99 protein-coding genes, 2 tRNA genes, 1 pseudogene and 1 riboswitch (1 of these 103 cut by a window edge) are annotated in these 115343 nt (G+C 43.6%); of the genes and pseudogenes, 43 read left to right on the top strand and 59 right to left on the bottom strand.

Translation table 11 applies throughout. The features are described from left to right. The first annotated feature begins 210 nt into the window (after nt 1-210). Nucleotides 211-831 (top strand): CGNR zinc finger domain-containing protein, encoded by a 621-nt coding sequence (locus ACT3ID_RS04300; protein ID WP_491540758.1) that lies wholly within the window; start codon nt 211-213, stop codon nt 829-831. Between the two features lie 226 nt (nt 832-1057). Here the strand turns inward: ACT3ID_RS04300 and ACT3ID_RS04295 are convergent, their stop codons facing one another. From ACT3ID_RS04295 to ACT3ID_RS04270, 6 genes are all read right to left on the bottom strand, one after another. Next, entirely contained in the window at nt 1058-1642 is a 585-nt protein-coding gene (locus ACT3ID_RS04295; protein WP_491540757.1) for an LOG family protein, read from the bottom strand. A gap of 92 nt (nt 1643-1734) precedes the next feature. Continuing rightward, nucleotides 1735-2829: a site-2 protease family protein gene (locus ACT3ID_RS04290; RefSeq protein WP_491540756.1), complete on the bottom strand. Its 1095-nt coding sequence runs from the start codon at nt 2827-2829 to the stop codon at nt 1735-1737. A 64-nt stretch (nt 2830-2893) separates the two neighbouring features. Continuing rightward, entirely contained in the window at nt 2894-5593 is a 2700-nt protein-coding gene (locus ACT3ID_RS04285; RefSeq protein WP_491540755.1) for a cation-translocating P-type ATPase, read from the bottom strand. 20 nt (nt 5594-5613) lie between these two features. Continuing rightward, the gene (locus ACT3ID_RS04280; RefSeq protein WP_491540754.1) at nt 5614-6759 is read right to left on the bottom strand and encodes a chemotaxis protein CheB; all 1146 of its coding nucleotides are present in this window, start codon (nt 6757-6759) and stop codon (nt 5614-5616) included. Between the two features lie 172 nt (nt 6760-6931). Continuing rightward, on the bottom strand, nt 6932-15637 hold the full coding sequence (locus ACT3ID_RS04275; protein ID WP_491540753.1) for a GH36-type glycosyl hydrolase domain-containing protein: 8706 nt from the start codon (nt 15635-15637) through the stop codon (nt 6932-6934). Nucleotides 15638-15646: 9 nt separating this feature from the next. Next, on the bottom strand, nt 15647-15973 hold the full coding sequence (locus tag ACT3ID_RS04270) for a DUF5335 family protein (RefSeq protein ID WP_491540752.1): 327 nt from the start codon (nt 15971-15973) through the stop codon (nt 15647-15649). 216 nt (nt 15974-16189) lie between these two features. Between ACT3ID_RS04270 and ACT3ID_RS04265 the strand changes: the two genes are divergently transcribed. From ACT3ID_RS04265 to ACT3ID_RS04240, 6 genes are all read left to right on the top strand, one after another. Continuing rightward, a complete protein-coding gene (locus ACT3ID_RS04265; RefSeq protein WP_491540751.1) occupies nt 16190-16534 on the top strand; it encodes a hypothetical protein in 345 nt (114 codons plus the stop codon). A 109-nt stretch (nt 16535-16643) separates the two neighbouring features. Next, nucleotides 16644-17789 (top strand): bactofilin family protein, encoded by a 1146-nt coding sequence (locus ACT3ID_RS04260; protein WP_491540750.1) that lies wholly within the window; start codon nt 16644-16646, stop codon nt 17787-17789. Next, complete coding sequence (locus ACT3ID_RS04255; protein ID WP_491540749.1) at nt 17786-20326, top strand: efflux RND transporter permease subunit; 2541 nt, start codon at nt 17786-17788, stop codon at nt 20324-20326. Before ACT3ID_RS04260 ends, ACT3ID_RS04255 begins: the two co-directional genes overlap by 4 nt. A gap of 211 nt (nt 20327-20537) precedes the next feature. Then, nucleotides 20538-22166 carry a chaperonin GroEL gene (gene groL, locus ACT3ID_RS04250; protein ID WP_491540748.1) on the top strand — a complete coding sequence of 543 codons (1629 nt, stop codon included), beginning with the start codon at nt 20538-20540 and terminating at the stop codon, nt 22164-22166. Between the two features lie 27 nt (nt 22167-22193). Continuing rightward, nucleotides 22194-22676: a YciE/YciF ferroxidase family protein gene (locus ACT3ID_RS04245; protein WP_491540747.1), complete on the top strand. Its 483-nt coding sequence runs from the start codon at nt 22194-22196 to the stop codon at nt 22674-22676. Then, on the top strand, nt 22673-23665 hold the full coding sequence (locus tag ACT3ID_RS04240; protein WP_491540746.1) for a magnesium transporter: 993 nt from the start codon (nt 22673-22675) through the stop codon (nt 23663-23665). Before ACT3ID_RS04245 ends, ACT3ID_RS04240 begins: the two co-directional genes overlap by 4 nt. Nucleotides 23666-23672: 7 nt before the next feature. Here ACT3ID_RS04240 and ACT3ID_RS04235 read toward each other — a convergent pair whose 3' ends face one another. After that, nucleotides 23673-24422: a glucose 1-dehydrogenase gene (locus ACT3ID_RS04235; RefSeq protein WP_491540745.1), complete on the bottom strand. Its 750-nt coding sequence runs from the start codon at nt 24420-24422 to the stop codon at nt 23673-23675. A gap of 165 nt (nt 24423-24587) precedes the next feature. Here ACT3ID_RS04235 and ACT3ID_RS04230 point away from each other — a divergent pair, with 165 nt between their 5' ends. Continuing rightward, nucleotides 24588-25049, top strand: coding sequence for a YbhB/YbcL family Raf kinase inhibitor-like protein (locus tag ACT3ID_RS04230; protein ID WP_491540744.1), 462 nt, complete (start codon nt 24588-24590; stop codon nt 25047-25049). Nucleotides 25050-25313: 264 nt separating this feature from the next. Here ACT3ID_RS04230 and ACT3ID_RS04225 read toward each other — a convergent pair whose 3' ends face one another. From ACT3ID_RS04225 to ACT3ID_RS04195, 7 genes are all read right to left on the bottom strand, one after another. After that, complete coding sequence (locus ACT3ID_RS04225; RefSeq protein ID WP_491540743.1) at nt 25314-25562, bottom strand: acyl carrier protein; 249 nt, start codon at nt 25560-25562, stop codon at nt 25314-25316. Further along, entirely contained in the window at nt 25559-26782 is a 1224-nt protein-coding gene (locus ACT3ID_RS04220) for a dihydrolipoamide acetyltransferase family protein (RefSeq protein ID WP_491540742.1), read from the bottom strand. Before ACT3ID_RS04220 ends, ACT3ID_RS04225 begins: the two co-directional genes overlap by 4 nt. Continuing rightward, nucleotides 26775-27776: an alpha-ketoacid dehydrogenase subunit beta gene (locus ACT3ID_RS04215; RefSeq protein ID WP_491540741.1), complete on the bottom strand. Its 1002-nt coding sequence runs from the start codon at nt 27774-27776 to the stop codon at nt 26775-26777. The genes ACT3ID_RS04220 and ACT3ID_RS04215 overlap by 8 nt, the downstream gene beginning before the upstream one ends. 54 nt (nt 27777-27830) lie before the next feature. Beyond that, nucleotides 27831-28829 carry a pyruvate dehydrogenase (acetyl-transferring) E1 component subunit alpha gene (gene pdhA / locus ACT3ID_RS04210; protein WP_491540740.1) on the bottom strand — a complete coding sequence of 333 codons (999 nt, stop codon included), beginning with the start codon at nt 28827-28829 and terminating at the stop codon, nt 27831-27833. A 14-nt stretch (nt 28830-28843) separates the two neighbouring features. After that, complete coding sequence (gene acsA, locus ACT3ID_RS04205) at nt 28844-30595, bottom strand: acetate--CoA ligase (protein ID WP_491540739.1); 1752 nt, start codon at nt 30593-30595, stop codon at nt 28844-28846. A gap of 138 nt (nt 30596-30733) precedes the next feature. Continuing rightward, a complete protein-coding gene (locus tag ACT3ID_RS04200; RefSeq protein ID WP_491540738.1) occupies nt 30734-31519 on the bottom strand; it encodes a universal stress protein in 786 nt (261 codons plus the stop codon). A 6-nt stretch (nt 31520-31525) separates the two neighbouring features. After that, nucleotides 31526-33973, bottom strand: coding sequence for a Lon protease family protein (locus ACT3ID_RS04195; RefSeq protein WP_491540737.1), 2448 nt, complete (start codon nt 33971-33973; stop codon nt 31526-31528). Nucleotides 33974-34161: 188 nt separating this feature from the next. Between ACT3ID_RS04195 and hemG the strand changes: the two genes are divergently transcribed. The 3 genes from hemG to ACT3ID_RS04180 are packed head-to-tail and all read left to right on the top strand — an operon-like array spanning nt 34162 to nt 35669. Next, the gene (gene hemG / locus ACT3ID_RS04190) at nt 34162-34722 is read left to right on the top strand and encodes a menaquinone-dependent protoporphyrinogen IX dehydrogenase (protein ID WP_491540736.1); all 561 of its coding nucleotides are present in this window, start codon (nt 34162-34164) and stop codon (nt 34720-34722) included. Further along, nucleotides 34719-35114: a nuclear transport factor 2 family protein gene (locus tag ACT3ID_RS04185; RefSeq protein ID WP_491540735.1), complete on the top strand. Its 396-nt coding sequence runs from the start codon at nt 34719-34721 to the stop codon at nt 35112-35114. Before hemG ends, ACT3ID_RS04185 begins: the two co-directional genes overlap by 4 nt. A gap of 18 nt (nt 35115-35132) precedes the next feature. Beyond that, complete coding sequence (locus ACT3ID_RS04180) at nt 35133-35669, top strand: hypothetical protein (protein ID WP_491540734.1); 537 nt, start codon at nt 35133-35135, stop codon at nt 35667-35669. Between the two features lie 15 nt (nt 35670-35684). On the opposite strand, the gene ACT3ID_RS04175 is transcribed toward ACT3ID_RS04180, so the two are convergent. The 3 genes and pseudogenes from ACT3ID_RS04175 to ACT3ID_RS04165 form a co-directional block, all read right to left on the bottom strand. Next, nucleotides 35685-36875: an efflux RND transporter periplasmic adaptor subunit gene (locus tag ACT3ID_RS04175; protein WP_491540733.1), complete on the bottom strand. Its 1191-nt coding sequence runs from the start codon at nt 36873-36875 to the stop codon at nt 35685-35687. 3 nt (nt 36876-36878) lie between these two features. Next, nucleotides 36879-39242: an ABC transporter permease gene (locus tag ACT3ID_RS04170; protein WP_491540732.1), complete on the bottom strand. Its 2364-nt coding sequence runs from the start codon at nt 39240-39242 to the stop codon at nt 36879-36881. Between the two features lie 2 nt (nt 39243-39244). Further along, nucleotides 39245-39890 (bottom strand): annotated as a pseudogene (locus tag ACT3ID_RS04165) (ABC transporter ATP-binding protein). Between the two features lie 410 nt (nt 39891-40300). On the opposite strand from ACT3ID_RS04165, the gene ACT3ID_RS04160 reads away from it, so the two are divergent. The 4 genes from ACT3ID_RS04160 to ACT3ID_RS04145 all read left to right on the top strand — a co-directional run bounded on the left by ACT3ID_RS04160 (nt 40301) and on the right by ACT3ID_RS04145 (nt 42296). After that, nucleotides 40301-40672: a GxxExxY protein gene (locus ACT3ID_RS04160; protein ID WP_491540731.1), complete on the top strand. Its 372-nt coding sequence runs from the start codon at nt 40301-40303 to the stop codon at nt 40670-40672. Between the two features lie 317 nt (nt 40673-40989). Then, a complete protein-coding gene (locus ACT3ID_RS04155; RefSeq protein ID WP_491540730.1) occupies nt 40990-41394 on the top strand; it encodes a TraR/DksA family transcriptional regulator in 405 nt (134 codons plus the stop codon). A gap of 2 nt (nt 41395-41396) precedes the next feature. After that, nucleotides 41397-41627 carry a hypothetical protein gene (locus ACT3ID_RS04150; protein ID WP_491540729.1) on the top strand — a complete coding sequence of 77 codons (231 nt, stop codon included), beginning with the start codon at nt 41397-41399 and terminating at the stop codon, nt 41625-41627. A 15-nt stretch (nt 41628-41642) separates the two neighbouring features. Continuing rightward, nucleotides 41643-42296: a phosphoribosyltransferase gene (locus ACT3ID_RS04145; RefSeq protein ID WP_491540728.1), complete on the top strand. Its 654-nt coding sequence runs from the start codon at nt 41643-41645 to the stop codon at nt 42294-42296. Here ACT3ID_RS04145 and polX read toward each other — a convergent pair. Continuing rightward, nucleotides 42288-44039 carry a DNA polymerase/3'-5' exonuclease PolX gene (gene polX / locus ACT3ID_RS04140; protein WP_491540727.1) on the bottom strand — a complete coding sequence of 584 codons (1752 nt, stop codon included), beginning with the start codon at nt 44037-44039 and terminating at the stop codon, nt 42288-42290. The two genes, ACT3ID_RS04145 and polX, sit on opposite strands and share 9 nt — an antisense overlap. 280 nt (nt 44040-44319) lie before the next feature. Here polX and ACT3ID_RS04135 point away from each other — a divergent pair, with 280 nt between their 5' ends. Together ACT3ID_RS04135 and ACT3ID_RS04130 are read left to right on the top strand one after the other, a co-directional pair. Next, nucleotides 44320-44979, top strand: coding sequence for a dienelactone hydrolase family protein (locus tag ACT3ID_RS04135; protein WP_491540726.1), 660 nt, complete (start codon nt 44320-44322; stop codon nt 44977-44979). 44 nt (nt 44980-45023) lie between these two features. After that, the gene (locus ACT3ID_RS04130; protein WP_491540725.1) at nt 45024-45425 is read left to right on the top strand and encodes a hypothetical protein; all 402 of its coding nucleotides are present in this window, start codon (nt 45024-45026) and stop codon (nt 45423-45425) included. 190 nt (nt 45426-45615) lie between these two features. Here ACT3ID_RS04130 and ACT3ID_RS04125 read toward each other — a convergent pair whose 3' ends face one another. Next, nucleotides 45616-46659: a hypothetical protein gene (locus tag ACT3ID_RS04125; protein ID WP_491540724.1), complete on the bottom strand. Its 1044-nt coding sequence runs from the start codon at nt 46657-46659 to the stop codon at nt 45616-45618. Between the two features lie 8 nt (nt 46660-46667). Beyond that, nucleotides 46668-47672, bottom strand: coding sequence for a ribose-phosphate diphosphokinase (locus tag ACT3ID_RS04120; RefSeq protein WP_491540723.1), 1005 nt, complete (start codon nt 47670-47672; stop codon nt 46668-46670). 216 nt (nt 47673-47888) lie between these two features. Here ACT3ID_RS04120 and ACT3ID_RS04115 point away from each other — a divergent pair, with 216 nt between their 5' ends. The 8 genes from ACT3ID_RS04115 to ACT3ID_RS04080 all read left to right on the top strand — a co-directional run bounded on the left by ACT3ID_RS04115 (nt 47889) and on the right by ACT3ID_RS04080 (nt 55296). After that, nucleotides 47889-48554 (top strand): dienelactone hydrolase family protein, encoded by a 666-nt coding sequence (locus ACT3ID_RS04115; RefSeq protein WP_491540722.1) that lies wholly within the window; start codon nt 47889-47891, stop codon nt 48552-48554. Nucleotides 48555-48567: 13 nt separating this feature from the next. After that, on the top strand, nt 48568-49062 hold the full coding sequence (locus tag ACT3ID_RS04110; RefSeq protein ID WP_491540721.1) for a BCAM0308 family protein: 495 nt from the start codon (nt 48568-48570) through the stop codon (nt 49060-49062). Nucleotides 49063-49085: 23 nt separating this feature from the next. Further along, nucleotides 49086-49508, top strand: coding sequence for an archease (locus tag ACT3ID_RS04105; RefSeq protein WP_491540720.1), 423 nt, complete (start codon nt 49086-49088; stop codon nt 49506-49508). 10 nt (nt 49509-49518) lie between these two features. Next, nucleotides 49519-50964: an RtcB family protein gene (locus tag ACT3ID_RS04100; protein WP_491540719.1), complete on the top strand. Its 1446-nt coding sequence runs from the start codon at nt 49519-49521 to the stop codon at nt 50962-50964. A 130-nt stretch (nt 50965-51094) separates the two neighbouring features. Continuing rightward, the gene (locus ACT3ID_RS04095) at nt 51095-51718 is read left to right on the top strand and encodes a phosphoribosyltransferase (protein ID WP_491540718.1); all 624 of its coding nucleotides are present in this window, start codon (nt 51095-51097) and stop codon (nt 51716-51718) included. Between the two features lie 8 nt (nt 51719-51726). Further along, nucleotides 51727-53142: a nicotinate phosphoribosyltransferase gene (locus ACT3ID_RS04090; protein WP_491540717.1), complete on the top strand. Its 1416-nt coding sequence runs from the start codon at nt 51727-51729 to the stop codon at nt 53140-53142. 281 nt (nt 53143-53423) lie between these two features. Then, nucleotides 53424-53567, top strand: a complete 144-nt coding sequence (locus ACT3ID_RS04085; protein WP_491540716.1) for a hypothetical protein — start codon at nt 53424-53426, stop codon at nt 53565-53567. Nucleotides 53568-53854: 287 nt separating this feature from the next. Beyond that, nucleotides 53855-53955: riboswitch (TPP riboswitch) on the top strand. Nucleotides 53956-54942: 987 nt separating this feature from the next. Continuing rightward, on the top strand, nt 54943-55296 hold the full coding sequence (locus ACT3ID_RS04080; protein ID WP_491540715.1) for a hypothetical protein: 354 nt from the start codon (nt 54943-54945) through the stop codon (nt 55294-55296). Nucleotides 55297-55392: 96 nt separating this feature from the next. Here the strand turns inward: ACT3ID_RS04080 and ACT3ID_RS04075 are convergent, their stop codons facing one another. Then, nucleotides 55393-55698, bottom strand: a complete 306-nt coding sequence (locus ACT3ID_RS04075; protein ID WP_491540714.1) for a hypothetical protein — start codon at nt 55696-55698, stop codon at nt 55393-55395. 125 nt (nt 55699-55823) lie between these two features. On the opposite strand from ACT3ID_RS04075, the gene ACT3ID_RS04070 reads away from it, so the two are divergent. Both ACT3ID_RS04070 and ACT3ID_RS04065 read left to right on the top strand, forming a co-directional pair. After that, nucleotides 55824-56246 carry a hypothetical protein gene (locus ACT3ID_RS04070; protein WP_491540713.1) on the top strand — a complete coding sequence of 141 codons (423 nt, stop codon included), beginning with the start codon at nt 55824-55826 and terminating at the stop codon, nt 56244-56246. Between the two features lie 104 nt (nt 56247-56350). Next, nucleotides 56351-56959 carry a Tll0287-like domain-containing protein gene (locus ACT3ID_RS04065; protein ID WP_491540712.1) on the top strand — a complete coding sequence of 203 codons (609 nt, stop codon included), beginning with the start codon at nt 56351-56353 and terminating at the stop codon, nt 56957-56959. A 343-nt stretch (nt 56960-57302) separates the two neighbouring features. On the opposite strand, the gene ACT3ID_RS04060 is transcribed toward ACT3ID_RS04065, so the two are convergent. The 13 genes from ACT3ID_RS04060 to ACT3ID_RS04000 form a co-directional block, all read right to left on the bottom strand. Continuing rightward, complete coding sequence (locus ACT3ID_RS04060) at nt 57303-57818, bottom strand: REP-associated tyrosine transposase (protein ID WP_491540711.1); 516 nt, start codon at nt 57816-57818, stop codon at nt 57303-57305. 334 nt (nt 57819-58152) lie between these two features. After that, nucleotides 58153-59022: a hypothetical protein gene (locus ACT3ID_RS04055; RefSeq protein ID WP_491540710.1), complete on the bottom strand. Its 870-nt coding sequence runs from the start codon at nt 59020-59022 to the stop codon at nt 58153-58155. 14 nt (nt 59023-59036) lie between these two features. After that, the gene (locus tag ACT3ID_RS04050) at nt 59037-60161 is read right to left on the bottom strand and encodes a BamA/TamA family outer membrane protein (protein WP_491540709.1); all 1125 of its coding nucleotides are present in this window, start codon (nt 60159-60161) and stop codon (nt 59037-59039) included. Then, entirely contained in the window at nt 60158-60862 is a 705-nt protein-coding gene (locus tag ACT3ID_RS04045) for a hypothetical protein (protein WP_491540708.1), read from the bottom strand. Before ACT3ID_RS04045 ends, ACT3ID_RS04050 begins: the two co-directional genes overlap by 4 nt. A gap of 21 nt (nt 60863-60883) precedes the next feature. After that, nucleotides 60884-61615 carry a DNA alkylation repair protein gene (locus ACT3ID_RS04040; protein WP_491540707.1) on the bottom strand — a complete coding sequence of 244 codons (732 nt, stop codon included), beginning with the start codon at nt 61613-61615 and terminating at the stop codon, nt 60884-60886. Nucleotides 61616-61638: 23 nt separating this feature from the next. After that, nucleotides 61639-62313 carry a DUF4332 domain-containing protein gene (locus tag ACT3ID_RS04035; RefSeq protein ID WP_491540706.1) on the bottom strand — a complete coding sequence of 225 codons (675 nt, stop codon included), beginning with the start codon at nt 62311-62313 and terminating at the stop codon, nt 61639-61641. 161 nt (nt 62314-62474) lie between these two features. Then, nucleotides 62475-62957: a hypothetical protein gene (locus ACT3ID_RS04030; RefSeq protein ID WP_491540705.1), complete on the bottom strand. Its 483-nt coding sequence runs from the start codon at nt 62955-62957 to the stop codon at nt 62475-62477. Between the two features lie 249 nt (nt 62958-63206). After that, on the bottom strand, nt 63207-65933 hold the full coding sequence (locus ACT3ID_RS04025) for a cation-translocating P-type ATPase (RefSeq protein ID WP_491540704.1): 2727 nt from the start codon (nt 65931-65933) through the stop codon (nt 63207-63209). Between the two features lie 17 nt (nt 65934-65950). Next, nucleotides 65951-66388 carry a hypothetical protein gene (locus ACT3ID_RS04020; RefSeq protein ID WP_491540703.1) on the bottom strand — a complete coding sequence of 146 codons (438 nt, stop codon included), beginning with the start codon at nt 66386-66388 and terminating at the stop codon, nt 65951-65953. Nucleotides 66389-66804: 416 nt separating this feature from the next. After that, a complete protein-coding gene (locus tag ACT3ID_RS04015; protein ID WP_491540702.1) occupies nt 66805-67146 on the bottom strand; it encodes a hypothetical protein in 342 nt (113 codons plus the stop codon). 6 nt (nt 67147-67152) lie between these two features. Beyond that, nucleotides 67153-67593 (bottom strand): hypothetical protein, encoded by a 441-nt coding sequence (locus tag ACT3ID_RS04010; RefSeq protein WP_491540701.1) that lies wholly within the window; start codon nt 67591-67593, stop codon nt 67153-67155. 200 nt (nt 67594-67793) lie between these two features. Then, nucleotides 67794-68777, bottom strand: coding sequence for an SDR family NAD(P)-dependent oxidoreductase (locus ACT3ID_RS04005; protein WP_491540700.1), 984 nt, complete (start codon nt 68775-68777; stop codon nt 67794-67796). Between the two features lie 28 nt (nt 68778-68805). Continuing rightward, nucleotides 68806-69213, bottom strand: coding sequence for a DUF6567 family protein (locus ACT3ID_RS04000; protein ID WP_491540699.1), 408 nt, complete (start codon nt 69211-69213; stop codon nt 68806-68808). 240 nt (nt 69214-69453) lie between these two features. On the opposite strand from ACT3ID_RS04000, the gene ACT3ID_RS03995 reads away from it, so the two are divergent. Continuing rightward, nucleotides 69454-70308 (top strand): hypothetical protein, encoded by an 855-nt coding sequence (locus ACT3ID_RS03995; RefSeq protein ID WP_491540698.1) that lies wholly within the window; start codon nt 69454-69456, stop codon nt 70306-70308. Nucleotides 70309-70782: 474 nt separating this feature from the next. Continuing rightward, nucleotides 70783-71970 carry a c-type cytochrome gene (locus tag ACT3ID_RS03990; RefSeq protein WP_491540697.1) on the top strand — a complete coding sequence of 396 codons (1188 nt, stop codon included), beginning with the start codon at nt 70783-70785 and terminating at the stop codon, nt 71968-71970. 413 nt (nt 71971-72383) lie between these two features. On the opposite strand, the gene ACT3ID_RS03985 is transcribed toward ACT3ID_RS03990, so the two are convergent. Together ACT3ID_RS03985 and ACT3ID_RS03980 are read right to left on the bottom strand one after the other, a co-directional pair. Further along, complete coding sequence (locus ACT3ID_RS03985) at nt 72384-73643, bottom strand: MgtC/SapB family protein (RefSeq protein ID WP_491540696.1); 1260 nt, start codon at nt 73641-73643, stop codon at nt 72384-72386. 59 nt (nt 73644-73702) lie between these two features. Next, nucleotides 73703-74977 carry an NAD(P)/FAD-dependent oxidoreductase gene (locus ACT3ID_RS03980; protein WP_491540695.1) on the bottom strand — a complete coding sequence of 425 codons (1275 nt, stop codon included), beginning with the start codon at nt 74975-74977 and terminating at the stop codon, nt 73703-73705. A 207-nt stretch (nt 74978-75184) separates the two neighbouring features. On the opposite strand from ACT3ID_RS03980, the gene ACT3ID_RS03975 reads away from it, so the two are divergent. Further along, complete coding sequence (locus tag ACT3ID_RS03975) at nt 75185-76138, top strand: ribonucleotide reductase barrel domain-containing protein (protein ID WP_491540694.1); 954 nt, start codon at nt 75185-75187, stop codon at nt 76136-76138. A gap of 22 nt (nt 76139-76160) precedes the next feature. Beyond that, nucleotides 76161-77009 (top strand): ribonucleotide reductase barrel domain-containing protein, encoded by an 849-nt coding sequence (locus ACT3ID_RS03970; protein WP_491541104.1) that lies wholly within the window; start codon nt 76161-76163, stop codon nt 77007-77009. A gap of 490 nt (nt 77010-77499) precedes the next feature. Here ACT3ID_RS03970 and ACT3ID_RS03965 read toward each other — a convergent pair whose 3' ends face one another. The 8 genes from ACT3ID_RS03965 to ACT3ID_RS03930 form a co-directional block, all read right to left on the bottom strand. Further along, the gene (locus tag ACT3ID_RS03965) at nt 77500-80232 is read right to left on the bottom strand and encodes a cation-translocating P-type ATPase (RefSeq protein ID WP_491540693.1); all 2733 of its coding nucleotides are present in this window, start codon (nt 80230-80232) and stop codon (nt 77500-77502) included. Between the two features lie 18 nt (nt 80233-80250). After that, on the bottom strand, nt 80251-82656 hold the full coding sequence (ppsA, locus tag ACT3ID_RS03960) for a phosphoenolpyruvate synthase (protein ID WP_491540692.1): 2406 nt from the start codon (nt 82654-82656) through the stop codon (nt 80251-80253). 31 nt (nt 82657-82687) lie between these two features. Further along, nucleotides 82688-83440 (bottom strand): SDR family NAD(P)-dependent oxidoreductase, encoded by a 753-nt coding sequence (locus ACT3ID_RS03955; RefSeq protein ID WP_491540691.1) that lies wholly within the window; start codon nt 83438-83440, stop codon nt 82688-82690. Continuing rightward, nucleotides 83437-83655 carry a YgaP family membrane protein gene (locus ACT3ID_RS03950; RefSeq protein ID WP_491541103.1) on the bottom strand — a complete coding sequence of 73 codons (219 nt, stop codon included), beginning with the start codon at nt 83653-83655 and terminating at the stop codon, nt 83437-83439. Before ACT3ID_RS03950 ends, ACT3ID_RS03955 begins: the two co-directional genes overlap by 4 nt. Before the next feature lie 170 nt (nt 83656-83825). Continuing rightward, a complete protein-coding gene (locus ACT3ID_RS03945) occupies nt 83826-84308 on the bottom strand; it encodes an Hsp20/alpha crystallin family protein (RefSeq protein WP_491540690.1) in 483 nt (160 codons plus the stop codon). A 739-nt stretch (nt 84309-85047) separates the two neighbouring features. Beyond that, on the bottom strand, nt 85048-85251 hold the full coding sequence (locus tag ACT3ID_RS03940; protein ID WP_491540689.1) for a hypothetical protein: 204 nt from the start codon (nt 85249-85251) through the stop codon (nt 85048-85050). Nucleotides 85252-85825: 574 nt separating this feature from the next. Then, nucleotides 85826-86497: a response regulator gene (locus ACT3ID_RS03935; protein ID WP_491540688.1), complete on the bottom strand. Its 672-nt coding sequence runs from the start codon at nt 86495-86497 to the stop codon at nt 85826-85828. A 15-nt stretch (nt 86498-86512) separates the two neighbouring features. Next, nucleotides 86513-87937, bottom strand: coding sequence for a PAS domain-containing sensor histidine kinase (locus tag ACT3ID_RS03930; RefSeq protein ID WP_491540687.1), 1425 nt, complete (start codon nt 87935-87937; stop codon nt 86513-86515). A 191-nt stretch (nt 87938-88128) separates the two neighbouring features. Between ACT3ID_RS03930 and ACT3ID_RS03925 the strand changes: the two genes are divergently transcribed. Beyond that, nucleotides 88129-88680: a YciE/YciF ferroxidase family protein gene (locus tag ACT3ID_RS03925; protein WP_491540686.1), complete on the top strand. Its 552-nt coding sequence runs from the start codon at nt 88129-88131 to the stop codon at nt 88678-88680. A gap of 69 nt (nt 88681-88749) precedes the next feature. Continuing rightward, the gene (locus ACT3ID_RS03920; RefSeq protein WP_491540685.1) at nt 88750-90651 is read left to right on the top strand and encodes a heavy metal translocating P-type ATPase; all 1902 of its coding nucleotides are present in this window, start codon (nt 88750-88752) and stop codon (nt 90649-90651) included. 12 nt (nt 90652-90663) lie between these two features. Here the strand turns inward: ACT3ID_RS03920 and ACT3ID_RS03915 are convergent, their stop codons facing one another. From ACT3ID_RS03915 to ACT3ID_RS03895, 5 genes are all read right to left on the bottom strand, one after another. Further along, nucleotides 90664-91749: an AI-2E family transporter gene (locus tag ACT3ID_RS03915; RefSeq protein WP_491540684.1), complete on the bottom strand. Its 1086-nt coding sequence runs from the start codon at nt 91747-91749 to the stop codon at nt 90664-90666. A 369-nt stretch (nt 91750-92118) separates the two neighbouring features. Beyond that, nucleotides 92119-92619 (bottom strand): hypothetical protein, encoded by a 501-nt coding sequence (locus ACT3ID_RS03910; protein ID WP_491540683.1) that lies wholly within the window; start codon nt 92617-92619, stop codon nt 92119-92121. A gap of 52 nt (nt 92620-92671) precedes the next feature. Further along, entirely contained in the window at nt 92672-93112 is a 441-nt protein-coding gene (locus tag ACT3ID_RS03905; RefSeq protein WP_491540682.1) for a MamS/MamX family magnetosome protein, read from the bottom strand. 71 nt (nt 93113-93183) lie between these two features. Then, nucleotides 93184-94050 (bottom strand): transporter, encoded by an 867-nt coding sequence (locus tag ACT3ID_RS03900; RefSeq protein WP_491540681.1) that lies wholly within the window; start codon nt 94048-94050, stop codon nt 93184-93186. An 18-nt stretch (nt 94051-94068) separates the two neighbouring features. Beyond that, nucleotides 94069-94539 carry a hypothetical protein gene (locus ACT3ID_RS03895; RefSeq protein WP_491540680.1) on the bottom strand — a complete coding sequence of 157 codons (471 nt, stop codon included), beginning with the start codon at nt 94537-94539 and terminating at the stop codon, nt 94069-94071. Nucleotides 94540-94667: 128 nt separating this feature from the next. Between ACT3ID_RS03895 and ACT3ID_RS03890 the strand changes: the two genes are divergently transcribed. Genes ACT3ID_RS03890 through ACT3ID_RS03880 form a run of 3 tightly spaced genes read left to right on the top strand, consistent with a single transcriptional unit; the run spans nt 94668 to nt 96975 of the window. Next, complete coding sequence (locus ACT3ID_RS03890) at nt 94668-95252, top strand: BCAM0308 family protein (protein ID WP_491540679.1); 585 nt, start codon at nt 94668-94670, stop codon at nt 95250-95252. Between the two features lie 56 nt (nt 95253-95308). Beyond that, nucleotides 95309-96163 carry a universal stress protein gene (locus ACT3ID_RS03885; protein ID WP_491540678.1) on the top strand — a complete coding sequence of 285 codons (855 nt, stop codon included), beginning with the start codon at nt 95309-95311 and terminating at the stop codon, nt 96161-96163. A 5-nt stretch (nt 96164-96168) separates the two neighbouring features. Continuing rightward, a complete protein-coding gene (locus ACT3ID_RS03880) occupies nt 96169-96975 on the top strand; it encodes a universal stress protein (protein WP_491540677.1) in 807 nt (268 codons plus the stop codon). Nucleotides 96976-96996: 21 nt separating this feature from the next. Here ACT3ID_RS03880 and ACT3ID_RS03875 read toward each other — a convergent pair whose 3' ends face one another. Both ACT3ID_RS03875 and ACT3ID_RS03870 read right to left on the bottom strand, forming a co-directional pair. Next, entirely contained in the window at nt 96997-97305 is a 309-nt protein-coding gene (locus tag ACT3ID_RS03875; protein WP_491540676.1) for a sll1863 family stress response protein, read from the bottom strand. Between the two features lie 17 nt (nt 97306-97322). Continuing rightward, nucleotides 97323-97853 (bottom strand): DUF2267 domain-containing protein, encoded by a 531-nt coding sequence (locus tag ACT3ID_RS03870; RefSeq protein ID WP_491540675.1) that lies wholly within the window; start codon nt 97851-97853, stop codon nt 97323-97325. A 300-nt stretch (nt 97854-98153) separates the two neighbouring features. Between ACT3ID_RS03870 and ACT3ID_RS03865 the strand changes: the two genes are divergently transcribed. Both ACT3ID_RS03865 and ACT3ID_RS03860 read left to right on the top strand, forming a co-directional pair. Then, nucleotides 98154-98227 (top strand) — tRNA-His (locus ACT3ID_RS03865). 103 nt (nt 98228-98330) lie between these two features. Beyond that, nucleotides 98331-98403 (top strand) — tRNA-Glu (locus tag ACT3ID_RS03860). Between the two features lie 284 nt (nt 98404-98687). Here the strand turns inward: ACT3ID_RS03860 and ACT3ID_RS03855 are convergent. Both ACT3ID_RS03855 and ACT3ID_RS03850 read right to left on the bottom strand, forming a co-directional pair. Then, nucleotides 98688-99359, bottom strand: coding sequence for an SDR family oxidoreductase (locus ACT3ID_RS03855; RefSeq protein WP_491540674.1), 672 nt, complete (start codon nt 99357-99359; stop codon nt 98688-98690). 84 nt (nt 99360-99443) lie between these two features. Then, nucleotides 99444-99950, bottom strand: coding sequence for a DinB family protein (locus ACT3ID_RS03850; protein WP_491540673.1), 507 nt, complete (start codon nt 99948-99950; stop codon nt 99444-99446). A gap of 206 nt (nt 99951-100156) precedes the next feature. On the opposite strand from ACT3ID_RS03850, the gene ACT3ID_RS03845 reads away from it, so the two are divergent. Beyond that, on the top strand, nt 100157-101428 hold the full coding sequence (locus ACT3ID_RS03845; protein ID WP_491540672.1) for an MgtC/SapB family protein: 1272 nt from the start codon (nt 100157-100159) through the stop codon (nt 101426-101428). Nucleotides 101429-101460: 32 nt separating this feature from the next. Here ACT3ID_RS03845 and ACT3ID_RS03840 read toward each other — a convergent pair whose 3' ends face one another. After that, nucleotides 101461-101916 carry a MamS/MamX family magnetosome protein gene (locus ACT3ID_RS03840; protein WP_491540671.1) on the bottom strand — a complete coding sequence of 152 codons (456 nt, stop codon included), beginning with the start codon at nt 101914-101916 and terminating at the stop codon, nt 101461-101463. A gap of 281 nt (nt 101917-102197) precedes the next feature. Between ACT3ID_RS03840 and ACT3ID_RS03835 the strand changes: the two genes are divergently transcribed. Then, complete coding sequence (locus tag ACT3ID_RS03835) at nt 102198-103082, top strand: universal stress protein (protein ID WP_491540670.1); 885 nt, start codon at nt 102198-102200, stop codon at nt 103080-103082. Nucleotides 103083-103512: 430 nt separating this feature from the next. On the opposite strand, the gene ACT3ID_RS03830 is transcribed toward ACT3ID_RS03835, so the two are convergent. Both ACT3ID_RS03830 and ACT3ID_RS03825 read right to left on the bottom strand, forming a co-directional pair. Continuing rightward, on the bottom strand, nt 103513-104340 hold the full coding sequence (locus ACT3ID_RS03830; RefSeq protein ID WP_491540669.1) for a class I SAM-dependent methyltransferase: 828 nt from the start codon (nt 104338-104340) through the stop codon (nt 103513-103515). Nucleotides 104341-104538: 198 nt separating this feature from the next. Continuing rightward, nucleotides 104539-105495, bottom strand: a complete 957-nt coding sequence (locus ACT3ID_RS03825; RefSeq protein ID WP_491540668.1) for a glycosyltransferase family 2 protein — start codon at nt 105493-105495, stop codon at nt 104539-104541. An 89-nt stretch (nt 105496-105584) separates the two neighbouring features. On the opposite strand from ACT3ID_RS03825, the gene ACT3ID_RS03820 reads away from it, so the two are divergent. From ACT3ID_RS03820 to ACT3ID_RS03810, 3 genes are all read left to right on the top strand, one after another. Continuing rightward, complete coding sequence (locus ACT3ID_RS03820) at nt 105585-105905, top strand: MerR family transcriptional regulator (RefSeq protein ID WP_491540667.1); 321 nt, start codon at nt 105585-105587, stop codon at nt 105903-105905. 54 nt (nt 105906-105959) lie between these two features. Beyond that, entirely contained in the window at nt 105960-106841 is an 882-nt protein-coding gene (locus ACT3ID_RS03815) for an MBL fold metallo-hydrolase (RefSeq protein WP_491540666.1), read from the top strand. Nucleotides 106842-107970: 1129 nt separating this feature from the next. Then, on the top strand, nt 107971-111345 hold the full coding sequence (locus tag ACT3ID_RS03810; protein WP_491540665.1) for a coiled-coil domain-containing protein: 3375 nt from the start codon (nt 107971-107973) through the stop codon (nt 111343-111345). 986 nt (nt 111346-112331) lie between these two features. Here ACT3ID_RS03810 and ACT3ID_RS03805 read toward each other — a convergent pair. The 3 genes from ACT3ID_RS03805 to ACT3ID_RS03795 form a co-directional block, all read right to left on the bottom strand. Next, on the bottom strand, nt 112332-113090 hold the full coding sequence (locus ACT3ID_RS03805; RefSeq protein ID WP_491540664.1) for an HAD hydrolase family protein: 759 nt from the start codon (nt 113088-113090) through the stop codon (nt 112332-112334). A 146-nt stretch (nt 113091-113236) separates the two neighbouring features. Further along, nucleotides 113237-114253, bottom strand: a complete 1017-nt coding sequence (locus ACT3ID_RS03800) for a VWA domain-containing protein (protein WP_491540663.1) — start codon at nt 114251-114253, stop codon at nt 113237-113239. Nucleotides 114254-115218: 965 nt separating this feature from the next. Then, on the bottom strand, nt 115219-115343 hold the 3' end of the coding sequence (locus ACT3ID_RS03795; RefSeq protein WP_491540662.1) for a glycerate kinase type-2 family protein. The gene runs 1219 nt beyond the window's last position; only the last 125 of its 1344 coding nucleotides appear in the window; its start codon lies off the right edge, out of view; it ends in the stop codon at nt 115219-115221.

Raw genomic sequence — 115343 nt, 5'->3', positions numbered from 1 at the left:
ACTGTCTCCTCTTGTTATCTATTATTTTTACTATCAAAACTTATTTAACTAGTAAAAATATAGTGAACAAATTTTTACCACCAAAATTTATTTTGATGGTAAATAGTTATATTTTAATGAAAAGCTCTATAGCCCAGGCGTTAACGCCTGGGCTACCTATTTTGCCACCAGAGAATAATTTTTAACAGTTAATCATAAATTTTTTAATACATGCAGGAGCGCTCAATTGATACACTGCCTCTCGATGGGGGCTGGCTTTGTCTGGATTTTATAAACACGGTTCACGACCGAACGGCAGAAGTGCCTTTCGACTACTTACCGGATTATAGTGCACTACTCGACTGGTCCGTCAAGGTAGAAACGTTAACGACCGGAGAAAAAGCAGAACTGGAATCGGCCGCTGCACAAAATCGTGAAGAGTCAAAAAACATAGTTAAGACTGCAAAGGAGACACGCAGCATGCTCTATGATTTTTTTCTTGCGGTTGCCCAAAATAATCCTCCCGATCCAGACACACAGTCTAAATTCAATAACCTGCTCGCAAGAGCTATGGAACAGATTGAGTTGAAGGTGGAAGAAAACCTGGAAGTGCACCAGAAATGGAAAAGCAAAACAGATCTTCGATATCCACTTTATCCAGTGATTAAGTCAGCCTATGATCTACTGACTTCAGATATGCTGGACCGGGTCAAAGAGTGCGGGGCGTGCGGGTGGTTATTCCTGGATCAAAGCAAGAACAAAAGCCGGAAATGGTGCAGCATGGAAAACTGCGGCAGTAATGTGAAAGCCAAACGGTACTATCACAAGAAAAAGAAGGGAAAAGATAGCTAAAAAATATAGAAACATACCCAAATATCTTGCTTATACTAACGTGTTCAGCGGTTAGGTTTAAATAATCCTAAGAATGATTTTCTGTTCTATTTTTACCCACTCCTGCCCTTGTGGAATCCTCCTACGGAGGGCTACTACGTAGCATTCCACGGGGCCTGCCCCTGTGGAATCCTCCGAAACATCGGAGGGCGTGAATTTAAAAAAGAGATGCTGATAACTCACATTCTCAGGTATCCTGACGATTTATCCATTTCTCTACTATGGGAGATTCATAAGTTTTAAATCGCGTTAACAAAGCTTCAGGATCCTTTTCTATTAAAAGCATTTCACGATGATCAGGCTTTATAAAATGCTCGGAAACGGCATGATCCATAAAAGCAGAAAGATGATCAAAATAACCGTTGATATTCAAAAGTCCGACTGGTTTCCGGTGGAGACCAAGCTGTCCCCACGTAAGCATTTCAAACAGCTCTTCTACCGTGCCCATCCCACCGGGCAGCGCTATAAATCCTCCTGCAAGTTCTGCCATCCGCGATTTTCGTTCATGCATAGAATCCACTACCTGCAAGTCTGTGAGACCATTATGAGCAACCTCTTTGTTAACTAAATTTTCAGGGATGATCCCTGTAACATTCCCACCGTTTTCTAAAACAGCATCTGCAAGTTTGCCCATTACTCCAACGCTGGCGCCCCCATAAATAAGTTCTATTTTTTGCCGGGCAAACAACCATCCCAAATTTTGCGCCTGTTCTGTATATACTGGTCTGCGCCCGGGACTTGATCCGCAGTATACACAAATTTTGTTAAGCATAATTTCTTAAACTGAATATTGAAAGTTCGATATTGACGTGCGAATATTACTGTTTACAATCAATTTCGCAATTGGAATGCAGAGTTGTTTTACTAATAATCCAGTGAGGCACGGAAAGTCATAAATTCATTGATATTGTTCATATCAATGGCACCTACTAGTTGTCCGTTATACATGACAGGAAAAAAAGATTTACTATTCGAACGTATTTTCCGATAAACATCAGTCAGATCATCATATAGCTCTACCGTATAAACTTCATCGTCCATGATCTCCTCCACCTTTTTATCCGCCTGTCTATTTTTAAAAGCCTGCATCAAATCAGATTGGTAAAGAATACCCTGGACCTCTCCATGTTCTATGACTATAAAGTCGCGCTCGGTACCGGTCAGGATAATATCGATCACATCATTCAGAGTTTCGTCGGGGTGGACTGTAGTAATATTTGTCATCATAGCATCACTTACTTTATGGCCCCTTAACAACGAAAGCTGCTGCACCATCATATTTTCTCCCTGCGCGCCAAAATAAACAAAAATGGCTATAAGGATGAGTATCGGATTATAAAGCAACCCGATCAAGAAGAACAGGAAAGCTACCCCCTGACCCAGTCGGGCAGCCATCTGTGTGGCTGTGACACGATCAAATTTCATAGACAGCAACGCGCGAAAAACTCTGCCGCCATCCATTGGAAACGCGGGAATCAAATTAAACAGCACCAGCATTACATTTGCAGAGAAAAGATAGAACAGAAAATTATTGGCATTAATAGCACTCATCGTCTCTTCCAGCATCTCCGGATCTTGAGTCATAAACTCTTCCATTGGTACCACTAGGTAAAGTGCCAGCGCTATTACCACATTTACAGCTGGTCCGGCTATAGCAACCATGAATTCTTCTTTGGGATCTTCGGGCATGTCCTCTAAACTAGCCACCCCACCTATCGGAAGCAGGGTTATCTGACGTGTCCCAATTTTAAACTTTCGTGCCGTAAGTGCATGACCCAGTTCATGAAAAACAACGCAAGCAAATAATACCAGTACGAAAAAGATACTCCAAAGAATTGATTGGAGATTGCCTCCCCGGGTCAGCTCCAGGAAAACAACCCACAGTATCAGCAACATAAACGTCCAGTGAACTTTAACCCCGATTCCTGCAATTTTTCCCAGATTTAAAGATCCTTTCATAAAGATGTAAATGGTTTGTTGTTGATTAGCTATAAAGATAGACACTGTAAACGATCTAGCATAATCACAATTCTTTATCTGCTGTTCTCTTTTTAAAATAAGAAGATACTATCTTTTGTAACTGTCCGATCACCAACGGCATAATACTCATAAAAGCTACTACCAACCATCCTTCACGGGTAGGAATTGTCAGCTGCATTACATCTGCGACAGGCGAAATGAAAAGTACACCCAGTATCAATATTAAACACAACACAACCGCACCCCAAACCCAGCGATTTCGAACGATGGAATTATCAAAAATCTTACTGTTACTATCGCGCATATTGAAAACGTGCCAGAGCTGTGATAGAGCTAATGTCAGAAAACTCAGCGTAACCGCTTTTTCAGAAGAAATATCCAGCCAGTATATACCGATGAACAAAGCTCCAAGTACAGCTCCGGTTATCAATAAACCAAAACCTGCAATCCCCCTCCAGTGTCTGTGGTCAAGGATCGGTTCATCAGACTTTCTCGGCGGCTGCTGCATAATTCCCTGGTTACCTTCTCCCACTCCCAGAGCCAGAGCGGGAAAGACGTCGGTCACAAGATTCAAGAACAAGATCTGCAACGGCAGTATTGGCAGCGGAGCACCCACTATTGTAGCTATACCCACTACCAGCACCTCGCTGACGTTACATGACAACAGGTAATAGACGAAACGGCGAATATTACCAAATATAATACGCCCCTGTTCAATAGCGGTGACAATAGTAGAAAAAGCATCATCTGTCAACACCATGTCTGATGCTTCCTGAGCCACTTGAGTGCCGCGTTTTCCCATGGCAATGCCGATATCCGCTTTTTTTAGCGCCGGAGCATCATTTACGCCGTCACCAGTCATTCCAACCGTATGACCATTTTTCTGATAGAGCTCTATAAGATCAAGCTTTTGCTTAGGACTGATACGAGCAAAAATATTGCTTTCCATGATATTACTTGAATCATCAGCCGATAGATCCACCTCATTCGCCGAAGGCAGTTCTTTTCCGTGAATAACTTTTACCTCATCACCGGTGACCAATCCCACGGCCCGACCAATATATTCGGCTGTTTGAGGCTGGTCGCCCGTAACCATCACCACACGGATACCGGCCTCTTTGCATGCTTCCATAGCAGGTTTCACGTCTTTGCGCGGTGGATCGAGCAAGCCCGCCATCCCGATAAAAACCAGGTTTTCGTATGGATCTCCTTCAATGCTCTCTGTCTCCCGGAAGGCAATGGCTATAACACGGAGACCCTCGGCCGCCAGCTGCTGATTGATGGACAACCATTTTTCCTTTTCCTCACCGGTTAACTTACGTTTTTGTCCATCAGCCAGATAAAAATCACAATACTCCAGCAATGTATCTGGTGCCCCCTTGACCGAAATCCGATACCAGTCATCCTCAATCTCATTCCACGTCGCCATCATCTTAACTTCCGGATCGAATGCCTCTTCACGTCTTTCGGGATATCGTTCCTGTAATTCATTCTGTTCTATACCGGAAAGATGGCCCGCTTCGAGCAGTGCTATTTCCAGCGGGTCTCCACTTCCTCCGCCATCCTGATTTCCTGAAAAGGTGGCGTTGTTACACAGAACACCAGTTTCGAGAGCCAATTTCAGATCACTATCCAACTCTTCAGCCTCTGGGAAAGATTCTGTATTTATCTTTCTATCGGCTAAAAACAGCTGGGTGACACTCATTTTATTTTCAGTGAGCGTACCGGTCTTATCTGTAAAAATAGTCTCTGTTGCGCCAAGTGTTTCCACCGAGGACAGGCGTCGAATCAACGCATTTTTTCGCGCCATAATACGCATCCCCTTTGCCAGGGCAATAGTAGCTACAATGGGTAATCCCTCTGGAATGGCGGCTACCGCCAGTGCAATCCCTGTCTGGATCATCAGGAATGTCTCTTTACCTGCAAAAATACCACTTACTGTAATAAAAGCAGTGATTATCAGCGTCAATATGATTAACCGATAGCCGAGACGGTCCAGCCGATCCTCGAGAGGCGTCTGCTCTTTTTCAGCTTCTTCAACCAGCGAAGAGATATGTCCCAACTCTGTTTCCTGTCCGGTAGATACCACGACCCCTTCACCGGAACCCCGCGTGATGGCTGTACCCTTGTACAGCATAGAAGTACGTTCTGCCAACACCGTATCTTCATCAACAGGATCTGCATTTTTACTCATAGGCATACTTTCGCCGGTGAGAGCGGATTCATCCGCCTGTAATTTTGAGGCCTCAATAATTCTCATATCTGCGGTAATGACGTCTCCCCCTTCAACCAATACAATGTCTCCCGGTACCAGATCCCGTGCATCCACATTAAGAACTTCTCCATTGCGGCGCACCCGGGCCTCCACTTTTCCGAGTTTGTAGAGGGCTTCCATAGATCGGACGGCTCTTAGTTCGGTGAAGAAACCTATTGCCGTATTGATAGCAATAACTACCGCAATAGCCCATCCCTCCAGTATCTCATTATAAAGAAATGAAACGGCCGCAGCTAAAACCAGCAATAAAATAATCAGGCTTTTTACCTGATCTAACAATATCTGAAATAATCCTTTTTGCTGATGCTTTTTGAGCTCATTGGGACCGTAATAGCTCAGGCGCTTTTGAAATTCTTCATTGGTAAGACCGGTCGCTTTCGAGCTTTCCAATTTTTCTAGAACATCTTCTGCCGTTGCAGTCCATGCCTTTTCTGTGATACCGGTGGTTACTGTAGAGGGACTGCTCATATTTCTTGTAGATAGATGAATTATATCAGCGACCGGAAGTACTCGGGTTTTCGTTTATAAAGGTTGAAATGATATGATCGGGGCGAACGCATCTTTTTATGAGACCGGATAACTTTGTGTGTCAAATAATCACTTAATAACTCTGCAGGATAATATTCATCGGTAATTTCACTTCTTATTACTGATAATGGCAGCTCATCAACCATTGCATCGCCAGGATCCTGTACCATCAAACGACCGTTACTTTCATCAATAGCACGAGCACCGGCAACTCCGTCTATTCCAACTCCACTAAGCAAAATTCCTAAAACCCCCGACCCGTATAATCGTGCAGCCGATCTGAACAGTACATCTATAGAAGGACGTACTCCATTTTCTCTTGGACCGCGATGAACCTTTAGGAAAGACCTGTTACCACTTTGTTGTATTTCACAATGTGTACCCCCGCTTGCCACCCATACGCTGCCGGGCAACAGATCGGCTTCTTCTGTGGCTTCATGAACATTAAGATTGGTATTGTCTGCTAATTCTTTTGTTAAAACGCTGGTATAATAACGGGGAAAGTGCTGAGCGATAACAACAGGTATAGGAAAACCAGACGAAAAGTTTTTCAAGATTGTTTTTAAGGCCTTTGGAGCTCCCATGTTTCCGCCTATCACAACCACCTTAATCGATTGGTCGAACTTGCTTTTATTTTCTGATGATTTTAGTTCTTCCCTATTTGTTTTTTCAATAAGCCAGCTGTCAACATTTCTACTCCTGATTATACGAGAGATCCCCTCAATAATAGGCGGCACTCTTTTTTTAAGGTGGCGTCCTGACAGCAACAAAGCAGTATTTGATACAGGCGTGGTTATCACATCAATTGCTCCTTTGCGAAGGGCGTAAAATGCGCTTTGGGCTCCTTCAAATGAACGAGAACTTATTACCACAACCGGCAATTGGGGGAAGTGCACGCGCAGTATATGGAAAACGTCGTAACCGGATTCAGCCACTTGCTCGATATTCAATAACACAAGATCGGGATTTACATCCCGAACTAACTCCTCAACCTTGTCCAGCTCACTACTCGTCTTTATCTCAACGGGCTCATCGTTCAAAACTCTCGCTATCGCCCTTCGGACCAAAATATCTTTATCAATGATAAACACTCTCATTTTATCCATAACTAACTCCTCTCACTATATATAAAAGACAGGTGTTCTAATGATTGACCTTATTATAGAACTTAAGGCTTTAACATCTTGTACGGTCAATAAGAAGATAGTTGTGAGAGATACTCCTACATATCTCAACTTTATCCCTCGTTCCGAAGCTCCTGCTTCGGAACGGTCGATACTATTCATCTGAATCCATTCCCACTAAACGCAGATCGATGGAATGATCCTGGCCGTCCTTCTCAATTCTTATTTTTGCCTTGCCGTTAGTGAAGCTCACGGGGTTATCATCCACCGTACCTTCCAACCCACCGGTTTGCAGTCCATTCGGGTTACTCACTCTGATTTGATAACTGGTTCCGTCTTTCATTTTCCACTGAACACTGTATCCTTTCCAATCCGATGATATTGCGGGCCGAATGACAAATGCATTCTTTCTGATTTGAACCCCCAGTATAGATTCCAGCGCCACACGATACATCCATCCGGCCGATCCCGTATACCACGTCCACCCGCCCTGCCCGATATACGGTGGTTCCCCATACACATCGGCCGCAACAGCATAGGGTTCCACTTTATAGCGACGGACTTGCGGCAAATTCAATGCATGATTTACAGGATTCACCATATGTAAATACTTAACAGCTTTATCTCCGAAACCGCTTTCAGCAAACGCTTTTATTGCCCACGTGGCAGCATGTGTATACTGACCTCCGTTTTCGCGAACGCCGGGGATGTATCCCTTGATATAACCCGGATTCTGGTCGGTCTGATCAAACGGCGGCGTAAGCAATCGGATAATTCCGTCCTCTTCCGCAACCAGATGAGTATCAAGAGCTGCCAGTGCCTTGTGCTTTTTCTTATCGGGAGCTACACCCGATATTACCGACCACGCCTGGGCGATCGCATCAATACGGGCCTCATCATTTTGGACAGATCCCAGCGGCATACCATCATCATAATAAGCCCGGAGATACCAGTCACCGTCCCATCCTTCTTTATTCAGATGTTTTGCCAGCTCCCGAGCCTCGTCGGTATATTTTTCAGCCCTCTCATCATATCCCAATTTTTTGCTGTATTTCGCAAACTTTTTCAGAATGATATGAAGGAAAAATCCCAGCCACACGCTCTCTCCTTCGCCTTTATCGCCCACACGGTTCATTCCGTCGTTCCAATCTCCCGTTCCAATAAGCGGCAACCCGTGCTGACCATATTTCCTGGAAACATCTATAGCGCGGACGCAATGATTATACAGCGAATCAATATCCGATGACTCCCTGGGCTGTAGGTACACTTCATGTTCATGATCTTCCAGTTCCCGGGCCTTCAGATAAGAAGTCCTCTCATTCAGGATCTCTTCATCCCCTGTTGCTTCTATATAAAAATCGACAACGTATGGCAACCAAAGGCGGTCATCTGTTATTTTCGTCCGAACACCTCTTCCTGTGGGCGGATGCCACCAGTGCTGCACATCGCCTTCGGGAAACTGCCGCGAAGCGTGCAGCAAGATTTGCTCGCGCGTCATTTGTGGATCCACATACAAGGCCGCCATCGCATCCTGGAGCTGATCACGAAAACCATACGCCCCGCCGGCCTGGTAAAATCCCGTACGTGACAACATACGGCAAGCAATATTTTGATACATCAGCCAGCCATTCATCATTTTATTCAGTGACTCATCGGGTGTCTGCACGCGAATTCGCCCCAGTCGTTCTTTCCAATAGTCGGTTATTCTCTCATAGGCTTCTTCCACCTGCTGCACGTCACTGTATTTTTGGATGTATGCTTCGGCTTTTTCCCGATCGTCGGCCTCTCCCATCAAAACGATGCAGGAAACCTCTTCCCCGGGTTCCAGCTCGATTGTCATCTGAAAGGCTGCGCAGGCATCCTCCCCAGTATGCACCCCATTATTCAGCTCTTCGCTTTCGGTTACCGCCAGCGGGTATTCCAGCGAGTTATTTCTCCCGATGAACACTTTACGATCGGTGCAAAAAGAAACCTCATCATCACCGTCTCTTCCGCACGAAGCAAAAGCTGTACGTCCGGCAAACTCGTTATTGTAGTAATTTCTGGCAAAGATGGTGTTTTTTTCGGGATTCACTTCCTGTATGATATGAGGAACCGAATCTTCTCTGTTTATTCCGAGCACCCATTCGCGATAACTAAACAGCGAAAGTCGCCGTGTCTTGCTGCTCTTGTTACGTACTTTCAGCTTGGAAATTTTAACGGGATCATCCTCTGGCACAAACTGCAGTAGTTCCGAATATATATGGTTTGACAGATGCTCATATCGAGTATATCCGTACCCGTGTGAAACCTCATATGTTGCCGGGGCGGGTGCCGGTCCGGGTGTGGGCGACCAGTATACTTTTCGATCTTCATCCCGGATATAAAATGTCTCGGCATGAGGATCCAGCACCGGGTCGTTCGACCATGATGTCAGCTTGTTTTCACGGCTGTTTTGACTCCACGTGTAGCCTGCACCGCTTTCAGTGGCCAAAAATCCAAAGTTAGCATTCGCAATAATATTGATCCACGGTGCCGGGGGAAACTGTAATGTTTCTGTTTCGGGATCCGCTTTAATGATAATCCGGTACTCACTGCCATCCTTCGTAAATCCACCGAACCCGTTAAAAAATTCCAGCTCTTCCCCATTCCTATCAATCTCTTTCTCCGATTCTCGGGAGCCAGTGCTCAATGAGTAGGTTCCAGTTACACCGCTATTTCTAAAAGATGTTATTTCGTCACTTGACGGTTGGTCTGCGATCTTGGGAAGCTTGCCCTCAAATATTACCGAAGCCACCGTCAGGATGAGCGTCAGGTCTTCTTCGGGAAGCCGATCCGACCGAAGCATGAATATATCGCCCTCACCGTGTCCCCGATGACCACTGTTTAAGTTCTCAACGGCCCGCTGTATGCCTTCCTGCAGCTCATCGGCATAGCTCGGCGGATGATCATTAATGATCACCAGGTCGGATTGCAATCCGCGGTGCCTCCAAAGCAGGTGTCCTTTCAACATCTTTTTAAGTTCCTTCAGCTGCTCGGTAGTGCTGATTCGAATTACTGCTATTGGGTTATCGCCCGAGATTCCATAGGACCATAATGCCGACTGCAGCCGTCGATTTTGTATCAGGATATCGGAACCTGCCCTGAACCGATTGCTGTTGTACAGCATGTATGCCGACAGCTTCTGGAAATACTGAAACTGCCCGCTGCTTATACCAATATGCTCGAGCTGAACCGAGTTATAAATTGTTGCTAATTCAAAAGCACGTTCCACAGCATGGGGATTGTCAAACATATTTGCCAGTTCCCGGGCTTCCTCTTCGGAACCCGCCCGGGCAGTACCGAATGTAATCTGCATCTTTTCACCTGGTTGCAGTGTTATCACGCGCCGTAAACTCATAACCGGATCCAGGACATTCCCGATTGATCCGCTTAGTTTCTGATCCGAATCCATAGCCTGTGGGTTTCCCAATGATCTGCCACGACCGATGAACTCGGAGCGTTCGGTTTCATACTGCAGAGGCTCGGTCAGATTATCCAGACCATGGCTGGCCATCATATGTACCATCCATTTCGTTTCTTCATCCTCACTCCTCGGCCGGCGCCAGGCCATTAACCCGTGATGCTCGGCCAAATAATCAGTCTGCACAAACAGCTTAGAAAACGCCGGATGAGATTCATGATCGTCAGCGCCGTTGAGAACTACCTCGGCATAACTCGTCAGCTCAAGCGTTCTATCTTTCTCCCCATAATTCGTAAGCGTAACTCTGCGAAGCTCAATCGGATCTTCGGGCGAAACGCATACTTCTGTTGTAGTTTCAATCCAGTCATCAACTCTGGATGTTTGTATCTTACCATTATGGAACCAAGTATCATAGCGATCGGGTTTACGTTTTACAGGCTGATGAAAAGCGGACCAATATTCTCCACTTTTGATATCCTTGATATAGATAAATGTGCCGAGGGGATCTTCGGTGGTATCAGCTTTCCATCCTGTTAACCTTATATCTTCATACCGTGAATTTCCGGTTCCTGCATGACTTACAAATGAGTGAAAACGACCATTCGATAGCAGGTGTACTCTGGGCGGTGCATCATCTAGATTGGCAATGCCAGCATGATCAACAATATAGGAGATCCCGTGCTGTTGCCCGGGTTCCATTTCCACGTCAATCGGATACGGCTCTTTAACCGGCACTCCGCGCGGTATACGCTCCTGCAGCAGCAGTTCACACGCTTTTATTTGGGGATCAGAATGGAAATAGTCATGCACCGACCACCCTTTCAGCACATTTAGCATGGCCGTCATACTCATGCCGTTGTGGTGAGCCATAAAAGTTTTAACGACTTTGTAGGTCTCGGATTCATTCAAATGTTCGGGTGTAAAGTCTACGGCGTCATAAAATCCCTTTAGTCCCAATGCACCAATTTCATGCAGCTCTTCGAGGTTATCCAGTGAGCTGCGAGGATCGATCATCAGGGATAAAACGGTGGCATAAGGCGCCACGACAAAATCTTCGGCCAGTCCGCGTTTTAATCCCAAGCCGGGTGCACCGAAAGCCCGATACTGATAATGGAGGTCCATATTCAGGCTGTTATATGCACTTTCGGAAAAGCCCCAGGGTCGGTCGTAGGTTTTGGCGTACTCCTGCTGCCAGTCTACTATGTGCTCGTAAGTGTGGCTTAACAAGGTGTTTGGAAACGAGCGGGTAAACAGAAGCGGCATCAGGTATTCAAATGTAGTACCGCCCCACGAGAGCAGTAATTCATGCTCATTGCGACTGGTCAGCCGGCGCCCCAAACGGAACCAGTGCTCCGAAGGCACATCCCCTTTGGCAATAGCTATGATGGATGATATCCGTGCTTCGCTGGCCAGCAGATCGTAGGTACCTTTGTCGAGTTCGGCCTTCTCCACATTGTAACCAATGCTAAACAGCCCTTTTTTCTTATTATAAAGAAAGCTGAAATCCATATCCGAAACCAGATACTCACTGACTTTTTGTATAGTCCGGATCTGCTTGCGCCATCTTTTTAGAATTTGATATTCTCTGGTATGATTGCCGTTGTTGTTAATAGCCTCCCATCGATCCGCAATAGAAGAATGTAGTAGGTTGACAGACCCGGAGTATTGAAAATACTTCAATTCTTCCCGATAGTTCTCGATTTGCCGCAGCGGACTTTCGAGCCAATAGAGCAGGTCATTTACTTTCTGGTCGCCCAGGGAGCTTCTCAGCTGCATAATATTTCTGCCGCAAAGATCACGGGCAGGCTTTTTCAGCTCCTTCAACAGTTCCATCGTCTCTGCAACCGATCTGGGCACCTCTTTTCCCGAGGGTAACAACTCCATCATATCCTCTATACAAGAACAAACATCTTCACATATTTCATCAAAATGAGCTGATTCATCCTGCAGATCATCGCTAATTGATTTCAGCGTTTCGAGCGTGTCTTGCAGTCCATCCCAAAAAGCAGCATGAGGATCTTTTCTCTTCAAAAGCTCTCCTACCGCTTGTTTGATCACAATAAGTCCGGCGGCCAGATTGCCCGAATCTACCGTTGATACGTACCTTGGACTTAATGCTTCACCCAATGTGATTTCATACCAGTTATAAAAATGGCCTTTATAGCGATCCAGCTGTATCAATGAATTAAGTGTATTCTCCAGTCGGGTTAACAGCTCACTGACTGTAATATATCCCATCTCATAAGCAGCCTGGGTAGAGATCAGAGTCAAACCAATATTGGTGGGTGATGTACGTGGAATGGGATCAAGCGGCGGATCTTCCTGATCGTTATCTGGAGGTAACCAGGAATATTCCTCAGTAACCAGTCGCTCAAAATAAAACCAGGTGCGACGTGCATAGGTGCGCAGCTTTAGCTCTTCCTCTTCGGATAATTTTTGTTCTTTCTCCCAAACATTATTGCTAAAATACCATGCGAAAACAGGCGCTGTAATCCAGAGAAGTGAAAATGGTATAATAATCCACAAATCCAGCGGATTTGTAAGTATTCCCAGTGCTAATATGAACACTCCCAGTGCTACCGAAAACCACATCGTGCGAAAATATGACTTTAGCCCATTTAGGCTGTGTTTTTCAGCATGGAATGCGGATGTCCACTCCAAAAGCTTCTTTTTCGAAATATAGATCCGCCATAAACTTTTTCCGATAGCGTCTAACTGCAGCAACGCCTGGTGAGGTAAAATGGCTGCTGTCGAGACAGCCTGGACCGTATGTATTTTCAGATTGGCACGCACTTTTTCAAAATAGAGTTTCCATTTAATGCGCGCCGGACGGTTAAAAATATCGGTCGAAAAGTTCACATAAATCGGGAACGCTAAAATTCCAAATGCTGCGAGGGTCCAGATAACAGCCGAACCGGGCAGCCAGAACCATCCCGTAACAAAAAAGAGCGTGAGGAAGAATGGATTGAGCGATCGGCGCAAATTGTCAAAAATTTTCCAGCGTGAAAGCAGATTGATCGGGTTTTCTGTCTTTCCATTCGGACCGGGCACTTTGCCGAATATCCAGCTTGCGATCTGCCAGTCGCCACGGGTCCACCGGTGATTACGCTTGCAATAGCTCGAATAATTGGTGGGGTATTCGTCGAAGAGCTCAATATCGGTACTTAGCGCCGCACGCAGATAATTGCTTTCAATCAGATCGTGCGAGAGTATTCGGTTTTCGGGAAAACGTTCGTTCAGCACTTCGTGAAATGCACGTACGTCGTAAATGCCTTTGCCCGTAAATACGGCCTCACCAAAAAGGTCCTGATAGATATCGGAAACAGCGGTCGTATAGGGATCGATACCCACATTCCCGGAAAATATTCTGGCAAACATACTTTTATTAGCGGCATCGGGTGGAATAGAGACACGCGGCTGAACAATGCCATAACCTTTGGTAACACGATCTTTTTCCTTGTTATACCAAGCTCTGTTCAGCGGGTGTGAAGCCACGCGAATCAAATCAATAGCACTGTCGGGCGGCGTACGCGTATCGGCATCGAGGGTTATGACAAACCGCACCGCATCATCTTTGATGGAAGCTTCAAAGTCACCAAATATATATTCAAACGAAGAAATATCTGCGGATTTTTGTAGAACAGCGTTCAGCTCCTCCAGCTTACCGCGCTTGCGCTCCCATCCCATCCATTTTTCTTCTGCGGGATTCCATTTGCGCTGGCGATGGAGAATAAAAAACTTGTCCCCATATTTGGATGAATATTTTTCATTTAGCTCCGCGATACGCTCTTCCGCTTTCTTAAGTATGGCTTCATCCCCGGGCATCTGCTCACGGTCTGCATCCGTAAAATCCGAAAGCAACACATACTGCAATCCCGGGTCGGGATTGGCCAGCGAGGTAATTTCCAGCTTTTCGAGCTGACGTTCTACATCCTCCGGTGAACTTACCAGTGTCGGTACTACCACTATCGTTCGGGCGCTATTGGGAACATATTCTTCTATTTCCATTTTGGGCAGTACTCTCGGTGGGAGGGTAAAAACAAAGAGTCTATTTATAGCTGAAACAGCAAGTTCCAGGGCAGGAAAGAATCCCACTAATAATACGCTTACAGAAACAAGAAGTGAGGAACTTATGGCGTCGGTGGCAATCCACAGTATAGCTAATAAAACCAGCGTAAAAACAGTGATGCTGCCAATATAATATATTGCTGATTCGTGCAGCTCCCGACGCACCCATTCTCCCCAAGGCATCTTATAGTCAATACGCTCCGTCAGCTCGTTATATCCGTCGCCAAGCAGGTAGTAACCGACATGCTTTTTAAGTGCGGTATAATCTTCAAATATATCATTGGCATCTTTTCCGGAATAGTCCTCATGTGCTTCTGCTAGCAGCAGTACTTGCTCAGCGATCTCTCTTTCAGTGTATGACGACAAACTGCTCAAACGTTCAACAGTACTCCGATACTGATCCTTGGTCCTTGAATCCATCTCTGAAAAAATCCCCATAGGATCTAACTGAAGAATTTGATCCACAATTGAAGATTCTTCAACGAAATCCTGCCATTCGGTTTCAGACGCTCCCCGCAGCGAAATAATGGCATTTGTGATACTTACCTGCAGTTTTGACTGTCGCTGGGCTTCGTCTCTCATGGCCTCATCGAACGATGTGCCGAAAGAACGCAGTTGATACTCAAACCATCTTTTTTCCTCGTCAGAAATCAAACCCGAAGATTGCAGCTGGTGGGCAAGCTCAACAAGCAATAGCCGGTTATCGTATGCGTCGGGGCGCTCATCCATCCATTCCATAACCCGACGCAAAACTCGTCCCGGCTCTTCGGACTCCTCTTTCATTAAACGAGAAGTAAATGTCTGAACTTTGGTTCTAATTTCTCTGCGTTTTAGGACTCGTGTTGCCTTTGCCGCGAGTTGTCGTATCAACACCAAACGCACCATGATAGGTATTGCCCAAAGTTCTCCCGTTTTTAACGGTAGCTCTTCCTGGTATCCCTGAACGTAGCGCGTAACATTTTCAATATCGATAATATTATCGGTATGGAGGGCCAGATTTTGAATGATATCATAAACCCGCGGAAGACCTTTGTTAGATCCAGTATTCAGATGAGGAATATTGCGCTGAAATTCCGGAGGAAAATCATTTTCAATCTGTAAAATTTGCTCTTGGATGATATAGAAATTATCTATCAGCCATTCTGCAGCCGGAGTGATATCCTTGTTTTGCTTGACTGATGTAGCAAGTATCCGGTACGCTTCGGTAAGCGTTTCTTTGGCTTTTTTCAGCTCAGGTTTAATGAGATTGAAATCCTTTGGCTGATAGGTAAAAGTATGTCTGCGAGCCAGTTCTTTGGCATCCCGGTTCAACAAGTCCGGCTGGAACATTAAAGGAGATTGAGAAGGCATAGGTGGCTGTTATCGTGTTTCGATAATATCTTTGGTACCGTCGCGCTGAATTACCTCAAAGCTTAGCAGCCAGCCATCATCGGCTTCATCAACATATATTTTTTCGGGATGACGTATTAGTCGTTTTAACTTATCCAGCTCGATTTCCAGCAGATCATTATTATCATCATAGGTAATACCCCGCAATGGCATCCAGTTCGATTCAAGTTGTGCTCCAGCAGAGTCGTCTAATACTGTAATTTCGACGTATTCCGGTTCTTCATCCTTTAGATATTTTTTGGAAAACTCGTCAAAGTATTTCTGCCATTCTTTTTTCTCAATTTCTTTTATGGACATAGCAATAACCATTAGTTAAATTTTATTTATCCTAATAATCATTAATTGTGGGATAACAATTGTAGGGGCAGAGTACGGATCAAAATGAGAGTAAAATCCCTACATGGGGAAGTTGTCTGACGGATGCACTTCTCCATTTTTGGGTTGGGCTTGCCAGCCAAAAGTAGGAAGAGAGTTGACGACAGAATTATCAATAAAAAATAAAAGGGAGTAGTTATGCAGAACGCAAAATTGAGCGATTATACCGAAAATAGGTATAAATTGTACGATGGTGGATTAGATAAATTTCTGGATGAAAGGGACGAGAAAAGAGGATATCACCATATTCGAGGAATAGTAAGGCATGATTTGGGGGATGTGATATTCAGCCAGTACAAAGAGTGGCATACGGAATATAGACTTTCTGCAAATAAAGAAAGACGTTTTTTAGATCTTGAAATTAACTGCGAACAAACAATTTATACCCGCCGATGGAAAGCCTGGTATGGCAAAAAAACCATTGCGAGGTTGGCGAATGAGTTTATCGTGGAGCTAAAGGAAGAGAAAATTGAGAAGACTTAGTATCAGGAATTTACTGACAACAGAACGAGAAACTCTTCTACACAATGCAAGTCTAAAGATCACTATTTAGTACAAGCGGGGTATAAAAATCACGTAATCAAGAGGACCTATGAAAAAAATAATTTTCATTCTGTTAATAGTATCGGGAGTTCAGAGTATAGCAACAGCACAAGGCAGCAACTACAGGAGCGGTGAGTTTATCCGGGTTTCGCAAAGCGATTCGCTACAACATCAACTGCTTGCGGCCGGACAAACTGTGGAGGTGCTCGGATGGATTGGCAATGATTTTTTTTCGGCGGCAGAACTAATCTCCATAGACGGAAATATTGAAGACGATGCCATCATTGCCGCACGTCGAATAACACTTTGTGGTACAATAGGTGATTTGTTGTTGGGAGCCGCGGAAACGCTCATCATTGACGGTCAAATATCAGGCGATATTTTTGTGGCGGGACGGGAGGTCCGATTAACAGACAGTGCCGATATTCAGGGGAATGCCTATATCGCAGCGGCTACTTTAATTGTTGAAGGAGGTACCATTGAAGGACAGCTTACGGCGGCTGCTGATGAAATGAATTTGAATGGTACAATCAGAAATAAGGCTAAACTCTATGGCGACGATTTCACCTTTGGGGCAAATTACGAAGCGGAATACGGAACCGATATTACCAGCGACGAGCCTGTTCACCGTGAAAACATAGGACAAGTTCCGAATAATTTAAATATCACTGTCAATGAGCCTGGTATCTGGCCGGGTATTTTATTTAAGATCGGTTTTTATCTTGCCCTGTTAGTTACGGGACTGGTACTTATCAGAATCTTTCAGCGAACAGCCAAAGATATCTACCGCTTTTCGACCGAACGATATCTGGTTAATACTGGTGTTGGACTGTTATCATTTATCATCTGGCCGGTGGTCATCCTTATCCTGATGCTACTGGTACTCACTATTCCGCTCTCAATCATCCTGATACTGCTATACATTCTGGCTCTTTTTATCAGCTATCTTTTGGTAGCCATGGTGCTCGGAGTTTTGAGCATACAATTTTTCCGGGATGAATTGGTCACCCCTATGTACTACTGGGGCTTCGCAATAGGATTGATAATTATCGCACTCCTCGTAAATCTACCCTGGCTCGGCTGGTTATTTAACATCCTGCTGATATTCTTCGGGCTGGGAAGCCTGGTATACTATTACTGGATACAGCGGACCATCACTGCGCAAAAGCAATCTCCTAATGCCGCCTCCCAATGATTAACTGGCTGTTCGAACATTTGTTACCTCTTTTGCGCTATATATTGCGGCATTCGCTTGCAACGGTCACCTTATGCATAATACTGGCAGGCATTGGATTTTTGCTCGCATCAAATCTTAGAATTGACAACGACCTGGCCAAGCTGATACCGGAGGATTATCCAAGCGTCCAGGCATTAAATACGTTGCGCGACCAGGTTGGTGGTGAACACGAAGTAGCCGTAGCCATTCAAAGTCCCTCGTTTGAGGCAAACAAACAGTTCGCCGAGACGCTGATAGATCCCGCTCTCGAGTTGACCGGTCAAAATTATGATTCTCCATATTTTGTTCGCGCCGAATTCCGAAAAAATATAAACTTCCTGAAAAATAACGCCCTCTATTTTGCCACCGATGACGAACTGGATCTGTTGGAAGAGTATCTTCAAACTACTATCCGGAAAGCAAAGGAAGAAGCCAATCCTTTTTATTTTGATCTTGAAGATGAGGGCTATTTTGATACCGATTCGCTGGGCGAAGAACTAAATCAAAAATATGATGAATTGGTAGGCTCGGAATATCTTATCTCGGCCGATTCCACTATCATGGTGGTTAAATTTTTTCCCAGCGGATCCCAAACCGACCTGCAATTCATTCGTGATGCCTATTCCGATCTGAATGAGCTGATCGACCAGCTTAATCCATCGTCTTATCATCCTGATATGAATGTGGTAGCCGCCGGACGAATGATCCGCACGTTGATAGAGATCGAAACCATCACGCGCGATGTCATTGATTCATTCGGTGCCGGCGTTCTGATGCTCATGACCGTTGTAGTGTTGTATTTCTTTTTCAAGAGCTATCGCATCCGCATCGGAAATCACTACTCCTTCAGGCTGGTCTTCCAACAGCTAAAGCAGATCCCCTCCTACCTGTTGATTATGGCACTGCCGCTTGTAATCAGTCTGTGCTGGACCTTCGGAATGGCCTATCTGCTTTACGGGAATCTTAATATCATGACTTCCACACTCGGCTTACTCCTTTTTGGGATGGGGATCGATTTTGGAATTCATTTTTTTGCTCGCTATGCCGAAGAGCGCGGTGATGAAAAATCCGTTACAGAAGCCATCACTACTACCTTTATGACTACAGGACAAGCCATATTTGCCGTAGGCATAACAACTGCAGCAGCCTTCTTAATTTTGGTGCTGGCCGATTTCAAGGGATTCAGTGAATTCGGGTTAATTGCCGGCGTCGGATTGTTGTTAGCCATAGTAACATATACTTTTTTTCTGCCCGCTCTTTTAGTCTTACTGGAACGTAGTCCGCTTCTTGAACTCCAGCGTGTCGAGGCACCAAAAAAGAAAATCAAAATTAACAATTCACTGTCCTCAAAGCGCTGGAAAATACTTTCGGTGAGTGTTGTTGGTATTGGCATCGTAGCTACCCTTATATCATTGGCAAAATTACCCGATCTGCAATTTGAGTACGATTTTGGAGAACTGGAGCCCACATATCAGGAATACAGGGAATTGAATAGTTTGGTGTCGAAAGTGTACAGCGACCGAAGAACGCGCAATGCTGCCTACATTATTGTTGATGATCCATCTGAAGCTCCACGAGTAGCAGAAGTACTGCGAAAGCGTAAAGCAGCTGATAATGAATCACCCACTATTCGAGATGTGGAAACTTTCCAGGATCGCTATCCCTTTACAGAAGGTGAAACCCGGCAAAAAATTGAACGGCTTTCCAAAATACGCGAACTGCTTAATGATCCCTTCCTGAAAAATTCTGAAACGGAAGATCTCGAACGCCTGCGAATGGCGGCATCACCGAGCTCTGAAATACCGGTCGACAGTATTCCTGATTTTTTAAGGGCACCTTTTACTTCTGCTTCCGGCACAATCGGTAATCTTGTGATCATCCATCCTTCCGTGGGGCTGTCGGATGGTAGAAATTCAATGGCTTTTGCCGACGATGTTGGAACTGTTACTCTGCCGGATGGAAAGGTTTACCATGCCGGATCCACCTCGATTGTGGCATCCGATATGCTGCGCCTGATGATGGCCGAAGCACCTGTCATGCTGGTGCTGACGATCATCTTTATTATCCTCTTAAAGTTGATGATCCTGCACAGAGTAAAATGGATGGTGCTGGCTCTCTTGCCACTGGCCGCCAGTTTTATTTGGCTCTTTGGGCTGATGGATACCATAGGCTGGAAACTCAACTTTTATAACCTGGTAGTCCTTCCCACCATTCTCGGAATCGGAGATGACAGTGGTATACATCTTGTCCACCGCTATCTTGAAGAAGGCAAAGGATCCATAAGTAAAATCCTCCGATCAACCGGTGAACACATTACCGTAAGTGCATTAACCACAATGCTGGGATTCAGTGGGCTGCTGTTCTCAATACACCCGGGGATGCGCTCCATTGGTGAAGTAGCTATACTGGGAATCGGGCTTTCACTGCTGGCGGCAATGATCCTGCTCCCCGCCCTGCTGAAAATCATGGAGAGCAAAGAAGAAGCTACAGCTAAAGAACCCATTCTTAAATCCTGACCTTAATGCAGGTTAATTCCAGTTTCCATTTCTTGCTTTCCACGCGAGTAAAACCCTCACATCTGTAATCAACTTTAGACTACCCAAAATAAGCGGGTTATCTCTCTGTCAATAAAAAATGATAGCTGTTATTCTTCACTCTTGAATGTTCAAAATACAGAGAGAACTTAATTCTACTCTAAACTCATATCAAATCGAGGGAATACACGCTATGAATTATAGAAAAGTATCTTTTAGATCAGCAGCACGAGAGAAAGTGTTAAAAGGTGCAACAGTGTTATATGATGCTGTTCGCGTTACTTTGGGACCGAAATCCAAATCTGTGCTAATTGAAAAAAAATGGGGCAAACCGTTGATTTGCAATGATGGCATTACTATTGCCAAAGAAATTAAACTGAAAGATCCGGAAGAAAACATTGGAGCAGAAGTTCTAAAAGAAGCCGCCGAACGTACCGGAGAACTTGTGGGTGACGGGACATCTACTTCCACCATACTGGCATATACGATATTTTCGGAAGGCCTTCGCAATATTGCTGCGCGAGCAAGCTCTATTGAACTGAAAAGAGGTTTAGACAGAGGATTGAAAGTAGCTGTTAATGCTTTGAAGACATTTTCGCGTCCGGTTAAGAGCCTGAAAATGAAAGAGCAGGTAGCAACTATTTCAGCCCATAATGACAGTACTATTGGATCACTGGTAGCAGAAGCAATCGAAAAGATAGGATCCGAGGGCGTGATTACCGTAGAGGAAGCCAAGGGTACAGAAACATCACTGGAAGTGGTAGAAGGCATGCAGTTTGACCGGGGCTATCTATCACCCTATTTCATTACTGATTCCCAAAAAATGGAAGTCATCCTCGATGAGCCTTTGATTCTCCTATACGATAAAAAGATAAGCAATTTGAAGGATCTGCTTCCCCTTCTAGAACAGTTGGTCGAACAACATCGCAGCTTGCTGGTAATAGCCGAAGATGTGGATGGAGAGGCCCTTGCGAGCTTAGTTGTAAACCGTCTGCGTGGTGTACTTTCCTGTGCTGCGGTCAAGGCACCGGGATTTGGTGATCGTCGCCGGGAAGTTTTGCAGGATATTGCTGTTCTGACCGGTGGACAACCTTTATCCGAAGAAACCGGCATCAAACTTGAAAATATAACTCTCGACATGCTCGGAAAAGCACAGAGAGTAATCATAGACAAGGATTCAACAACGATTGTCAACGGACAAGGTACCAAAGAAGCAATTGAGGGGCGCTGTAATGAAATCCGATCACTGATGGAGAAGTCTACCTCAGAGTATGATAAGGAAAAACTGCAGGAACGGCTGGCCAAACTCTCCGGCGGAGTTGCCGTCATTCATGTGGGAGCCCCTTCGGAAACCGAAATGAAAAGCCGGAAAGAAGCGTTCGAAGATGCCATTAGTGCTACCAAAGCAGCAGTGGAAGAAGGTATCGTACCGGGAGCAGGTCTGGCTCTGTTGCTCACCATCGATGCCGTCGAAAAAGAAGCTCAACAGGTTGAAGGAGATCAACGTACCGGCATAATGATATTGCGTCGGGCACTGGAAGCTCCCGCCCGGCAAATAGCTGAAAATTCGGAAGCCGACAGCGGCGTGGTTGTTGAAAATATGCGTCGCGGAGAAGGGAATTATGGCTTTGACGCATCAAAAAACGAATATGTAGATCTTGTTAAAGAGGGCATTATCGATCCCACAAAAGTTGTGAGAGTAGCCTTGGAAAATGCAGTTTCTGTTGCCAGTGTACTTCTTCTTACCGAAGCTACAATGACTGAAATCGAAGAAGTTCACGAAAATGGTCGAAAAGAGATGGTTGAACCCGATTTTGAATAACGAACAAACTAATCTGTATACAAAGACATGAAACCAATAAACTCACTTCAAGATATATATCTGGAATTCGTTCGTGATATTTATCACGCCGAGGTTTTACTTATACCGGAACTACAGTTTTTTATGGAGAAGGCACCGCAAGATAAACTAAAGGATCAAATAAAAACTCATCTCCTGGCCACCCGGTCACACACTTCACAACTTGAAGAAATCCTGGAAGGTCATGATGCCAACATGGAGGAGGAACACTGCCGGACGATGAAGTCGATGATTGCTGAAACGAAAGAAGTCGTTAAAAGAAGTTCAGGAGAAGTGATCATTGAAAGAGCAATTGTAACATCCCTTCACCGAATCACGCAGTGTATGATTACTGTGTATCGTGAACTGACTTCGATGGCAGAAGAACTAAACTTTTCAACTGATAAAAAAATACTGGAAGTACTGCTGAAAGAGGAATTAGCATTTGATGAACAGATCAACAGAAAACACCAGCAAAAAACAATGATTTGACCCAATATTCCACCATATCACAAGTTCCAGTTGTTCCCTCATTAAATATAACAACCGACCTTGCTACATTATCCGTACCTGTTGTTACTGCCGATGCAGATGTATTGACAATACGCGAAAAACTAACAGAACAAGTTTTTGAATGTGCATCACACATCATTGTTTGTGACGAGCAACAGTTTTTAGGAATAATTCGCATTGAAGACCTGTTTGCAGCTGGTGATCACACCATTGCAGGAACAGTTATGGATAAAGATCCTCCTCTGATAAAACCAGGTGCAGATCCAGAAGTAGCAGCTTGGACCGCCGTTCGTCATAAGGAATCAGCTTTGGTCGTTGTTAGTGGAAACGGTGAATTCCGCGGACTTATTCCGCCGTACCTGTTGCTACAGGTTCTTTTAAAGGAACATGAAGAAGATCTTAGCAGGCTGGGCGGTTTTATGCCAGGAGTTTTTAAAGCAAGGGCAGCCTTGCAGGAACCGGTACTCAAACGATTCTGGCACCGTCTTCCCTGGCTTTTGCTCGGATTACTCGGTGCCTTTGTTGCAGCTAAAATTGTAGGTGGTTATGAATCCAGGCTCCAGGAAGAGCTGGCTATCGCATTCTTTATTCCGGGTATTGTGTATTTGGCTGATGCTGTAGGTACCCAAACCGAGACCATCATTGTACGTGGTCTCTCGGTTGGTGTGAGTATCCAAAAAGCACTTTGGCAGGAGCTGGTCACGGGTATATCCATTGGAATAATATTAGCTGTTGCTGCTTATCCAGTTTTAGTATGGAACTGGGATGATACCAACCTTGCTCTGGCCACCAGTTTATCTTTACTGGCTGCTTGTTCAACAGCTACAGTCATTGCAATGGTACTGCCCCTCATATTCAATGCCTTTGATATTGATCCGGCATTCGGCAGCGGTCCTATAGCTACGGTCATACAAGACGTTTTATCAATAGCGATTTATTTTCTGATTATTACAGCTATAATGTTTTAGGCAGCAATTATTGAATTGTGTAACCGCCATCAACCGCAAGTGTTTGACCGGTTATGAAAGATGCTTTATCGGAACATAGCCAGACGACTGCTTCGGCTACTTCTTCGGGTCGGCCGAAACGCGCCATCGGATGAGCTGAAATCAGCTTTTTGCGTTCCTCACTATGATCAGCCACAAAACGGTCGATCATCGCTGTTTGAATAGCACCGGGACAAATGGAGTTTACGCGAATGCCTTTGTCAGCATATTCCAGGGCCGCCGTTTTAGTCAATCCGTTGATACCGTGTTTGCTTGATACATAAGCCGGAATTCCAGCAAATCCAATCAAGCCTGCGATGGATGAAATGTTTACGATAGCTCCACCGTTATCGTTCAGCATTTCAGGAATTTCGTATTTCATAGACAGCCATGTGCCTCGGAGATTGACATCTATCACTTTCTTCCAGTTCTCTAAAGAACAGTCCGGCGTTAGAGCTTGTTCACCCTCTATACCGGCATTGTTGCAGGCGTAGTCGAGTTGTCCGAATCTATCGATTGTTTCTTCAACCATCGACTTAATTTGACTCTCCTGACTTATATCCACTTCCAGGGCTATGCCTTTTTCTCCTGATTTTTTTACCAGCTGCAGAGTTTCTTTGGCTGCTTCTATATCTTTATCAGCTATAACAACATAAGCACCATGAACAGCAAAAAGCTCTGCCGTTGCCCTTCCGATTCCTGATCCCCCACCTGTAATAATAGCTACTTTTCCTTTCATCACTCCCTCTTGTATGTTTTAATTTTCTTCAATAGTAATTTATACCCCTGAGAAATATCGACAGGGAAACCCTTACTAAAGGATAGTGGATTTTTGGCATCTCTTTCCTGAAGCTTAACTTATAATCAATAACATACACTTTTAGCTAAAAAAAGAGAGGATAATATGTCATTAAAGTTAGAGAGTAGCGTTTTTGCCAATCAGGAATCAATTCCGACTAAATATACCTGTGACGGTGAAAATATATCACCTCCTCTTAAGTGGCGGAATGCTCCTGCGGAAACCAAATCATTTGCAATTATTTTTGACGACCCTGATGCCCCGACCAAGACCTGGGTTCACTGGGTGCTTTTCAATATTCCGTCTGATGTATCGGAACTGGAAGAGAATATCCCTACCGATAAGAAGCTATCAAATGGAGCTATTCACGGTGTTAATGATTTTAAATCTCATGGCTATGGTGGACCATGTCCCCCGGGTGGTACTCATAATTATCACATGAAATTATATGCGCTGGACACTCTACTGGATATGAAGCCCGGAATTACGAAGGAGCAGTTAATTGATGCCATGGATGGACATATTGTGGGGAAAGCTGAACTTGTCGGCAAGTATAAGAGGGAATAAGTAGTGATAAGGTGATTGAGATATTAAGTAACTAAGTAACAGAGCTCAGCTCTGCTGCGTAAACCACTGGAATTTGATCGGCTGGATTGAAGGATACCAGGAATTTCTTTACCATCAACTGGCAGCTACTAATTCCAATCCTGTAAGGTGCTCCAAAGACAGTCGGGGCGGAGTGAGCTCTTCAAATTTATTTCAACGAAACTTATGTACGTCCCGGATCATATTTTTGTATAAAGTAGCTCATTAAGCTCAAGTGTTGGACTGTCACCTCTCCCCCACCGACTCGCTCAGAAATTCATTGATGCTTCTCAGCGTACGCAGCTTACCATACTCTTCCTCGGGAATATCAACCTGGAGTTCTTCACTGATGCCCACCATCATGTTATAAAAATCCATGGAATCAATATCCAAAGTAGTTCCTAAATCATCATCAGGATTTAATTGATCCAGGTCGGCTTCCGGGGCAATTCGGTGCAGATGGTTACGGACGACGGTATCAATTTCAGTGCTCATAACGTTTCGGGATGTTGAAGTTGATTATTCAGTTTTTCCAGGAAACGCGAGCCCGTATGACCATCGGTAGCACGATGATCACCGGCCAGCACCGTAGAAAGCATCGGACGAATGCCAATGGAGCCATCAACAGCTCGGGGACGATCGGTGATTTTGCCAAACCCAATCAAGGCCACCTGGGGAGGATAAATAACACCATATACTTTCTCGGCACCACGTTCGCCCAGGCTGGTAATCGTAACAGTGGCACTACTCACTTCCCGGCTTCGCAAATGTCCCTCCCGCGCCCGGGTCACCATACCTAGAAAATCAGTGCGTATTTCATCGAGCGATTTCATGTCGGCATTGATAATTGCCGGAATTAAAAGTCCTCCCTGGCGAAGCGAAATGGCAAATCCCACATGAATGCCCTCCTCTATATGCATGGTTTCATCTGTCCAAAAACCGTTGAGCTCCGGTACTTCCGCAAGGACATTTGCAACCGCTTTTATAAGCAACATGGGCGGCAAAAGACGCTCATTCACCGCTCGATTTTTATTTTCGGCGGCAAGCCATTCCAGGGCCGTTTTCATATCGATATCCATTTCCAGATAGTAGTGAGGAATTTCTTTATTTGATTTACTCATGGCTTCGGCTATCGACTGTCGCATACTTTTACTCTCGGCTTTTGAAATATGCTCAGCCATATCCGCTTCCTTCTCAAAAGTCTCGTCAGCAATCTGCTGCTGCGCGTATTCTTCCACATCTTTGCGGTGAATCGTACCTCCCTCTCCGCTGCCTTTTACTTTGCGAATATCAACATTCAGATCTTCTGCCACTCGTCGTGCCAGCGGGGATGCTTTTACCCGTTTTGAAGGCGTCTCCCTCTTTTCCACAGCCGGCTTTTCTGTTACAGATTTCTGCTTCTGCTCCCCATCCTCTCTGGCTTTTTCCATCTTTTCCTCCAAAACTTCGGTCGATTTTGATTCAGGTTTATCCGTTTCATCTTCCCCATTAATCACGGCCATTACCGATCCAACCGGAATCACTTCACCCTCTTTAGCCAACAGTTCCGTGATAGTGCCCTCTTCAAAAACTTCAATATCGATGAGTCCCTTTTCGGTATCGATTTCTCCGATGATATCACCTTTTTTCACCGTGTCTCCCGGCTTAACGTGCCATTGAATTAGCTTAGCTTCAATCATCTGCGATCCCAGGCTCGGCATAGTAAACTTACCCATGGAGTCCTCCCATCTTTTTAATCGTATCTACAATAGTTTCGGATTGCGGAAGAGAAGCCTGCTCCAGATGCTTCGCATAAGGCGCGGGCACTTCCATCCCACAAATACGCACCACCGGACCATCCAAATCATATAAAAGCTCCTCGGTAATACGCGCGCTGATTTCGGCTGAGATGCCCCCGCTCTTCCACCCTTCATCAACAACCACTGCACGACCGGTTTTTGATACGGATCTAAAAATAGTTTCATTATCCAGCGGTCGAAGCACACGCAGATCTACCACCTCGGCTTCGATGCCAGCGTTCGATAATTCTTCAGCTGCTCTGAGCGATTTCTGCAGTCCGATGCCGTAAGTCAAAATACTGATGTCGTTGCCCTCGCGATGCACTTTGGCTTTATGAATGTCTACTTCTGCTCCATTTCCGGTTAAAGTACCCTCCGAATTATAAAGCGTGGAATTTTCAAAAATGAGTACAGGATCCGGATCTTCAAGGGCCGGCCACAGCATACCGCGGGCATCATCGATCGTCGCCGGTGTTAATATCTTTAATCCGGGGATATGGGCATACCAACCTTCGAGGCTCCTGGAGTGTTGTGCTGCCAGCTGTTTGCCTCCGCCGGTAGCCATACGAATTACGACCGGCACATTAAACTGCCCGCCAGACATATACTGCAAAATAGCTGCTGTATTAATGATTTGATCGGCTGCCAGTAAGCTAAAATTGACGGTCATAATTTCCACGATGGGACGCATTCCCGCTACGGCCGCCCCTATACCACAGCCGGTAAATCCAGACTCGGAAAGAGGCGTATCGATAATGCGTTCTTCACCAAACTCCTCCAGCAATCCCTCGCTGACATTGAAACATCCGCCGTACCTGCCTACATCCTCACCCATCAGGAATACGCGGTCATCTTTCATCATGGCTTCACGAATAGCCTCTCGAACAGCCTGTCGGTAGGTGATAGTTTGCTCTGCTATAGTTTTATTCATTTGATCCTCCTTGACTATAAGATCCTGAAACAAGTTCAGGATGGCAGTATTTTATCATTCACTGTGTACGTATTTTGTTATATCTTCAAGTGGTTCATCTGTACCATTTTCAGCGAACTGTACGGATGCTTCCACCTCTTCCGCTACCTGCTTGTTTAACTGCCTGAATTCCTCATCATTTAATATTCCTTTCTGCTTCAGATGATCAGTAAAAGTGGAAAGGGGATCCTTTTTCTTCCATTCTTTTACTTCCTGTTTTGACCGGTATCGTTCGGGATCAAACATTGAATGCGCACGGTAGCGATAGGTCTGGCACTCCAGGAAATAGGGTTTCTGTTTTTTACGGATGTAACTAACAGCTTTTCTAGCCGTCCCCAGCACACCCAACACGTCCATTCCATCAACACTGCTTCCCTTTACATTATAAGCCTCTGCTTTTTTAACCAGATTTGTTTCGGCCTCTGCCAGCTCAAACGGCATCCCCATGGAATAAAGGTTATTTTCACAGACAAAAAGTACCGGCAGGTCCCAGAGCGACGCCAGGTTCAGTGATTCATGGAATTCCCCCTCGTCAACGGCTCCCTCTCCAAAAAAACAACATACAATCGCATCTTTATTCTGGCGCTTATAAGCCAATGCCACGCCGATGGCCATCGGCAGCCCGTTACCGACAATAGCTGATCCTCCCATAAAATTTGTTGCTTTGTCATAAAGATGCATCGACCCGCCGCGTCCGCGACTGCATCCCTCGGCCTTGCCGTAAAGCTCTGCCATTATGCTGTTCATTGAGATGCCGCGAATCAGCGCATGGCCGTGCTCGCGATAGGTTGCAACTATGGCATCCTTATCCTCTAAATTTTCAATAACACCCACCACCACAGCTTCCTCTCCATCATACAGATGTAAAAATCCACGTATCTTTTCCCGGGTATACAGTTCGTAAGCTTTTTCCTCGAGTTGACGGATACGCATCATCTGCTCGAGGAGATGTAAACTCTTGCTTTTATCAGCCGACGATTTTTTTGGTGTGCTCACATTTTCTTTTGTTGCCATAATTAGAGTCTATTTTAGCGCAATGCCTTTTCAATATTTTCACGTTCCTGGTCGCGCAATAAGCGCCTCATGATCTTTCCACTGCGCGTTTTGGGCAGATCATCTTTAAACTCGATTTCTTTTGGAGCTACGGCGGAACCCAGCCGCTTTCGGGCAAACCCTTTCAGCTCCAAGCTAAGCTCTTCGCTTGGCTCATAATCCTCTTTCAGTGTTACAAAAGCTTTAACAAGTTCACCTGCAACGGGGTCAGGTTTTCCAATGACCGCCGTTTCGGCTACAGCAGGATGCTCTATCAATACATTTTCCACTTCAAAGGGACCCACCATATGTCCGGCTGTTTTGATGATGTCATCCGCACGTCCGACAAACCAGAAATAGCCGTCTTCATCTTTGCTGGCCAGGTCGCCCGTGAGATACCAATCGTCAGCAAAACAATTCTGGTAGCGCTCTTCCTCATCCAAATATCCGCGGAACATCGAGGGCCATCCTTTCTTCAAAGCCAAGTGCCCGGATTCACCGGGTGTATTCACAATATCCACACTTTTAGCTCTTCCATCCTCTTTGTCAGAATGAACAATAGCAGCTTCGATACCGGGCAGCGGCTTGCCCATCGATCCCGGTTTCACGGGCATCGAGGGATAGTTGGCGATCATAATTCCACCGGTTTCTGTCTGCCACCAGTTATCGAGGATGGGCATGCCAAGTGTTCTCTCAGCCCACCGGACAGCTTCAGGGTTAAGGGGTTCGCCAACGCTGTGAATCAGACGCAAAGCGCTCAAATCATACTCTTTGAGGACAACAATATTCATGCGCATCAGGCGACGGATGGCTGTAGGAGCTGTATACCAGACTGTAACTTTTTGCTCTTCTAACGTCTGATACCAGAGCTCGGCATCAAACTCGGCCTCCACAACAATATTGGTAACCCCGTGCATTAGCGGAGACAGAATTCCATACGAAGTGCCCGTAACCCAGCCCGGATCGGCGGTGCACCAAAAGATATCGTCGGATTGAAAATCCAACACATATTTTCCTGTAATATAGTGCGTCAGTGCTGCTTCGTGGACATGAATAACGCCTTTCGGCATTCCAGTGGTGCCGCTGGTAAAATGGAGCAGCGCCCGATCTTCAGGATCCGTTTCGGCAATCGTAAATTCAGAACTTGCTTCCATCATCAATCGTTGAAAGGAACGAACATTGCCTGACTGATGATCCGTAATATCGGTAAGCAAAACATAGCGAAGATTCTCAAGACGATGCCACAAATCGGATACTTTCTTATCATAAAGAGCTTTTGTTGTCACCAGAACCTTCGCCCTTCCTTTGCTCAATCGTTGATAAATAGGTTCAGGCCCGTAAACTGAAAATAACGGACAATAGATACTGCCATTTTTAAGGGTCCCAAGAGCCGAGATATACAGCTCGGGAATGCGGCCGGTTAGCGTGCATACGACATCACCTTTTTGTATACCAATGTTTTGCAAAACATTGGCAAAGCGATTCGTTTGCTCCTTTACATTGTGATAGCTCAATTCTTGCCGGGCTCCTTTATTTCCTATCCAGCGCAGTGCAACTTTGGTTTCTTCAATTCCATCCGTATGCCGATCAACCGCTTCATAAGCAATGTTAAAGCCTTTTCCGTCGGATAATCCAGTCAATTCATCTTTCACCTGCTCCCACTTAAAAGAAGCATACTCCTCTTCATAGCTGGGCATATTGGGCTTTTTGTGTTGCGGATTCAGATCGATTACTTCTTTTTTATACATTGAATACCTCTCCCATTTATTTGCAAATACTTATTGTATAATATCTAATCTCATTGAGGGACAGCCGAAGGGATGCCTTACTTTTAATGTAGATATATATCCTACAAAAACTTTATCAAGAAACTGCTCCTTTAATTCTTAGATCAGTAAAACAGAGCTCGAAAGATTTTGCATAAACTTCTCAAACTCCGTTTTCATATCCTTTCGGTGGATAACAAATAATACATTGCGAAAATGGCGTAACAAATCCACCGACAAACCATGGTTTATCTCACTAATGCTTCTGACTTTTTTCAGTGTCCAATTATCTGTTCCTTTGTTCTCAAGGTCCGGTTCTTCCTTCCAAAATAATCTTGTTTTGCGATTGAAAATTTCGCCCATTGCCAACGACCAGTTTATAATTTCGGAGCTTTGATTCGGAGAGATGCAAACACCGATCACTTCGCCCGGCCAAATTGATCCGTTGTTCCAGATCAGTAAAGGAACAGAATTCCATTCTGTAATTTCCCGCAAAGTGTTTCCAAACTTGTACCAAAAGTCAACAGTACGAGCATTCCCTGATAAAATTACGAAATCGATTCCTTCAGCTACTTCTAAAAGCTCATCTTTAGTAGGTCCGCGGGCAATGTGATAGGTAGTTTTTATTTTAAGTGATTGACTAAAAGCATCAACTGCCTTCTTGAAGCGAGCGGCTAAAGCCCGTGACTGCTGAGAAGCATTTTCTTCTGTCAGTGGCAGGATCTCTCCCTGGAATCCACTTATCTGCTGGCTAAAACTAAAACTGCTGACCTCAAACCAATCCTGATCTTCTATATAAAGAGCTTTCAACTCTGCTCCAGTTTTGTGAGCTAAGTCAGCAGCCAGCTTCAATACTCCCGAAGAGTGGGAATAACTAAGGATTACCAGTATGGATTTTATTTTCATGTCATGCTACTCCTGTTTTCCATTCGTTTTTACAGATGTCCCAAACTCCTGGCGAATCGTTGCAAACCGATCCAGCTGTTGCTCAACCAGATAATTTACTGTTCCCTCCGGAAATTCGCCTTTTTCATCCCGAACACCCATTGACCTATCAGAAAGCAACTCCATACCTTCATCAATGGTTTGAATAGCATAAATATTAAACTGCTCATCTTCGACAGCGTCAAGAACTTCCTGTTTAAGCATTAGATTTTTCACGTTTGCTTTTGGAATCAGGACGCCCTGTTCGCCGGTCAGCCCCTTCTTTTTACAGATATCAAAAAAACCTTCGATTTTTTCATTAACGCCGCCGATAGGTTGAATTTGTCCATGTTGATTCACGGATCCGGTAACGGCAATCGACTGCTTGAGCGGTATCTCTCCGATGGCTGACATCAGGGCATATAACTCCGTTGATGAAGCGCTGTCGCCTTCCACACCACCGTACGACTGCTCAAAAACGAGACTTGCAGAGAGCGAAAGTGGCTTTTCTATGGCATACCGGGCACCAAGAAACGCCGATAAAATAAGTACTCCTTTTGAGTGGATTGGACCACTCATCTCCACTTCCCGCTCAATATTGATGACTTCTCCCCTGCCAATTTGCACGCGGGAAGTAATCCGCGTGGGATGTCCAAACGTTGAATTGCCGAGAGTGACTACCGACAGACCATTGACCTGACCTACTTTGCTTCCGTCAGTATCAATAAAGATAGTGTCGCGAAGAATCTCTTCCTGATAGCGATCTCGAAGCCGCGCTGATCGGTAAATTTTTTGTTCAATCGATTTCTGAACTTCTTCAAGGGAAGTCACATCTGCCTGCTTCTGATGCGCCCAAAAATCTGCCTCCCTCATTAAATCAACAATATCGCGGATATGAGTCGTTATTTTCTCGTTATCGTCAACCAAGCGAGCGGCATGCTCGATAATGCGACCGACTGCCGCCTTGTCAAAAGGATTGAGGTTATGCTTTTGTGCAATTCCTGCAATCAGCCGCGCAAAAAGCTTCTGATTTTCCTCATTCCATTCAATCTCATCCTCAAAATCCACATCTACCTTAAATAGGTTTTTAAAATCGATATCATAGGCACAAAGCAGATAGTACAGCAGGCGGCTGCCAATCAAAATAACTTTTGTATTAACCTCTACTGGCTCGGGATCCAGCGTGATGGTACTATACAAGCCATACATATCTGCCGGCGATTCCACTTTAAGTTTGTTACTCTGCAGCACACGCTTTAATCCCTCCCACGCAAACGGCTGCATTAACACACGCATAGCATCAAGTAACAGAAAACCACCATTAGCCCGGTGCAAAACGCCCGGCTTTATATATGTAAAATCTGTTGTGAGGGTCCCCATCTCAGATACATGCTCAATACGCCCGATTAAATTGTTGTAGGTGGGATTATCTTCATAAATAACCGGAGCTCCTTTCTGACTTCCGTTATTCACTAAAATATTTACCGTATAACGCCATAAAACCGGGTGCTCAGCCGGAGATTTTATTTTTTCCGGACTGGATTTCAGAAATGGATTGCCACCACCCGGATTGATAATCTCTTCTACACGCTCAACGATATCTTCCCTCACCTGCTGAAGATACTCCAAAACTTTGGATTGATCACTGAACGCCTCTTCGATCTCTTCAAGAAGCCCTTTCACAGAGAATTCCGCAAACTCTTTATTTAGCTCCTCCCGCATCATCCGAAATTTGCGTTGACGCTCAGGGATCTGTCTCAATATTTTTTGTAGCTCCTTTTGAAAATTTTGCACCTCTTTTTCCAGCCGTTCTCTTTCTTCATCAGAAAGTTCTTTAATCTCTTCCTTGCTCATGACCTTGCCGTCTTTGATAGGTGCAAATGTATATCCAATGGGAGTAGTAAGTATAACTAACCCCTGTTCTTTTGCCTTTTCCTGGAGATGCATAAAATCTTCCTGTTCCTCATTCTTGAGTTGTTCTTCAACATTTTGACGGCGATTCTGATACTCCTCACTTTCAAAAGCTGTATTCAGTATATTGGGCAAATCTTCGCAAAAATTGTTCATCATATCCCGTAGACTCACTGACTTTCCAGCCGGTAATTCTAGTGCAACCGGCTTATTTTCCTCATCAAAATTACACACATAGCACAAATCCTGTGGAACCGGATGACTGGTAGCCTCCTTTTTTATGAGAATTTCCAAAAGATTTCGCTTGTCCGTCTCTTCGGGTCCCAGGGCATAGATATTATAGCCGTCTCGCTGCATTTTAATACCAAAATCTGCAGACTGCAGGGCACGATCCTGTCCAATAAGAGGTTGATCAAGAGGCTCAAGTTCGACAGTAGTATTAAATTTAAAACCACTTATATCACAACGTCTGTAAAGTTGATCAGTTGGCAGCGCAAAAGAAGTTGATTTGGTGGAGATAGTCATAGATCTGATTTTTTCGATTTAAAACACGTTACAAGCTGCTAAATCTATCTCTGTCTTACTATAAGTCCGATCCTGTCATTACTGTAGGTAAAAATCCTACTCCAGACTCCTAGTTATCCTTCTGCCTTGCCAGGATAAGAGCACTTAATTTTGTTCAACAATTTATAAACAACACAAAATTGGTCGCTATGAAATTACTCATTGTTTACGGTTCTACAGAAGGACAAACGAAAAAAATTTGTGAATACCTTCGGGATAAGGCCGTGGATGACGGTCACCAGGTTTCAATTACTGATGCCAATGGACCTGATATAGATCCCGGTGGTTTTGACGCAGTGCTTATTGGTGCTTCACTTCATGCCGAGAAGTATCAATCTTCGGTTGAACACTTTGTGCAGGAACATCACGAGATATTAAATAGCATGCCCACAGCATTCATGTCGGTAAGCCTGACAGCTATACATGATGAATCGGAGTACCAGGAAGAACTTGAAGAGATCACGAATAAGTTCTTGGATAAAACTGGCTGGAATCCAACTTTTGTAGAACAGGTGGCCGGTGCCCTTCGCTATACCAAGTATAACTTCTTGAAAAAATTTATTATGCGTCTGATCGCACAAAGAAGCGGAGGCAGTACAGATACTTCCAAAGATGCAGAATATACCGATTGGAATCAGGTAAAATGGTTTCTGGGTCAATTGGAGAAAGAGGTAGCAAAAACAAAAACTAAGGAGACTATAAACAAATGACAGAACTAGCACAGAAATCCAGAATAAAAGAAGTCGAACAAATTATTGAACACCTCATGGAAGACTGGATGGATAATGAGGGGGAAAATTTGGATCGCTATTTTTACGACCATGTGGTAATGATTGAAGCGGGAACAAATAATAGGATTATGGGCGTGGAAAATGTCCTGGAAAACTATCTGCTTTTTATTGAGGATGCCGTAATAACCGATTACAAGATTACAGATCTTTTTGTCGAACTGGTTGAAGATACGGCTGTGGCATACTTTACCTATCGGATTAAATATGAGATAGATGAAACCAAATTTGACGAGAGTAATACGGATATCCTGGTATTTCGCAAACATGAAGACTGGCAAATAATATGGAGAACTCAGCTTTTGGGAGAGTAACTGATGAAAGTAATAGTAATGGGATTGTTAATATCCATGCCAGTTTTGAGCTGGGCACAAGAATGGAAGGTGTCACCTGGCGATACGATTCGTGTAACCTACACTGATATTGTAACCTCACGAATTACAGGAGAGTTACAGAATATATCAGTTGATAGTCTGCATCTTACACAAGAAGCTTCGACAGTATCGCTGGCCCTTTCTTCGGTTAAAGGCATAGATATTAGCGTTGGTCGAAGAACATGGACCGGACGAGGTGCAGCAGTGGGTGCTATATCCGGTGGGCTTCTGTTTGGAACGTATGCATTAGCTTCTGATAAGAATTGTAGTCCTGATGATCCGTGGTGTATGGATTTATTTAGTCCGGGTGAATCTTTTGCAGCAGGATTTATTTTGGGGGCCGCTGGTGGGGCTTTTACGGGATTAATTATTGGCGGATTAACAGAAACTCACAGGTGGGAAAAGGTACCGTTTGAAGTTGTGGTTGATACAATTTCATTTCGCTTGGCTAAAAGCCATAATAATTACGGCCTTACACTGAGGTTAAGGTATTAATTTAGATTTGTTAAGTTAATTCCGGGCTTCCACCCTCACATTATTATGAATGCGCTCGTCGGGATGTGTTATTACAGATTCCTTTTCCTGTAGTCCCTCCAGAACCTGCGTAAAAAGTCCACTCTGTTGACCGGTTTCCACATTACGCAGCCGCGCTATACCATCATCCACCACAAAGAGAGCCCACTGCTCTCCTGCCGTTCGGAATAATGAGGATGAGGGCACCTGCAACACGTTATCGCTTTCCCAGATAAGGAACTCTGCCACCACTCTGTAACCGTCGCCGAGCCGCTCCCACTCCTCACGCGGCGACACTATATCTACTATTACAGGCACTCGCTGCTCTTCGACCCCAAGTGCCGAAATCCGCGTGTAACCGGATGGCTCCACGACCTTTACGATCCCGTTTAGCACCACATCCGATCCCCAGCGTTTAATTCGAACGTTGGTGCCTTTTTCCACCTTCACGGCATCCGATGAAAGCAGATCTACTTTCACCTCCAGAGAATGAGGGTTGCCGACCTCTAAAATTGGTGTCCCCGGCTGAACCGTACCTTCGCTTTGCTGATGAATTTTTAGGAGACTTCCGGCTACCGGGGCTTCAATTGAAATCTGCTCCTGTCCGCCCGATACCTGAAATGCCTGGAGAGCTGATTTCGCCGCTTTTACTTCATGTTCTGCCACACTTACAGCAAATTCCGCAGAAACTTCCTGTGCTGCCGCGCGCCGTGCTGCAAGTCGGGTATTATCCAGTCCCTGCTCGCTGCCGATTCCCAATTCATATAGGTTTAGAAGTCGCTGGAGCTCCAGGTCGGCAACGCGTTTTTCCTCACTGGCCAGATTACGATTTTCTTCCGCCTGCTTTAATCTCGCTCTGGCTGATTCGAGTTGTGCTTCTGCTACCTCGCGTTGACGAGCACTAATAAGGTCGGGTGCCGGCTGAATCCGAAAAAGTTTTTGTCCGGCTTCGATGGCATCCCCGACCTTATAATGAATCCGCAAAACGTAACCGGCAACCGGCGCAGAGATAGTATATCGATCAGTAACCCGGGTTATGCCCTCTTCTTCGATGGTCACTTCCAGCGGAGCTTCCTGAACCTGGTCCACCGTTACCGGAATAGGCGACGGCAAGAATCCCCATACCATAATTAGCACGAATAATACTATAAAGGATGAAATGTATATTTGTTTTTTAGTGATTTTCATGAGCTATTCTCTGGTTTTAAGTACGCCAATCAAATCCAGGCGGTTTAATTTTCTGCGGATGAAGAAGCCCAACAGCAAAGCTGATACTATAACTACTAATGCTGCCAGGGTGTATGTGGCACTGCTTATGTTCATCGGGATGCGATACAGCTCGGTTTGCATTGCCCAGACTATGTACCAGGTCAACGCCCAGCCCAGCATAAATCCAATGGGAATCGCCAACAGTACAAGAATAGCCAACTCTCCCAGCAGGATATAAGAAATCTCTCCACGCGTGAAGCCAAGTACCCGCAGGCTGGCCAGTTCGCGGCTGCGCTCCGACAGTGAAATTCGGGCGTTGTTATAGACCACGCTGAACGCTGTGGCTCCTGCAAACAGTGATATAAACAGAGCCATGATCAACCAAGTCTGGGCTGTGGACTCATAAAAGCGGTCAATAATTTTCTGCTTCGAAATAATTTCGCCCACAAAGGGACTCTCTTTCAGTTCGGCGGTGATAGCATCCTCCTGTTTCTTGTCAATAAGCAGGTAACTACCGCTGATTACCAGCCGCTCCGGAAGCAGTTTGTTGAGTTCATCAACATTCATATATCCGTTTACTCCGACAAACTGGCTGATGAATCCCGCTATTTTTATTCGTGCAGAGCGCCGGCTTCCATCCAGGAATTTCACAGTCAGCGTGTCGCCTTTCTGAATCTTCAGGATATCTCCCAATTTATTGGTAAGCAGCAGACCATCCTGCGGTATCTGTGCCGGCTGCTCTTGGGTATCAAGAATTTTTCTCAGCTTCATATCCTGTTGAAATCCCTGAATGCCTGTAAGATACTCTCGGTGCTCAGAAATCAGTCGAACAGGTACCGTACGGTAAGATTCTCCGTAATAGACGCTCGGCAGTCGTACCATTTCCATGAGTGCATGTTGCGAAATATCCTCCCGAAACATGACACCAAGATCAAAGGGTTGTGACTGACGAAATTCAACTTCAACCAAATATTTTACCGAGTCGTTACTCATCCTTCCGACAACCACCAGGGCTGTTGCAAAAGCAACACCCAAAACTCCAAACGCCACTTTTACACGCTGTCTGCCCAACTGGCGAAATATCATTTTGGTAGGCTGATCCAGGTAGGAAGCAGCACCCAATTTTTCCAGTATGCTACGCTGGTAAAGCTTAGGAGGTTCCGGTCGCATGGCTTCGGCCGGGGGCAAAGCTACGGCATCCCTTACAGAAAAAAAGACGCCACTATAAGCCGCAGCGGCACTTATTATTGAAGCTACTAATATATCCAACGGATTCATTACAAAATTGAGATAGGGAAAGCGGTAATAACTGGCATACAGGGCTGAAAGCTCCTGCCCCAGGTAGTATCCCAGCAGTACCCCGCCGGCAAGTCCGATTGCCACAATCACCGAAACCATCATCACGTAATGGGCGCCAATTTCGCGGTTGCTGTATCCGAAGGCTTTAAGGATTCCGATCTGTTCTCGCTGTGTTCTGATCAGTCGTCCGATAACCACATTCAGCAGGAAAGCAGCTACTAAAATAAAAATAGTCGGAATGATGGTAGCGGTCTGGCTAAGCTGATTCATCTCCTCCGTGATAAAGAAGTGAGAATTTTGATCCTCTCTTGCGATTGCACCTAAACCTCCGTATGGGTCTAGAATTTGATCCAGCTGCGTGATGACATCTTTTTCATTCGCCTCCCTTGTCAGCGACAACACCACATTATTAAACACACCCTCCATATCAAAGGCGGCCTCCAGCGGAGCTCGCCGCATCCATAAAATGCCGAACCGCTGGAGATCCGGGGAAAGGCTGCCGGGTTGCCCCTGGTATATAAATTCCGGAGACAAGCCAATACCAACAATCTCGAGTTGTTTTTCTTTTCCGTTAATAACTGCGGGAAGTTCGTCACCGACGGTAAAGCCATGTTCCTCGGCAAATCCATCTCCCAAGACAATTTCGTTGTCAACGTACGGCGCAGGCAGACGTCCCCGGCGCAGGTACAACCGATTCAAAATCGGTTCCTGCTCATCAGGCAGTGAGATTATCATCCCTGTGACGGTTTCATCAAAACCGAGCACTTCGAGATTAACGCCCGATTGAATGCGCGTTTCCACGCGGTTGACGCCTTCAATTTCGCGGATACGGCCCGCTACTGAATTCGGAGCGCGTTTAAGTGAAGCAAAGATATTGGCAAAATAGTAATCCTGATAATACGACTCCTGAGTCTGACGTAGCGAATCCAGTGTGCTTATGAAAGTGTTATATGTCGCCGCGCCACACGTGATCATCAGGGCAATTACGAAAACCATGCCCCACATATTGGAAATATCGCGCAGTAGTTTTTGATTGATTGCTCGCATAGCTACCACTCCATTTCGTCGGGAGATATTTTTGTCTCGTTAATACTGATATCGGATATCAATCCATCGTGCAGACTGATAATCCGATCGGCCATTCCGCCTATGACTACGTTATGTGTAATCAGCACAGTTGCAGTACCCAGGCTCTCATTTACTTTCTGCAGGGCTTTTAGTACGATTATCCCGGTTTTCGAATCGAGCGCACCTGTTGGTTCGTCGCATAGGAGTACATCAGGATTTTTGGCTACGGCCCGGGCAATAGCCACACGTTGCTGTTCTCCACCGGACATCTGGGCCGGAAAATGATCAATGCGATCTCCTAGATCCACCTTCGGGCGTCATCGGGTTTTCGGCTATTTCCGTTACAATGGCCACATTTTCTCTTGCGGTGAGACTGGGAATCAGGTTATAGAACTGAAAGACAAAGCCCACGTTTAACCGTCGAAAATTCGTCAATTCCTTCTCCGTTGCATCCGTAAGATCGATATCGCGATAGGTTACACGCCCTCCACTGGCGGTATCCAATCCGCCAAGAATATTTACGAGCGTCGATTTACCGCTTCCCGAAGCGCCAAGGAGTACTACTACTTCACCTGTAAATATTTCCAGATTAATGCCGCGCAGTGCCTGTACCTGAACCTCCCCCATCTGATATATCTTTGTCAGGTTTTGGGCGGTAAAAATAAGTTGTCGGGATTGTACGGACTGCACGATGTTTTTTTGAAATATTATACCTTTTAAAGGAGCACTCTTGTGCGAACTTACCTGCAATATGCTATCTGAAATCATTACAATTGCTGTAGGCGAAAAGATTACAAGGTTGAACTGGGATTTACAGGAAAAAGAAAACCATTTGAACTAGGATTTACAGGATGAAAGAATTACCAGGATTTTATCCCAGTCATCCTTCTATGATCATCCTGGTTCAATTTTTATGAAAAATAAACAGGTTATTTAGCCATCTTCGCTTTTCCTAAGCCAGCTTTATATAAAGTTTCCTGTAAGGGTTAGGCATTTCGCAGGTCTTATTTATATACGATCAGATTATCCAAAGATATATGCGTTATAAAAAGCTTACCTATAATATTATCAGTTGTGCTATGAAAGTTCACAACCACTTGGGAAATGGATTTCAAGAAGTTATCTGTCAACGATGTCTGGAGCTAGAATTCAGAAAGCGGAAACTATTTTATTGGCGTGAGCAGGAGCAAGAAATTTACTATGAAGGGATACAGGTGGGAACGCGTCGGGCTGATTTCATCATCGGAAAAATGATTATGCTTGAAATAAAAGCCGTTATATCACTCGAGAAAGTCCATATGGCTCAGGCATTGAATTATCTGGAGGCTTACCAACTTCCTGCAGGCCTACTTATCAATTTCGGTGCTCCTAAACTTGAGTTCAAAAGGTTGTTTGGTAAAGAGTCATAGATTTTGAACTGGATTTACAGCATTGAAGGATTAGCAGGATTTATCCAGTAATTAACCTTTCCTTCATCTTTAGTCATCCTTGTATCCTGATCATGTGGTTCAATTTCATGAAAAAGAAAATCATTTGAACTTGGATTTACAGGATGAAAGGATTACCAGGATTATCCCAGCCATCCAACTATACAGCCCCATCCTGGTTCAAATCCTAGTTGTAAGCCTATCCATTACAGCAATCTCAGTAGCTCTCCTATTACCCTCTTCTAAAGTGAATAGTAAATTGCTTCTAAAATAGCCCAAACCTTTTTAAACCTATAACTATGACCAACACAGAAGATTCAAGGACCCCGTTCAGTGATCAGGAATTAAAATATTTCAAAGAACTTCTTTTGAAGAAACGCACTGAAGCTCAGGAAAAGCTTGATAGTATTCGTAGTGCTCAGGAGAATTTAAATGAAGCGGATGATGCTGATTACTCATCGCTTACCCACCATATGGGAGATGTTGGATCGGATGAGCAAGAGTCTGAAATGAATTATTTGCAGATTGAGCGAACGCGAGAATACATCAATCATATTAACGACGCTCTTGAGCGTATTGAAAATAGAACCTACGGAATTTGCCAGGCTACCGGTAAACCAATTTCAAAAGGCCGACTGGAAGCTGTACCACATACCCGTTACAGTATTGAAGCAAAACAACAAGGATTAATACAGGACAAATAATTATGGACAGACGATATCAGGATTACGATCAGGACCCGGTATTTCATGAACGACCTCACATGTTATCCACAAAAAACTACCGGGGATTCTCAGTGAAAAGCAAAGGAAAACACTGGGATGGAATCAAAATTACTGCCGGCAACAAAAAAGGAATGAAGGTATCTGCCAGTGGTGAAACGGAAGAAGAAGCCTTGAAAAAACTTATTGATCAAATTGATCTGCTGCTAGAGTAAAAGGAGGTTAAAGCTATGTATCTCAATAGAAAAGATGCAGGACTCAAGCTTGGAAAAGCACTGGAGAAGTACCGATCAGAGCATCCATTGATTCTTGGAATTCCACGTGGTGGTGTAGAAACAGGATTTTACGTGGCTATGCACCTCGATTGTGATTTTGATGTCATTGTCGTTCGTAAACTAGGACACCCTCAACAGCCCGAAGCTGCTTTTGGAGCACTGGCTGAAGATGGAAGCCTGTATCTGGATCCCTCCGCGAGGAGATACATTAATACAGCAATTATATATAATGTTGTTGAGCATGAGAAGACCGAGATAAAACGCCGCATTGATGCCTATCGTAACGGGAAGGACTTACCAGATCTTACTGATCGCGTTGTTATTTTAGTTGATGATGGTATTGCAACCGGCGCTACTTTACTTGCCTCCCTTATCATGTGCCGGAATAAAAATCCGAAAAAGCTAATTGTAGCAGCACCGGTCTCGGGATATGGCAGGCTTTCTAAGCTGGAGGAGAAGGCTGATGAAGTAATCATCCCGGAGAAAAGAGAGGATTTCTTTGCCGTATCGCAAGCATACCAAGATTTTAGAAATCTAACCGATAAAGAAGTTATGCATTTTATGGAATTGTGGCGAAAAAAGTCAGCCAAAAAGATAAACTCAAAATAAGATAGACCATCTCGAGCGTTTTTGCTGAACAAACGCCTGTACTTCCTCCCAGCTACTTGTATTCAGTATGTGATCGGCTGTACACCAGGCCCTTCGTGCCAGGCCGACGCCCATCTGCATATATTTGAAACTCATCAAGTCGTGACTGTCGGTGCCGATCACAAGCATTGCCCCCTCTTCATGTGCCAGCCGTGACCAATAGTCATCAAGGTCCATACGCTGAGGTTGGGCATTTATTTCTAGGGCTGTACCCGTTTCAACTGCCTTTTCAATCACGCGTTTTAAATCTATGGGATATTCCTTCCGCTTTCCTAAGAGCCGGCCGGTTGGGTGACTGATGGCATGTACGTATGGATTCTCACAGGCCTTGAGAATCCGCTCTGTATTATCTTGGTTAAACAAGGAGTGGATAGAAGCAGTAACCCAATCCATCTCTGCCAATACCTCGTCATCAAAATCCAGGGAGCCATCAGCCAGGATATCTACCTCCGTACCGGCCTTCAAAAAGTCTTCACCTAACTCCTGATTTACTTCATCTATCACCTTTCGCTGATCGCGAAGCTCTTGCTCGGTCAGCCCTCCGGCAATACGTGAGCTTTTTGAATGGTCAGTAAGTACAAGATAATCATAGGAATAATTATCCCGCACGTATCGAGCAAGCTCTTCGATATCAGGAATACCGTCTGACCAGTTGGAGTGGAGATGGAAATCGCCCCGAATCTGATATTGTTCGATAAGTTTGGGCAACTTATGCTGCGATGCCTGCTCAATTTCTCCCTGGTTTTCACGTATTTCCGGCGGAATCCAATCGAGTCCCAGTTTGGCATAAATACCTTCTTCGCTCTCTCCGGCCAGTTTCCGATCCGTTTGATTATCGTAGATGCCATATTCATTTATCTTCCAGTCTCTGTCCTTGGCAATAGTGCGCAGGTGGACATTATGATCTTTGGAGCCGGTAAAATAAAGCAAGGCAGCGCCCCATTCATTTGGTTCAACCACCCGGAGATCCACCTGAAGATTTTCAGTTTCAATAAAAACGCTGGCCTTCGTATCGCCCTGGGCCAGAACTTTATTAACATCCGGCATAGAAGTAAAATGGTTAAGCACTTTTTCACGTTCGCCTGATTTTGCCGTAGACAGTATATCTATATCTCCAATAGTGGGTTTCATTCGGCGAACGCTGCCTGCAAACTCAAGCTGCTCTATATCTTCACATTTTTGTAATTCGATTCGCAAATCTTCAACTATCTCCAAAGCATCAGCAAGTAAAATTCGTTTATCGGATTTCTGAACCTGCATTAGTCCCTGTTTAAGATTTTCAATAGTCTTGGGGCCAAAACCTTTCAGTGCTTCAACCTTCCCGCTTTCAAGCGCCTCCATAAGTTCTTTTCGACTGCTGATGCCAAGCTCTTCATGCAAAGTTTTAAGGGTTTGCGGGCCGACGTCCGGTATCTTCAGAAGTTCAATGAAATCATGAGGTATCTCTCTGCTGAGTTCTTCATACTTTTTAATTTTACCGGTTTCGATATATTCTCTGATCTTGGAGGCAGTACCCTCCCCTATTCCGTGCATATCAATCAGTTCTTTTTTGGTAAAATTGCTGATGTCTTCCGTCAGATGATCAATAACCTTTGCAGCATTTTGATAGGCGATCACCCGAAAACGGTCCTTATCACCTTTAAACCGATAATAGGAAGCCATCTCATCAAAGATCCGTGCTAACTCTTTATTGAGTTTATACATGCTTTTCCTCCAACAAAAATTTGGGATCGATACTACTTGATAAAATTTATTGAAAGAAAAAGTCCATACCTGCAATACGTTCTTAGTAAAAGATGTAGTCAAATTCTTGAGGTATAATTAGGAATAACCCCTACAATAGAACTGTCTCTCATGATTGATGCCTCAAATCACTTTGACAGATTTTCCCTGACACGGTTGTTTTGACAAAACCTACATTGAAATAACCAGGGATTACATAGCTTGTAACATAAATTCTAATCGTAAAACAGAGGATGCCGTTATGTATGAAATCTCAATGCAGCTTCCATTTAATGGATATCATGTGCAAGGGAAACTTACCTTACCTGTTAAAGCTCAAAGCCTGATCATATTTTCACATGGCTATGGACGTTCAACATTAATGCCGCATGAAAATCGGTTGGCTATTGCATTCCGGCAGCAAGGGTTTGGAACGCTTATTTATGATTCATTAGACATACGGGAAGCTATTCCCGATGAGTCTAAAGATATTGCCTTACTTAGCAAAGGATTACTTACTTCTACAAATTGGCTGCACAACCACTCTGAATACCATTCATTTAATTTGGCATACTTTGGCAGCGGAACCGGAGCAGCAGCTGCTCTCAAAACGGCGTCAGAACTGGGCGATGCTATTAAAGCTGTTGTCTCTATGAGCGGACGATTGGATTTGGTGAAACAAGAACTTTCAAAAGTGCAGTGCCCTACGCTGTTAATTGCAGGTGAACTCGACTTTGAAGCAGTTAGCATCAATCAGAAAGCCCTGCCATTAATAAAAGCAGACAAGCAACTAGCTATCGTTTCCGGCGCTTCCCATCTTTTTGAGGAACCGGATAAGCTTAATGAAGCTGCCCATATTGCAACATCCTGGTTTAAGAAACATTTGGTTTCAGAGAACTTTAAGGCAGCGAAAATATTTTAAAAAGAGGTAGAGAAGATTTATCAGAGGACTAAAATTTTGGAGTTATGACAAACAGCCAACAAACTTTGCCTGTACTTAACGAAGAGTTTAATTCGGAAGAAATCAGACGATTTTCAAATATTCTTATAGAGAGTAACTGTCATTGTTATGCCAGTGATTTTTTAAAAGCGGACAGCGAAGATAGTATCGATAAAGTCGGAGATGTAGTTCAGCATACGCTAGAAATATTCCGGACCTTAGAAGTACCAACAGACGGGCATTTTTATTCAGTATATCGCTGCACCCCGCAAAATCACATTTTTAAAGATTGGAAAATATCCGAGCTGGCTTGCGCCTACATGCTGGTAAAAGGCAATCCCTCTGACCTAAGGGATATTGCTAATCAGCAAAATAAGTTCATCGATGAAATGCTACGCTACATGTCTTCCCGGACTATTCATCAGTAGTAGTTGGTCGAAAATATCTACGGCTGCTTTTTTGAAGCTTTTATGAAGCTTTATATAGATACTGATCTGGTGACTGCCCCTGTGGGATCCACCATGTGGCCATCCGATTTCTCGGAGGATTCAACGGGGCTGGCGGACTGAAAAATAGTTTACAAACTCTTTTTATATAAAGAACAACCGTCTGCTTAAATCAATAAGCATGATTTTGCATATACCGGGATGCCATTCTTAAATATGATTGCGCTCTCATTTTCCATTTGGGGTCCTGGCGATACTGCTTTTCTTTGAGATGATTAATAGAAAGTAAAGCTCGAGTATAGGCTTTATAGCTTTTATAAAAGTTAAAGAGCTCAGGTGGGATATTATCTTCAGCTTGTTTTGTGTAATATTTTGTGATGTATGTTCCAATCCATGAAACTCCAAGCTTATCACATTCCAGGCAGAGAAAAGCCAGATCGTCGTAGATATCAAGTATCCTCAATTCTTTGTCAAATTCCAGGCAATCAATAATAGCCGGTGGTGAAAGACAGATGTGATCAGGTTTTAAATCGCCGTGCCCCTCAATGATTTTACCAGATCTGACTCGGTTTTTGAGCAAAGCATCATTAGCATCCAAAAAGGTTAGATGTTGCTCAAATATTGAATCCACAATCAACTTGTTCAGGTTGAATTCAGGCGAACGAAGTTGCTCGTGGTAAGATTTTAAAGCATTTGTAATTTTTTGTCGATAACGATTTACTTTCATATGAATTGGCGGCGCTTGTAAGTAAAACCGGGTTAAACGTTCGGCTGCCGGCTCAAGCTCTGATTCCGATATATTTTCTTCATTTTTAATTTTTTCGTCCAGCATCATTGAAGCGGGCAGCCGTTTCATCTTAACAAGCCAGTCAACTGTTTCTACTCCTTTTTCAAGCGTTAGCTTTCCCTGTTTGTTGACAAAAAGCGGCACGACACCCAGGTAAAATTCATCTGCCAGACGCTTATTCAAACGTACTTCTTCCTCACAATTTTTCTTGCGGGCAGAAACGGACTGCAGTTGCATATGATTATATCGAAACGGGACTTTCAGTTTATAAACCAAAGAATCAGTCAAAAAGACCCACGACATATGCGTCTTAATGACTATAACTTCGCTTGTAGGGTTGGGATAACTTTCCTTCTCACTAAGAAAGGCAATCTTTTCTCGGAGCCTAAAATCTTGATTAATAGAATTAAATTCTTTGCGATCATCCATAACGACTCCTATCGATCAACAGGATCCATTAAATCAACAAGCGAACCGCCGGTATGCAGTCGCAAAATGGCGTCCGATAAAAGAGGAGAAAGATCCAAGACTTTTATTTTTTGTTCTTTTATCTCGTTAGTTAGCCGAATCGGAGGAATAGAGTTGGTTATCACCACCTCCTTTAAGGCATGCTCCTTAAGCACATTCGAAGCCTTTCCGACAAATGCTCCGTGTGTTGCAGCTGCATACACGTTGAGTGCATTCATCTCCATACAGGCTTTAGCGGCTCGTGCCAGTGTAGTGCCGCTGCTAATAAGATCATCTATAATGATTACTGATTTGCCTTCTGCATTGCCTACAACCGTTTCTCCACTTACCACCCCTTTGCTGCGCTGTTTCTCCAGAAATATTAAAGGGATCGATTTATTTAGCTTGCGTTCCAGCCGCTGGCGAAACTGTTCAGCACGTTTTACTCCGCCGGAATCGGGCGACATGACAGCTAACTCTTCGTCATTGATTATCGAAGCAAAATAATTAGTAAAGAGAGACTGTGCCTCAAGATGGTCTGTCCTACAGCGAAAAGCGTTTTGATAAGCCTGAAGGTTGTGAACATCTAATGTGACCATGCGATCTATATTTACTGCTTCAAACAACTGAGCTACATAGCGTGCGGTAACAGGGTCGCGGGGTTTTGTTTTTCGATCTTTGCGCATGTAACATAAATATGGAGCGACAACTGTAATTTGAGCAGCTCCCGCATCCCATAAAGAACCAATAAAAAATAATAGTTTGCAGAGCTTATCATTAACGGACTGTTGTTTGTCGGCATATAAAGATGCAAGGACGAAAACATCGGCGTTGCGAACACTTTCAAGCGGTCGGATTTTGTGTTCTCCATCTTCAAAGTCACGCATTTCGTGCTTAGTTAGCTCTTTTCCCATTTTTTGAGCAATATTTAATCCCAACTCACGAGAAGTACTAAGGTCGAATAGTCTGATATTTGTGGTATCTATTGTTGCCATGATTGATAAATTTATAAACCTCTGACAAATATAGTTTAAGGATATCTCATCCTGTTTTTGTAGATAGAATCCTTACATACAACTACTTTTGATCTTACCGCCCCTCATCGTAATAGTTCGCCTTACAGGAAATCAGTCATTTCACCTATAGTCGAATAATCACCGGCTTCTTATTATCTAAGAGTATTTAGCTCAAACCCATAGATCAAATTGATCATGAAAAAAGAACTACATTTGCCAGCAAACGGTGTAACTCTCACAGGTGACCTGGAAGTGCCTGGTGATGCTAGGGAACTGGTAATTTTTTCTCATGGCAGTGGAAGCAGCAGATTAAGTCCCCGAAACCGGTTCGTTGCCGGCACGTTGGTTGCCAATGGTTTTGCGACCCTGCTTTTTGATCTGCTTACTGAGGAAGAGGATCTGGATTATAGCCAGCGCTTTAATATTGATTTGTTAGCTGATCGATTAATTTCTGTTACGAAATGGATTAACAGCCAGCCTCAATACTCTAACTGGGATATCGGCTATTTCGGAGCAAGTACGGGAGCCGCTTCTGCTCTGATTGCTGCCGCATCGATAGGTCCAGAAATTGTGAGAGCGATTGTTTCGCGCGGCGGACGTCCCGATATGGCAGTAAATGCATTGCCCAATATAAAAAGTGCAACCCTACTAGTGGTAGGCGGAATGGATACTGAAGTCATCAGGCTAAACCAACAGGCCTACGACAAGATGAAGTGTAAAAAAGAACTTGTCATTGTCCCGGGAGCTTCTCATCTCTTTGAAGAGCCCGGTAAACTAGAGCAAGTAACTCGCTATGCCAATAATTGGTATATAAAACATCTGCGTCGACAAAAAGCAGATATCGAAAAGGATTATTTTTAGACAGAAGGAAGCAATGAAGAGAAAGAAGAAAGGCCACATTTTTAAGCAGGAGAGAACCCGTATTTTCAAGGATGAACGGATAGACGTCTACCGCGAAAAACAGAAGTATAAAGAACCTACACTGTGTCCGAATTGTGGTGCTATATATACGGATGGTCGGTGGAAATGGGATAAAGCTTCAAGTTATTCCAAAAAGATGTTGTGTCCGGCTTGCAAACGAATTGAAGATAATTACCCTGCAGGATTCCTGACCTTAAGCGGTAAGTTTTTTGAAGAACACCGACCGGAAATTATGCATCTGATCAAAAATGTGGAAAAAACAGAAAGCCGGGAGCATCCTCTGGAGCGAATTATGGAGACATCATCCGATGAAGACCAATTAGTGATTTCCACTACAGGAATGCACCTGCCACGTCGCCTGGGTGATGCGCTGAAGTATGCATATCAGGGAGAACTTGATATATCTTATGACGCAGAAAACTATATCAGGGTAAGGTGGGAACGCTAGATTGTTCTCAATAAATAACAGCTATGGACAACGCTACAAAAAAAATATTGTCCCACACCGCAGATGTTCGAATTAAGGTGACATCAGAAACCCTTCCCGACCTGTTTAGGGTCAGCTTGCAGGGTCTTAATCAATTGCTAAAACCCAATCTGAATCTGCTGGATTTAGAACCAACATTTACAGATTCGATTAATATAGAATCGTCCGACAGAACATCGCTTCTTATTGATTTTCTTTCGGAAGTGTTAACACTGAGTCAGATCCATAAAGTTATATTTTTTGATTTTGATATCAGAAAGATGAGTGATCGCAAGCTTTTAGCTATCCTGTTTGGAACAGAAGTTGATACATTTGATGAGGATGTTAAAGCCGTAACGTATCATGAGGCCGACGTGAAGGTTAATGAGAATGGCGACTGGGAGACAACCATAATTTTCGACATCTAAGGACACCTTCATGATTGAAGAACTCAATATAATTAGGAAAAAAGAGTGGTTGTGGGAAATTCCGAAGAGCTCGCGGAAAGATATGCGCGTTCCCGCTCTGGTTTATGCCAATGAAGAACTTATCGATGATATCAGAAAAGATCGCACGCTGGACCAGCTGATAAATGTGGCTACCCTTCCCGGTATTCAGAAAGCTGCTATCGTTATGCCTGATGGCCATGAAGGATATGGTTTCCCCATCGGTGGCGTGGCAGCAATGGATCCCAACCACGGAGTTATTTCACCCGGGGGCATAGGATACGATATCAACTGTGGCGTTCGACTGCTTACTTCATCAACCAGGTATGATGATGTTAAGCAGAAGATCGGAGAACTGACTCATGAGATGTCACGAATGATTCCCAAGGGAGTGGGCCGGGGCGGCAAGCTTGTTTTATCAGCAGATGAAGTAAATAAAGTGCTCACAGACGGTGCCGAATGGGCCGTACATAACGGGTATGGATTGCCCGACGATTTAAAGCATATTGAATCCGAAGGTAAATTGGCAATCGCCGATCCTGCAATGGTATCGGACCATGCAAAGAAACGCGGGCACGATCAGCTGGGGACAATCGGGGCGGGCAATCATTTTGTGGAAATAGATCGAGTAGAGGAAATATATGATATAAAAGCGGCTGGGGCTTTTGGACTTTTTCAAGGACAGATAGTCTTCCTTATCCATACCGGCTCTCGCGGACTCGGTCACCAAGTAGCTACGGATTATCTGAAAAAATTTCTTAACTCAACCTCTTCCTACGGACTCCAAATTCCTGATCGGGAATTAGCCTGTGCCCCCTTTAATTCAAGTGATGGACAGGATTATTTTAAGGCCATGAGTGCGGCTGCTAACTTTGCATGGTGCAACCGGGAGGTGATCAGCTGGGAGGTCAGGCAAGCATGGGAATATGTTATGAAAGCACCCGGCGATCAACTCCAGCTTCTTTACGATGTGGCACATAATATTGCAAAAGTCGAGAGACACACGTTCAACGGAAGAGAAAAAGAGGTTGTCGTCCATCGCAAAGGTGCCACAAGAGCCTTTGGACCAGGCCATAAGGAAATTCCGGAGGATTTCAGAAAAGTTGGTCAACCCGTGCTTATTCCCGGTAGCATGGGGACACACTCTTATGTTCTTGTGGGAACTAAAGAGAGTATGGAGCTTTCTTTCGGTTCTACCTGTCATGGTGCCGGAAGACGTATGTCGCGAACTGCTGCCAAAAAAGCTGTGGATGCACCATCACTTAAGAGAGAGCTGATATCAAAGGATATATCAGTTGAGACAGGTTCATATGCTGGACTGGCGGAAGAAGCCCCAATTGCTTACAAAGATATCAATTTAGTAATAGACGCCGTACACAGCGCCAGATTGGCCAATAAAGTTGCCCGGCTCACACCGGTTGGAGTACTAAAAGGTTAAGAGGGAAATCAAAGGTTCTAATTGTTCCGGAATGTAGGATAAAAAAATTTGTAATCTCATTCTGCTGTGTAGGGATAATTCCTACAGACTGTTAGTCTGTTTTTGCAAATATTTATCAAAAAAGAATTATATGTCCACAGATATTTCAGTCCGAATAGTCTCGCTTCCTGAAGTCTATAATACTACTTATGAAGTTTCCCGGCTTATCACGAAAAATACAATCTCGTTTGACCTCATTATTGCCATCGCACGAGGCGGATTTCTCCCGGCACGACTACTCTGCGACTTTTTGAATATTGACAGGCTTACCTCTATCCAGATAAAACATTACACCGCCGGCGCCAAAAAACTGGCACAAGCGGAGATTATAGATCCTGTCAGAGCCGATATCAAAGGTAAAAAAGTGCTGCTGGTCGATGATGTTAATGATTCGGGAAAGACCTTGAAGACTGCAGTGGATCATATCAATACGCTGGAGCCTACCCTTGTAAAAACGGCTGTTCTACATGAAAAAGCGGGGACCTCTTTTTCAGCAGATTTTTATTCCGAAAAGCTGGAGGAATGGAAATGGCTGATCTATCAATGGGCTGCAACAGAAGATATATTGGAATTTTTGAAAAAAGATGAGATGCTGGATCAGTCCGAAGAAACAGCACGAAATCATCTGGCTGAAAAATATGGTTTAGAAGTAGACGAACATATTTTCCAAAAAATCCTACAAGTAAAAAATAACTACCTGGAAACTATTAAATAATCATTTTCATGATTGATTATACTGCAACGTATACCGATCAGTATGAATTGACGATGGCGCAGGTGTATTTTCATAAAGGTAAAAAAAATGATACCGCTGTGTTCGATTACTTTTTCAGAAAGTTGCCTTTTGAGGGAGGGTACGCAATATTGGCGGGACTCGAGGATCTGCTTGAAGCGCTGGAAAGTTTACAGTTCAACGAAAAAGATATCGTATTTCTGAAAAAAGAAGGATTCGATTCGGAGTTTCTGGATTACCTGAAAGATTTTCGGTTTACAGGTGATATCTATTCGGCACGTGAAGGAGATATTATTTTTCCCCACCGCCCTATACTAAGCGTTGAAGCTCCGATCATTGAGGCTCAAATTCTGGAGACGCTCATCCTTAATATTTTAAATTATCAGTCGCTCATCGCCACCAAAGCAAGTCGTATGAAGCTGGTGGCCGGTGAGGGTAGGCTGGTGGATTTTGGTCTGCGAAGAGCTCCGGGACTCGGAGGATATAACGCAAGCCGGGCAGCCGTCATTGGCGGGTTCGAGGCCACCAGCAATGTACGATCCGGACGCGATTATCAGATCCCTGTGTCGGGAACGATGGCCCATTCTTTCATCCAGAGCTATGATGATGAGCTTACCGCTTTTCGAGACTTTGCAGAAATACGGAGCGAAGATTGCGTGCTGCTCGTAGATACTTATGATACGCTCAAAAGCGGCATCCCTAACGCCATCACCGTTGCAAAAGAGATGGAAGAGCAGGGTAAAAAAATGAAAGGTATTCGGCTGGATAGCGGTGATCTGGCATGGCTGGCGAAAAGAGCCCGCAAGATGCTGGACGATGCCAGACTTGGATACGTAAAAATAGCCGCTTCTAATCAGCTCGACGAACATGTAATCAAAAGCCTTTTGGATCAAGGAGCGCCTATTGATCTATTTGGGGTAGGTACCAGTTTGGTAACAGGACATCCCGATGCCGCGCTGGATGGTGTCTATAAGCTGGCTTATGCCTGTAATCAACCACGTCTCAAGCTTTCCGAGACGCCTGAAAAGATTAATCTGCCCGGTAAAAAACAGGTATATCGCATCTTAGATGATAATGGAGATTTCTACGGTGCTGATGTTGTTACTTTTGCCGATGAACAGGATGTGAATTTTATGCGACATCCCTCCGATCCCATAAAATCTCTTCACTTTGGCGATCTCAGAAAAGAACCTCTGTTGCATAAATTCTTTGAAAACGGAGAACGTATTGCAGAAAAAAGAAATCTTGATGAAATAGCAGAATTCAGCCAGAATCAATTGAATCGACTGCCCCGGGAATATAAACGATTTGAAAATCCCCACATCTACAAGGTTGGATTAAGTTCATCTTTAAAGGAAGAACGAGATCGACTAATAAAACAACATAAAGATAAAATTCCTCAATGAAATTTATCTTCCATGTAGTTAACTAAATCCTTACATGTTGAAATAGGATTTCCCTTACAATAGATCCCATATCTTTTTTTAAATTTTCAATACTAAATGACAGAGAGAGCCAACAGAGAGAGCCAACAGAGAGAGCCAACAGAGAGAGCCAAGAGAGAGAGCCAAGAGAGATAAAAGTCATAGAGAGAGACATAATGATCCAAAAAAGTACATTCTAACAGTTTGAAGGTTGTTAGATGTGCTTAGGTTTATATTGGTCGCCGACTAACATAAGCCTAATTATGAAGAGAGAGAAAAAAACTCAAGAAAATGCTCCTGTAATTACAGGAGCTATTCTTGAGTCACCTTACCGACAAAATTCACACTACCAGCAAAGCAAAATACCTCTTGCTGATGCCGAAATATCAGGGTTAGTGATTATCTGATCATCAAAATTTTACCCGCTTTCTCACGGAGAAACAGAGAGTTAATACTTTATGCTTTTCCCTACACTATCATAAAGAATTCCCTTACATCTATGTGTTAGTCATCTGTTTATACTGTTAGTAGAAGTTTTGACATACTGATACTAAAGAGCACAATTTATTGATGTACATGGTACAGAGATGAATAAATTGGTTAAGTTATCCTCCAATTTCTTTTGAAATTTTTCTCATGAAGATTTTCGAAAGTGTGCTCGGGTTTTTAGTTAATCATCGAAAGATGATTAGCAAGCCACGGTTGAGGGTGCCCTGATTTTATCAGGACTGAGATTACACCTCTTGAACTTGATTCCCGGTCATTCGGGCGTAAGGAAAACCGATGGCTTATTTCATGATAAGGCTCTATAAGGGAGCCTTAAAGAGAGAGTAGCCCTTGCATTTATAGTGCAAGGGCTTTTTTATAGGTCAATTTCTTTGGATCATTCATATCTTAAAGCAAAGATCCATCAATACAGCACGTCGTACCGGGGAAAAGCCAAATTACGCCTACCAATCCAGAAAAAAGAAAAGCGATTGATATTATTTCCGGATTTAAAACAAAAGGTATACCAAAAGCGGTGATACAACCGCCGCCATCTCGAGTCCTATCCTATACCGATAACACCGACAAATAACGACTGTATAATAGTGGCAAAATGCGAAGAAGCTCGTAATCATAAATCCTACATAAAAATGTGTCTAACGAGAGGTGTAAGTATTCACACCACATGACATTGCTATTATCTACTATACTCTGCCAGCAACATATCTAGTATTAATAGGAAACCCTAAATAAGAAAGTATTATCATGACAGCACTGAAACTCAAGCATTCACTTTTATTAAAGCAAAAAAGCAAAACCTGTAATTGCTAAAAACTTAAATCTATAACAATTAGGTCGATAAGAGAAGAGGAAACAGTAGTAATTTACCGAATAGACACAATATTTACTGTGCACAAGATTGACAGGAATTTGCCGTTAGCAACATGAAGATAAAGTTGGTTATAGTTGTTGACGGACAAGATCAGAGCCAAAACCAATGAAGAGACTTAAATAATTTGACTGAAAACATAACTCAGCTTTTTTGAGAACCTACAACCCAAATGACGCTCCTGATGTATATAATGAGAAGCCTTTTGAAATTAGTAATTTCTTATTTTTTGGAAACAATTTGTCAAAAAAGATATAAAATTATATATAACAGCACGTTATTTGGTAATTCGTCTACAGTTAAAAAAGTACGAGAGAAACAGACGAGAAAGTATTCGAACGGGGACATCATCTTCCCGTCTACTGTTCAAAACAATTACACAAAAATTAAAAAAAAGGGAGTGTATCATGTATAACGAATGCAAAACCCCAAAAGGACTTAACAACTTGAAATTTTCGATATGGAATAAACAGGCGCAGTCGGGACACGCACTGATGGTTGGTAACGTCGTTGAAGTTTCACACTATCTGAAAAATAACAGTACTGAAAATCTGGAGGTATCAGCTCTGGATTTAAGTTCCATGCAGTCTTTCGATCCCGTGGAAGCAGATCAGTGGCTCGACTGGTATTACAAGTCTGCTTCATCTGCTGTAGAAGAAGACCATTTTGTCAAAGAGTTTGCAGGTGCAGAGATCAATCGGTCTGCACATACATTTATTTTGCCCGGCTTTGACGAGATGGTAACCATTGAACAAAATTAGATCTTTCTACTTAATCGAGAGCTTTTCTACAAGTATTAATTTTAGGCAGCAGTTAAAGAAACTGCTGCCTTTTTGTTTTTACTACAAATTACGTATCTAATCAGATGTTTTTTTTATGTGGATATGCTGATCAAACTCACCATGGATATCTTCCTCATGATGCAGATGGAATACATTCACCAGAAATAGAAAAGCTATAGTATAAACAAAGGCATATAAAAGACTGTCTCCGAAACCGAGAGCCGATCCGATTGCCCCAGTTAAGAGAGAGGCAAAAACGCCCCAGAAAACATTAGCTCTTACTGTTACTCCTTCTCTTCCAACAATCAACCCAAAGAACAGTCCGGTTATTAATCCCAGGGCTATCAACCAAAAAATTGCGGTACCACTAAGACCTGACATCGGGACCTCCGTAGTATGTTAAAGATTATAGGATATTTTAATCATTTAATGGATGTGGTTACGTAAGGAAATCCCTTTTTAGCGTTAGAGGTTTTTTGGAAAAAACTTCAAAAAAGTTAAAAAGTTTGTTATTGTTTATAAGTTATTTCAAAGAGACAAAAAGAGAGAGCTATGCAAAAAGAGAAGGAAAAAATGCCTTAGTTCGCAATCTGATTCGTGTACTCCGTAACCTGGAGTTTTCAAACATACGGGCACAGGATCATTCCAAATTTCCTGAGCCATACACGATTTATTCAGCAGTAAAAGAAGATTTCGCCTACAGTCCACCCATATCTGCCTACAAACATGGCGTAACCTATTATTTCGAAATCGTTACCAACCGTCTGTATGCGGATGAAGTAAAAAGTCCGCTACAGGAAATATCAGAGCTGAGAAATAAAAAGTGGAATATTGATCTTGTCCTGGTGACCAAGTATGGCAATAAAGCATCGCTCGAAAAAATGTGTCAGGATCTTTCTCTGACTACACCCCAAATATGGGAACTTTAAGGTAAGAATGTGGGGATTTTCACTACCCATACTTCATCAAACAACTGTTTCCTACCGGTCTGATCTGTGTTAAATTTATCAGGAATATCAAATCTATTTCAATTATGCGCTACTTAGTAATACTTTCTATTCTTCTATTGGGATGTGGTCAGCAGCCGGAGCAACAATCAGTCGACAATAATTACACTGTTGATACTACGGCTGTAGTCGAAGAGGGAAAAAAGATATCAGGAGCGGCCTTTCAAACCTTGAGCTCAAACTTGAAACGAGCCATGGCTGAAGGCAGCGTAGAGTATGCCCTGCAATTTTGCAATGTTGAAGCGATGCCACTGACCGATTCTCTGGCTTCTGAATATGGTATCGAACTGCGCAGGGCTTCCCATCAGCCGAGAAATCCCCAGAACCGTGCCGATTCTTTAGAGATGGTATCTATTCAAAAGTACCTCGATGAAATTAAATCCAATAGTGAACTCCAGCCCTTCACGTATGCCAGTGAAAAGTCAATCATTTATCACGCTCCTATCCGCATTCCCAATCAGCTTTGCCTGAACTGTCACGGTAAACCGGGAGCGGATATTGCAGAAGCAGATTTTGAGACGATCCAGGAGCTGTATCCGGAAGATCAAGCTACGGGATTTGCCATGGGAGAGCTCCGCGGCGTCTGGAGCATCGAATTTCCAAGGGCTTACTTTGATACGTTGAGTGCTGAATAAACAGATCAGAATTCCATTAAACCTGGTCGCGTACCTCCCGGTGCGCGACCTATCGCAGGATCTTATAAGTATCTCAAATCATAAAATATGTAATGGGGATTACACTGGCACTACCCAACTTCTCAAACTTAAGGTTGAAGTTTAACAGCGTTCCGCACCGGAGGTACGGAACGAGATATGGAATATAGAGGTACGGAAAGAGTGAAATGTGGAAGGTAAGGAACGAGATATGAAATGGGGAGGTATCGGATTGATATATAGAATCGGAGCTAAAGAATCCCAACAAATCTGGTCGCGTACCTCCCGGTGCGCGACCTTTCGCAAGATCTCTCAGATTACCAAATTAAAAACATGTAACAGGAAGTACACTGTCATTACCCATATAGTTATGGATTGATGAATGCTTCCAATCTTCTGGTTCTTCAACATATCCTGCTTTTACCGGATTAACGTGTATATAGTCGATCTTTTGAATCATCATTTTATCCCCTACTATTTGTTTAGGATGAAATCCATTTTGCCAGAGTTGATAATTAGTTCTGGAGTTTTCCCCTAATGATCTTAATAAATTGGTGTCCTGCTGTTGCTCCAATAAATCAATAACTTGTCGAGCTGTGTAGGATTTGAATAATCTAATTTTTTCCGATAAAAGCTTTCCAGATGCAATAAGATGAACATGATCCTTCATTATTACATACGCATATAACGTCACCTGCCGTTTATTTTGCAGAAACAGCAGTGCATCCAGAATGATCTGTATAACTTCATTTAGTTCAAAAACTGGTTTCCACTTTATAACTGATATAGTTAGAAAATATGGATAATCTTCATCAAATATTTTGTATCTACTTCGTCCCATGGCTGTGATGTTTTTCTTCTTTATAAGTAAGACCTATGAAAGGTTGTTTACTTACAGTATTCACCAAAAATTCTAATGCCTCTTTAAAAAATGAAATTTAACGGGGCAACTGTTAGAGCATTCCACACCGGAGGTATACGTTCCGCACCGGAGGTACGGAACGAGATGTAAATATGGGAGGTACGGAACGAGATATAGGATGGAGAGGTACGGAACGAGATATAGATATGAAGTGAGGGAGGTACGGAACTGTATATGAATGGTGGAAGGTATCGAACGAGAAAAGACTGGAGGCTTCCGTATCAGAGCTCATCATCCTCTAATTAATTTGCTATCAGTGATAGTCCTCATTGATATTGTTAAAGAGAAGCACTGTACAAATAATGGAGATTAGCGCCAGCGTCGGTATAATAAATACGACCGGTATAATATCTTGTCCCAAAAGACCCATGGCAATAACTTTTGCCGTCAGCGCTACCAGAAGCAGTGAAAGAAATACGAAATAAATCGGTGCCAGCAAATACCCAAATGCTTTTCGTTTTAGGAGGAGATACCCGGAGACAAAGGAGAGCGGCAAGAGAAGCGCCAGATCCAATCCCTGGACAATCAACGTAGTATAGTGTTCCACCTCCCGTGGAATAATCGTACCGTCCAGCAACGGCGGGACAACAATACTAAGCCAAAGTAACCCTATCAACATGCTGTTAACAATCAGAAATCCACCACTAAAGGTAGTAGGAGCATCACGATTAAAATATTTATAAAGCTCCGTTGGATCGAGAGATATCATAATAAGTGAAAGCGCAAAAAAGGAGGTTCCAAGCAGAGCGGCGTAAACAAGAAACAACATGTTATACATCCCCATAACCAGGTAAAAAAGGTAGGTCACAAAGAAATATGACAGGGCGCCCGCCAGCAAAAAACGTCCTTTAATGGATCCCTGCCGTGCCCAATAAAGTGCAAATATAAGCATGGGCATCCCAATAAGCAGTGTTACATAGTCTTGCGCAATACCTTGTGGTGCCACTTCGGCCGACATATGCTGATAGATGCCTTTGCCATATATCTCCACCATTTCACCGCGAATGGATTCATATGTATAAGGGCCCGGACCTGCTTCGCTCACAATACCGAACAAAGTAGCAATAACTGCCAAGACTGCAATAATAAACACCAAAACCGAAATGATATCTTTATATTTCATAATATTTAGCTTTTTTAAAATGCCTCTCCGAACTGCAGGTAAAATCCGCTGGTGTGCTTCCCGATTCCATAATCTATGCGAATATTTGTCGGATCGGTCTTATTAATATTAAAGCGAAGTCCGGCCCCGGCTGTCCACTTATAGTTATCTAAATTAAAATCTTCAAAGCGATTCCACACCTCTCCCGAAGCGGCAAAAACGGTAAATCCCAACCGCCCTGTTACCGATTGTCGCAGCTCGGCCTGAAGCTCCGCTGAATTCTGATCCCGAAAACGCCCCTGATAATATCCCCTGTTAATGCGATCTCCGCCGATATCAGCCAGATCATTAAACGGCGGATTACCGGAATTCAACTGGATAATACTTTGCAGGGCAAGTACCGATTTTCCGTCATTGCTCAAATCCAGGTACTTTCGTACATCCAGCTCATATAAGGTATAGGGATAAGAGCTGCTCAACCATAAGGGGTTGCTTAGCGTTGAAAATTGAAGGTAGTGATTTTCAGTGGGAGTCATATTACTGTTTCGCCGATCCCATCTTGCTATCCAGCCAATACCGGCGGCTGTTTCGCTTCCACTTGCACCGCTGACATCGGGTCCGGTTATTCTATTGCCATCCTCGTCCTCAAATTTCACGTTGTATAACTTCGACCATCGAAGATATGGACCAGTATATAAACCTGATCTCACCTGTCGAAGTGCATTTTGCTCCAGGTTGATCTGCGTATAAAAGACTGTTAGCTCATCATCTTTTTTTGTTGCCGGCCCAACGCCCCAGAAGCTTTCCGGGAAGTAATTTCCAAAATAGTTCCCATTCAACACCCACTTTTCACCCGGCAGTACTATATTGGGCAGCACACTGGTCAAGATCTGACTTTTAGTCGTGTAAATCGCTGAAATAAATACGCTTGAAGAACGGGTTTCGGATCCGGCCGAACCAGGCTTAAACTGCGGCACAACAACACCGCCAAACATAAATCCCGTTTCGGGAGTAGAGCCCAGAGCCGGAAGCATCAGTATCTTATTTTGGTAAACAGTATCTTTTTTTACTGTTGTATCCTGCGATTGAACCGCCATATTTCCAAGAAAAAACAACAGCAGAGCCAAATAAGCTATTCTTTTTTTAATTGAAAAAATCATCTCTTAGTGGTATACGCAACCTTAAAGAATTTCGCCGAAGTTTGACTTTCCAATGATCGTATCTTTCTCTTGAATAGTATCCATAATGATATTGTCGAGCCCGGGAAAGTGATCGCCCAGAGACTGGCAACCCATATAAGGGGATGATAATACATTTGAAAAACCAGGAAAGGCAAAATAAATCCGTTGGCAATCATGAACCGCCGGGCTGTTCGCTCCATGCCATTGCCGGTAAAGATCATGGCTGAAAACAGTGTGGCCAGGCTCATAAAGCTATAGCCAAGAATATCAACGGCATACAAAAATGAATCAAAGGGAGTAAAAAGAAGAAATTCGATGCCCTCAAGCTCTCCACGCACCATGCGGGGCATAACAAGCGTAAGCTGAATAAAATATACGATCCCGATCAGTGTGAGATAGACCGTTGCAAAAGCCAAACCGATATGACTCCAGACCTTCCTTTCATCCGAAGCGTAATAGTGTACAGCTACCATTAACACTACAAAAGAGACGCCCAGCAACAAAGAAGGCGTCAGTAGGAGTACAATGCCCATCGGCGTACTGGAGCTTTCAGGTCCGCCATGCGATCCCAGCATCCCCGTCCATTCGAAAAGCTGGGCTGCGATATAAGCAACGCTAAATACCGTGGCAAAGATTGCAGCCCAAAAGCCAACTGTTATATGCGAATTTGGTTCTTTCATGGTTTTATCTCTTTGTATTCATTATGATGCTGGTTTCGGCGCCCTACCCATTGCCGCCGCTCGCAATTCATCCGGCATCTTTTCAATAGCATATTGCAAGGCCGTCCGCGGCATGATCTCTTTTTTGCTCATTACATAGTCAAAAATCTCTTTTTGATGGGATTCACTGGCTGCTTTCAGTAACCAACCGTACCCTTTCTGCACCAGGTCATCGCCATCCGTAAGCAGCAGGTCGGCAAGCTCCAGGATCTCCTTAAGAAATTTGCCATTCCGTGCTGGTATAATCAGTGTACCTGCAGCCCCGCGACGGACCCACCGGTTTTCCGATTTAGCCCATCGTTTTAATTGGGACACATAATCCGGATACATTTCCATGAAAGCACCTAACGTATGATTGCAGAGCGTATCACACGCCGCCCAGTTTGTCACATATTGATGCAACCATTTTTCAAAAATGCTGAAATCCTCTGGTTGATAATCCTTACGCAGTGCATAGGTCCAGTTGCAGGCAATAAACGACTCCTCCATATATCCCGACTGCCAAAGCTTTTCACATAGCTCAAATATTTCAGATTTCTTTTGTTCTCTGATCTCTTTGAAGTATTGTTTTGCAATTTTGGTTACGATTGCCGTTTTCACTCCATATAGCTGAACCTCCTCTTTGAAAAAGGTCTTACCGCTTTTCCTGTTTTCAGACTCGCTGTTTTGTTTCAGTTCCCTTCGGACTTCATTAAGAACGTTATTCGTATCCATTGTTTCTATAAGAAAATTATTCTTCAGTGAAATGTTGGCAGCCGCCGCGCAAATTCAATGCAGGATGCCACATCTTTCTCCGTAAATCTGGCTTTTGTATAGTTTTTGTCTCTGTTGACTTCCATTAGTCTCGCATACAATTGCGATGCTTCAGCCTCTGCCACCTTTTTTACCGAATCGAACCCTGCCTCATAAAATATCATGCAGAAAACAGGTCCCACGCCCCATATTCTGGAAAGGTCCGATAGTTTGAGCAGTTCATTGATAGAATCAAGATCTACTTTTGCTTCCTTTGAAAGCTTATCTCTTTTTACGATTGTATCTGCCTGTTCAAATAGCTGGAATGTATTTTTGATACCATGCTTTTCCAGATTAGCAATGACAGATACAGGAATACCCGGAAAGTCTTTCAGATAAACCGGCTTGGGCAACAACTGATTGAGTTCCCTTCTCAAGATGTTCAGATACTCTCCGGGAATACCTGATTCATCTGCTAACTGTTTGGTTCTTCGTGATGATTTTAGAATTTCTGACAGTTCACCAAGATTGCTAATACCCTGATCACTAAGCTTTTTGAATCGCTCTTTAGTCTTCTCTTGTAAAATTTTTCTGCCCGGAAACAGTTCCGCCTTTTCGAGCTTACTACCGTACTCTGTTAAAGCATATTTATTTAGATCAAAAAAATATTTATTATTCATTTGCTTTTAAATTGTAATTAAGCCGGTAATTACAATTTAATTAATCCATTACCAGGATTAATTACTGTAGGTCATATATGTCTGTTTAACTAAGGAAATCCACTACCTCACTGCGTATTTTCTTCCTTATCCCACTTTAAATCTATATTGGTAATAAATATTTATTGTGTTTTTTGTTTTTGGGATTTCCATAAGTAGTCATAATTGCCTTTGCGAATGATCAGATAAGCAGCAACAGAAACTGTAATGGAAAACGGAAATCCCGTCCCTACTCCCAGAGGTGCTATACTCAACAGAAAAATGATCGCTCCTATACAAGCTAATTTTACCCAAAAGCCACGAAGCAACATACCCAGAGCTATAAAAGCCTGTCCCACTGCTATTGCCGTAACTATCAGAGTGATATGATCGCTAAACCATCCCAATATAAATTCGCTGTACAAATCCACCGACATTGAGGCATATTCTAGATACACCTCCGGGGTTGCATGTGCTGTGGAGTAGTTGAACCAGCTTGCCCATCCAAAAAGCAGAAAGAACAATCCTCTTGCCAGCCGGGGCTTTTTATAAGCTGCAAGGAGCATCAGAAAGCCGACAACGTTGGAAATCAGCCAGGGGATGAGATATATGTCCAGACCTTTCACTGGTTTATTTCTTTCATTACTTAAATGATACGCTGAATTACATTACAGCTCACCTATGTAGGATGATTTCTGTTTTTTGAGGTAGGAGAAATTAATTATGCTTTCAATTAACGGTTAACTGCAGGAAAATTTTGGAAGAAATTGTAATGCTTTGCACCACACTACTTGAAGCTATAACCTTAACAAAAACGTTACGAGCAAAAACAGTAGAAGTAAGACTGGTAAAAAGCTCTTATACTTCAACATAATTCACCCAATATGACTCTTACGCCAGCGATTGATAATTTTGTCAATTTCACCACCTAAAACTATTAGGAATCCAACACCAATAATCAACATCCACTGATCGCTGGTGAGTGGCATGGTGCGGAAGATGGTTTGTAAAAATCCAACATGAAGCACGGCCAGATGAGCCAGTAAGGCAGCAATAAGGCTGACAAACAAAAACTTGTTTGAAAAGAAATTGATCCGGAATATACTCCTGTCCAAAGAGCGGCAGTTAAAAACGTGAAAGAACTGGAAGACAACCATCTGGGTCATAGCTGCCGTTCGGGCCATGTCCAGGTCACCTGTTTGCCGATAAATCCACCAGAATGTTCCAAGGGTCCCGGCAGCCAGAATCAGGCCTATCCCACCAAGACGTGTGGTCAAACGACCTGTCAATATACCCTCTTTAGGAGGCCGGGGTTTGCGTTTCAGTATGCCCGGCTCCCCGGGTTCAAAGGCCAGGGCTACATCCTGCAAGCCATTGGTTACCAAATTAATCCAAAGAATCTGAACCGCAATGAATGGAAGGGGCCAGTTCATACCAACCGCAATCAATATAACGATAGGCATACCTACCGCTGTGGAAAGCAGGAAAAAGGTCACCTTTCGTACATTTGAAAAAACAATTCTTCCCTCTTCAATTGCGGCGGTTATGGAGGCAAAATTATCATCAGACAGAACCATATCAGAAGCTTCCCTGGCAACGTCGGTACCGCCTTTGCCCATCGCTACTCCAAGATGAGCAGCTCGCAGTGCCGGGGCATCGTTGACCCCGTCTCCAGTTACAGCCACCACGTGGTCGAGTTTTTTTAATCGATCAACAATGCGGTACTTGTGTTTGGGAGAAACGCGCGCGAAGATATTGATATTCATCAACTGTCGATCAAGTTCTTCATCCGAAAGCCTTTCCAGAACTTTTCCTTCCAGAGCCCCGTGTTCACCAGGATCCAGTCCCAGCTGCCGCCCGATTGCTACGGCGGTATCAATATGATCTCCGGTTATCATAATCACTCGTATCCCCGCCTCCTGGGCACTTTGCACCGCTTCTACCACTTCAGGTCGTACGGGATCTTCCATCCCCTGCAGGCCCGTTAATATAAATCCATCTTCCAAAACGGACTTATCATCAAGATGTTCGGCTTTAGTATTACGATAGGCCATCGCCAGCACCCGGAGGCCCTGGGCTGCCATCTGTTTGGATACTTCTTTAACTTTTTTTGGATCTAGGGGTACAAGCTGACCATCCCTAAGCTGGTGTTTGCACCGGTCCAGGACTGCTTCCGGGGCTCCTTTCATAAAGATGGTCTGGCCACTTTCGTCCTTGTTTAAGGTGGCCATAAATTTGCGTTCGGGTTCAAAAGGGAGGAAATCCAACTGCTCCTTCTGTAGTCGAATATCGGAGAGGCGCAACCCTCCTTTGTAAGCTGACACATGCAACGCAATTTCAGTAGGATCTCCCTGCGGTTCTCCGCTCTCAACCGTGGTTACATTGGCCTCATTGGCAAGGGTTCCTGTCAGGAGTGTCTGAAAAAGACCACTTTCGGAAGAAGGGGTTATTATATTCCCATCATCGCGAATGGCTCCTTCAAGTTGATAACCGGCTTCCGTGGTATCAAAAAGTTTATCATCAGCCCAAATTTGGCGGACTGTCATCTGGTTTTTGGTCAGCGTACCTGTTTTGTCTGAGCCGATGACCGTAGTACTACCCAGCGTTTCAACAGCCGGCAGAGATCGGATAATGGCCCGCCGATGGGCCATTCGCCGTACTCCGATAGCCAATGTTATGGTAAGAACCACTGGTAGACCTTCTGGAATGGCCGATACCACCATTGCCACCACTGTTACAAAAATCTCCGCGGGAACCATGTTGTACAGGAAACCAGTCACAGCGATTAGCAATGAAAAGCCCAGGATAAGGTTGCCGATATTCTTGCCCAGTTTGTCAACTTTCTCCTGCAACGGAGTTTTAATAATTCCAATCTCTTTGACGGTAGAAGCAATTTTTCCCAGCTCCGTTGAATCTCCCGTGCGCACCACCACTGCTTTTGCCCGTCCCTGAGTGACAATGGTACCGGCAAAGGCCATATTCTTCTGATCGGCCGGAACGAGGTTGGAGCCTTGCAGCGGATCTACTTGCTTATTGATTACCACCGATTCTCCGGTGAGTGCCGACTCATCCACCTCCAGCCCTTTTGACGTGATGATCCGCATGTCTGCCGCAATCCGCCCGCCCGAGCTGAGCAATACAATATCGCCGGGTACGAGGTCCCGGCTCGGTATCTCAATCTCACGGCCGTTGCGAATGACTTGTGCTTTTGGATCCGATAGTTTTGAGAGTGCCCGTATAGCATGTTGAGCTTTGTTTTCCTGGATATAACCAATAACGGCATTTAACAGGACCACCGCCATGATTACTCCTGAGTCGACGTAATCTTGGAGAATGAATGTTACAAAGACTGCTGCAAGAAGAATATAGATCAGGGGATCTCTAAACTGGTGAATGAGTATCTGCCAGCGGCTCAACCTGGTCTCCGTGGCAATTTCATTGGGACCAAAAAAGTTTCTGCGCTTCTCAACCTCTTCATCAGTTAAACCTGCTTCAGAAGTGGTTTTAACTATCTCGCATGCTTTTTCTGCAGTAAGATTGTACCAGGACTGCTCGGAGAACTTAAAATCAACATCAACAGGAGATTCAATTTGATCGACCATAGTTTATAAACACTCTATCATGAATGTGCTTTATCCTTAAAAACTGTTTCCGCAATGGCAATTCCTGCAAACAGAATGATAAGATCTTTAATCAGATACTGTCCCTCTGGACTTGGTACAAAAGGTATTTGCACAAAACATACGTCAGGGTGCATAAAGAAAGCTAGAACTGTCCCTGGTATTCTGATAAATTGCAATATTATAGAATAAGTAACTAATGGCTTGAAAATGAGAGTAACGCCTATTGCAACTTCCCACCAGCCTAATATAGGAAGAACGGTTTCTGGTGGAAAAAAATATATGGTATCGGCCAAAAGCGAAGTTGTTGTCTTTGCTCCAAAAGGTTTGAGAAGTCCGTACCATATAAAGATTAACCCTAGAGAAAGCCGATGTGCATCATGCCCGTACTCAAAAGTATCAATTATTTTTTTGCTGATATCATCAATTGAGCTCATTTACTTTTTTTAAATCTATGGGAAAAATTTTCGCTATACCTTTTACTTCTCATTTAAATGAAATGTTAAAGTGTTAGAAAAGTTTCCTGAATTTGGGTTTTGTGTAGCAACACGATTTTTTTAAATGATTTGATTCTCTCCTTTACTTATAAATGAATTCAGAACCTAAATTCTATCAAGTCCGAACAATGTAATTCAGAATAACTTCGGGAGCCTTTTTCCCTCTAGTCAAAAACTGAAAAAATCCATAAATCATGATCAGGGGTTCGTAGCTGATATCGCCCCCTCGATACCGGATTTTTGGTCATCAGCAGCGGGATTCGGCTGATATTGTTTATATAATCGGAAAGTTCAACCTGTAGATTCTCCATTAGGCCAACAAGCGATGTTTTATCGGTTCTTGTCATCTCTTGACATCAGTTATCCGGAAGTCTTTCTGTAATAGCCATAATAATAGGAATAGCGATAATGATGTTGGCAATGGTCCCCGCTTTGGCATCGCTCCACGATAGAATAATGAGCACTTGTGAAATGATAACGGCAGCTAATCCAACCATCCACCAGATATCATTCTGTGTGAAGTAAAGAAATACTGTGAGCAGAAACAGCACGCTTACCAGCAGCCACACTAATCCCGTTGTTCTTGATATCTCTTCGGTTAACTGCCTGATGGGTGCTAAATCATAAGCTTTCACAAATCCCAGCAGGTGAATGAGCCCGTGAACCACCATGACAATCGATATGATTATTTTTCCCATAGAAATTTATTTTTGAGGATTTAAGGTATCTCTTCTGAACGTATGTTTAACAGAAAGCATCAAGGTTAGCATCAATAAAGCAACACCCACCAATCCATAAATCAGCTGCAGGGGCGGATTAGACTGATACCCCACCAGTGCAATTTCTACACTAATCCATATTATTAGAGCGAGACTCACCAACAGCGCTCCTGACCATGCCCATGATTCTCTCTTCCACAGTCCTGAAAGTACGATCAATGGCAAAATACCCAGCACCAGAAAGAGTATGATTCCGGGTACAAAAAATGTTTCAAAAGGAGAACTCTCAAGCATACTTATGGGCATCTGAAGTAGATTTCCACTCGGATCCAGAATTAAAGCTCCTCCTCCGAAAATACCACTGATCCCCTGGAATAGAATCAGGCTCATCAGGATATAAAAACTTTTGCGTCTGTCATATTTCATATTATATCCCCATTACATTATAATATTAGCTACTATATCAGTATAAAATCGTTATATGACAGAATCTGAAAGGAAAAGCGCTATATCTATGTAAGGTAATCTCTTGCAACGACTTCCTTTCCCTGCTTATAGGGAAAGGACAGGATAGGGTCAATCGGGCTGCAGAGCAGCGCAACGAGATAGATATGAGCACACACAATTCAGAGCGAATGGAGATCAGACTTTGGTATGGAGCTCTTACTCGAACCGGTTAGCTTCTGACTCGTCTCCCAGACATTTTGCTGTACCTCGGTATCATCAGCATATTTTGGATATGTTTTACCATTCATAATCTCCCGGGCAACCTGCAGAAATCCGGATTCATCTTCTAAATCAGAGCGTTCAACTATCTCAAGTCTGTGATTAATCAATTTGCCGGTAACACCGCTGAAGGAATCCGAGGTACATATATTAAAATAGATATCAGCCATAAAGCTGGTTGGTTTGGCAACAAGATTCTGCAAAATCCCCGCAATCCGATACCAGCCCCTGAACTTCTTTAACGACTGCCACTCCTGACGAATATTATTAATCATCACAGCATTTACATTAATACCATCGGCTTTAAATTCCTCGGCCCATCGAAAGGTCAGCATCAGCAGAGCCATCTTGGAATCCCCGTAGAGTTTGTACATGTTATATGCCCTATCTTTATATTCTCCCTGCAGATTATCAAATTCGATCACTCTTTTCGGATCAAAAAAGTGCTTGATATTGGTCGTACAGGCAACGAGTATCCGGGGATCATCGGATTTTGCCAACAGGTCTCTTAGCAGTTCTGTCATTAAGAACGGACCGAATGTATTGGTAGCAAAAGTTAACTCTACTCCATCCGGGCTCATCTGATACTCTTTTTCTCCATGGTTAAAATAAGCCGCATTGTGAATCAGAATATCCAAAGAATCATATTTACTTTGATACACATCACAAAAACTGCGGATAGATTCGAAGGACGAAACATCAACCTGCATCAGTTCAGTGCTGCTATTTCCAACTGATGCCATAATTTCTTTCATAGCCGCCTCTCCTTTCTGCCGATTTCGGCAGGCCATTATAACGTGATATCCTTCCGAAGCAAATTTTAATGCTGCCGCTTTTCCGATGCCCGAATTGGCGCCGGTGATGATAACGTTTCGTTCGTTCATAAGCCTATTTTAACTTTCTGACCAGATCTCAATGGAATTCTATAACATCAGCACGTACAGTAACTTTTATCTTATTGTAGAAGATAAGATTTAGGATATCGGCATCATATCGCACATTGGTCAGCGCCAACTTACGTTCTTGACTCATTCCGTGATCAGCTTCATAACTTTGCCACAAATTTTCTAACGCTTCGGCATATAAAGCGCCTGTACCTCCGACCCTGGCAATGGCAAAAGTATTAGCCACTAAACCGTTCGAATAGCTTACGCCAAATATATAGCCAGCTTCTGCTTCGCCGGCTATATCAGTAGCCGTAATGGTATAGTTCCCTTCATTTAAATTAACAATCGTCTGGTTTGCGGATAAAAAAGCACCCGAGCTGGTACATCCGGCAAATAATACAACAAGTAGCATCCCTGTGATCAATTTTTTCATTCTCGTGCATCTTTATTTTCGTTAATGTTTAGCCCGTTATTTAAATAAAATCCAAAATCTTAAATGTAGGGATAACTCTGTTGTAGCTGTAAGAAAAAACTGCGGATGAGTAGAACCAAAGATGGCAAAAACCTTATGACAGATAGCGATTTTCCCCTACATCAGGAGGGATTTCTATAAGCTATTATTAATACTGATGTTAAATCAAACTGTCCCTAACTAACATGTGAGAGGGAGAAAATGAAAAAGGTAATCTTAACAATAATGATGGCCGGTTTTATTACCGGTTTTGCCAGTGCTCAATCACCGTGGTTGAGTGATAGCCGCACATCTTCTGTTTCGCTCGAATGGGATAAACCTCTATTTGACGATCGTATAATTGACAGAGACCAGGTGTCAGGTGCCAGTTCTGTTTTGTTCCTTACCGGTCGTATGCGTTTGACCGATAATTTTAGATTTGTAGCAGAACTGCCCATGTCTCATTTCGGATACGAAGGAAATAACCCATTCGGTGGCGACGACAACAGTACCACTATCGGTAATATCTATGCAGGTGGTGTTTGGGATGCAAATCTCGATAATCCCGATAATCACGCTTTTGTTGAACTGGGAGTTCGAATTCCTACCGCCCGCGAGCCGAATGATACTGAAAGATTTGGCAGTTTTACCGGGATGAACTCCGAAGCAAGCGACCGAATGGAAGCTTTTTCGTGGGATACGTGGACTATTCCATTGATCGGTAACTATATAACCCCGATAGATGGTCCGTTTGCCATGAAAGTGCGCCTGGGAACGCTCTATGATCTTTATGTAGGTGATTTTGAAGATCTGGATAATGAATTGCATCTGCTTTACGGAATCAGCGGATTGTACCGTCAACCCAATGTGGAAGCACATCTTGGTTTCAGCGGCAGAAATCGATACGTAGGCAATGATCCCGATTTCTTTGACGATGGATTTACGCAGCTAAGAGCCGGTGTTGCCCGTCCATTTGGTAAAATTGTGCCGGGTGCTCATGTTCGCATGCCGCTGGGAGAAAACTATAATCAAATACTTGACTTTGCCTATGGCTTCTCTCTGGAGGTAAGAAGATAATTTATACCGTTACATATTCGCTTAACCTGGGGCCGATGAGTACATCGGCCCTTTTTTTATTACATGAATCCCGCTGTCTGTTTGTACTTGCACAACAATGCAACGTGATACCCGTTGAGATGGGAACACTGCGCAGCGACCAACGAGAATAGTGAGATTAACCTCGGCCCGTGCCCCTGCTCCGGTACATTATTCTCTGCCTTAGCTCGTTGCGCAGCAGAGCGGCGCAACGAGATTATGCTTCTGCTGGACCTCGTCCCGGCGCTCTGCTCCGGGACGTGAACATATCACTGCCATTGATCAGGTTAAAATTTCGGTACTTCTCCAGTGTCCACGATGCAACGCAACAAGGTAAGGTTTATAAGGATTTACCCTACAAGAAGGTGTGGCTTTCCATTTCGCCTATTTTGTGCAGTAATATGTTTAATACCGGTAGATCTTATCCCCAAATAAACAGCAAGGAAGGATATACCGATGAAAACATTTGCCGAATACCGTTCATTCTTTTCTATTTTCGCCACTCTGGCACTTTTTGTTTTGACAGCTATCACCAGTTCATATCAAGAGGATAGCAGAGAGCAATATATTTCTGAACATGCAAATAGTGTATGGACCGATACTATCTCAACAAACATCACTGCAAAATCCGGGAAACAACTGTTTAATGAGTTCTGCGCTACCTGCCACGGCACGAACGGCAAAGGCGTCTCAAAAGATCTGCTGGGGTTACAGGCACAGCCTGTAGATTTTACTGACTGTTCGTTCGCCAGCCGAGAACCTGACAGTGACTTTATGGCGGTCGCCCATCAGGGCGGACCTGTACGAGGATTTTCTATCCAGATGCCATCTTTCGGAGGTGCTCTGTCGGAAGAGGAGCTGCAAAGTGTCTTGGATTACGTGCGAACGTTCTGTACGGATGAGAACTGGCCGCGCGGCGAGCTGAATATGCCCCGTCCGATGATTACCGAAAAAGCATATCCCGAAGATGAGGCGGTAATATCATCCGCTTTCGATATTGAAAACGAAGGTGCTGTAACCAGCGAAATAGTTTTTGAGCGCCGTTTTGGTGCGCGAAACCAGGTTGAAATTGTTGTCCCATTTGGATATAGCGAGCAAGTCGGTGGAAACTGGACGGGCGGACATCTGGGAGATGTTGCAATTGGAGTGAAACGGGCACTGTATCACAACTTTAACAGCGGTACGATCTTCAGTCTGGCCGGAGAAGCGATTTTGCCCACCGGCGATACGGGATCGGGATTTGGCAAGGGTACTACTGTTCTGGAACCTTTTGCCTCATTCGGACAGCTGTTGCCGTCGGATGGTTTCGTCCAGGCTCAGACGGGGCTTGAATTCCCTCTGATCCGGGATAAAGCCGCAGATGAAGCTTTCTGGCGGGCGGCAGTCGGCAAGAGTTTCAATCCCAATAGGTGGGGACGTACTTGGTCGCCCATGGTTGAAGTGGTGGGGACACGTGAGTTCGAGTCCGGTGCCGCAACGCACTGGGATATTGTGCCCCAAATGCAGGTGACGCTTAACACAAGACAGCATGTTATGCTAAATGTGGGTGTAAGGATACCCGCGGATGACCCAGCAAGAGATTCGCAATTCATGGTGTACATTCTCTGGGACTGGTTTGACGGCGGCTTATTTGAAGGCTGGTAAAAAATCACAGTGAAAAGGAGGAGGCCTCATGGTAAAATCCGTAAATAAACATTTCGTTTTTATTATACTTCCGGTGCTGGTAATTCTCCTGGGGATAAGCATGCTCAACAGATAACGCGGTGAGCTGGACGTACAGGTACTTCCCCAAGAAATGGATACTGCGATCGATACCAAATAGATCTGGAACAAACTGAAGGACCATTATTATAGCCGTAGATAGGGCGATCTTATGTTGCGCAGCAGAGCAGCGCAACGAGAAAAGTATTACTCAACAGCCAAATTAGAATTTCGCAGCGAGCGGCGCCACGAGAATACACCTAATCTTGTGAAGCTCCTGCTTCGGAACTCCCCTACAGAAGTTCTGTTATGATTTATAAGAATTACTAAGTAACCAACTCCTCCTCGAAAAGTTATCAGAACAGCAACCCCAACAAGCCGAAACCACCAATAACGGTACAAAGAAGCAGAAGCTTCCAGGCTTTTCCAAAGCCAATAAAGTAAGTAAATATTGCACCTTTGATCAGCGTGTTGGAAATGGCTGCGAAAACAATACCAAACGCCGCAACATTTAATGTAACACCCTCCCCTCCCATATCCAGAAGTGCCAATGTGATCGAATCGATATCGACCATGCCGGAAATCAGCGACAGCCCATATATTCCGGGATCACCATACCATTGTCTTAGCCCTTCGGACAGTAGCATAACAATTGCCAATACAAGCCCAAATTGAACAGCCGTACTAAGCTGTAAAGGATTTCGTAAATCAAATCTCTTCGCTGTCTTCTCTGACTTCCCCGTGATATACATCCATACCACCGATGCCAACGCAGCTACAACCATAAAGGCCACCGAAGGGCCAAGCAACGCTAGCAAAGAAGGATTTAAAAGAACTGTCAATAGTAACACTCTAATTAAAGCGGTAAAGGTAGCTATGAGTATACCGGTGATTAGTAAGTTTGTTGATTTAATTTTTCGACTAAACTTTCCCAGCGTAATGGTAACCGCAAGCGAAGAGACCAATGATCCGGTAAATGAGGTAAACAAGATTCCCTTCTCTTTTCCCAGATATTTCATGGAAAAATATCCGGCATACGATATACCGGCAATTAACACTACCATGCTCCATATCTGAAATGGATTCAAAACGTTCCAGGGACCATATCCCTGATTGGGAAGCAGCGGGAGAAGTATGGCCGATATAACTAGAAATGAGATACCCGAATACAGCTCTCTCGATTCGATTTTTTTTACCCATTTGTGCAATCCCGGCTTAACACTTAGTAAAAGCACCATCAAAATTGTGATACTAATGGACAAGATGATGTAGCCTTTGATGACGGCAATACCGACAGTAAAAGTAAGAAAGGCCGCCATTTCTGTAGTGAGTCCCAGTGAACCTGTTTTTTGAGCATGTTGAATATAACCGGCTATAATAATCAACGTGAATCCTAACAGAGCAAATCCCAACAAAAGATAGTCTATATGTTCTGAAAGGATTCCCCATAACCCACCAGCCATAGCAATAAGTGTGAATGTTCTTATTCCGGCCGTCCGTTCACCCTCTTTCTTTTTTTGAAAACTCCATCCCCGCTCAATACCTACCAGGAATCCTAACAAAATGATTAACCCCATCCGCACCAACAGTTGCATTTCTGTAATATCTTCGAACATTTATCACTCCATTACAGCCTTCGGGCCAGAAGTAAAATCAGACGAGGCCATTCCATTTTCTATATTACGGTATGGTCGGCAATCAACTCCGACATCGGAAGTCCCCATCCCGGAATTTTTCCGCCGAGTGTGTAATACATCGTTTTAAAACCCATTTTAAGGAAATGCGGGGTATGTCCCATTTTTAAGATGCTGGTATCACCACCCCACCACTCATCAGTGTGCATATAGAATCCTTTATGCGAACCCATATCTCCCATACAGATGAGCTTGAATTTAAGCGGATCAATCGACTCTTTGGGCTGGTAACCTCCCACTTCTTCACCAAGAACTTTAGCTAACACTTCTGCTTCAAGATGTCCCAATGATCCCAGCTTTGGTACAGTGATAGAAGCTGCATCTCCGACTGCAAATATTTCCGGATAATCGGGATTTCTCATGTAAAGATCCGTAATAATAAATCCCTGGTCATCGGAGATAGGCAGATCTCTCAGAAAATCATGGGCTTTCCAGTTGGGAAAAATAATCTTGAGTTCCGCTTCCAGGCTGCTGCCGTCCTTGAACTCAATTCCGTCTTCATAAATTCTCTTGATGCCCCGGGTGTTTGCCTTGTAGCCGTACCCCATCTCCTCGACCACCGGCAGCAGTTCATCAAGGATTTTTTCTCCCGCATCTTCAGCGATTACCTCTGCAGGAGTAAACATAGTTATATTCTCAGCTCCGCCTAACCCTCGTTCTTTTAACCATTCCGCCATAGAAAAGGATATTTCAACCGGAGGACCTTCACACGCTGCTTCAGCAACAGGTATGTCCGGCAGCTTGTCACTTTTCCCCTGTACAAACAGATCAGAACCAACGGCAATCGGTCCGCCTTTATATCCGCCCCCATGAAGATGTCTTCGTATCTTATCTCCATAGTACGTATCGGTAAAGGTATGACCATACTTTCCAAATCCCTCTATCTCATCAAAAGCCAACTTGTTGCCCACGGCAATAACCAGATAATCATAGTTGATCTCCTCAATAGCCGAACCCGGTCGTTCGCCCGGTTTATAATCGACCCTCTTGCTCTCCACATCAATTCCCAATACTTCGGCCTGTATGAAATCAATGTTATCGCGATCCAAAAACTTGATAAACGGCAGATGCAGCGAAGTTTCGGGGTTATTGTTGTTCCAAACTTCAATGGGAATATTGGGGATAAAACTGAGATATGGTTTTTTATCAATGCAGGTCATTTTAACATCTTCCCCTGCATATTCACGTATATATCGCGCTGTTGTTAAACCGGCAAAATTAGTACCCAAAATCAGAATGTGTGGTTGTGCAGCCATGATGCTTCATAGAATTAGTATATAATTTGGATTAATATTGTAAGCGTCAGAGAGTTTCATCTCTGTAGTGTCTCCCCTGAATTCAACCAACTATTCATCTTAGAACCTTGTGGGAGATTTACCTACAGCCATTCCCCTCTTTTGGCTACCCACTTATTGATAAAATTGCCGGATATTAAGGTTAAATCCTGATGTAAAAATATGCCGGTGAATACGTTTAAATCTGAACTTTCGGAACATATTTGGGATACCAAATACCGGTATCGCAGTGGAAATAAGGAAATTGATGCATCTCCGAATGACACGTGGAGAAGAGTGGCCCGTGCCCTTGCTTCGATTGAAGAAAAGGAACAAATGGAATGGGAACGGAAGTTTTACGATCTGCTAAGCAAGTCAAAACTCTTTCCCGGTGGACGTATTCTGGCCGGAGCCGGCACTGATCACAAAGTTACGCTCTTTAACTGCTTTGTAATGGGAGAAATTGAGGATTCTATTCCCTCAATTTTTGAAAACCTGAAAGAAGGAGCATTAACTATGCAGCAGGGCGGCGGAATCGGCTGTGACTTTTCTACACTTCGTCCCAAGGGCTCTGTTGCCAAAACCAATAATAACATCTCGTCCGGACCGGTCTCATTTATGAAGATCTGGGATGCCATGTGTGACACCATGTTATCGACAGGTGCCCGCCGTGGCGCGATGATGGCCACACTGCGATGTGATCATCCCGATATATTGGAGTTTGTAACTGCCAAGAACGAGCAAGGTGTCCTTACTAATTTCAATCTGTCAGTGCTGGTAACTGATCAGTTTTTGAAGGCAGTAAAAGAGGATGAGAAGTGGCCACTGATCTTTCCTGCTGAAAATTTACAATCCGAAGGGACATCCGGCAACCGAGTTCTACAACGTAGCTGGAGTGGTACAGACAGCCCGATACCCTGCAAAGTTGTGGATACAGTTCGCGCGCGCTATCTGTGGGAGACCATCATGAAATCAACCTATAAGAATGCGGAACCAGGCGTACTGTTTATTGATCGCATCAACGAAGAAAACAATCTCAACTACTGCGAAACAATTTCTGCCACCAATCCCTGCGGAGAAGTGCCGCTCCCACCCTATGGCGCCTGCAATCTGGGATCAATAAACCTGATACTTTGTTTCTGATCCATTTACCGGCAGATCCAGTCTGAATTTTGAAGAGCTGCGTACAACAGCTCGCACATCCGTACGCCTGCTTGACAATGTCATTGACAGCTCACAATTTCCACTGGATAAACAGAAAGAGCAGACCCAAAATACGCGACGCATCGGCCTGGGAATGATGGGATTGGCAGATGCGCTCATCATGCTGGGACTACGTTACGGCAGCAGCGAAGCACGCCAGACAGCTGTCAAAATTATGAAAACAATTTGCCACAGTGCCTATCAGGAATCTGTCGAATTGGCTATTGAAAAAGAAGCTTTTCCGCTCTTTGATATAGAATCATATCTGGAAAGCCCTTTTGTTCAAAGATTACCGAAAGTAATTCAAAACGGTATAGCAAAGCACGGAATCCGGAACAGCCACCTGCTTTCTATTGCGCCCACCGGCAGTATCAGCATACTGGCAAATAACGTGTCAAATGGACTTGAACCAGTCTATGATTTCAAATACAGCCGAAAGGTGTTGAATATGGATGGGAGCCGGACTACTCATTCAGTGACTGATTATGCGTACAGATTATGGCAAGAAAAGTTTGGTGATGAGGCTCCCCTGCCCGATTATTTTGTCAGGGCAACGGAACTTTCTCCTGATGAGCACCTGGAGATGCAGGCAGCCCTGCAACCGTTTGTGGATAATTCTATTTCAAAGACGATCAACATTCCAGAAGATTTCTCTTTTGATACGTTCCAGAATATTTACTTAACAGCTTACGAACAGGGACTAAAAGGTTGCACAACATTTCGTCCCAATCCTGTAACGGGAGCAATACTTGAACAGGCTGATGGTGAAACGCACGTCCACTGTTGTTCGCTGGAGCGGGAGTCTGATTGAGGAGCAACTGCAATTTCACCTGACCTCACGGCGGAACAGACACTGTGGGAACGGCATACTTCGCTGCGCAGCGGAGCGGCGCAAAGAGATGATTACTATAATCTCGTCCCAGCACACTGCTCTGGGACGCAAATCCACCGTTACCTCGTTCCGAAGCTCCAGCTTCGGAACGCCCAATACAGAAGCTCTGCTTCAACTAAGATTACATCCGCAATTAAGAGCTCTACTTAATTGAATCTACAAAGGAAAGGCTTGGAAATAAAATAACTAATTTGAACCAAGATAAATAAGATGATTAGGATTGCAGAATCTCATTTTTGCGCTTTTTGGTTTTCTCAATGAGGTACTGTCCGTAGCTGACAGTTAAAGGAAAAGTAAATCTTGGTCATCTGACAATCCTACCTATCCAAGTTCTAGTTGCCCATGCGCAGAACATTGCTGTGATACTTCGCCTCGCAGCGGAGCGGCGCAACGATATTTAGTCCTAAAATCACCCAATATAATTATGGCGCCAGCGGTTGACAATCTTGTCAATCTCTCCACCGATTATTACAAGGGATCCCACACCGATGATCAACAGCCACTGTTCAACAGACAGAGGCATCGTTCGGAATATGGTTTGCATAAATCCCACATGCAACACAGACAGATGTGCCAAAAGCGCTGCCAGCACACTTACGAACAAAAACTTATTCGAGAAGAAATCAATTTGAAAAACACTGCGGTCTAATGACCGGCAGTTTAGTACGTGGAAAAATTGAAACACGACCATCTGCGTCATAGCTGCAGTCCTGGCCATTTCAAGATCGCCGCCGGTTTGTTCAAATGTCCACCAAAACATGCCTACAGTACCAGCAGCAAGGACGACTCCTACCCCTCCCAGTCGTTCAGCAAGCCGACGGGTGAGAATACCTTCTGAGGGAGGTCTTGGCTTTCGCTTCAAAATACCGGGTTCACCCGGCTCAAAAGCAAGCGCTATATCCTGAAGACCATTCGTAACCAGATTAATCCACAAGATCTGGACTGCCACAAACGGCAAAGGCCAGTTCATAAGAACAGCAGCCAGGATCACAATCAGTTCTCCCACGGCCGTAGAAAGCAGGAAAAATGTTACTTTTCGTATATTTGAAAATACGATCCTGCCCTCTTCGATGGCCGCCGTAATCGTGGCAAAATTATCATCCGAAAGTACAATATCCGATGCCTCGCGAGCCACATCGGTACCGCTTATGCCCATGGCAACTCCCAGATGTGCAGCCCGTAACGCCGGTGCGTCATTGACGCCGTCTCCGGTTACGGCAACGATGTTGTTCATCGACTTAAGACGATCTACGATCCGAAACTTATGCTCCGGTGTAACACGTGCAAAAATATTAACATCCTCAAGCCGTCGGTCCAGCTCTTCATCAGAAAGCTGATCCAGCATTTTTCCTTCCAGGGCCCCTACTTCCTTCGGATCAAGGCCCAGCTGTCGCCCAATAGATGCTGCCGTATCAATATGGTCGCCGGTTATCATCACCACGCGAATACCGGACTTCTGAGCCAGTTCTATTGCTTCCAGTACTTCGGGACGAATAGGATCCTCCATGCCCTGCAAGCCGGCCAGTACAAATCCACTTTTAAAAAGTGAAGGGTCGTCCAGATTTTTAGTTTCCTTGGGACGATAGGCCATAGCCAGTACGCGAAGCCCTTCAGCAGCCATTTCTTTGGCTACCTCCAGCACTTTTTCTGAATCAATGGGAATTAATTCACCGTCGATAAGCTGATATTCACATCGTTCCAATACCGATTCAGGGGCTCCTTTTAAAAATATCATCAATCCATCCGGACCTTTATTCAGCGTGGCCATATATTTACGTTCCGGCTCAAAGGGCAGCATATCAATTTCTTCCCAGGATAAACGCGTATCAGAAAGTCGTATCCCTCCCTTGTAGGCAGAAATGTGCAGTGCGATTTCAGTGGGATCTCCCTGCGGATCTTCTGATTCGACTGCCTCAACATTGGCTTCGTTGGCAAGTGTGCCTGCCAACAGGGTTTTATACAGACCTTTTTTGTCAGATATTTCAGTCTCGTTACCTCCCTCCGTAATTTTTCCCTGAAGCTGATAGCCGGCTTCGGTGGTTTCGTAGGTGCGGTCATCCGCCCAAATTTTTCGCACCGTCATCTGATTTTTTGTAAGTGTACCTGTTTTATCTGAGCCGATAACGGTAGTACTTCCCAACGTTTCTACTGCCGGCAGCGACCGTATAATTGCTTTTCGGTTTGCCATCCGGCGAACACCAATAGCCAGCGTCACAGTAAGTACCACCGGCAATCCTTCCGGGATGGCAGATACGGCCATCGCCACAACCGTAATAAATACCTCGGAGGGATTCATCTGATGGATGATTCCGATCAACGCAATAAAAAAAGCAAAAACCAGGATGAGGTATCCAATATTCTTACCAAGCTTGTCTACTTTTTCCTGTAATGGAGTTTTAGTGACCCCAATTTCTTTCACAGAGGACGCAATTTTTCCGAGCTCGGTTGAGGTGCCGGTACGTGTGACGACCGCCTTGGCACGTCCCTGCGTGACAATAGTACCGGCAAACGCCATATTTTTTTGATCGCCGGGAATCAGGTTTTCATCTTCAATAACTTCATGCTGTTTGTGGATTACGGCTGATTCTCCCGTCAGGGCTGATTCATCGATCTCCAATCCCTTGGAAGAAATGATGCGCATGTCGGCAGCCACGCGTCCTCCCGAACTTAGCAGCACAATATCGCCGGGAACCAGCTCCCGGCTGGGTATTTCGACTTCGCGACCGTTCCGTATAACATGCGCTTTGGGTGCCGACAGTTTTGACAATGCCCGTATGGCGCTCTGGGCTTTATTTTCCTGAATGTAACCGATTAACGCATTCAGAAGTACAACAGCTGTAATCACTCCGGAATCGATATAATCCTGCAATACAAGCGTTACAAATGCTGCAGCCAGCAGAATATATATCAGCGGATCTTTGAACTGGTGCAGCAGGATCTGCCAGCGAGATATTTCAGCTTCAGTCTCAATTTCGTTCGGTCCAAACTGATCAAGACGTCTTTTTACTTCCTCTTTATCCAACCCCTGCTGCAAAGAGGTGTCTACTTTCAAAACTGCCTCTTCCGCCGACAGGTTGTACCAGGATTTATCAGTAGCCTGGATCTCCTCTCTTACTTTATTTGCTGTAGACTCGTTGGTCATGAAAAATTTCTACTGGGATTATAGCAAGCTTATCTCTTTCTGTTCTGCCTGAACAACTTTTTTCAGCGTCTGTACTACGCTATCGGGATTCAACGATATTGAATCGATACCGCACTCGACAAGAAAAGCCGCATAATCGGGATCGTCGCTGGGAGCCTGCCCGCAGAATCCCACTTTTATTCCGGCATTGTGAGCTCTTTGTATTACTGATCGTACTGCTTTTTTTACGGCGGGATCATTCTCATCAAAAAGATAGGCCAGTTCTGAAGAATCGCGATCGACTCCCAGGATTAACTGCGTCAAATCATTGGATCCGATCGAAAAACCGTCAAAAAATTCAGCAAATTCCTCGACAAGTATATAATTGCTGGGGATTTCACACATCATATAAATTTGCAGACCATTTTCGCCGCGCTTCAATCCAAAATCTTCCATCTGCTGAAGCACCTTTTGAGCCTCGGTGATCCTTCGGCAAAAAGGAATCATCACAATAACGTTATCGAGCCCAATTTCCTCGCGCACTTTTTTAAGAGCCCGACATTCCAGTTCAAAACCATCGCGGTACTTATCACTGTAATAGCGTGATGCTCCCCGCCAGCCCAGCATCGGATTTTCTTCGTGCGGCTCAAACTGTTTTCCGCCGATAAGATCGGCATATTCGTTGGTTTTAAAATCGCTGGTTCGTACAATGACAGGATCAGGATATTGTGATGCGGCAATTTTGGCGATCCCGCTGGCAAGCTTATCCACAAAGTACTGCTGAAGATCACTGTACCCTTTGGTTAACTTTCTGATTTTTGCAAATTCATCTTCATTATGTATTCGCTCGGGATGCGCCAGTGCCATCGGGTGGATCCGGATATGCTGACTGATGATAAATTCCATACGTGCCAGTCCTACGCCCCGCACCGGCAGCCGCCACCACTTAAAAGCCGATTCGGGCGTAGCCAGGTTCAACATAATATCCGTTTTGGGTTCAGCAAGACCGGCCAAATCTACTTCGTTAACATCATAGTCGATCAAGCCTTCATAAATTTTGCCCTCCTCTCCTTCTCCGCTCGAAAGTGTTATTTCTTGTCCCTCTCGTAACGTCTCCGTGGCATTTCCTGTACCAACTACAGCACTTAAACCTAACTCTCGACTAACGATGGCTGCATGACAGGTCCGCCCACCGTAGTTAGTAATAATACCCGCCACATTTTTCAACGCAGGCACCCAGTCGGGCTCGGTCATCTCGGTGACCAAAATATGATTCGGCTTTAAGCCTTTCAGATCGGTTATATCATGTACATGCCTTACCTCTCCGTGGACAATACTGTTGCCAATGCTCAACCCCTTTGCCAGTACCCTTGCCTGATTTTCTTTTAGTGTGTACGTTTTAAAATACTCGGTATCACGCTGTGAATGGACCGTTTCGGGACGAGCCTGAACAATAAACAGTTCGTCGGTGGTATCTTCTTTTACCCATTCGATATCCATTGGCTTGTCGTAGTGAGCTTCAATATCTGCAGCCCATCGTGCCAGCTGCAGAATCTCATCATCATTCAATACAAAAGACTGACGCTCCATAGCAGAAGTAGGCAAGTTCTTTGTTCGTCCTCCTCCATCAGGAGCGTATACCATCTTCAACTCCTTGCTTCCTTTAACTTTTTCGATGATGGGACGTTTGCTTTTGTCATCCAGAAATGATTTGAAGACAAAATACTGATCAGGGTTTACCGTCCCCTGCACGATGTTTTCACCGAGGCCCCATGAACCATTAATGAGGATCACGTTGGGAAATCCGGATTCGGTATCCACCGTAAAGATCACGCCTGATGCTGCTTTGTCGGCACGAATCATTTTTTGAATGCCGATCGAGAGCGCTACTTTCATATGATCGAATCCTTTTTCTTCCCGATAAGAAATAGCCCGGTCATTAAACAGTGAGGCGAAGCATCGTTTACAAACCTTCAAAAGCTCATCTTTACCGCGGATATTCAGGTAAGTTTCCTGTAATCCCGCAAAACTGGCATGTGGCAGATCTTCGGCCGTTGCGCTGCTGCGAACAGCCACATCCACATTGTACTGATCATAATCAACAGATAATTGATCATAGGCTTCGCGGATATCCTCGGCAAGGGAAGTTGGAAAAATACCTTTTATAATCATCTCCCGGATGTTGCGCCCGGCCTCTTCAAGGGGAATGTTTCCACTCTTAAATCGATCGAGTTCTTTTTGTATTGGATCTTCCAGTTCATTTTCATCAATGAATTGCCAATAGGCTCTGGAGGTAGTAGCAAATCCATTTGGAATATTTATACCCATTGACACCAGATGCTGTATCATTTCACCAAGCGAAGCATTTTTACCCCCTACGATGCCTACATCTTTGTTACTTACATCTTTCAACCATACGATATTTGGAACATTACTCGAATTCATGATACTTGTACCACTAATTAATTTGAGTCAATCATCGCGCCGTATATCCTCCGTCAACCAGGAATATGTGTCCAGTTACAAAAGAAGCCTCATCAGAAGCGATCCACACGATAGCATCGGCAACCTCACGCGGTCTACCCATCCGCCCGATCGGATGTAGTGAGATGATATGTTTTTTTGTTTCTTCTTCCGTGGTAATACCGGCTTTTTCAAGCATCGGGGTTTCGATAAACCCGGGACTTACGGCATTCACCCGGATTCCTTTTTCTGCATATTCGATAGCCGCTGTTTTGGTAAGCCCTGCCAAACCGTGTTTCGCCGCCACATAGGCGGGTGCTTCGGCAAAGCCAACATTTCCCAGGATAGATGCAATATTTACAATAGATCCGCTTCCGTTTTCCAGCATGGCTTCTAGTTCATATTTCATACAGAGAAACTGCCCCCGCAAGTTAACGCCGATTACTTTATCCCATTCATCGACCTTGTACTCTGCCGTAGCTGCTGCCCCTCCTGAGATACCGGCATTATTCACGGCAATATCGAGCCGGCCGAAATGCTCTGTCGCCTGATTAATGAGATTGCGGACTTCTTTCTCATCAGAAACATCGGCCCCAACAGATAACACCTCTGCCCCTTCTTCTTTTAATAATTTTTCGGTTTTTTCAAGCTCGTCAGAGTTGACATCGGAGATCACAACTTTAGCACCCTTTTGGACAAAAGCTATTGCTGTATCTCTGCCAATCCCCATGGCGGCGCCTGTAATTAATGCAACTTTATTTTTCATGTGATTCTTTTTTTAGGGCTGCTAAAAATTTTTGAATTCCCACTTGTAGAAATACCCAATATGCCGTAAATGGGGCAGACTCCTATAATGGCAGTCATTAAGGGGACCACACCTACCAATCCCCACCAGCTTTGATACATTATTCCGAAGGCAATAAGAATTACTGCGAGTATCAGCCGTATTATTTTATCGGTCTTACCTATATTATTATTCATCATTTAAAATGTTTTGTATTGGCCGGGCTATTACGTCCGGCCAAATAGAATTAGTATTTCGATCTTTTAAAACCCACCCCGAGCGGAACTCTTATTCATCTAAAGTAAGATGCTGTCGCGAGTTCCGGGGATTTATGGGTTGTTTTAAATTCAATGTTTCTAAATTCGTGTTAATCAATTGGGACTGTTTTTGGTTTGCGCACCTCAGATTTGGGCACATGAACCTTCAGTACTCCATCTTTGAATTTAGCTTTGATTTCTTCTTCCTTAACTTCAGATGGCAGCGTAAACGAGCGGGTGAAACTGCCCTGATATCGCTCACGTCGCAGATAATCCTTCTTCTCTTCCTCTTCTTCATGCTGACGCTTTCCACTTATGGTCAACCGATTGTCTTTATAGTTGACTTCTATATCCTTTTTGGTGATTCCGGGAAGATCAACGGAAATGGTATATTCATTATCCGTCTCGCTAATGTCTGTATCGGGAGCCCAAAGCTCCATTCGCGTACCACCATTACCCAGACCGCGAGAAAAGGGTACAATGTCGTCGAATAACCGGTCCATTTCTCTTCGCATCATTTCTATAGGTGAAAGGTCAGATTTTTTTTGCAGTGCTTTCATAGCCACATCTCCTTTGGTTTTATTTTGATTCATCCGACTTAGTCGGTTTCATTTTTTGTTATTCCCAATTAAAGAATTTTTGGATCTATGAGATGCAGTACGATCCTATCGGGGGAATGTAGGTTTGGGTAGCAGTTCCGTTAGGGGGATTCCCCTACAGGCAGTTTCTACGTGTGCAGCGGAGTAAACAATAAGTTGTCTTGTTCATTTTTGTCACCAAAAACGAACCAAAAAGTGTTGTGGGAATCGTAGATTTTGTTCTGGTTATAACAGGAAGTCAGGGACTGCTTTTCCACATTAGCAATTATGCTAACTTTATTTTTCCCGCGATTCCCCCAAACCCCCATTTTTACATCGACTTATATCTTATATCACCTATCGTGGCAATATTTTTAGGTAGAAATTCCTCCCTCTGACGTCACTCCGCACACCGATGCGGAGTCTCGCGCGGCCCCGGAAAGGTTAAAAAGCATCAAGCTTGAACAGCGGTTATTGAATGAAATGAAAAACCTGAACCAGGATTTTCAGGATTCCTTGCCAAGATCTTTGTCCTTTTTCCATCGTATCTCACCAGAAGAGACTCACTATTTTAGCAATTCCCGGTCATCTTTCAATTCTGCCAATCCCGGTTCCTGTGGGGATCCATACACCAATATCTCGTCCCGGTGCTCTGCTCCGGGACGTCAACAATCGTTGCACGGCAAAGCAGACAACGACTATCCTATCTCGTCTCGCTGCTCTGCTGCGAGAAGACATGAAACATATAACGATCCTAAAAAATAGTAACGGGAATCAGCCCCTCCTCTCCCAAATAATTACGAGCCGAGGAATACCGCCAATGATCTGCTTGATCTACAAATCCACGTTTCACAGGATTATCATGGATATAATCTACCTTCTGTGTCATCATATCATCACCAACAATTTGTTTTGGATAAAAATCCTTCTTCCCAAACCTGATAATCAGAGTCGACATGTGTTTCGTTCTTGATTTTTTGGAGTCTTTTAAGCTGAAGAGTATGCCCATTATCTCTAAAAGAATCGATTATCTTTCGGGCCGTTCAGGATTTAAAAGCTCTTAGTTGTTGTGTAAGATTAGGTGATTGAGCAATTAAATGAATATGATTCTCCATAATCACATAGGCATATAAAGATGTATTTCTTTCCACCTGTTAAAATTCCAGAGCTTCTAAAACTGTATTGGCAGCTATTGGATACGAAAAGATTGGGAATCCTTCTTTAATATTAGTGGTAATAAAATAGGGGTATTCAGCCTCCCGAATTCTATAACGAGTTCGCGACATTTGAATGATATTTTGTACGGTTGAATGGTTCTATCAGTAAGACCAATTTCTTCAACCATCCTTACATATTTATCATCATCAATTTCGTTGCGCAGCGGAGCGGCGCAACGAGATGAACTCCACTAATGTTCGGAGGTACAACCTCCTCACAACGCAGTTGCGGTACAACGAAAGGATTGCTCTAATCCGCATAAATCCGCGGGCCACTAAACAATCAGTTCATTATCTGTGTAAATCTGTGGCTAACTACTCCAAATCACTGCCTTCATTTTCAACCCATTTTACGGCGTGCATCATAAGCTCAGTTGCATTATCAAGATTGAGCTTTGTTTTTATGCGTGCGCGATATGACTCTACTGTTTTTACAGATAAATGGAGCTTTTCGGCTATCTCTCTGGTAATATTCCCTTTGCCGGTAAGTTCAAAAACCTCGAGTTCGCGATCGCTCAGCAGATCTATCGGAGAATCAGATATATTTTCGCGTCCGCGTGCCATTCCCAGCAGCAGTTTTTCATTGATCTCGTCACTCACGTATATGCCGCCGTTAAAAACCTTGCGTACAGCTTTTAACAGTACTTCACCAGCTTCCTGTTTCATGATATACCCTTTGGCGCCGGCACGTAGAACCCGTTCCGCATACAGGTTTTCTTCATGACGTGAAACGACGACGATCTTCAAACCGGGGTCCCTTGAAACCAAATGTTTGACTAACTCCAGCCCGCTCATTCCGGGCAGAGAAATATCGATGATGGCCATATCGGGAGATAGCTCATCATATTTTTCAAGCACATTTTCCGCCCGCTCAAACTGTGCCACTACTTCAAGACCATGCTCTGCATTCAGTGTTTCTGAAAGACCTTTCCGCATCATCGGGTGGTCATCGACTACTATAATTTTCTTTTTAAAATTGTCTGCCATAATAGCTTTAGCTCCTTAGCTTAATTGTTGTTGTAAATTATTCACCGGTACCGTACATACTATTTGTGTCCATCCGTCAGTAGTTCTATGGATACTAAGATCTCCCCCCATCGTATTAGCTCGATATCGCATCGTCTTAATGCCCATTCCATTATCAATATTCTCACCATCCGAAAAACCTATCCCATCATCTTCGATCAGTAACTGCAGATAATTTTCATTTACCTCAAAGCGAACAGAGACATTTTCGGCCTCTCCGTGATTCATAGCATTATTTAGAGCTTCTTGTGTGATACGATAGAGGTGCAGTGATACATTTTGTTTTTCACTTGGAAGATCATCGGGAAACATACAGTTGCATTTAATATCAGATACTTTTTCAAACCGTCCACAGAGTCGCTGTATAGCCACCTTCAAGCCTTCGTTTTCAAGCTCTATATGAGCCAGGCCATGGGCCAGATTTCGTGCCAGCTCGTCAGCTTCCTTAATCATTTCAGCAATTTCAACCACCTCATCGGCGGCCGGCAATCCATTGGCTTTAAACTTCCGAGCCAGATTACGGCTGATAAGTCCGATCCCGGAAAGCATCTGTCCCAGGCTGTCATGTAGCTCCTGACCGATATAACGACGTTCATCCTCAGCTCTCTTTAATATCTCATTTTCCAGCTCCCTGCGATCACTAATGTCTTTTATCATTCCGGTAAAGATAACTTCATCGCCAAATTTCACCTCGTTAACGGCCAGTTCAATAGGAAATACAGTACCGTCCTTTTTTAATCCCCTCACCTCTCTGCCAATTCCGATAATTTTGCGTTCTCCCGTTTCCAGGTAATTTTCCAAATACTGGTCATGTTCTTCCTGGTATGGTGAGGGCATCAATATGCTTACATTTTCACCGATTACTTCTTCAGAGCTGTACCCAAACATCTCTTCCGCGGCTTTATTAAAATTTTGAATGACTCCTTCTTTATTAATTGTTATGATTCCCTCAACAGCTGTCTCTAAAATGGCTTCTGTTCTTGCCTGACTTTCGGCCAGTTCAAACTCTGCCTTCTTTTGCAGAGTAATATCACTTGCTGTACCTAATATGACATGCTTTCCCTGACTATTTTCTATCATATTTCTCTTCACATCCACCCAAACTCCTGAACCATCTTTACGGCGTCCTTTTACTTCAAACGATATGCTCTCCCCTTTTTTTAAAGCGATCAGTTCTTCCTCAAAATTCTCTTGGCCTCTATCGGGATACAGATGCCACACCGGTTTGCCAACGATTTCCGGTGCTTTATATCCGAAGATCTTCTCACCGCCACCATTCCAAAACAGAATCGTGCCGTCCGGGTCTATCAGCATTACCAGACGGGGCAAATTCTCTAGTATAGTTCTTAGGTCCTGTTCTGAAATTGCCATATCTGTTTTTTCTTCATTTGTATCATTCATAGTGAGTTCTCCATACGCTGAAGAATAGTTTTAGAATATTCCATCTCATCCAATAAAATGTAAACAAATTCCCCCACATATCATGCGGGGATATTACCTACATCACTATTATCACTTTTCTATATATGAATCTGGATAATCTTGATTATCATTTATCAAACATTCCAAAATAATTTAATCATATCAGTATTATGAAAGAACTAGAACAAGAACAGGAAATTTTTGACCTCTATGATCTAATGCTTGAACAACTTCGGGATCTCTATGACGGTGAACGTCAGCAGCTTGATTACCTGCTAGAGGCCGATGAGCAGGCAAGCTCCTTTGAGCTCGATGAGATTATCCAGATGCATCGGCGCGAAACAGAGAAGCAGCTAAGCCGACTCGAAGAAGTTTTTGACACTCTTGGTGAGAAACCAACCGGTGAATCCTGCGAGGGAATACAAGGAATTATCAATGAGGCCAAAAAGTTGACTAAACGCTGTAAAAATCCCGAAGCACAGGATGCAGCACTTGTCACAGCTATCCAGCATATTAATCATTACGAAATGGCCGGCTATGGAACTGCCATTGCGTTTGCAAAAACACATGGTCAGCATGACATTGCAGAGATTCTGCTCGATACACTCCGTGAAGAGAAAAGAGCTGACATGGGGCTAAGTGAACTGGCTGAAGACCAGATCAATCCGGATGCAAAATGGTCAACGATCGTTAAAAAATCAGAAAAGGAAGAAACTTCATAGGTTCAATATCGAGAACTGATAAAGCTATATATCATCAAAAAATGGAGAAAGCTGTTTTTCAGCCAAACCGTGAAAATTTCTATATCAGCAAATAAATTTAAAACTTTCTTAACCGCAATTTGTTCTCTCACTTTACTGATTGGAGCTCTCGGCGAATGGACAGGATGGTTACAGGAGCATACCGTGCTTGTTTTTTATGTACTTTCCTATCTGAGCGGTGGTTATGCGGGAACTATTGAGAGCGTTAAGGCTCTCTTGAAGTTCAAAATTAATGTTGATGTACTCATGATTCTGGCAGCCATTGGTGCCGCTATTATCGGTGAATGGATGGAGGGGGCCATTCTACTCTTCCTTTTTTCGCTAAGTAATACTCTGCAGGATTATGCCCTCGGGAAAAGCAGACGCGAGATCAAGTCACTGATGAAACTTCGTCCCGACACAGCCTTGGTGCGCCGTAATGATGGTTCGGAAGAACAGCGGCCAGTTGAAGAGCTCTCAAAAGGTGATATGGTAATTGTTAAGCCCGGAGAACGAATTCCCATCGATGGAGAGATAACAGAAGGCTCTACAACAGTAAATCAAGCAGCAATTACAGGAGAAAGTGAACCCGTCAGTAAAGAGCCGGGGGACGAGGTTTTTGCAGCCAGCCTCAACGAGAATGGTGTTATAACAGTTCAGGTTACAAAACTGTCTGAAGAAACAACGTTGGCAAAAATAATCCAGATGGTAGAAGAAGCCCAGGGTAGTAAAGCCGCGACACAGCGATTTTTAGATAATTTTGAACCCTGGTATGCGGCAGGAATCATAGTAGCGGTTATTTTACTCACCCTGTTGCCCTTGTTATTTTCCGGCCGACCTTTTGATGATATTTTTTACCAGGCTATGACTGTACTTGTCGTAGCTTCGCCATGTGCACTCGTAATCAGCACACCTGCATCAGTTCTTTCTGCCATTGCCAATGCCGCACGGAACGGCATACTTTTTAAAGGCGGTGCCTATCTGGAACAGGCGGCTTCAATCGAAATTATAGCTTTTGATAAAACCGGTACCTTAACTGAAGGAAATCATGTAGTGACAGACGTTATTTCTATCGGTAATGGTTATGGGAATAATGTCTCTGAAGCGGAGCTGTTGTCACTGGCGGCATCGGCCGAAGAGCACTCTGAACATCATCTGGCGGTGGCAATCCTGGAAAAAGCCAGAGAGCAAAATGTTTCATTCGGAAATGCAATTCAAGTACAGACAGAAGCAGGAAAAGGGATAACAGCCCGTGTAAGGGATCAGACAGTACAAGTGGGCAATGAAAAGCTTTTCGACATAAACAGCAGGTACTGGCAGAATGGAATCCGGAAGAAATCAGATAAACTAAAGTCGGAGGCCAAGACTGTAATTTATGTAGCCATCGACAATAAACCGGTGGGTCTAATTGCGGTAGCTGATGAAATCCGTGAGCAGGCCGCGGAAGCGATTAAAACACTAAAAAAGCTGGATATACATCGTCTGCTTATGTTAACAGGCGATACGGAAGGGGTGGCAAAATCGATAGCAAAAAAGTTGAATATTGATGAATATCATGCCGAACTGCTGCCCGATGAAAAGGTAGAATTTGTTAAAAAACTGGTAAAACAAGGAGCTACGGCCATGGTGGGAGATGGTATCAACGATGCACCCGCACTGGCAACCAGTCATTTGGGAGTGGCTATGGGTACAGCCGGTACTGATGTGGCTCTTGAAACGGCCGATGTGGTGCTGATGGGGGATGATCTCAATAAGCTGCCCTATCTTATTCAGCTGGCAAGAAAATCCCGAAAAATCGTTTGGCAAAATATCATTTTTAGCCTGGCTGTTATTGCGGTACTGGTTGCATCGGTCTTTTTGTTTGATCTGCCGCTGCCGATCGGCGTTGTGGGACACGAAGGGAGCACGCTTTTAGTCGTACTGAACGGACTGCGTCTCCTATGGGGTAAGTAAAGTTTTAAATTACTATTCTTTTGATACCTCTTCTTCTCGCATCTCGTGCTGCGTCCGATAATCGCCAAGAAGCAGGGCCACGGGTTTCCATTCATCGAATTCGGCAAATACAACTTTTAAAGCTCCCAGAAGAGGGATAAATAAAATCATTCCCGATACGCCCCAGATGCTGCCACCTACAAATATGGCAATAAGTGCTACCATGGGATTTAGTCTAACCTGTGATCCCAGTACATAAGGCGTAATCAAATTATTTTCCACCAGTTGGACAAACCAAAGAGAAATAAGTACAGCAAAAGGAAAAAACAGTGAATCTGTGGTAGCAATGGTGTAGAGAATAACGGCAAGCGAAGCAATGATCACTCCGATGTATGGCACGAGATTGAAAACGGCCAGTAATACCGCAAAGAATAAAGCGTAATTAATTCCCAAAAGCGTTAAAGTTATATAGAAGAGAATTCCAATTATCACCGTAACGGCCATTAATCCGGCCATATACTGCTGAACTACCTTATTTACTTTGCTAATGATATCAGAAGCCTTTGTACGGTGACTTTTTGCCAAACCAAGTAATCCTCCATAAAAAAGATCTCTATAATAGAGCATAAAGAAAATGTACAGGGGGATAACTGTTATCAGGGTTATGGTCTGAAATGCCGAAAAAAGTGAGTTCTGCAGCATAACCAGTGAGTTGTTTATAATACCTGACAGGGAGTTGGAAATCTGTTGGGCTATCGCTTCGTTTGTAACTCCAAAAACTTCTTCACCTGTCTGCTGAAGTGACAAAATCCAGTCGTTCAGTTTGCCGGTTACAGCAGGGGCATCACGCAATAAGCCCAATATTTGAAAAGATAGTATGTACAGTACAAGACCTATAAAAAAAGTTACTATTATCAACACAGATATTATCGCTGCGAACCGGGGGATGTTCTTCTTTTCCAGCCACTGTGTGGCCGGTAAAATGAGCAGTGAAATAAGCAGTGCCCAAGCCAGGGGAAGCAATATCAGCTGAGCTTGCACCATGATATATACCACCAAAACCGCTGCCAAAAGGAAGGCGGTGAAACGTACGATATTGGAATTACCGGTTTTTTGCATAGGATTAATTAAAGTACCAGGCGTTTAGAATTTGTAGAAACTCATAAGATATCTCTTCAGCACTAATATAACGGGGTCGGAAATACTTTGGCGCTGTGCCTGATTGTTGTTTCCGGATAGGCTGTTAACCACAGCGGAATAACCAGTAAGGGAATCAGCCAGAATATATAAGGACCAACTTTACTTTTTCTAATAATAACACCTCTGTTGAATAATATAGATGCAATGTTAGTTTAAGGTTTAGGCAAATATTTTAAATAATTAGCTTCTTTGCTTTCATTAGAGCTTTTAACCCCTCTCTGCTACAGACCCTGAAATAAATTCAGGGTGACATATTTATTTAGTAAAGCTATCATAGGAAAAATATATCTAAGATATAGTCTTATAAACAGTTAGAGATTTTTCAGGAATTATAATACTGCTCTGTTGTTCGCCCGTTATTTCTATATGGCGTATGTGCCCGCCCAGATTGCCGGTATAGGCAAGATAACCGAATGTTACCAAAGCATATATCAGCAAGGTCCAAACAAAAGGTTTAAATCTCTTTCCCTGCTTTTTGAACATGAAGAGTCCCGCAATACCGCCAGCTCCCAAAACTACAGTCAACCACCAGGCAATATCAGCTGCATGTTCATGTGCTTCAATAGTGTCATGCGAAATTCCGGCTATTTCTTCGACAATATCTTCAGCCTCTTCACCGCTTTGAAATACAATCAAAACAGCAAGACCGGCTAAAACAAATCCAATAAAAGCAATCTTATAGTGTTCGCTATTTTTGCTGATAACTGCCCATACCAACATGGCAGTCGAAAGAAATGTCAGTAATATTGGAATGTGGTTGGTCAATAAGTGTAAATGTGCTGCATCCATAGTTTTTCCTCTTGTTCTCGTTATTTTTTAGCTATAGTTACAAAAGTGGTTATTACTTTAAATTTCCCCTTCTCCAGGCATTCCAGTAAGGAATCCCCTGTTCGTCTCTCAGCCATAACTTCATTTCATCTTTTTGTATGACAGAGGCAATAATAACTTCCCGATTCTGATACATAACTCTGGATCCCGTTACCGATATTTGATCCCCTTCGCCCAAGACAGCCTCCTGTTCATCAAGATACCAGACGGGGCCCAGATGAACTTCAATTTCGCTACCGGAACCGGTTGCAAGGATCAAATGCTTGCCTTTCGTACTTCCTGCCTTCCCTTGCTCTGTAAGAATTTCAGAAATTTCTCCACGTATTGTTTCAACTGTGTTGACATCAAAATTTCTGACATATTGCTTAGCGCGCTGCTTATTTTGTGCCTCTGCCGACGATGCCGTCAAAAGAACAAAGAGCAAGGTGATTGTTGTATAAAACAGAGTTTTCATAGTTTTTCACTTTTTACTATTTCTATCCGAATGGTGGTATTGCAATCGGATGGTTAAGTTTATATTTGCTTTTAGTTTAATCTAACCTGCCAGCCAGCTCCGACTGAAACATCGGAGGAGGATTCTGACAAGCCGTAATACATATTGACATTCAAGTTTGTCCGACTACCAAGCTGGCGGCCTATTCCCAGTCCAACCGACATGGGCGGATCCACATCTTCGATGATTTCTGTCATCCCAAAAAAGGAACTCAACAGCATCCATTTGCCGCCGGCCAGAGACTTGCCAATCCCTGCCCCATAATTCAACGCGTTCTTCAGCTTCAGATCAGGCATATCTCCGTAGTGCCAGTACATCAAATTGCCGGACAAGAACCAGGTACTTATCCCTTGAGATATAGATCCTCCCCATCCCACATCCCATTCGCCGGTACCGAATCCGCGGGTAGGATCCGCAAGCGGAAATTTTAGAGACGCATCCAGCTTTAGGGAAGTAGTACCAAGATCCTTACCAATAATCTTATAGCCGAGGTTCACGGTGGGGTCACTGAACCCTGATTGCGTATATGAAGCAGTGTCAGGCAGATCTATTTGGTGTCTGCGATTTCCCATTCCCTGTCCCATACCCTGCCTGGTATGTTGACCTACTGACTTGTTTTGAGGTCCGCCGGTAGGTATTCCTCCTGTACCGCTGTACGATATCCACGGCGAATTTTGGACAACAAACGGAAAGCTAAATGAGGCATTATAACGTGGATCACTTACACTTAATCCATTCGTCAAATAGAAACTTTGCGTCCGCTCTTCAAAAAAATAGGAGCCGGAGGACAGTTGCATATTGCCGTTGTAATACAGCTGTTGCGCAACCAGATTCCCGGCTCCTGCGATCTCAAGCAACATAGCTCCTATGAGTAAAAACCATATTCTTGCTTTTTTCAACGCTATGGTTTTTTAAGATTAATTTTGATCCGGCTGATGCTTTCGCAGTCTTTCGGTCATACGTTCCATTGTGCCCACCGTTTCTTCGAGCTGCCCCATCATATCCCGCATCTGCTGACGTATTTGCTCCATATCTTTCTGCATTTCGGGATCCTGCATCATCTGCCGGTCCTGAAGCATCATATTACATCGTTCGGCTGCATTCTTCATGTTGCCCAACATGAGTCCCACCTGCTCACCCATGCGGTGCATCATCTGGAATTGATGCTGCATCTGCTCGTTTTGCGTCTTTTCCATCATGCGCGTCATCTCCTGATTCATCATATGAACCCGCTCATTCATCTGATTCATTTGCCGGTTCATATCCTGCATCTCTTTCATCTGTTGCTGCATCATCTGCTGATGCTGGGACTGCTGCTGAGCAACAGCTGTGTTTACAAGCAATAATGCTCCAACAAACAATCCCAAAAACATTTTTATTACTCTCATCTTTTTTCCTTTTAACTATGGTTTAGAAAAGTTCACAAAACAATATCAGCTTTTCCTGAAAGGTGCATTGTAAATTGATTCACCAAAGCAGATGTAGTTCGAATAGGATCTAACCTGTAGGGAAAAACATGACAGGAATCATGCAGGTTTTTTCCTCACAAATAGTAAACGGCAACTCTTACAACGATATAGTTCAGGAAAAGCGATTATTAATACAGTTAGATGATTTAAACTTTACAGACATAGAAATGACAGAAAAGAATGTTGATCAAAAAACAACTCTGAATACAGGGGGTATCTATAAAAAAACGGTATCCAACACCGCAGTTTGTAGTGAGTGCGGGGCTCTTTATACAGATGGCCGGTGGACCTGGGACGATATCCCCGAAGAGGCATCATCAATTTTATGTCCGGCTTGTGAACGGATAAAAAGTCGACGCCCTGCAGCTGTTGTAGTATTGAAAGGGACTTTTTTCCAATCCCATAACGCTGAGATAATGAAACTGGTCCAACAGATACAGCGCAAGGAAACATCTGAATACCCGTTGGAACGTGTAATTGAGATCAGAGAATATAAAACACATACAGAGATTACTACCACGGGAGCTCATATGGCGGGTCAAATAGGCCAAGTGTTATTCGATTCATACAAAGGAAGTTTAAACTACGAGTATGACGATAAGCAGATGGTAAGAGTGAGCTGGAAACGATAGTAACTATTGCTAGTTACACAATTTTATTTAAGATTAATTTTAAACCTGCATTCACTATGAATATCAAAAATATTTTATTCCCCACCGACTTCTCCGAAAACACGGAAAATGCTTTAACCTTTGCTCTGGAGATCGCGCGTACCTATGACGCGACGCTGCATATTATGCACTCTATTGAAGAACCTTATGATTTTGCTCCCATGATTAAAGATATCAGAGACACCCTGGACCAAAGAGTAAAATTGCTATTCGATAGATTGAAAAATAGTATCAAAGAAGATGAAAAGTACAGTAGTCTGGATATAAAAACCTATATGCAAACAGGAAGAGCTCAATTTACTATTCTTGAAGAATCCAGAGAGCGGGATATTGATCTTGTTGTAATGGGGACGAAGGGACGTACCGGTTTGGAAAAGTTTTTCTTTGGCAGTTCCACTGCAGAAGTTATTCAACACTCTCACGTACCGGTATTGGCTGTACCCAAAGAAGCTGAATATGACGGCTTCAAGCAGATCGTATTTACAACCGATTATCAGGATGGGGATATTGAGGCACTGAAATATATAACCGATTTCGCCGATCTGTTTGGCTCAAAAATAAAGGTTTTTCACTCATCACTGGAAAATGATTTTAGGGCTGAAATTATGTTCCGCGGACTCATAGAAGTGGCAAAAGAATCGATCCCTTATCAGGATATCGACTTTGATCACGATATAACCAACTCTTTCTTTGATGCTATCTCCAATCAAATGTTAAACGGTAGCATTTCTCTATTGGTTATGAATCGTTATGAAGAGTCACTTTCTATATTTAAGAAACATCAAACTAAGGAAATGAGCTATTATACAATTGTTCCTCTGCTCATTTTACCTATAAAAGAAATGATTAAGAAAAAAGAAAAACAGTCATAATTAATATGTTAGATAATATTCAACAGATACTTCATCCGACAGATTTTTCCGACTCGGCTAAAAATGCATTCAGGTATGCCACAGAAATTGCGCATCGGTGTAAAGCTGATTTGCTGGTAATGCATTCCGCAAAACCATCGTACGTTTACGGTTCAGACAAAATGATGGAAGAAGTTATCAGTCAAAACATATACAAAGACTTATATATTGAAACTACCATTGAGTTTGGAGAAACAGTTCCGACTATACTCGATTTGGCAGGTGATCTTATTGTGATGGGGACTACCGGAAAAACGAATATGGCAAAAATTATTTTTGGAAGCATTTCGTCTGAAGTTATAGTTAAGTCTCCTGTACCCGTGCTGGTAGTACCTCCGGAACAAAATTATTCGGATTTCAGCCGATTTGTCTTTGCGACCGATTATAATGATCGAGACCTGGTAAAACTACAACAGCTGACAGATTTAGCAGAACTGTTTAATACCGAGATTACCGTCTTGCACATAGCAACAAAAGATAATCTGGAGACGCAGATAAAATTCAGAGGATTCAAGGAGATGGTTAAAGAATCCATAAATGCTTCGAATATATCTTTCCGCCTCATTTTTGACGATGATTTTTATACTGGCTTGTCAGCCTTTCTGCATGATCACACTGATGAGCTGATTGTTATGACCCGTAATAAGAAGTCTTTCTTCAAGTCTCTGACTGAGGAGGATCACATCGAAAAAACCATTTATACAAAAGTACCCCTTCTGGTACTACCCGCCGAAGAGGCACTTAAAAAAACGGCTGAACCTCAAGATGGTTGATATGCCGTAAAATGAGAACAGCTATTTTTTGACTTCTTTTTTCAAAGATTTAATACCCTTTTTGATATCATTCCATAGCTTTTCTGCATCATTTTTTAGCTCTTGATATGTATTTTTACCAGCTTCCTCCAGTCGGTCAACTTTTTCACTGAGTTTGCTCCGTTTCATTTTTAATCTGTCGAGCCTTTGCTTCGCATCCTGTTTTATCTCAGAAAGATGCTTTTCATATTTTTCCTCAAATTCCTCGAGTTCGCGATCCCATTTTTTCAGTTTGGTTGTCAGTTTATCTATATACTTTTCGCGTTTGGTCATTGGAGTTTTATCGTTCATGATATATCCTGTATTTATTAAACAGTTTGTGTTTTATAATTTTCGTCCCAGAATTGTTGAATATCTTTCGGCATGTTACTATAGATATCCTCCAACTCTCCCTTACTTATGTGTGAGTAAAGCACCAGAAGTACAGATCTAAAAGCCAACTCAGTATCAATATCAGGCATTGGGCCAAATGCATCTTCAATTCTATTTTTGAATCCTTCCACATGAAATTTTTCGGGCTTATCTGGGAAATGATATCCTTCAAAATAAAGCCCCCGGATTAACATCGGAAGCTGTGCCGATAGTTGAAAAGCTTCTTCTGGTATTATCCGATCACGAATAGCATGTAACACCCCACGAAGAGCGTTCCAGGCTATATCTTTATCTTTTCTGTCATTAACCTCCATATGAGCAGAAATTTCTTCTATCCACTGGCTGGCATCTTCTATATACTTTTCCAGATAAGTGGGAGTTTTTGCTTTCATACTTCTCTCCTTTTCAAAAGATTCTTGTTTTTGTAATGTATCATACCAATGGAGTCCTTGAGGTCGATCTTCCATAAAAGGATACGCTTTGTATTGTAAAAACACTCATTTACAATGAAACAGTTTCACTATTCACAGAGTGACGGGTATTACCCTAATCCAGATGAGAGATCATCCATTACCCCACATGTAGAGCTAAAGAGATCTATAATTGCTTTGACTATACATTTGCTTTCTTTACCAGATATTTCAACCATAAATTTTATTGAATCTCTCAGAATATTCCGTATCTTTGGAGCCTTAAAATTGATGGTAACGAAAGGGACACAGAGTTCGTTATTATCAACTGTCAGTGATAACCTACTGATACTTATGGAGCTCGTAGCTCAGCTGGTTAGAGCGCCAGGTTGTGGCCCTGGAGGCCGTGGGTTCAAATCCCATCGGGCTCCCTTCTTTTTTTGGGAATAGAACGCAGATTACACGGATCGGACGGAAGCTCGAAGTAATATTTTTTTACTAATATCTGTATCATCCGCGTTCCATTAAGTATATGCCGCGTTCGTCTAGGGGTTTAGGACGCCGCCCTTTCACGGCGGTAGCACGGGTTCGAATCCCGTACGCGGTACTCTATAAAGCCCTTGTAATTCGCCAACCGGCGGATGCAGGGGCTTTTTTTATTTAATATAAAATTTTGTGATCACCAGTTCGGCTTGATATCAGATAGTCTCAAGAATTTTCTATTCACACACTCCTTTCGATTTCTAGAAAATTTATCTCCGGATATTTAGCGCCCCATCCTCGCACTGTGGTATCACCAGTTACTTCTATATCTGCTATAATTTCAACTCGATTTTCATCTTCAGGAAAGTAATCAGCATAGTCTTCCCGGGTATAAAAAAGATACGTCTGTTACGGCTGCAACGGACGTACCTGCACATCGGTATAATGGAAGTTCTGCGGGCATTGCAAGATATATATTGCTGACTGGGCTAAATCATCCGGCTGCAACTTATTTTTCACGGAATCAGAAAAGCCGGTATCCACCGAGCCGGGTGACAGACACGTAACTTTCACGCCATAATCACGCAACTCCTGATGAAGTGAACGTGATATACCGACGACAGCATGTTTGGTCGCCGAGTAACAACTCATACCTGCTATGCCATTTGTCCCTGCTCCCGAGGAAATATTGATAATATGTCCCTTTTCATCGGCTTTCATCTGAGGAATTACCAATCGACTTATATAGAAGATCCCATGTACATTCAGATCAAAGAGATAGCGCCACTTTTCCGGCGGCATCTCATCCATTGCTCCTTTGTAACCCACACCAGCATTATTTATTAGAATATGGATCTGCTCTCCCAATAACTCTATGGTTTCTTGATAGGCTTCCTCAACAGAATCCTGTTGGGTAAGATCCGCTTTCACATAGTGAAAGTTTTCATGCGCAAAATCTTTTGGTTTTGTACGGCTCCATCCCGCCACAATAACACCGTTGTCCAGCAGCGCCTTAGTGATGGAATGACCGATACCTCTGCTCGTACCTGTAACAAGGGCTGTTTTATTTTCCAGATCCATAGGAAAACACTTTTTAATGATGATGTAGAAGTTTATAACCTGTTTGCGTCACTAAACGTTTAACGAACTCTTGACTGGTCGGGATCAGTCAATCTCATATAAATAAAATATATAATCTGTCGGTACTCCCTCATGTCCCTGCTGGCGTAGCATCGCAGAAATATTTCCCCGGTGATAAGTTCCGTGATTGACAACGTGTGTAACCATTGCAGAAATGGCAGTTTTCATCTTACCAAATTTAGGATGTTCTATTTCAATAATTTTCTCAAGATCTCTCTGCTCATCAAAGAAAGCTTTATACTGCTCTGTCATCTTTGAATAAAGATACTGCATATCATAAATATCTCTACCCGTACTTTTTTCCCGAAGCTGACTGATTTTATCCATGGTTTCTCCTAACGAATCACCTCCCATTACACTTAGCCACATACCGTCAGTCTGATAAACATGAATAATCACCTCGCGTATTGAGCTAAAAACGCTTTTAATTTCCCGGTCATAAACTTCAGCCGGCAACTTTTTAAGATGATTAACAATCCGTTTGTTCGCCCATCTGTGATAATCATACAGCTGTAATGTTTGGTTATTCATAATATACCTCTACTTGGATTACCAGATATAATTTTTACCAATCATCTATTCTTCTAATATAGCATAGATTCAGGTTTAACAACTGATAACCTTTATCCTTAAATATCATCTATTGTTCCTCTTATAAAAGGAACCTGCTTTTATTCGGCAAATCTATTAGCTTTAGGTTCAATTTCAGTACACGGCAAAGGTAATCGGGATCCATAATGGAGATAGAATTGCAAATTTTTTGGAACCTGCTGGCAGCACTGGCAGTTGGTCTGCTCATCGGAATTGAGCGCGGATGGAGCGGACGCGAGCAGGATGAAGGCGATCGGGTTGCAGGTATCCGCACATTCAGCCTTGTCGGTTTACTGGGAGGTTTATGGGCAGAGATGTCTGGATTTGTAGCTGAATGGATACTTGCCGTTGTGTTTCTGTGTATTGGAGCTCTTATCGTAGCATCTTATGTCGTGGAGTACAAGGTAAAAGGCAATAAAGATATTGGCATCACAACCGAGATTGCTTTGTTACTTACATTCTCATTGGCTGCATGGGCCGCTTTTGGATACCGGGTTTATGCTATAAGCTTTGCAGTTATCGTGATGATACTGCTCAATTTAAAACCAGTATTGCATCGCTGGCTTCGAAAGATAGAAGTCAAGGAGATTTATGCGGGATTAAAACTGCTGGTCATTTCTGTCGTGTTGTTACCGCTGCTTCCCAACCAAGGATATGGTCCCTGGCAGGCACTGAATCCCTATTGGATATGGTGGATGGTGGTACTTATCTCGGGATTATCTTTCATAGGCTATTTTCTTATCAAACACCAGGGAGAGCGATTAGGTACACTTTTAACCTCTGTTACAGGCGGACTCGCCTCGTCCACTGCTGTTACTCTGAGTCTTGCTCAATTTGCCAGACAGCAAAAAAACATAGGCAGTCATATCTTTATTGCCGGCGTCTTGGTTGCCTCTTCTATTATGTTTGTCCGTGTAGCTGTAGAAGTTGCCATTGTGAATCCAAATCTTCTGCACCCCCTGTGGATACCTCTCACTGTTATGTTGATACTAACGGCAGGTGGGGGAATCTGGCTGTCGATGAAATACAATCAGTCTTCGCAGGAACGGCCGGAGATCGAGCTCAAGAATCCGCTTAACTTCTTTACGGCTCTGCAATTCGGTGTTTTGCTGGGAGTCATAATGCTATTGGCTACCGCCCTCGAAGAGTGGTATGGTGACGAGGGAATTTACCTGCTGTCACTTATATCCGGATTGATGGATGTTGATGCTATTACACTTTCGTTATCACGTATGGCACTTGAAGGAACGAGTGATGTAGTAGCGACATTGGGTATTGTTATATCGGTTATCGCCAACACTTTGGTTAAGGCAGGGTTATTTATCTTTTGGGTTGGGTTTCGTAAAAGCAAATCATTGATTGGCATTATCCTGTTAGTCTCTATCGCAGGCATCATCAGCATATTACCACTGCTATAACATGCTGACGGGCCCACGATTCTTCTGGATTTTTATGCTTTCACTTTACGCCAGCTGTTCCAATAAGGTGTGCCGTCTTCATCACGGAGTTTGAGTTCTTCATCACCGTGGATCACTGACACAGCTGTTAGTATTTCACGATTTTGGAACTTGGTTTTCGATCCTCTGATCTGGACTTTATCACCCGTCTTTAAAAGATGATTCTGATGGTTGATAAACCATGCCGGACCCAGATGTACCGGAATCGTTTTACCATCTGTTGCCAAATTTATATAGATCCCTTGTGCTTCATCTTTCTTTTCCCCGGATTGTTCAACAGACTCAATTTTCCCTTCAACATCAACTATATTTTTGGGATCAAAAGGCCGCTTATATAGTTCGCGTTTCCGTATTTGACGTGAGATAGCATAAGTAATTCCAGCAGCTGACAGTAATGCGATACCTCCACTTACCAGCTTCATATTTTTTACCATTTGTTTTGTATTCATAATCTCTCCTATTTTATGTTCTTATTTTCAACCAGCAATCATCAACAGATTTACACCAGCTTTCGTAATAATCAGCATTTTCATACTCCCTTGTTGGCATTTCAAACGCTATCATTGATGTAGGCTTTTAGTACTGTCATGCTGTGAGATTTTATCCTACAATTATATTGAACTTCCCTGTGCGCAAAAACCTTACATAGTTCTCAACACTCAGCACTACAAATTTTTCATTCTTATATCCCTATTCTTCTGTTTATTGATCAAATTTAAATTGATATATCATGGATTTCTCAATTAATCATATCTGGTTTCCCACTGATTTTTCCAAAAATGCCGATCAGGCACTTTCTTTTGCTGTGGAAATAGCTCGACGAACGGGAGCCAAACTGACGCTTTTCCATTCAAAGCGCGAATCCAGAACTATGACCAGCTTTGAAGGGGCCACCGAGCCGCTGGAGGAGAATACCACTCAAAAATTAGACGGTATAAAAGAAAATCTTTTAAACCGTAATGAATACAAAGATCTGGAAGTTTCAACAGTCCTTGCGAGCGGGCAGCCACCCACCAGTTTAGTGAATCATGTCAAAGATCAGAAACCCGACCTCATTGTGATGGGTACAAAGGGAGCGACGGCAGATCGCAGCGTTCTTATCGGAAGCGTTACAACGAATACGATCAGTAAAACGGATGTCCCTGTACTGGCTATACCAGAAGGCAACACCTATAAACCGTTCGAAAAAATTACGTTTACCACGGATTACAGGGAAGGCGATTGGGTAGCACTGCAACAGATTATTCATCTTGCCCGAATCTTTGATTCTTCTGTTGATGTGCTGCACATCGCTGAAGGCCCCAGCCTTCAAAGTGAAATTAAATTCAGAGGGTTTCGGGAACTGGTTACTACACAAGCCGATTATAAGCAGATCAGTTTTTACATGGAGTATGAGCTTGATTTCTTTTCAGGAGTTGCGGAGTATCTGCATGACCATTCGACAGCACTACTTGTAATGACTAAATATCATAAATCTTTCTGGGACAAAATCACTCAACGGAATCACCAAAAAGAGATGGCTTTTTATACAGAGTTACCGCTGCTTGTGCTTCCGGGAGATAGATATATACAACCATCGCCTGTTTTTGATAAAGCGATTAATAATCAGCAATAAAGCATGAAAAAAGATTTAAGCGGTCGTTCGGATCATAAAACAGTAGAAAAGGCTTGGGCAGAAATTTTAGATTGTTAGCCACAGATCTGAACAGATTTAACACTGATTAGTGTGTTTGCTGATGCTGAAATAAACCTTCTCAGGGCGGAGAAATAATTAGACTTTTTTGCACAAAGTACCACAGACCAGTCACAGGCTTACCCGAAGCAGATCAATAACCCACCCCCCGCTCCACGCCCCCCTCCAGAGGAGGGAATTTGGGATGCCGACTTTACGGTTTTCAAAAAAGGTACAGAACAACGAGACGTACAATTATTAAGCATTTAAAAGGTACGTTTATCCCGTCATCCGCCTGGCAATCAGATTAAATATACAAGTGAGGAACTGTCGGTGCATACTACATTCGAGACTGAAAAGGGTAATCTGTCGATTATCCGGATTTCTTTGCCAGGGCATAAATTCCTGTTCCACGCTCATTATCATCGTGCATATCCAGTGACATCAAGACAAGCCCCACCGGGAGGGTAAAAATATAATAGACAGCCATCAGCGGGAGCGCCCAGAGCTTTATTTTCGTCAGCCACAGCATGGGATATTTAATCAACAGCTCCCACGCCAAGTGGCCTTTGGGACCATAGGTATACTTTATGTCCTCTATCTCAAAACCTGCGGATTCCAGCTTCTTTCGAATATCATCCTTCGAATATCCAACACGAGCATGCTCATCCACAAAGGAATCGTCCCCATCGGCATCCTCCTCAGAGTAAACCGAAGGCGAATGCATCAGAAAATAGCCGCCCGGTGAAAGCGCCTTATAAATATTCTGCATAACTTTTCGATCCTCTTCAATATGCTCGAGCACATCTATACAGATCGTAAAATCAAACTCATTATCATAGTTAATCTGCAACAGATCCTGCTGTTGAAAATCAATCCTGCCACGACTGATTTCTTCCCGAAAATATTGGCGGGAATCCTCTAAATAATCTTCTTTTACATCAATTGCTTTAACTCTAACGTTGGGGAACTCCTGCAGGATAAACCGATCATATTGACCAAAACCCGATCCGGCATCCAGCAGTTTCCACGATCTTTCGTGGTCAATATCGGAACCGTACTCCCGTAAAATATCCCGCACATACCAACTGCGCAGAAAGAACAGATCCAGTAGCTTATAAAATAGCGTGCGCAAAAATCTGGAACTGCGAATAATGATGGCAAAGCGATCCTTTACCGGATCATAGGCAATACGACTCATGAAAATATATTTCGAAATTTATCAGATAATTTTGAGCATAATTTGGACGTTGCGCAGCAGAGCTACTTCCCGCCTAGTTGTGAGGAGGTTGTACCTCCGAACAAAGCATCTATACCTCGGGAGTGCAACTCCCTCGGAACTATTAGTCACTACTTTAGAACCTCCTACATCAAATTTCTAACCTCCAGCTTCCAGCCTCTAAATCTTATCCCTGATATTTGGCTTTTCCTGTTTCTCATTCCGCTTCTGAATGAGTTCACCCAGAAAACCTATTGAAAATATCTGTGCTCCCAGCACCATCAGCATAACGCCTAAAAGTAGCAGCGGTCGATCTCCGATAGGATGACCGAAAAATATTTTTTCAATCGATAAATAAACATTGACAAGCCCGCCGATCACCAAAAATAAAAAGCCGAGCGCACCGAAAAAATGCATCGGTCGCTGCAGGTAGCGATTTACAAACAAAAGTGTTATTAAATCCAAAAATCCATTCATAAATCGGGACAGACCGAACTTGGTTTCTCCGTATTTTCTGGGATGATGTTTTACCGCCTTTTCACCAATTTTGTCGTACCCTTCCAGTTTAGCCAAAAAGGGAATATAGCGGTGCAGCTCCCCGTATAAATGAATGTGATTAATCACTTCACGTCTGTATACCTTGAGTCCGCAGTTGAAATCATTGAGTTTAATACCCGTCACCATTGAGGTTACCTTATTAAAAAAACGTGAAGGCAGTGTTTTTGAAACCGGATCGTGGCGCTTTTTTTTCCAGCCACTTACCAGGTGAAGATTCTCTTCTTTGAGCTTCTGCAACATTTTGGGAATTTCAAACGGATCGTCTTGTAAATCGGCATCCATTGTAGCAATAAACTCTCCGCGAGCGACTTCAAAACCTGCCTGCAGTGCCGAGCTCTTTCCATAGTTACGCTGCAGGCGAATTCCACGAACATGATTTCTGTCTTTGCCTATTTCTCGGATAACATTCCATGACTGGTCCGAAGAACCATCATCGACATAAATAATTTCGAAAGTACGCTTACTGTCCAGCGCCTCATGAATTTTATTGTTAAGTTCGGTAAGTGATTCATCCTCATTAAAAAGCGGTACGACAATACTTAGCTCAATCTCTGATCTATTTGAATCTTGTTCAGCCAAAGTGTTATTAAAGATTTTGTATCAATGAGTTAGAAATAATCCACCAGAACACGTATAATTAGCAATAAAGATACGCTTTTAGTCCTCTTATGAAAAAACTTTATTACTCCATAGGCGAAGTTAGTGATATCACCGATATAGAAGCCCATGTGCTGCGTTACTGGGAAACCGTATTCGATCAGTTGAGCCCCAAAAAAAATAAAGCCGGTAATAGAGTCTATAAAGAAAAAGATATTGAAACAGTTTTAAAACTGAAGGAACTAATCCAGGAAAAGAAATATAGTACAGAAGGAGCTCAACAAGTTCTGGATAAAGATGGAGAGGAAGAAGAAACAGAGATCCCCGTCAGCGTTAAGAAAGATCTCAAGGAGATCCGCTTATTCTTAAACAAACTTCTTGAAAAACTGTAGCGGATCAGACTTTCTCATTTCCCGAGTCAATTTTAATAACCTAATTCAATGGAGATGAATTTATCAGACCTATCGCTTGGTCCTTTTCACCTATACAGTATAGAAGCCGGACGTTTTGGCCTGGATGGTGGCGCTATGTTCGGTGTGGTTCCCAAAACACTCTGGTCGCGATATTTTGATGTCGATGATAAAAATCGAATCCCGATGGCCATGCGCTGCTTGCTGATTGAATCCGAAAATACCGGTAAAGTTTATCTTGTTGATACAGGATCGGGAACCAAGTTCGATGAGAAATTTGAGAATATCTATCGACTCGATTATGAGCACAGCGATCTTTTGAGCTCGCTCGATTATCACGGATTTAAACCCGAAGATATTACTGACATTATTTTTTCACACCTCCATTTTGATCACTGCGGTGGCACAACCTATTATGACGACGAGGGTAACCTGCAACATACTTTTCCCAATGCAATTTATCATGTAACGCGTAAGCAATGGGAAACAGCCACCAATCCCAATGTGCGGGAAAAAGCCAGCTTTTTATCCGACAATATCAATCCTATATCGGAGTGGAATAAACTTAATCTTGTAGATGAGCACCATGTTTATGAGGATGGATTAGAAGCCCTTCCGGTAAACGGGCACACGCTGGGGCAACAACTCCCAAAAATCACAGCCAAACATAAAACTATCGTCTATATGGCTGACCTTATCCCCACGCACGTCCACCTACCCCTTCCATGGGTTATGGGATATGATATGTATCCGGTAACGACGCTCGAAGAAAAAGAGCAGTATCTTGATCAGGCCATCGGTGAAGACTGGTATCTATTTCTGGAGCATGATGCCAATGAGGAAGTGGTTACAGTCAAAAAGGAGAATGGGAAGTATACCGTTGATGAGCGACTAACGCTTGATGATATTGGTAATTGAAATTTAAAGACTCCAGCACGATCTGTCATCATTAGTAAGGCAATTATTTCCCGCGCTAATGAAAAAAACTCCATCAACATCTCCGTGTCTTTCCGAAGAATTCAGTGGGTTTTCTGAATGATGAGGAATCTCAACTGATTCGGAGACTCTTATTTTTAGTAAAATACAGCCTGTATCACTTGAGATCCCTCTCCTGAAAGCCTTCGGGTTCGGATGACAAACAGAATTAATATCGGCAGTTTTACTCTCAAACAACAAAATCCTCCACTGGTGCAAGTCTTGCAATAATATACACGTTGCAAACTTGCACCAGTTTATAGTTTTTACCCCACCGCCTGAAGATGAATCACCAGGCTAAGAAGAAAAACCGAAGCTCACTTTAAGTGAGCTTTTACAAATTTTCTTAGCCCACGGATTCATCCGTGGGTACGATTGCTGTTCCGACGCGGAGCCCAACTACGCTAAAGCTACGAAGGGCAGGCATCGGAACGAGATAAGAAGAATATGAAGAAAACCATAATTGCACATCACTGTGTGCAAATCTGTGACTTGTGCCATAAATCAACTGATAAAATTGCAATTTTGCTCCAGTTTATGGTTGGTTGATATTCAGCACGAGCGAACGCTCCCGCTATGTTTCTACCTGAGCCTATTCTCTGTGGTAAAAGCAACTATACGTTTTTACCCACCGCCTGAAGATGAATCATCAGGCTAAGAATAAAAACCGAAGCTCACTTTAAGTGAGCTTTTACAAAATTCTCTTAGCCCGCGGATTCATCCGTGGGTACTTCGACCCAGCTGCAAGGTTACGCACGAGAGGTTCCGTAACCAGATAGGACACCTTTGTTGTGAGAGGGTTGCCCCCTCGAACCTTTAACTATGTGCTCCATGTTATTTTCAATTGAATCCCGCGGTTTCGGGAGTGCAACTCCCTAACAACTATTTTTCTTATTTTCTTGCGCGTTTCCGTGGAAACGAGATACACTATAAAATTCCATAATCGATCCCCGGCCGCAATGGAATCCACAACAGTTTTGTTATTTTTACATATTCAAAAGCGATTATTTTCGTTACTTTACTTGCATGAGTATACAAAATCTCTGTCTTCAGCTGCTAAAGCTCATACCTAATGAACCAGGATAAATCTACAAATACGCTGATTCAGCAATTTATCTCTATTACAAAAGAGAGCTTTCGCAATCTGCAGCGGAAGTATAAAATTGCACTCTTCGCCATTTTTGCAGCTATCATCTTCGGTGGACTGAGTTTGGCGGGTGTCTTGGAATCAATCTTTTACCTCCCTGCCGCTGCCAAAATAAGTATCGTCGGATTGACATTGGTAGCTGCCGTTGCAACAGTCAGCTATTATTATAAAAAACTGTCTAGTCCATCCTTCAAGGCGTTCTATCAACAATTTAGTAAAACAACGGGGAAAACTAATCTCAGTGATGCATTTGATCTGCATTTTGAATCAAACACACAGAAGGCGCCACTACAGGATGCGGCCATAAAGCAGAACCTGGGGCAATTAAATCCTGATGAAATAAAAGCCAGCCTGAAACACTATTCCAAACAACATCCGATCCACACGTACTATCGCGCCGGTGCATCATCAGCAACAGCTGTAGTATTACTGCTGGCAGGTCTTTTGCTTTGGCAGCCCGACGCGTTGAACCGTTTTGTCGATTTACGGACCAGTTATACACCGCCCAATCCCTACACCTACTCTATAGAGCCAGGGACGCTTACATTAGAACACGGGCAATCATTTACGCCCGAAATACATTTTGAGGGCGACTATCCCGAACAACTGTCACTTGCTTTCAAAACAGATATCGAAGAACAGTTTCGAAAGCGTAATCCTGTCTCCGCGGATAATCGACAGGCATCTTTCTCTCCCATTTCACTTACTACCGATGGCAGCTATTACTTTGAGATGGATGGATTCAGAACTAAAGAGTTTGATGTAACTGTTCAATTACGTCCGCGTCTGGAAGAACTTGCACTGGAGGTTGTGCCTCCTGCATATACTCAACTTGATACCACCAGCTACAGATATCCTTTCTCAAAAATCCGAGCCTATCGTGGCTCCCAAATCAATCTGAAAGGGACATCCAACAAACCGGTAACGCAGCTTTTGTTACTTAGAACAGAAGCATCTGATACGATTAGTCTCAACGATAATTCAACTATAAGGAAGTTTGATTATCAGTGGACGATCGGTTCTACGGATACTGTATCCTTTAGTATGTCTGATAGTGCCGGTCTCACTAATAAAAATAAGTTCCGCTTTGTTGTTGAGCCTCGTAACGATCAGCATCCGTTTGTGAATCTTATTTCTCCATCGGGAAACATAAAAATGGAGACCCCCGAAAATCTTATCCTGGAGTATGAGGCGGGCGACGATTTTGGACTTACCGGAGCCTCATTGCATTTTGAGCATCAACGAGCTTTCACGCCAAACCCTGAGACCGGAACGATTGATCTGCCCCGGCCATCCATGAATAGTACGCAGGCGTTTGAATGGGATATCCCGGCTCTTAATCCCAAGCCGCGCGACCAGCTTACTTTTTGGATACAAGTACGCGATAACGACGCTCACAATGGAGCAAAAACAGGAGAATCCCAAAGATTGACAATCACTTTCCCTTCCACGACCGAATATATGGAAGAGCTGGAATCCAGGGAGAATGAGGTGAGCGAGTCGTTGGATGACGTTTCGGAATCATTTGAACAGATGGAACGGGAGTACGAGCAGTTTAAAAATCAGCTGAAACAAAATCCCGACACTGATTGGGAACAAAAACAGCAGCTTGACAAAGTGGATGAGGAGCGTAAAAAAGTTGACCAGAAAGTAGAGGAGCTGAATAAAAAGTTCGAGGAAATCCGAAAAGAGATTGAGAAAACACAGGCATTGTCGCCGGAGACTATGGAATCGTATGACGAGCTTCAGAAGCTCATGAAAGAGATCAATGATCCGGAATTAGAGGAGGCTTTGAAAGAACTTCAGAAATCACTCGGGGAGATGAATCCGGATGAAATGCGGAAAGCTCTTGAAAATTATGAGTTTAACGAACAGCAGTATAAGGAGCGCCTGGACAGAACTCTGGAGCTGTTTAAATCGCTGAAATTAAACAGCGATCTGGAGAAAATGGCAAACTCGCTGGAAGAATTGGCTGAACAGGAGAAGGAGATCAGTGAATCCAAACAGTCTCCGGCAGAGGATTTAAAAGAGCAAGAAGCCATAGATGAGGATTTAAAGAATTTACAAGAGCAGCTTGATAATCTTGACGATAACGCACCGGATAAAGCCCGTAATCAGATCGAACAATTACAAAAAGAGAGTGATCAACAGCTCCAAAAAACGAGGGAAGAGCTCCGGGAAAATATGGAACAATTGAAGAAACAGATGCAATCGCCGCAATCTGATCCCGATACCAAAGAGCAGCAACAGCGTATTCAACAACAAATGCAGCAGATGGCCAGGCAGATGCGTGACTCCCGGCAGCAGCTCAACCAGCAACAGATACAGATTAATATGGCCGCGCTGGAATACGTCCTCTATTCTCTGATCGATCTCTCTGTAAATCAGGAAGAATTGACAAAGGAAACTGAAAGCATACCATCTGCATCGCAGGCTTTTGTTGATAAAGCAAGAAAGGAGCGAAATATCGCCCGCCAGTTTACAGCCCTTTCGGATTCTTTATTCGAGATTTCATCAGAGATTCCGGGTTTCTCCAACAAGATAAATCAAAAGAAGGCCGAGGTAGAACGGCAACTCTCCCGCTCGGTTGATTTGCTTGCGGAACGTGACAAGTCTAATTCAACGTATGCTCAGCGGCAATCATTGGGAGGCATCAACGAGCTTTCATCGATGGTAGCTGATCTTTTGGAACAGCTTCAGAATCAGCAACAGGGTGGCAGTGGCGGCGGATCCATGACTATGCAGCAGTTTATGGAACAGCTGAAAAAGATGTCTGGAGAACAGCAAAAGCTAAATAAACAGATTGAGGAAATGATCAATGACATTCAGGGCGACAGACTCAATCAGGACCAGATGGAACGGCTGAATCAGCTGTCCAGACAGCAAAATAAGCTGCGCAAGCAGATCCGTGAACTACAGCAGAAAGGAGAGCTAGAATCAGGTGATCGCGTGCTTAGCGAGCTGGAGCGGATGTCGGAGCAGATGGAAGATGCCATTAACGACCTGCGCGGCGGACAGCTCGATCGTAATATGATGGAACGGCAACAAAATATATTATCCCGCATGCTGAGTGCTGAAAAAGCGATCCAGGAACGCGGTGAAGAGGATCGACGAGAAGCGACTACAGCCGAGGACAGGCCGGAGTCTGTTCCTCCTGATGTCACCCTGGAACAGTTACAGCAGAAAATCCGAAAGATGCTTAATGACCCTGACCGGACCAAATTTTCTGAGGATTACCAGCGCCTGATTGAACAGTATTTTGAGCTGCTTCAAAAACGGGATAAGGAAATTATTCAGTAACTTTTTCCTCGTCACAATTCCTTAGTTGTGAGAGGGTTGTACCCTCGCACTTATTTACAGCACGATCGAGTGCTCACGTTATATCTATAAATCTTTTGATCTGACGCAGAGTGTCTGTCAAATGTTTCAACGCAGAGCGTAGAAACGAGATAATTCATTGCAAGTCGGCAGTAAATCCCCTCCAGTACAGAAATAACGGGATCCTTAATTGGCTGCAAGTGAATACTACATTGCCAGGATAGGTTTCTCCGCTGCGTTCCCTACGGGAACTTCGGTCGAAATGACATCATGGAGAGATTAATTACTTTGGACGTCATTCCGACCAAGTCACTGCCAAGTGACGCGTGGAGGAATCTGCAAAGGCAGCTTATAAGGTTGTCTTTCACACGCCGAACTATTTCGGGAAATTCTTCGGCTCCATTCCTCGCTGCACCAGGATGGCATCAACGTTGGACACTAGGTTTGGAAGTTTTGATAGCTGTTTTTAAACAGCTTCGGGCTTTATAGTTCTTAGCCCGGTCTTTCAAGGCCGGGCGAAAGGGAATAAGAAAAATATGGAGGGAAACTGTTTTAATAGCTATCCGGAACAGTAACTTCAACTCCGTGACCAATGAGTTTTTACTGTGGAGCAGGGAGAAAGCATTACAGGGTCAAGGAAACACCTATTCAATCTGTGCACTAACGCTTTCGTTAAAAAGCAGTGTTATCCTGAGTAAACGAAGTGCATTGAAGGATCACGCCGGGAGTCGGACAGGTCTCCTTGAATCGACTCGCGTAGAATCCGAAGTGTTATCTTCCACACATTTTCGAGCAATTTCCGGGAGATTCTTCGACTTTGCTTAGTTGTGAGAGGGTTGCACCCTCGAACATTTATTTACAGCACGGATCGAGCGCTCACGACGCAGAGTGTCTGTCAAATGTTTCAACGCAGAGCGTAGAAACGAGATAAATTACTTTAAACTTGCATTCTGCAACACGAACCCGCCTTATCCTGCTTCCGCCAATATTTGACGATTTTTCTGGATGATATTACGATACGCTGCCAACACAGCACTTGTGACTTTCTCATCCAGTACTTCAGCTACATCTTTCACATCGTCAGATGCATTTTGAGGTGCAAATGAACGTCCCACAACTTTTAATCCGGGGATATCACCACTGCTGTCACCGATATACGCTACTTCTGAGGGTTCAAGGCCCATCATTTCACACAATTCCAGAATACCATTACGCTTGTTGTTTTCTCCCAAAATAATATTGATCGACACATCGGTGAAGTGGACTTCAAAGTCCGGATAATGTTCGTTGACATAATCTTTTATCTCGGGATAAATCTCTTGGATCACTTCCCGTTCCAGATGAATTACACCGGCATCCATCTTTTTGGTAAATTCGATAATAAGATCGGGATAGCGAGGCACCATTTCTTTCTGCAGCCACTGTTGGAGTTCTCTGACCTGCCGGTTGGCTTCATCATCAAAAGCGGGAAGTAACCGCATTTTATTAGTTTCCAGTTCATAAACCCCCGCACTTTCAAACACCACGGGATTTTCAATGCCCAGCCATTGGGCCACAGCTTCAACATAAGGGAACGGGCGTCCGGAACAGATGGATAGCGATGGCACGGCCATATCATGAACACTTTGCTCGTTAAGTCTTCGTATTTGAGAAAGAAGCTCCCAATCCGGCGTCTCAAAAGGGATAGAAATACAGCCGTCGATATCGGTAATAAATAGTTTAATCATTTTATAAGCTACAATGTGACAAAATTAGGAGTTACAAAATTTTTGATCTGCTTGTTCACAATCTAAGGTACCATTTATTTAGCTACTTCATTTTTATCAGTGCCTTCCCCATCAGCCTCAGAAATATCTCACAATTCCTAAATTACTTAACCACGGATTTTAAACTCCGGAAACACCATCCCAATCAATAAAAACAACAGGCCAATACCTGCAAGCCACTGGTACTGATTCTTAAAATCGGCGTATTCCTGGCTGGCAAATTCTCCCTGTTGGAGCTCATCCAGTCGACCGAGGAAACTATCAATACCAGAACCGCCGCCGCGGATTTCGTAGTATTCGCCTCCCCCCTCCTCAGCAATTGATCGAAGAACACTCGACTCCAGTCTTGAAGTAACCACTTTACCCTGGTTATCACGCTTATATCCCATTAATGATCCTGAATCATCATAGAGCGGAATGCGCCCGCCTGATTCTGTACCAATACCCAGTGTATAGACCGATACATTTTGCTGGCGTAATTGGTCAAGGGCTTCATCATAGGAATCGCCATGATTTTCCCCATCAGATATAATCAGTAGCACCTTCGAGGCATTGGTATTTTGCTCATCTTCCGAGTCAAAAGCATCGATAGCGGTCTCCATGGCTGCACTAAAATCGGTAGTGGATGAGGGCATCTGTTCCGTTTCGGCAATATTTAAGAACATGCGTAATGCCGAATAATCCAGAGTCATCGGAGCTTGCAGATAGGATTCGCCGGTAAACACGATGAGACCTACGCGGTCTCCGTTAAGGCGATCCACGAGGCGTGAAATTTCATATTTTGCTTTCTCCAATCTGCTGGGCCTCACATCCTCGACATTCATACTTGCAGAAAGATCCAAAGCAACGAGCAGGTCCACCCCCTGTCTTTTCACTTCCCGGACTTCAGTACCTATTTTGGGGCCGGCTGCAGCAATGATTAGCAGAGCTATCCCCACATAAACGCTGATCGTTTGAATACGTTTGCCAAGCGGCCAAAATCCTGATCGCAGTTTTTCGAAAAGTTCTGACCCAAAGAATGATTTTCGCTTCTCATCCAGTTGCTTGTTATACCACCAGTTTGCGGCTATTAACAATGGAATAATGAGCAAAAACCATAAGTAAACACTATCCTCCCAAATCATACTAAAATTAGCTGGTGTGGATTATAAATTAGTCAGAGAATAAATAACTGCTAAAGATAAACCAAATTGCTGAAAAATTTTAGTTGTTTTGACCCACCGCGCCGTCGCCAGATCGGCTACGGCGTGTCGGCGACCTTGTTCCCTCCTCGTTGTGAGAGGGTTGTACCCTCGAACTTATTTACAGCACGAGCGGACGCTCTTGCTGTGGCTATAATCAATCTTTCGATCAGACGCAGAGCGTCTGTCAAGTGTTTCAACGCAGAGCGTTGAAACGAGGTAGAAGTGGGGCAGTAGTTTCAAACTGTGGAGATTGAGCAAACGCTCTCGCAAAAAAGCAGTGTCATCCTGATCGCCAGTCGGAGGATCACGCCGGGAGTCGGACAGGTCTTCCTTGAAGAGGATCGTGTAGGATCTGAAGGTTGTTTAACACGCCTACGAGCTATTTTTGGGAGATTCTTCGACTTCATTCATCGCTGCACTCTTTATTCCACTCAGAATGACATCAACGTTGTTTTTTGTAAGGATCTGTGGAGATTTATGGCAACAGAACAAGTCCTTGTTCAAAGTTCGGGAGTGCAACTCCCTCACGACAAGTTTTATCTCGTCCCGATGCTCTGCGTCGGGACCCGGCGGTAAACGCTCTGCGTTTTGAGCATTCCTATTTTTATGGAATTATTTTACCCTTACTTTTCAACTATTATGAGAGGGGATATCATCGTTTCGTTACAGCTCGATCAAGCGTTCACGCCGCAGAGCGTTGAAACAAGATAACTGGTACAAGTTGCAAATTTGCACCAGAACCCACCCACTCCTACACCAAGGTTTCGGAGCGCAGGCTTGTTCCCTCCCTATTCACCATAGGGAGGGAAACTTTTTTAATAGATACTTGGCTGGAATTGGACCTTCAATTCCAGGAACAACGAGTTTTCTCCCTACAGGTAGGGAGAAATTAAAAGAGGGTCAACTTAATCACTCGTTCTATCGACCAAAATCAAAACGATATCCATCAGATTATTGCCGGTGGGGCCCGTCTTGAGATGAGTCCCCAACTGATCATGGAAAACATAGGAATTATTATGATCGAGATAGT

The sequence above is a fragment of the Fodinibius sp. GM108 genome (assembly GCF_058386985.1).
This window is presented reverse-complemented; position numbering and strand designations above follow the sequence as displayed.

Coding starts and splice junctions, on each gene's coding strand:
- ACT3ID_RS03810 (WP_491540665.1), top strand. CDS start 107,971: ATGAACCAGGATAAATCTACAAATACGCTGATTCAGCAATTTATCTCT.
- ACT3ID_RS03850 (WP_491540673.1), bottom strand. CDS start 99,950: ATGAATAACCAAACATTACAGCTGTATGATTATCACAGATGGGCGAAC.
- ACT3ID_RS04230 (WP_491540744.1), top strand. CDS start 24,588: ATGTCATTAAAGTTAGAGAGTAGCGTTTTTGCCAATCAGGAATCAATT.
- ACT3ID_RS03855 (WP_491540674.1), bottom strand. CDS start 99,359: ATGGATCTGGAAAATAAAACAGCCCTTGTTACAGGTACGAGCAGAGGT.
- ACT3ID_RS04020 (WP_491540703.1), bottom strand. CDS start 66,388: ATGAGCTCAATTGATGATATCAGCAAAAAAATAATTGATACTTTTGAG.
- ACT3ID_RS04185 (WP_491540735.1), top strand. CDS start 34,719: ATGACAGAACTAGCACAGAAATCCAGAATAAAAGAAGTCGAACAAATT.
- ACT3ID_RS04150 (WP_491540729.1), top strand. CDS start 41,397: ATGGACAGACGATATCAGGATTACGATCAGGACCCGGTATTTCATGAA.
- ACT3ID_RS03815 (WP_491540666.1), top strand. CDS start 105,960: ATGAATTTATCAGACCTATCGCTTGGTCCTTTTCACCTATACAGTATA.
- ACT3ID_RS04270 (WP_491540752.1), bottom strand. CDS start 15,973: ATGTCCATAAAAGAAATTGAGAAAAAAGAATGGCAGAAATACTTTGAC.
- ACT3ID_RS04040 (WP_491540707.1), bottom strand. CDS start 61,615: ATGGATACGAATAACGTTCTTAATGAAGTCCGAAGGGAACTGAAACAA.
- ACT3ID_RS04100 (WP_491540719.1), top strand. CDS start 49,519: ATGATTGAAGAACTCAATATAATTAGGAAAAAAGAGTGGTTGTGGGAA.
- ACT3ID_RS04300 (WP_491540758.1), top strand. CDS start 211: ATGCAGGAGCGCTCAATTGATACACTGCCTCTCGATGGGGGCTGGCTT.
- ACT3ID_RS03990 (WP_491540697.1), top strand. CDS start 70,783: ATGAAAACATTTGCCGAATACCGTTCATTCTTTTCTATTTTCGCCACT.
- groL (WP_491540748.1), top strand. CDS start 20,538: ATGAATTATAGAAAAGTATCTTTTAGATCAGCAGCACGAGAGAAAGTG.
- ACT3ID_RS04280 (WP_491540754.1), bottom strand. CDS start 6,759: ATGGATAAAATGAGAGTGTTTATCATTGATAAAGATATTTTGGTCCGA.
- ACT3ID_RS03925 (WP_491540686.1), top strand. CDS start 88,129: ATGAAAGAACTAGAACAAGAACAGGAAATTTTTGACCTCTATGATCTA.
- ACT3ID_RS03845 (WP_491540672.1), top strand. CDS start 100,157: ATGGAGATAGAATTGCAAATTTTTTGGAACCTGCTGGCAGCACTGGCA.
- polX (WP_491540727.1), bottom strand. CDS start 44,039: ATGTATAAACTCAATAAAGAGTTAGCACGGATCTTTGATGAGATGGCT.
- ACT3ID_RS04260 (WP_491540750.1), top strand. CDS start 16,644: ATGAAAAAAATAATTTTCATTCTGTTAATAGTATCGGGAGTTCAGAGT.
- ACT3ID_RS04120 (WP_491540723.1), bottom strand. CDS start 47,672: ATGGCAACAATAGATACCACAAATATCAGACTATTCGACCTTAGTACT.
- ACT3ID_RS04275 (WP_491540753.1), bottom strand. CDS start 15,637: ATGCCTTCTCAATCTCCTTTAATGTTCCAGCCGGACTTGTTGAACCGG.
- ACT3ID_RS04130 (WP_491540725.1), top strand. CDS start 45,024: ATGACAAACAGCCAACAAACTTTGCCTGTACTTAACGAAGAGTTTAAT.
- ACT3ID_RS04235 (WP_491540745.1), bottom strand. CDS start 24,422: ATGAAAGGAAAAGTAGCTATTATTACAGGTGGGGGATCAGGAATCGGA.
- ACT3ID_RS03950 (WP_491541103.1), bottom strand. CDS start 83,655: ATGAATAATAATATAGGTAAGACCGATAAAATAATACGGCTGATACTC.
- ACT3ID_RS04035 (WP_491540706.1), bottom strand. CDS start 62,313: ATGAATAATAAATATTTTTTTGATCTAAATAAATATGCTTTAACAGAG.
- ACT3ID_RS03995 (WP_491540698.1), top strand. CDS start 69,454: ATGAAAAAGGTAATCTTAACAATAATGATGGCCGGTTTTATTACCGGT.
- ACT3ID_RS03895 (WP_491540680.1), bottom strand. CDS start 94,539: ATGAGAGTAATAAAAATGTTTTTGGGATTGTTTGTTGGAGCATTATTG.
- ACT3ID_RS04095 (WP_491540718.1), top strand. CDS start 51,095: ATGTCCACAGATATTTCAGTCCGAATAGTCTCGCTTCCTGAAGTCTAT.
- ACT3ID_RS03805 (WP_491540664.1), bottom strand. CDS start 113,090: ATGATTAAACTATTTATTACCGATATCGACGGCTGTATTTCTATCCCT.
- ACT3ID_RS03880 (WP_491540677.1), top strand. CDS start 96,169: ATGTTAGATAATATTCAACAGATACTTCATCCGACAGATTTTTCCGAC.
- ACT3ID_RS03915 (WP_491540684.1), bottom strand. CDS start 91,749: ATGCAAAAAACCGGTAATTCCAATATCGTACGTTTCACCGCCTTCCTT.
- ACT3ID_RS03930 (WP_491540687.1), bottom strand. CDS start 87,937: ATGAATGATACAAATGAAGAAAAAACAGATATGGCAATTTCAGAACAG.
- ACT3ID_RS04010 (WP_491540701.1), bottom strand. CDS start 67,593: ATGAAATATGACAGACGCAAAAGTTTTTATATCCTGATGAGCCTGATT.
- ACT3ID_RS03840 (WP_491540671.1), bottom strand. CDS start 101,916: ATGAATACAAAACAAATGGTAAAAAATATGAAGCTGGTAAGTGGAGGT.
- ACT3ID_RS04290 (WP_491540756.1), bottom strand. CDS start 2,829: ATGAAAGGATCTTTAAATCTGGGAAAAATTGCAGGAATCGGGGTTAAA.
- ACT3ID_RS04105 (WP_491540720.1), top strand. CDS start 49,086: ATGGACAACGCTACAAAAAAAATATTGTCCCACACCGCAGATGTTCGA.
- ACT3ID_RS04170 (WP_491540732.1), bottom strand. CDS start 39,242: ATGCGAGCAATCAATCAAAAACTACTGCGCGATATTTCCAATATGTGG.
- ACT3ID_RS04085 (WP_491540716.1), top strand. CDS start 53,424: ATGAAGAGAGAGAAAAAAACTCAAGAAAATGCTCCTGTAATTACAGGA.
- ACT3ID_RS04215 (WP_491540741.1), bottom strand. CDS start 27,776: ATGAATAAAACTATAGCAGAGCAAACTATCACCTACCGACAGGCTGTT.
- ACT3ID_RS04200 (WP_491540738.1), bottom strand. CDS start 31,519: ATGAAAATAAAATCCATACTGGTAATCCTTAGTTATTCCCACTCTTCG.
- ACT3ID_RS04145 (WP_491540728.1), top strand. CDS start 41,643: ATGTATCTCAATAGAAAAGATGCAGGACTCAAGCTTGGAAAAGCACTG.
- ACT3ID_RS03945 (WP_491540690.1), bottom strand. CDS start 84,308: ATGAATCAAAATAAAACCAAAGGAGATGTGGCTATGAAAGCACTGCAA.
- ACT3ID_RS03940 (WP_491540689.1), bottom strand. CDS start 85,251: ATGTCGACTCTGATTATCAGGTTTGGGAAGAAGGATTTTTATCCAAAA.
- pdhA (WP_491540740.1), bottom strand. CDS start 28,829: ATGGCAACAAAAGAAAATGTGAGCACACCAAAAAAATCGTCGGCTGAT.
- ACT3ID_RS04255 (WP_491540749.1), top strand. CDS start 17,786: ATGATTAACTGGCTGTTCGAACATTTGTTACCTCTTTTGCGCTATATA.
- ACT3ID_RS04195 (WP_491540737.1), bottom strand. CDS start 33,973: ATGACTATCTCCACCAAATCAACTTCTTTTGCGCTGCCAACTGATCAA.
- ACT3ID_RS04065 (WP_491540712.1), top strand. CDS start 56,351: ATGCGCTACTTAGTAATACTTTCTATTCTTCTATTGGGATGTGGTCAG.
- ACT3ID_RS04175 (WP_491540733.1), bottom strand. CDS start 36,875: ATGAAAATCACTAAAAAACAAATATACATTTCATCCTTTATAGTATTA.
- ACT3ID_RS03875 (WP_491540676.1), bottom strand. CDS start 97,305: ATGAACGATAAAACTCCAATGACCAAACGCGAAAAGTATATAGATAAA.
- ACT3ID_RS04225 (WP_491540743.1), bottom strand. CDS start 25,562: ATGAGCACTGAAATTGATACCGTCGTCCGTAACCATCTGCACCGAATT.
- ACT3ID_RS04015 (WP_491540702.1), bottom strand. CDS start 67,146: ATGGGAAAAATAATCATATCGATTGTCATGGTGGTTCACGGGCTCATT.
- ACT3ID_RS03890 (WP_491540679.1), top strand. CDS start 94,668: ATGACAGGAATCATGCAGGTTTTTTCCTCACAAATAGTAAACGGCAAC.
- ACT3ID_RS03965 (WP_491540693.1), bottom strand. CDS start 80,232: ATGACCAACGAGTCTACAGCAAATAAAGTAAGAGAGGAGATCCAGGCT.
- ACT3ID_RS03985 (WP_491540696.1), bottom strand. CDS start 73,643: ATGTTCGAAGATATTACAGAAATGCAACTGTTGGTGCGGATGGGGTTA.
- ACT3ID_RS04220 (WP_491540742.1), bottom strand. CDS start 26,782: ATGGGTAAGTTTACTATGCCGAGCCTGGGATCGCAGATGATTGAAGCT.
- ACT3ID_RS03830 (WP_491540669.1), bottom strand. CDS start 104,340: ATGAGTCGTATTGCCTATGATCCGGTAAAGGATCGCTTTGCCATCATT.
- ACT3ID_RS04155 (WP_491540730.1), top strand. CDS start 40,990: ATGACCAACACAGAAGATTCAAGGACCCCGTTCAGTGATCAGGAATTA.
- ACT3ID_RS04295 (WP_491540757.1), bottom strand. CDS start 1,642: ATGCTTAACAAAATTTGTGTATACTGCGGATCAAGTCCCGGGCGCAGA.
- ACT3ID_RS04025 (WP_491540704.1), bottom strand. CDS start 65,933: ATGGTCGATCAAATTGAATCTCCTGTTGATGTTGATTTTAAGTTCTCC.
- ACT3ID_RS04090 (WP_491540717.1), top strand. CDS start 51,727: ATGATTGATTATACTGCAACGTATACCGATCAGTATGAATTGACGATG.
- ACT3ID_RS04000 (WP_491540699.1), bottom strand. CDS start 69,213: ATGAAAAAATTGATCACAGGGATGCTACTTGTTGTATTATTTGCCGGA.
- ACT3ID_RS04245 (WP_491540747.1), top strand. CDS start 22,194: ATGAAACCAATAAACTCACTTCAAGATATATATCTGGAATTCGTTCGT.
- acsA (WP_491540739.1), bottom strand. CDS start 30,595: ATGTATAAAAAAGAAGTAATCGATCTGAATCCGCAACACAAAAAGCCC.
- hemG (WP_491540736.1), top strand. CDS start 34,162: ATGAAATTACTCATTGTTTACGGTTCTACAGAAGGACAAACGAAAAAA.
- ppsA (WP_491540692.1), bottom strand. CDS start 82,656: ATGAATTCGAGTAATGTTCCAAATATCGTATGGTTGAAAGATGTAAGT.
- ACT3ID_RS04285 (WP_491540755.1), bottom strand. CDS start 5,593: ATGAGCAGTCCCTCTACAGTAACCACCGGTATCACAGAAAAGGCATGG.
- ACT3ID_RS03870 (WP_491540675.1), bottom strand. CDS start 97,853: ATGGAAGATCGACCTCAAGGACTCCATTGGTATGATACATTACAAAAA.
- ACT3ID_RS03905 (WP_491540682.1), bottom strand. CDS start 93,112: ATGAAAACTCTGTTTTATACAACAATCACCTTGCTCTTTGTTCTTTTG.
- ACT3ID_RS04080 (WP_491540715.1), top strand. CDS start 54,943: ATGTATAACGAATGCAAAACCCCAAAAGGACTTAACAACTTGAAATTT.
- ACT3ID_RS03800 (WP_491540663.1), bottom strand. CDS start 114,253: ATGATTTGGGAGGATAGTGTTTACTTATGGTTTTTGCTCATTATTCCA.
- ACT3ID_RS03885 (WP_491540678.1), top strand. CDS start 95,309: ATGAATATCAAAAATATTTTATTCCCCACCGACTTCTCCGAAAACACG.
- ACT3ID_RS04180 (WP_491540734.1), top strand. CDS start 35,133: ATGGGATTGTTAATATCCATGCCAGTTTTGAGCTGGGCACAAGAATGG.
- ACT3ID_RS03955 (WP_491540691.1), bottom strand. CDS start 83,440: ATGAAAAATAAAGTTGCATTAATTACAGGCGCCGCCATGGGGATTGGC.
- ACT3ID_RS04135 (WP_491540726.1), top strand. CDS start 44,320: ATGTATGAAATCTCAATGCAGCTTCCATTTAATGGATATCATGTGCAA.
- ACT3ID_RS04160 (WP_491540731.1), top strand. CDS start 40,301: ATGCGTTATAAAAAGCTTACCTATAATATTATCAGTTGTGCTATGAAA.
- ACT3ID_RS03820 (WP_491540667.1), top strand. CDS start 105,585: ATGAAAAAACTTTATTACTCCATAGGCGAAGTTAGTGATATCACCGAT.
- ACT3ID_RS04075 (WP_491540714.1), bottom strand. CDS start 55,698: ATGTCAGGTCTTAGTGGTACCGCAATTTTTTGGTTGATAGCCCTGGGA.
- ACT3ID_RS04110 (WP_491540721.1), top strand. CDS start 48,568: ATGAAGAGAAAGAAGAAAGGCCACATTTTTAAGCAGGAGAGAACCCGT.
- ACT3ID_RS04125 (WP_491540724.1), bottom strand. CDS start 46,659: ATGGATGATCGCAAAGAATTTAATTCTATTAATCAAGATTTTAGGCTC.
- ACT3ID_RS03980 (WP_491540695.1), bottom strand. CDS start 74,977: ATGGCTGCACAACCACACATTCTGATTTTGGGTACTAATTTTGCCGGT.
- ACT3ID_RS03835 (WP_491540670.1), top strand. CDS start 102,198: ATGGATTTCTCAATTAATCATATCTGGTTTCCCACTGATTTTTCCAAA.
- ACT3ID_RS04060 (WP_491540711.1), bottom strand. CDS start 57,818: ATGGGACGAAGTAGATACAAAATATTTGATGAAGATTATCCATATTTT.
- ACT3ID_RS04055 (WP_491540710.1), bottom strand. CDS start 59,022: ATGAAATATAAAGATATCATTTCGGTTTTGGTGTTTATTATTGCAGTC.
- ACT3ID_RS03910 (WP_491540683.1), bottom strand. CDS start 92,619: ATGGATGCAGCACATTTACACTTATTGACCAACCACATTCCAATATTA.
- ACT3ID_RS04265 (WP_491540751.1), top strand. CDS start 16,190: ATGCAGAACGCAAAATTGAGCGATTATACCGAAAATAGGTATAAATTG.
- ACT3ID_RS04115 (WP_491540722.1), top strand. CDS start 47,889: ATGAAAAAAGAACTACATTTGCCAGCAAACGGTGTAACTCTCACAGGT.
- ACT3ID_RS04045 (WP_491540708.1), bottom strand. CDS start 60,862: ATGAAAGAACCAAATTCGCATATAACAGTTGGCTTTTGGGCTGCAATC.
- ACT3ID_RS03935 (WP_491540688.1), bottom strand. CDS start 86,497: ATGGCAGACAATTTTAAAAAGAAAATTATAGTAGTCGATGACCACCCG.
- ACT3ID_RS04050 (WP_491540709.1), bottom strand. CDS start 60,161: ATGATTTTTTCAATTAAAAAAAGAATAGCTTATTTGGCTCTGCTGTTG.
- ACT3ID_RS04005 (WP_491540700.1), bottom strand. CDS start 68,777: ATGAACGAACGAAACGTTATCATCACCGGCGCCAATTCGGGCATCGGA.